We start from the raw sequence: 115,343 nt of genomic DNA on the forward strand, positions 1-115,343 counted from the left end.
CCTGAAAATTCAGGCGGGGCTTTTTCTGTAGTCATATGAAGGCTCGAATTAATGGTTCACCAGCTTCTCCTTGTGCTTTACCAGCTGACGGCGCATCGCCTCGTAGCAGGCATCAGTAGCCGCTTCAAAAGTAGGCGCGTCTTCCTCGCAGAACAGCGTGTTGCCAGGCACCATAAGCTTGATTTCTACAGTTTTGTTGGCAATACCGTCTTTGTTATTCAGCTTAAGGATAACCTCACCCTCCGTTACGCGGTCATAGAAGGTTTCTAGCTTATCGAGGCGCTTCTGAATGAAATCGAGCAATTTCTGGTCGGCGTCGAAGTGCACCGAATGGATCTGTACTTTCATCAGCAAAGGGGTTAAGGGTAAACAATAAATCAGTCAGGCCTTAGGGTGAGCCTGCTCAAAAACAGACTTCAATCTGTCAATACTTAAGTGGGTGTATACTTGCGTGGCAGCCAAATTAGCGTGCCCAAGCAGTTCTTTAATGGCATTCAAATCGGCTCCTTTGCCCAGCAAATGCGTAGCAAAGGAGTGGCGGAGCACGTGCGGATGCTGCTGGCCCGAAGCCGTGGTTATCTGACTCAGATAGTGCTTCACGGTGCGGTAAACCAACTTTTCGTACAACGGCTCGCCTTTGTCTGTAACGAGAAGTGGCCCGGTGGTGTTGCCGCTACTACCGAACTCGTGCCGCTGCCGGGCTATATATTGCTCCAGCACCCGCACCAAGCCAGGGTTAAGCGGCACAATTCGTTGCTTACTACCCTTGCCCGTTACGCGCACGGTGCTGCCGGCCAAGCTTAGGTCAGCCAGCCGGATGCCCATCAACTCCGAGAGGCGCATGCCGGTACCGTAAAGCAACTCCAGAATCAGTTGGTCGCGGGCCCCGGCGAAAGTGTCTGGAAATTCGAAGGAATTCAGGAGATTATTCAGGCTCTCCTCAGGCACGAAATCGGGCAGCTTCTTGGCTGTTTTGGGCGAGGTGATGCGTAGCATCGGGTTTTTGACCACCGCTCCGGTACGCAACAGGTAGCTATAGTAGGAGCGCAGACAAGCAATTTTGCGATTCACAGTACGCGGGTCGAGTTGCTGCTGCATAAGCTGCACCACCCAGGAACGGATCAGTGTATGGTCGGCTCGTGCGGGCTCATCAAGCTCGTAGGTAGTCCCAAGAAATTCACTGAACTGCCGCAGGTCCGTTTGATACGATACGACCGTGTGTGGGCTGTACCGCTTCTCAAAGCGCAGATAATCAAAAAACAACTCCATAAACAGGCAGCAACTGGGGGCCGGATAGCCAATGTAGGCAATTCAACTCAGCAAACAAACCCACCGACCAAAACGCAAGAAACCCGTCTAATTCGCTCAAAGAGCAAACCAGACGGGTTCCTCGACCCAATTAGCAGCTAAGCCGCTATGGGATGTTTACTTGGGGTCTGCATCAGGACCGTAAGTAGAAAGCTTGTAGATGGCCTTCTGCTTCTGCTTGCGGTTGGTGATGGAGGGCTTCTGGAAGAAAGTGCGACGACGCAGCTCCTTCAGAACGCCGGTGCGCTCGAATTTCTTCTTGAAGCGCTTGAGCGCACGGTCAACCGACTCGTTTTCTTTGATTTGGACGATGAGCATATCAGCAGTGAACTTGAAAAATCAACTATGAAGGGCCGCAAAGATAAGGAACCCTCCTTAATAATCAATCACAGATGAAACTGATTTTTCGTTAAATGGAATGACTTTGTTTGGCCAGACATCTGGTTACCAAAGGTTCTCTATCCGTTTAATCTATCGGATATGCTTCTTTTACAAACAGCACATACAATGAAAAACCAGCCAAACTATGTCTTACTTCAGGATGGCCCGGGCAATAACGAGCTTCTGAATCTCGGAGGTGCCTTCGCCAATGGTGCAAAGCTTGGCGTCGCGGTAGTACTTCTCGGCCGGGTAATCCTTGGTGTAGCCGTAGCCGCCAAAAATCTGCACGCCTTCGTTGGCCACACGCACGCTCACCTCAGAAGCATAAAGCTTAGCCATTGCCGACTCCAGATTCACGTTCAGGCCACGGTCCTTCATATCGGCCGCACGATAGGTTAAAAGCGAAGCCGCCTCAATCTCGGTGGCCATATCAGCCAACTTAAAGCTGATGCCTTGGAAGTTGCTGATAGGCTGGTTGAACTGGTGGCGCTCTTTGGAGTACTGCAACGCAGCCTCGTAGGCCCCCTGCGCAATACCCAGGCTCAGAGCGGCAATGCTAATACGGCCGCCGTCAAGCACCTTCAGCGCCTGTACGAAGCCGTCGCCCACTTTGCCAATCACGTTTTCCTTCGGTATCCGGCAGTCAGTGAAAATCAATTCGGTAGTTTCCGAAGCCCGCATGCCGAGCTTATCTTCCTTGCGGCCGGCCTCGAAACCGGGCGTACCACGCTCAATGATAAAAGCCGTCATGGCTCGTGAGTCACCTACTTCGCCGGTGCGGGCGATTACCACAGCCACGTTGCCGGTTTTGCCATGAGTAATAAAGTTTTTGGCACCATTGAGCACGTAATGGTCACCATCCTCGATGGCCACAGTGCGCATATTGCCCGCATCGGAGCCGGTGTTAGGCTCGGTAAGGCCCCAGGCACCAATCCACTCGCCGGAGGCCAGCTTAGGCAAATACTTTTGCTTCTGTTCCTCGGAAGCGTGCTGCAGAATGTGGCCCGTGCAAAGTGAATTGTGCGCAGCCATGCTCAAGCCAATGCTGCCATCAATCTTAGACAGCTCGGCAATGGCCGTCACATACTCTACATAGCCGAAGCCGGCCCCGCCATACTCCTGGGGGACGAGCACGCCCATCAGGCCCAGTTCGCCGAGTTTATGGAACACTTCCTTCGGGAACTCCTGCGACTCATCCCACTCCATCATGCGGGGCTTAATGTGCTGGGCGCCAAAGTCGCGCACCATCTGGGCAATCATGGTTTGATTTTCGGTAGCTACCAGTTCCATAAGTAAAGGTGGGTGGTGGTGGTGGGATGGTTGAAAGAAGTTAGGTGGGAATGCTACAACCAGCAAAGCCCGACTTTGGGTTCGCGAAAGTACGACTTTACACCCGGCCCTGCCAGTGCAGGATTCAGACCAGCGAAGCCTCTAATTTTGATAGACCCGGTTTATTAGGTTTCTTTGATGGTTCTTAAGCGAATACTGCCCAATAGAGTTACGGTACTTTGCTTGAGTTTTTTCCATCTGAATCCGGCCTGAGTCGGTCTGCATGCCTAAATTATTCCTTCGCCGCTTCCTCGTACTGTGGCTATTTTGCTTCCCAGCGGTGTTGCTGCTGGGCTCCTGCTCCGCTGCCCGCGTACATCAACAGAATATTTTATTTCGTGCCGATGGGGTCGGGCGTCTTGATACGGCCAAGTTGCGTGATGTGGTAAATAGGGCAGAGCGTAACTATATCATTCAACCCAATGACTACCTAGAAGTTCGAGTATACACCAACGAAGGCGAACGAATTCTTGACCCTAACGGTGAGTTGCAATTTGGTAGCATGACAGGTGCCGGCAATGCGGGAGGCGCAGGCAGCATTGGCTCCAGCCAACCCCAATCGGGCCTTGGAGGCCGTCAGGGAGGACAACAGCAGCAGAATCAGCAAAACCAGAATAGCAACCAGTTTTTAGTACAGCACGATGGTGTTGTGCGCCTACCAATGGTGGGCTATCAGCGCCTAACGGGCTTGACTTTACTGCAAGCCGACAGCCTGTTGCAAACCAAATACACCGAGTTTTACAAAGGAGTATTTGTAACGACGCGGGTAGCCAACAACCGTATTATCGTACTCGGTGCTACGTCAGGTGGTTCCGGACAGGTTATTCAGATGTTCAACGATAACATGAACCTGCTGGAGGTGCTGGCTATGGCTGGGGGCATTGATGGAGCTTTTGTCGGCACTACCGCCTCTGGCCGTGCCGGGCGCGCCGACAACATTCGCTTGATTCGCGGCAGCCTGAAGAACCCACAGGTGCAAGTTATAGACCTGACAACAATTGACGGAATGCGTCGAGCGAATCTGCAAGTGGAACCCAACGATATTATATATGTTGAGCCTATCCGCCGGCCCTTTTACGAAGGCTTGCAAGATGCAACGCCACTGTTTAGCTTAATTGCAAGCATTGCAGGCGTTGTGAGTACCATTTATCTTATTTCGCGACTTGGCAGCAACGGCAACTAGCCGGACGCTCTCTCATTGATTACCTGAATGGCAGTAAAAGAAGACGCGGAACTGGAAGAGCTTATCCGCCAAGCTGGCGGCGGCGAACCTGCGGAAGACGAAGACGATGGTGGTGGGCTGGACCTGACCACTTTGCTGGCAGTGGCGCGTAAAAGTCTGCCTTGGGTATTATTACTCGTTGCACTGGGCCTCACGGCTGCTTGGCTGTTTTTACGCTACACGCCTCCTCTCTATAAATCGTCCTCCACGCTCAAGATTGACGAAAAGACAGAAGCCGGCGTACTGGGATTGGGTGGCTTGGGTGGAGCGGTGGAGCAGAAGCAAAGTCTGACTAAGCTATCGGGTGAAGTTGAACTCATCAAGTCTGATATTATTTATAGCCGTCTTAATGACTCACTGGCCCTTGATGTAAATTACTATGTACAGGGAACAGTCCTAGAAACAGAAATTTACGGAACGTCACCTTTTGAGGTGAGTTATGAATCTATTTCCGATGCCGCTTTTGATCAGAAGATTGCTTTACGCTTCCTCTCCCCTACTACATTTGAACTAACTCTACCAGAGGAGTTAGGTGGTACCGAGCAGCAACAGACATTGGGCCAACCTTTCACAGCTGCTGGCTTCCGCCTGACAATACGTCAAACTAAGGACTACAACTCGGCGGCGCTTGATGGGCAATATTCGTTCCTTATTAACAGCCCCAGTGCTCTAAGCACCTACTTTAACACCAACTTACTGGTTGACATTGTAAATCTAGATGCTAACACTATAAGCATCTCCTTTACTGACCATAACCCAGCGAAAGCCCGCGACATTGTAAATGCCGTGGATGCAGTATATCTGGAGGAGAAACTGACTCGGAAGCGAGAGCAAGCGGCTCGGGCACTACGCTACATAAATGAGCAACTAGGCAGCAACAACCAAAGCCTCAGCCAAGCTGAGGAGAACATGGAGGCCTTTGTAAAACGCACGGGCTCTTACGACGTGAAGGGTGAAGTAGGGCAGTTGACGGGCCTGCTTCAAACGCTGGAGGAAGAGCGAGCTAAACTGCAGGAGCAGAGCGAGATGATGAGCGACGTAGGCCAGTTACTGGACCGCGAGCAGATAACGACCCGTGCCGACGGGGACGTAATGCAAAGTATTCCCGCTCTGGCCGACGTGAAGGATGGCCAATTGGTACAGCGCATCACCGAATTAAGTGATGCCCAACTCGACCTAAAGAGGGCATTGCTTTCCTATCAGCCGGGTGCTACGGTGGCCATGCAGATAAAAGAGCAGAGCATTGCTGACATCAAGAAGATAGTGCGGCAGCTACTGCGTAAAAATCAGCAACTGATTAAGGCGCAGGAGGCCAAATTACTAGGCAAGCGGGCCGAACTCGAGTCCAAACTGCGCAGCCTACCAGATAAATATACCGAGCAGGCGCGTCTGGAGCGACCATTAGAACTGTATGAGAAATACAACTTAATGATGCTGGATAAGCGGATTGAGTTCGGCATTTCGATGGCTGGCGCTACCGCTGACTTCCAGATCCTATCTCCCGCCTCTCCCGCGGTTCCTATTTCGCCTATAAAGGTGATGATATACGCCATTGGGCTGGCAGCTGGTATCGTCTTGGGATTGGGACTGATTGCGGTCCGCTACCTGCTGCACAACACTGTTACTAACATCCGCGAACTGGAGCGCAACACGCATGCGCCGGTGCTAGGCGTTATTCCGACCTACGATAAAGAGAAGATGGCCGTATCGAAGCTGGTAGTTGACCGTAACCCAAAGTCGGCACTATCGGAGGCGATTCGATCCATCAGAACCAATCTGGAATTTATTGCTTCCTCCAGAAAGAAGCGCCTGATTTCCGTGACTTCAACTATTAGTGGTGAGGGCAAGACATTCGTGGCCGTTAATTTGGCTGGTATCATTGCGGCGTCTGATCAGCGGGTCGTTGTTCTTGACCTCGACATGCGCAAGCCCAAAGTGAATCTGGCTTTCGATGCTGAAAATATTAAGGGCATCAGCACAATTCTGATCGAAAAACATACTTGGCAAGAATGCGTGCAGCGTACCAGTATTCCGACACTCGACTTTATATCGGCTGGTCCAATGCCACCTAACCCCTCAGAGTTAATTCTGAGCGACCTATTTGATCCGTTGATTGCCGAACTACAGCAGAATTATGATGTCATCATTATTGATACTCCTCCAGTGGGGCTGGTAACAGATGGTATTTTGATCATGCGCAAAGCGGACGTACCGATTTATGTTGTCCGGGCTAATTACTCCAAGAAATCGTTCCTCAAGAACATCAATAAGCTTATCCGTACCAATGGCTTCACAAAGCTGACAACCATTCTCAACGATGCTAAAACTACTGGGGGCTATGGTTATGGTTACGGTTACGGCTACGGCTACGGGCAAGGATATTACGATGAGGATAATACGCCTAAAGGTGGCCTGCTAAGCCGGTTGCGGAAGCGTACTTCCTGATTAAGCCTCCGCTCATGTCGTTTTTCAGCAAGCTGTTTGGGGAGTCGGCACCGCCTGCCGAAGCTGCATCGTTGGCCGCATTGGAGGTCGACATGCACTCGCATTTGTTGCCGGGCCTTGATGACGGAGCGGAGACGCCGGAGCAAGCAGTTGAACTGCTACGCCAATTGCAGGGTCTAGGCTACCGCAAGCTCATCATGACGCCTCATGTCATGGGCGACTTTTACCGTAACACGCCTGAAGGTATCCGCGGAGCCTTGGCGGCGCTGGAATCGGCAGCGGCTAAGGCGGGCATCACGGGTCTGGAGCTGGACTGCGCCGCCGAGTATTACCTTGATGAGCATTTCGGGCGGCGACTGGAGCAGCCGGAGTCGTTGCTGACGTTTGGGGGCGCGCGGCGGCTGCTGCTGTTTGAAACATCGTATATCAATGAGCCTTTCAACCTGAACGAAAGCATTTTTAATATGCAGGCAGCAGGCTACCAGCCAGTGCTGGCGCATCCGGAACGGTACACTTACCTCTATGGCCGTTTTGAGGAGTTGGAGCGCCTCCGTGAGCAGGGAGTGATGCTGCAGGTCAACCTCAACTCGCTGGCCGGCTATTATTCAGGCGGGGCCAAGCGCGTAGCTGAAAAGTTGATTGATGCCGGCCTCGTGGACCTGCTGGGTACTGACACGCACCACACTAAGCACTTGGACACGCTACGTACCAAAACGCTGGCCATGCCCTATCTGGCCAAAGCTCTGGCCCTGCCGCTGCTGAACAACACGTTATAAGTATTGGTAGCTGGGCCGCACTACGACCAACCTGTAAGCTGACAACCTCATATTGGTAACTCACAACTCGTAACATGATTCTGGTAACCGGCGGTACGGGGTTGGTGGGCAGCTTTTTGCTGGCTGAACTGGGGCGGCGCGGCTTACCGGTGCGTGCGATTTACCGGGGCCAAATACCGCCTGTGGTAGCTGGAGCACAGGCGGTGGAATGGGTACCCGGCGACCTGCGCGACGGCCTAGGCCTGCGGGCAGCGCTAGAGGGTGTATCGCATGTATTTCACTGCGCCGGGCTGGTGTCATATGCCCCGCAGGATGAAGAGGACCTGCTGCGGGTGAACGTGGAGGGAACGGCCAACGTGGTGGATGCCTGCCTGGAACGTCCCGGTATTCGGCTGGGCTATGTGTCGTCGGTGGCAGCGCTGGGCGGCGGGGCGGCGGCGGCGCAGCGCGAGTTGCCTACTACCGAGCCGCTGCGCATCGATGAGCAGGGCCAGTGGGATTTGGGGGCCGAGCACAGCGCCTATGCTACATCCAAGTATCTGGCCGAGCTGGAGGTCTGGCGGGGAGTGTCGGAGGGGTTGCGGGCAGTGGTAGTGAACCCTTCGGTGGTACTGGGACCGGCCGACTGGCACCGCAGCAGCACCCGCCTCTTTCGCTACGCCTACGACGAACACCGCTTCTACACACCATCTAGCCTTAACCTGGTAGATGTGCGCGACGTGGCCGAAATGCTGGCTCAACTCACCCTCGATACCGACCACAGTGGCGAACGGTACGTGCTGAACGCCGGGCACTGGCCCCTGGCCGAGGTACTGGGCCTGATGGCGGCCGGCTTCGGCAAGCGCCCGCCCAGCGTGGCCGTACCGGGGTGGGCCGCCGAAACTATCTGGCGGCTTGAGCATGTTCGTTCTTTGCTTACGGGGGCGCGGCCGCTCATTACCAAAGACACGGCCCGCGCCGGCCGCCGGCCGCTGGCCTACCAGACCGATAAAATCTGCCAGGAGTTGGGCCGCGGGTTCCGACCTTTGCCGGAAACTATCCGCTGGTGCTGCCAGGAGTTGGTGAAATAGTGAAGCGGTGGAACGCAGCACTGCTTTGGTCGCTGCTCCCCAGTGGTGCGGTTGTTGTATATTCAGGTTAAGGATGTTTCAGGCTTGAAATAGTCCCTGCCCACCCCACGAAACCTGCCTTTTTGACGGGTTTGTGTTGTTAGCTGACGCATGAGAATGAACGAGAACTTTGAAGACCGGGATGAAGTGCTGGCTACCGTGCGCCGTTTTGAGGACATGGTGGACCGCAACGAGCCCGTATTTTTCGATCTGGCCGATTTTGAGAACATCATCGACCACTACACTTCCAACACCCAGTACGACCGCGCCCTGCAGGCTTGCGAGGCCGCTATAACCCAGTACCCGTTCAGCACTGAACTGCTGATTGACCGCTCGCAGGTGCTGGCCATGAAGGGCGAGTACGCCGCGGCCAGTACCCAGATTGAGAACGTGGCCCACCTCGACCCCACCAACCCCGATGTGGCCGTTACCCGCGGTATCATTGCCACCCAGAAGGGCGACTTCGCCGAAGCCGTAGCCTTCTTCCTGCAGGCTTTAGAAACCACCGAGGACCGCGACGATATTTTCTTTAACCTCGGCCTGGCGTACCAAAGCTGGCAGAAGTACAAGAGTGCCGCCAAGTACTACAAGCAAAGCCTGCGCCTCAGCCCCGACAATGATGTGGCCGTGCAGGAATTGCTGTACTGCCTAGAGGTAAGCGGGCGTCTGGAAAGCAACCTGGACTTTTTCCGTCGCTTCACCGACGACGACCCGTATTCGGCCCTGGCTTGGTTCAACCTGGGGCAGGCCGAGTACCGGGCCGGCCACTTCGACGAGGCTATCAGCGCCTTTGAGTACGCCATCCTCATCGATGCCCAGTACTACGATGCCCACGGCTATTTGGCTAGCTGCTACGTAAGCATCGAGCGCTACCGGGCGGCCATTACCGAGTTTGAGCTGAGCTATGCCGAGGGCATGCCTACGCCCGAGGCACTTTGCAACATTGGCGAGTGCCACGAGAAGCTGGCCGAGTGGGACTTGGCCCGCCGTTTCTACCAGAAGGCCATCGACCTTGATGCTACCATGGACGAGGCGTGGTTTGGTATCGGCATCATTATGCAAGCGCAGGAGAAATACTTCGAGGCCATCCACTTCTTCCGTAAGGCCGTGGGGCTTTATGATGAAAGTGTGGAATACTGGCTGGCGCTGGCGGCCGCCGAGTATCAGATTGGCAACCTCACGTCGGCAGTGGAGGCCTACGAGAAGGCCACCGAAACCGGCCCCGACAACAAGGACGGCTGGCTGAACTGGAGCATTCTGCTGTATGAACAAGGCAATTTCGATGGCGCCATCGACCTGATGCGTACGGCCCTCGAAATCAGCCCCGCGGAAGCGGAGTTGCACTACCGGCTGTGTGCCTACCTGCTGGCGGCCGGGCGCTACCGCGAGGCATACCAGACGCTGGAACAAGCCCTCACGCTCGATTTCGATAAGCACCGGCTGTTGTTCGACTACTTCCCCGAACTGGAGTCGCAGCAGGCGCTGGCTCGCCTAATAGATCAGTACCGCAAGTAAGCACCAGGCAAAAAAGCAGAACGATAAAGCCGTTGAACGCAGCTACCTGCTTCGTTCAACGGCTTTTCCTTTTTGGCCCGACCTTCGTTTTTGCCAATACAGCCGTACTTTTGCCCCGCTGACACGCAGCACACACCTAAAGCCCCTACTACATGAACTACTCCCTCAGCCAGCTGCCCGAGCGCACCAGCAAGCCCCGCGAACAAGGTTTCACTATGGTAATGGACAAAGGCCTGAGCGTACGGGAGGCAGAGGATTTTCTGGAAGTAGGAGCCGGCTATACCGATATTGTGAAGCTGGGCTGGGCTACCTCGTATGCTACGCCCAACCTCAAGCGTAAGCTAGCCGTGTATAAGGAGGCCGGCATTCCGGTGTACTTCGGCGGCACGCTGTTCGAGGCCTTTATCATCCGCAACCAATTTGCCGACTACCAGCGCCTGCTCGACACGTTTGGTATGGAGTACGCCGAAGTTTCCGACGGCTCGCTTGACCTCAACCACGACAAAAAGCTGGAGTTTATCCGCACGCTTTCGGGCCAGGTGCAGGTGCTGAGCGAAGTAGGCTCGAAGGATGCCGAAAAAATCATCCCGCCTTATAAGTGGATTTCGCAGATGAAAACGGAGCTCGAAGCCGGCGCCGTAAAGGTAATTGGTGAAGCCCGCGAGGCTGGTAACGTGGGCCTGTTCCGCAGCACCGGCGAGGTACGCTCGGGCCTGGTCGAAGAAATTCTGACCCAGATTCCATCCGAAAAAATCATTTGGGAAGCCCCCCAGAAAGCGCAGCAGGTGTGGTTTATTAAGCTACTCGGTGCCAACGTAAACCTGGGCAACATCGCGCCTAACGAAATCATCAGCCTCGAAACCATCCGGCTGGGGCTGCGCGGCGACACGTTCTCCGACTTTATTGATATGAGCCAGGTAGATGAGATGTTCCGGCCCGAACCCAAAGCCCCCGGCCGGCCCGGCACCTCTATGCCGCGCGGCTAATTGTGAGTTTGGTTGAAACCACTCGGCTCCGTTTCGCGTCGTACAAAGCAAATACCCCTGCCTGAACAGCTGTTCATCTGGGTATTCGCTTTGCGCAACGCGAAACGGAGTTGGTGGTTATGGCAGGCTGGCCCGAACCTTGCGGCAGGCGCTAGCGCAAGGCTCAACCCCTGAAGCTTTAATTCGGTTAAAGAGCCTACCTCCGGCCAAACTCGCGCCTGCACGCCTATTATTCAGCCATTTTACCCCTCTATGACGCGTATTTCTTCTTTCTTGGCAGCCGCGGCGCTGCTGCTCACGGCTTCCTGCGGTGGCCCAACCCAACAGGAAAAAACCGAAGCCGCCGTTCTTACACCGGCCGATACCATTGCCACCGAATCCGATATACTGGAACTGCCCGAGCCTTACGCCACCAAATCGGTTACCAAGCGCAGCCGAATTGTGGAGTGGCCTCAGGCAACGATGCCCACCGCGCCCATCGGGTTTCTGGTAACGCAATACGCAGCCGGCCTCGAAAGCCCGCGCAACATGTATGTGCTGCCCAACGGCGATGTGCTGGTGGCAGAGGCCAACACGGTGCCCACCGGCCCTAAGGAGGAAGTGGCCGCCGCCCTCAAGCTCGACCCCTCGAAATCGTTGCGGCCCACCAGCGCCAACCGCATTACGCTATTGCGCGATGAGCGCAGCAACGGCCGGCCCGAAGTGCGCACGGCGTTTCTGGAGGGCCTCAACCAGCCCTTCGGCATGCTGCTGCTGAACGGCTACTTCTACGTAGCCAACACCGACGCCGTGTGGCGCTACCCCTACAAGGAGGGCCAGACGTCGATTACGGCAAAGGGCGAAAAAATACTGGATCTACCAGCCGGTGGCTACAACAACCACTGGACCCGCAACCTGCTGGCTAGCCCCGATGGCCAGAAGATCTATGTGTCGGTGGGCTCGGCCTCGAATGTAGGCGAGCACGGCATGAAGGAAGAGGAACGTCGAGCCAATATCATCGAAATAAACCCCGACGGCAGCGACGAGCGGGTATACGCCAGCGGCCTGCGCAACCCCGTGGGCATGGACTGGGCCCCGGGTACCAATGTACTCTGGACGGCCGTGAATGAACGCGACGAACTGGGCGATGAGCTGGTGCCCGACTACCTGACCAGTGTGCAGGAAGGCGGCTTTTACGGCTGGCCCTACTCCTACTTCGGCCAGAAAGTTGACCCGCGGCGGAAAGGCGAGAAACCTGAGCTGGTGAAAACGGCCATCGTGCCCGATGTGCCCTTGGGCTCCCATACGGCTTCACTGGGCCTGGCCTTCTACACGGCCGAGCAGTTTCCGGAGCGCTACCGTAAAGGAGCATTTATCGGGCAGCATGGCTCTTGGAACCGCTCCGATTTTTCGGGTTATAAAGTGGTGTTTGTACCGTTTCAGAATGGCAAGCCAGCTGGCAAGCCCGAGGATTTCCTGACTGGCTTTATTGCCAACGCCGAGAATAATGAGGTGTATGGCCGGCCGGTGGGCGTAACTATGCTACCCAACGGCATACTGCTGGTGACCGACGACGCCGGCGGTAAAATCTGGCGCATTGCTGCCCAGTAAGCGGCTCAGGAAATAGTCGATATCAACGAAAACCTCCTGCTTCAGCTTCGCGGACGCCAACTGAAACAGGAGGTTTTTTTGGCTTCATTAACAGCTTCGATGCACCTTCTGCCCAATACTGCCCGCCGCCTGCTAAGCTATCTGGTGCCGCTTACGCGTAGGGTGCCTTCGGCGCACACTGGCTGGCTGGAAGTCACTACCTGGCGCGGACACAAAACGCTGAACACGGCCTCTGCCAACTACAGCTACGGCTTGTTGCAGCAGGTATTGCGCTACGGGCTGCGTTTTGTGCCGGTAACGAATGCTGCCGCGCCAATACTGGTGCTGGGCCTGGGCGGCGGCTCGGTGCTGCCCCTGCTACGCCACGAGCAGGGCCGCACCGGCCCTATTACGGCCATCGAGCTCGACCCGGCCGTGCTGGAGGTGGCCGCTACGGAGTTTGGCGTAAGGCCCGGACCCAACCTGCACCTGGTGTGCGCCGATGCCTTTGCCTGGCTGCCCGACGTCCCGCCCAACTACTACGAGCTGGTAGTAGTAGATCTGTTTCTGGACCTGACGCTACCGCCCGAGTTGGGCGAGGCCGCTTTTTGGGAGCAACTGTGGCGGGTGCTGCTGCCCGGTGGCCGGGCGCTGTGCAACCTGCTGATAACGGCCGAGCTGTGGCCCGACGGACAGCCGCTACCGGAGTTTTTGGAGGAGTTGGGCTTTGCCGTGCAGGATATAGAGGTGGAGCAGCTTAACCGCCTGCTCATTTTACAGCGGCTGGCCTGATTGGCACTGCCGTAGCGAGGCATTGGGCTGCCGTTTGCTGCCAACTCGCTTACTTTGCAGGCTCAAACCCCTCCTATGGAAATCCTGCAGCAAATCATCGACTTTGTTCTCCACCTCGATAAGCACTTGGGTGAAATTGTGCGGGACTACGGCCTCTGGACGTACGCCATCCTGTTTCTCATCATTTTCGTGGAAACCGGTGTGGTGGTGCTGCCCTTTCTACCCGGCGACTCGCTGCTGTTTGCCGCTGGTGCCACGGCCGCTTTACCCGGCTCACCGCTGAGCGTGTGGCTGCTGATGGGGGTGCTGATTGTAGCCGCCGTACTCGGCGACACGCTTAACTACCACATCGGCGACTATCTGGGGCCGCGGGTGTTCCGCGAAAATTCCCGTTTTCTAAAACGGGCCCATTTGGAGCGTACGCAGGCTTTTTACGAAAAGCACGGCGCTAAAACCATTATTCTGGCCCGGTTTATCCCCATCGTACGCACGTTTGCGCCGTTTGTGGCGGGTGTGGGCACCATGCATTACACCAAGTTCCTGTCCTACAACGTGGTGGGCGCGGTTATTTGGGTAATCTCGCTTACGAGTGCCGGCTATTTCTTCGGCCTGATTCCGGTTGTGCAGAAGAACTTTTCGCTGGTTGTGCTGGCCATTATTGTGCTGTCGGTGCTGCCGGTCATCTGGGAGTTCAGCAAAACGCGCATCAGCCGCCGGAAGCCAGTAGCGTAATCGGCGTCTGGCGTCGGCGCCTCATCAAATCTACCCGAAATAAAACTGCATAACCGCCGGCCCCGCAAGGAAAGCCGGCGGTTTTTTTGTTGCTTACCGCCTGAACCCGCTCCTGTATTATGCCCGAATTCGGATTGCTTGGCCGCTCCCTGAAGCACTCATTCTCTCAGACCTACTTCAGCCAGAAGTTTCATAGCCTGGGCCTGGCCGACTACCGCTACGAGCTGTTTGAGCTGGCCGATATGCACGAACTGCCGGCGCTGCTGGCGGCCCACCCGCAACTGCGGGGCCTCAACGTCACGATTCCCTATAAGGAGCAAATCTGGCCCTTTCTGAACGAGGTGGCAGCTTCGGCGGCGCGGGTGGGGGCCGTAAACGTAGTCGAGTTCAGGGACGACGGCCGGCTGGTGGGCCACAACACCGATTACATCGGCTTCCGCGACTCGCTGCGCGCGTTGCTACCCGACCCGCTGCCGGCCGGACTACGGGCGCTGGTACTGGGTAGCGGCGGAGCCTCTAAGGCCGTAGAAGTGGCGTTGCGGGAGCTGGGCATTGGTTTCTGGACTGTTTCGCGCAACCCTTTGGGGCCGGGCCTCACCTACGACGACCTGACACCCCAACTGATCCAGGAGCATCTGCTCGTCATCAATGCCACGCCCCTCGGAACCTTCCCCGATGTGGGCGAGTGCCCGCCGCTTCCCTATGAGGCCCTGACTCCCCAGCACTACCTGCACGATTTGGTATACAACCCGGCCGAAACTGAGTTTATGCGCCGCGGTCTGACGGCCGGAGCTCAGGTAAAAAACGGCTTCGATATGCTCTGTCGCCAAGCCGAAGAGGCCTGGAATATCTGGCATCAGCCGGCCTGAAAACCTTGCTTGCAGGCCGGAAAAGGGCCCTTGTTATCGTTAGACACCCCCTCAGAAGCCGAACATTTGCAAGGCAAGTATTAGTACAATTATATAGTGAAATTTCCTTATTATATGCGAAAACTAAGGGAATAGTAGTAGATTGCCTTATAATCTTACTATCAAACCCTCTGTATGACTCCTGAAGAACGCTTGGACCAGCTGGAGCCTTTGCTTTCGGAAACCACCGCCATTCTGGACCGTCATACGGCCCAGCTACGCCAGCACGCTACCCTGCTTCGGCAACTGGTACAGGCCACGGAGAGCAACACCCAGCTTATGCAGCAACTGCTGGTCGGGCAGGCCAACTGCCTCGAGCAGCTGGCCCTGCTGAATGCGCCGCTGCCCCAGCCAGTGGAAACCAGCACCCCTACCCTGTTTTCGCTTGTCGATTATACTCCCGATCCGGCCCAGCGACTGGAGGAGCTGGAAACCCGCCTCGACACGATGGGCAGCCAGCTGGAAACGCTGGGCAGTAAAATGGATTTGATCCTGACCAAGCTCATCCGGGTATACATCAACAACTAGCCGCTGGCTGTGGCTGGTAGCGGCCGGGGCCTGGTTGGTTGATGCGGAGGCGGGTGCTGGTTGAAAAGTAAGTCCGAAGCGCCTGTAGTTGGCTATTTTGCCGGCTCATCAAGTCCCCGCCCTCTGCTGCCGCCTTCTGCCCCTGCCCTCTTTCGTGCGCGCCCGCGCCTGCCTGCCTGGGTGCAGCAGCTGCCCTGGGTGCATATGGGCTGGTTCGGGCTGCTGTGTTATATCGACTGGCAGAACTGGCTGCTGCGCCAGGGCGTGCTGGTGCCGCAGCAGCAGGACAACTTCTGGCCACTGGCCCTGCTGGCCAACCTGCTCGATTCGGCCCTGTTCTACTTCAACTGGCTACTGATGCCCCGCCTGTTCCGGCGTGGGCGGCTGGGCGCGTATCTGGGCTTGCTGGGGCTGGCGCTGCTGGCGTTCTGCTCCCTGCGCATCGGCGTCGGCTACGCGTTTGATGAGGTGCGGGTGCGGGGAGAATCGCAGCCGTTGGGCTACTACGTACAGGTGCTGCAGGCCTACTACCTGCAGCTGGGAGGAGCCATTTTGCTGCTGAGCTTTTTTGTGGGGCTGGCCGGCGACTACTGGCGCGAGCTGCGCCACCGCCGCGCCCTGGAGCAGCAGCAGTTGCGCACCGAGCTGGCCCTGTTGCGGAGCCAGCTGCACCCGCACTTCCTGTTCAATACGCTCAACAATATCTATTCGCTTACCCTGCACGCCTCGCCTCAGGCCCCCGAAGCAGTGCTGCGCTTAGCCGAGCTGATGCGCTACCAACTTTACGAAAGCGCCGATGACCTCGTGCCGCTGGCCCGCGAAATAAGCCACCTCCAAAGCTTTCTCACGCTTCAGCAGCTGCGCCTGCCCACCACTGCCTCCAACGACGCCGACGAGGCCATCGACTTCCGAATTCTGCTCCCGCCCGACGCCAGCCACAAGCTGCTGCTGCCCCCTATGCTGCTGCTACCGCTGGTGGAAAATGCCTTCAAGCACGGCGACCTCACGGCCCAGCCCCATGTTGTGCGCATCGTGCTGCAACTAGCCACCGCCGACGGGCAGCTGCATTTCACGGTGCGCAACCGCATCTCGCCCGACGCGGCGGTGCCTGGCGGCATGGGCCTGGCCAACCTGCGCCGCCGCCTGGAACTGCTCTATCCCGGGCAGCACGCACTAGTAGTAACGGCCAACAAGCAGGCGTATGCCGTGCGTCTGACTGTGCCAATGGCTTTGCCCACAGAGGTCCACTGAGCTTTGCGCAGAGGTCCGCAGAGCCGTTCAATCAAACTCATTGATTCACTTACTCACCGCCTATGGAAACCCGCCGACCGATTAGCTGCCTAGTGGTGGATGATGAGCCGCTGGCCCGGAAGGTGCTGGTCGATTTTTGCGGGCAGGTGCCATTTCTGGAATTGCGGGGGCAGTTTGGCGATGCGCTGGCGGCGGCGGCCTTCCTGCAGGATAACCTGGTGGATGTCGTGTTTCTTGATATTCAGATGCCGCGCCTGACGGGTTTACAGCTAGCCCAGCTGCTGCCCCAGCCCGGCCCGCGCATCATCTTCACCACTGCCCACCCCGATTACGCCGTGCAGAGCTACGAGCTGCCGGCGCTGGATTACCTGCTTAAACCCATTTCCTTCGAGCGGTTTGTGCAGGCCGCCCACCGTGCCCGCGCCGCGCTATTACCGCCGCTGGCCCCGGCCACCGCCACCGCCGCCGAAGCCGCTACTCCCGTCGCCGATCCGGCCGCAGCCGACGAAGCGCTGTTTGTGCGCCACGACAACCGCCTGCGCCGGGTTTTGGTGGATGATATTTACTACGCGGAGGGCCAGAAAGAGTACCTGATGTACTACACGGCCACCGGCAAGCTGCTCGTTCTGCAGTCGTTCCGGAAGCTGGAGGAGCAGCTACCGGCGGGCCGTTTCGTACGCATTCACAAGTCTTACCTCATCAACCTGCGCCACCTTGAGTTCGTGGAGCGCCACCGCGTGCAGGTTCGCGGCACCTCCCTCCCCATCGGCGAAACTTACCGCGAAGGGCTGCTCGATGTGCTCCGCTACCACGGGAAGTTTGGATGATGCGAAATTGGTGAGGAGTGATGAGGTAACAAGAGCGGTCATGCAGAGCGGAGTCGAAGAACCTCTACCGCTTCGTCGCCCAACTAACCTAACCTGGGTTGCGAAGAACGACGTAGGGGCGGGGCTTGCCCCCGCCCGCCGTCAGAACGAGGCATGGTGGGCCTTTATCCGCCGTGCAACGGTACTGTGCAACGGCGGGCGGGAACAAGCCCCGCCCCTACATCGTGCCGATACACTCACTCCGCAACTTGGGTTAACCGACTGTCAGGTTTACCACTGCGGTAGAGATGCTTCGACTGCGCTCAGCATGACCGTTCTTCTTTCTTCATTCCTCCCATATCCACTCACATAATCTCCCTCCCTACTGCTGTCCGCCTTGCTGGCCGTCGCCACCGCTTTTAGTGTCGTCGTTCTGGATGCTGCGGCGGCGCTTGGGGGGCTGGTTGGTTACTTTGCCGAAGCGGTAGTTGAAGGCCAGCCGCACGCCGCGCAGGTAGAGGTAGTTGTTGCTTTCCTGGCGGAACTGGTCAGTTTCGAGGGTGCTGCGCAGGTTACGGGTGGCCGAGAAGAAGTTGTCGGCGTTCAGCGTGAGGTCGGCTTTGTCCTTGAGCAGGTTTTTGCGCAGGCCCATCGAGTAGTAGGTCCAGGCGGCCTGCTTGCCCTGCAGCTGCACCCGCGGCGAGTTGAGGCCCCCAAAGAACTGCAGGCTCAGGCCCTTCTCGAATTTGTAGCTCGAATTCAGGTTGAGATTATACTGTACGCCGCTGTTGTTGAAACCCAGGCCGGGGCTCTTGAGCGACACGTAGTACACGTTCAGGTTGCCACTCACGCTCCAGTCTTTCAGGGGCTTAACAGAGCCGAACACGCTGCCGCCGTAGGTGGCGTTGCGGCCGATATTGGCAAACGTCTGGTTGTTGACTCCCTGCTTATCCACGAAGCGGAAGCTTTCGATGGCGTTGCCCGTGCGACGTACGTAGGCGCTCAGGTTCAGCACCGAGCCTTTCACAAACGTGGTATAGTTAAGTTCGTAGCTATCCGTCAGCTCGGGTTCAAGCTTGGGTTCGCCGTAGCTTATATTAAGCGTATCAGAAGCGTTAACGAAGGGGTTGAGGTAGAAAATCTGGGGGCGCTGAATACGGCGCGAGTAGGCCAGCCGCACCGATTCGCCGGGCTTTTTCTCGTTTTTGGGCTGGAAGTTGAGGCTCAGGTTGGGCAGCAGGTTGGTGTAGTTCTGGCGCACGCCCGGCAGGTCGCCGGGTTGCCCCTGCCGCTCCTCGAAGCTCCCCCGTACGCGGGTGTTTTCTACGCGGGTGCCCAGCTTGAAGCTCAGCTTGCTGGAAGCCGAGAAGCCGTAGCTGGCGTAGCCGGCCAGCACATCCTGGTCGTAGTCGAACTGGTTGGAACGGGCCGGGTTGAACACCGGGTCGATAACCGTGAGGCTGGGGCTGTTGAGCACATCGTACACGCTGCTCACGCGGCGCAGAATGGCCTTGGCTCCGGTTTCGAGCGTAGTGGTGGCCGAAAACGGCTGAACGTAATCGGTTTGCAGGGTGGTTTCGAGGTTGCGCGAGAGGTTGTTGCCGGCCTCGCGGTAGTTCTTGGCCTCGTTGGCCGTGGTGTTGCCCCTAAACTGGTCGAGGTTGTAATCCTGCTGATTGCGGTTGCGGGTATGCTGGCCCAGCACGCTCCACTCGCGGCCTTTCTGGCCATCAAATGTGCGGGTGTAGCCGCCATTCACGTCGTAGCTCTGGGTGCGAAACTTGCGGTCGGTGTCGCGGGTAAACTCGTTGGGAAACGGCAGCAGGGCGTTGTTGTACTGCTCGTAGTTGCCCCCATTGCGGAACAGGCTGCCCTGCACATTCAGCAGCAGGTTATGAAAAGGGGCCGGGTCGTAATCGAGCCCCAGCCGGCCGAAACCGCCGCCGCCCACCGTGTTGCCGTCGCCCTGCTGGCTCACGGCCTGCCGTTCCTGGCCCCCGTTCTTCAGGGTGCGGGTCAGGTCGTTGCGGTTGGGGCTGTAGAAGGCAAAGCCGCTCATGGAGCTGTTGATGCCAATTTTGCCCTTGCGGTAGTTGAGCGAGCCGTTGGCATTGGAGCTGCGGTTGCCGCCGGCTAGTCCTACCGAGCCGTTGAGGCCCTGCAGGTTGTTCTTCTTGAGGATGATGTTGATGATGCCGCCCGTGCCTTCGGCGTCGTACTTGGCCGAGGGCGTCGTAATCACCTCCACGCTCTTGATCTGGTCGGCCGGAATCTGCTTGAGCGCGTCGGCCACGCTAGTGGCCACCACCGAGGAGGGCTTATTGTCGATGAGCACCCGGATGTTGCTGGAGCCACGCAGCTGCAGGCCGCCGTCGGGGTCCATGCTCAGCAGCGGCACCTTGCGCAGCACATCGGCCGCCGTGCCGCCGCTGTTGGTGATGTCCTTCTCGGCGTTATACACAATGCGGTCGGGCTTGGTCTCGATGATGTCCCGTTCGCCGGTAACGGTTACTTCGCCCAGCTTCTGAGCCGTCGATTCCAGCCGCACTGTGGGCACGGTCGTTAGGCCTCCGCCCACAGTTACCGGCACCGTTTGGGGCGCGTAGCCGATAAAGCTGATCTGCAGCCGGAATTGACCGTCTGCCAGCCCCTTGAGCGAAAACCTGCCTTTTTCGTCGCACACCGCGCCATCGATGGGCGTGGTGCCGCTGGCCGGCAGCAGGGCCACCGTAGCAAACTCGACGGGCTTTTTGGTGGTGGCGTCGAGCACGGTGCCTTCGAGGCGGCCGGCACCCTTGGCGGCGGGCAGCACCGGCCGGGCCGGCGCGGCGGCTGGGGTTCCAGCGGGCCGCTGGCCGGCAGGTGGGCCGGTTTGGGCAAGGGCCGGGATGGCCAGCAGCGTAACCGTAAGCAGGGCCAGAGGAGTAGCGTAGTTCATGAGTACAGGCGATGAGGCACTAATAGAGAAAAACAGCGGGCAAAGGGTGCCCTGATAGCCGCGGAGAAAACAGAGAAGCCACCGGTTGCGGTTAATCGGTAACCGGGCGACGTAGCAGCAGCAGGTAGCCCACCAACACCGCCAGCGCAAACCAGCCCAGCGAGTACCACTCGGCTGGCGAAAGCGCGGCGGCTACGCTCAGCTGCGTGTCGCCTTCGAGCAGGCGCAGTATCCGGGTGGGAGCAGCATAAGGCACTAGGTCGATGTGCTCCCAACGCAGCAGCGTGAGGGCGGACACAATGCCGGCTATGCCCACCGCCAGCGGCCCCACAAAGCCCCGGAATGCCAGCGCCAACGCGTACTGCACGCCCAGGATGCCCAGCGTGGCCACGTAGGTATGACCCAGCATCCGCAGCACCGGCAGCAGGCCGATGGCGTTATTCTGAAAACCCAGATCGGGCCGCAGCCAGCCCAGCAGTACCCCGGCGGCCAGCAGTAGCAGCACATACAGTGCCTGGGCCACGGCGTTCAGGCCCAGCAGCAGCAACAGCTTACTGCCGAACACAGCCCCGCGGCTTACGGGTTGGGCCAGTAGCTGCCGCCAGCCGCCGCGGTTTTCCAGGTTTACCACCAACCCGCTCAGCAACACCACAAATAGGGGCAGCAGCAGCACCGAGGCCGTTTGCCAGCTCATGCCCACGTACATGGGCCACGGATTAGTGCCAGGCTTCACGAAGTATTGCCCCTTGAAGTAGAAGATGAGCAGGTTGAGCAGCACCGGCAGGGCCCCGCCCCCCAGCGCCAGCCACAGCGCGGCGGTACGGCGCAGCTTCAGCGCATCGGCAACCAGGGTACGGCCGAGCTGGATAAACGGGCCGGGGGCAGTGGGTAGGGCGTATTCCATGAGTGAATAAGTGAGTTGGGGAATGAGTGAGTGAGAAAGCACTGTCATGCTTCGACTGCGGCTGCGCCTTCGCTCAGCATGACAGTGCTTTCTCACTCACTCATTTGCCGATTCCGTGAGGTGCAGAAAGGTATCTTCCAGGGTTGGTTGCTCCTGACGCAGCCCATAAATGGGTTGGCCGGCCGAAGCCAGCCCGGCGGCCAGCTCGGCGGCGTGTTCGCGGCTCAGCCAGGGCAGTTGCAGGGTGCCGGGGCCGGCCACCGTGGCGCCGGCCAGTAGGTGGGGCAGCAGGTGGCGGCAAGTAGTGGCATTTTCGGTTTCGAGCACCAGCTGGGCGCGGCCGGTTTGCAGGCGCTGCAAGTCGGGCAGGCTGCCCTGAAACACCAGCCGCCCCCGCTGAATTACGCCCACGTGGGTTACCGTTTTCTCGATTTCGCTGATGAGGTGGCTGCTGACGAGGATGGTTTTGCCGTGCTCGTGGCACAGGCTCCGTAGCAGCGCGCGCATCTCGATGATGCCGGTGGGGTCGAGGCCATTGGTGGGCTCATCGAGCAGCAGTAGGTCGGGGTTGGGCAGCAGAGCAAGGGCCAGCCCAAGGCGCTGGCGCATGCCGAGCGAGTATTCGCGGGCAGGCCGGTGGGCATCAGCCGCCAGGCCTACCAGGGCCAGCACTTCGGCCGTGCGGTGGGCCGGCACGCCCCGCAGGCGGCGGGTGGCCTCCACGTTTTCGCGACCCGTGAGGTGGTCGTAGAGCGAGGGGCTTTCGATGAGCGCGCCCACCCGGCCCAGCAGCGCCACCCGGTGGCGGGCCAGTTCATATCCGAACAGCTGTACCGTACCGCTGCTGGGCCACAGCAGCCCCAACAGCAGGCGCATGGTGGTGCTTTTGCCGGCCCCGTTCGGCCCCAGAAATCCGTAGATGCTGCCAGCCTCTACCCGCAGATTCAGCGCGTGCAGAATGGGCCGGGCTCCGAAGCGGAAACTTAGGTCGTGACTTTCGAGCAGCGGGGCGGCGGTAGAAGCAGAGTGCATGACGGAGAAATGAAGGGAGCGAAACCGAAAGAACTGCTGCAAACCTAGCAGCAGCACTATATCTTTCCCCCACAATTCAACCAACGTTCCGTTTAGACCCTGCAACCCTTTTTTCTTCTCCTTAACCCCAAAAAAATGCCACGTATTCCGGCTAGTAGGGTTGGTGCGCCGGCCCGGGGCGTTGAGGGAGTCGTTGGCGGGGTTGATTGAAGAAGGCCGGCCGGCAACCCACTACTGCACTATTTTCGAGGATGGAAGTTCTGCCACCACCTGCTCCTGCCACTCCTTCACCGCTCCGGCCGCCGCTGTGGCGAAGTTTGCGGGCGCGGTTGCGCGAGTGGCTGCGGCCCACCGAGTGGTCGGCCCACGACCCGGAGGCCACCCTAGTACCGCGCTGGGTGCATATCTTGCTATGGCTGTGGCTACTGACAATTGACGGACTAAAGCTCAGCAGCATTCTCTCGAAGCTGCCCCAGTTTCCGCCCACGGCCCCCGAGTGGTGGGGCCTGCTGCCGCAGCTGGGCCGCTACCTGCTCGAAGACTTGGGCGATGCCACGCTGTTCTACCTGACCTGGCGCTGGCTGATACCCTCTACGCTGGGCCGGGGCCGGGTGCTGCAGTACATCCCGAAGGCGGCGCTGCTGCTGCTGCCCTATCTGGCCCTCATTGGCTGGCTTATCCCGCAGTTTGCACCCTCCGGGGTACACGTGTCCACCCAAAAAGCACCGCCCTCTTCCAGCTCGCAAGGCAAACCGGGCACGGTAAGAATCGACGCGGCCAAGCCCCCCAAAAGCCCTTTCCCGGACGCCGCCATGCGGCTGCTGGCGGCCTCCATTATTGGCTCGTTCATTATCGGTAGTGCCTCCGCCATGCGCATCACCGACGACTATCTGCGCGGGCAGCGCAACCGTCGCGAGCTGGAGCGCCAGCAGCTACTCACGGAGTTGGCCATGCTCAAAACCCAGATCAACCCGCACTTCCTGTTCAACACGCTCAACAACATCTACTCGCTCACGAGCCGCAAGTCGGACAAGGCGCCCGAGGCGGTGCTGCGGCTGGCCGAAATTATGCGCTACCTGCTCTACGAAAGCAGCACCGATACCGTGCCGCTGAGCCGCGAGCTGGCCCACCTGCGCAGCTTTCTGGATTTGCAGCGGCTGCGGCTACCGGCCTCGGCCCAGGAGGCGGTAGTGCTGGAAGTAGCAGGCACCAACCCCGACTGCGTACACCCCATTGCCCCGCTCCTGCTACTGCCACTGGTCGAAAACGCCTTTAAGCACGGCGACCTGACGGCCCGCCCCGTGGCCGTGCACATTGCCCTGCACCTGGCCCCCGATGGCCTCCTGCGCTTCTCGGTACTCAACTATGTGGCCCCCGCCGATGCCGAGCGCCCCCTACCCCGGCAGCCCGGCGGTGTGGGTCTGGCCAACCTGCAGCGCCGCCTGGAATTGCTCTATCCTCACCGCCACACCCTCGATGTGCAGACCACTCCGGAGCAGCACCGCGTTACCTTGGTGCTACTGCCGTAGAGACGACGCCCTGACTGGCGGCAGTAGAGAATGGGTCATGCTGAGCTTGCCGAAGCATCTCTACCGCACTGACAATCCTGACGTTTAGGTTTACTATTGCGGTAGAGATGCTTCGGCAAGCTCAGCATGACCCGTTCTTTTGCTTACCAAGTCATTCCCTAACTGACCTATGACCTGCGTAATTCTTGATGATGAGCCATTGGCCCTCGATCTGCTGGCCGATTACTGCGCCCAGGTGCCGGGGCTGGAGCTGGTGGGGCAGTTTGATGACGCGCTGGCGGCCCTGGCTTTCCTGCAGGACAACCCCGTGGATGTGGTGTTTCTTGACATTCATATGCCCCGGCTGACGGGCGTACAGCTGGCCCAGCTGCTGCCCCAGCCCGGCCCGCGCATCGTGTTTACCACTGCCTACGACCAGTACGCAGTGCGCAGCTACGAGCTCAGCGCGGCCGATTACCTGCTCAAGCCCATTGCCTTCGAACGGTTCGTGCAGGCGGTGCAGCGGGTACGCCAGCAGCTGACGTCAACCGCGCCCGCCGCCCCGCCGCCCGCCCCAGCCGTACCCGAATCGGCCCCTGCCGCCGCTGCCCCCGACGACGCTATGTTCGTCAAGAACGAGCATCGGCTACAGCGCGTGGCCTTCGACGATTTGCTCTACATCGAGGGCATGAAGGAGTACCTGATGCTCTATACCACTACGGGCAAGGTGCTCACGCTGCAGTCGTTTCGGCGGCTGGAGGAAGTGCTGCCCCCCGAGCGGTTTGCCCGCATCCACAAGTCGTTTCTGGTGGCCCTGAGCCGCATCGAGCACGTGGAGCGCGGCAAAGTGCAGGTGGCAGGCCGCCTGCTGCCCATCGGCGACACCTACCGCGAATCCTTCAACGCCCTGATTAAGGCCTATAATCAGCTTTGATTTAGTGCTTGGTTGATAGTGCCTAGTGCTTAGGCAGACAGCCGTGTTCTGACGAAAGAAGGGCCCTGTCATGCCAGGACGAGTCGTTGTTACGATTTTCGTTCTGGCGCGACAAGGCCCTTCGTCAGGTCAAGGGCGTATACCTAAGCACTACGCACTACCAACTACGCACTAAGCTTCTTGGCTATTTCGGAGGAGTGACGGCCCTGGAAACGAGCCCCTTCCAACTCGTTGGCGCTGGGTTGCCGCTCGCCTTGGCCGCCGGCCACGGTGCTGGCTCCGTAGGGCGTGCCGCCCGTTACTTCGTGGAGGCCCATCTGGCCCTGCCAGGCGTAGGGCAGGCCTACTACCACCATGCCAAGGTGTAGCAATTCGGTATGCAACGCACGCAGCGTAGTTTCCTGGCCGCCGTGCTGCGTGGCGGTGCTCACGAAGCCCCCTCCTACTTTACCCACCAGCTTGCCAGCAGCCCACAGTGCCCCGGTGCCGTCCAGGAAGGCCTGTATCTGCCCGCAGACGTTGCCGTAACGGGTAGGCGTACCGATAATGATGGCATCGTACTCTTCCAGCTCCGAAGGCTTGGCTACCGGAATATGGTCGAACGCCTTCTGCGCCTCAGTAGCCCCTGTTTTGTCAAGTACTTCGCGCGGCAGCGTTTCGGGCACCCGCTTTATTACTACGTCGTTGCCCTCAACCTCACGGGCACCTTCGGCCATAGCCTCGGCCAGCTTGTACACATGGCCATAAGTCGAATAAAACAGAATCAGTGTTTTCATGGGTGGTATCAGATGAAGGGTGTGAAAGTGAGAAACTGCGCCGGAAGCCGACAGCATGCGGTATAGCCGCCGAATTAAAAGGGGCTACAGCGCATCTACGCCCGGTTGAACTACATGAAGACGAAAGACTTACCTTGTAGGTTCGGAAATAGCCAGGCGGCCATGCAACCTCTGCCGGTCTGTTCGTCCTCTTATGGGCACTTAGCCGGCCGCTAGCCGGAATCTGTTCCCCCTCTATTATCTTACCTGCGTATGCAGCACGCCTTCTACTCCGGAACCGGCCTCCGCACTGGCCGGCAAGCACAATGAGCGCCCTGTCGGCAGCCCTGAGTGGGGTTGGCAGCCTGCGGAGCCTGTTGCCGGGGGCCCACGTGGCCACCGGGTCGGCGGCGGCTACGGCTCCCACGGCCACCCGCACGCTCACGCCGCCCGCCCAGCTCTCCGATGGCGAGCTACTCGATGGCTGTCTGGCCGGCAGCCGGCTTATGCAGAAATACCTGTATGAGCGGTTTGCGGGCCGCATGATGGCCGTATGCCTGCGCTATGCCCAAACCACCTTCGAGGCGGAGGATGTACTGCAGGAAGGCTTTCTGACCGTGTTTAAAAACCTGGCCAGCTTCCGCCGCGAATGCCCGCTGGAATTCTGGATTCGGCGTATTATGGTGAATGCGGCCCTGCGCCAGCACCGCCGCAATGCCCCGCTGGTAGCAGTAAGCGACGGGGGCGAATACCCCCAGGACCTGGCCGGCGAGGAGTTCACGCTTTCCAACTACAACTTCGAAGAGCTGCTCGGCCTGGTCCAGGACCTGGCCCCACGCTACCAGATGGTGTTCAACCTGTTTGCCATTGAAGGCTACGGGCACAAGGAAATCGGGGAGATGCTGGGCATTTCCGAGGGCACCAGCAAGTCGCAGTACTCGCGGGCCCGCGCCATTCTGAAAAACAAAATAGAGCGCCTCGACGCGCAACGTCCTCATGGCTTCCGCTAAACCTCCGTTTGACAACCACCAGCCCGAGCGCCCAAGCGGCGACTTGGAGCACCTTTTCCGGCAGAAGCTGGCCGAGGCGGAGGTGCGCCCACGGGCCAATTTCTGGGACCAGCTCGACCATGAGTTGGTAGCGCAGCAGCACGCCGACATGCTGCGCCAGAACGCCATGTACCGCCAGCGGGCCGCCGTGTACCGCTGGGCCGCCGCCGCCTGCCTGGTGCTGGCGCTGGGCGTGGCCAGCTGGGCCTACCTGGCCCAGTCGGGCCGGGCAGACAGCCCCATGCTGGCCACCGCCACCGGGCCTGCAGAATCATCGTCTTCGTCGTCCTCATCCTCGTCGCTGGGCCTGACACTGCCCGAAGCCCCCCGCGGCCGCTACGACTACCCTGCCGGACCAGCCGCCGACCTGGCCGCCGCCCTCGCCGCCGAAGAGGCCGCGCAGCTGGCCGGAGCCTACGGGCCGGGCCGGGCCCCGCGCACCGGGGGCGCGCTGGCCGCCAGCTACAGCAGCCAGAACGAGCGGGCTGCTACCCTGGCAGCCAACGCCAACGCTTTCCGTGGGGGCTACGCTGTTGTGGCCCTGCCGGGCCTGCGCCAGGGCGTAGCCGCTGCCTGGGGCCAGCCCAGCAACCTTGCCGTATCGTTCGACGACCTGAACCTGCGCGACGAGCTGGGCCTCGGCCGTCCCGGCCAGCGCCAGCTGCTGCTCCCGGCCGAAGTGCCGGCTGTATCGGTGGCAAAAGCCTCGTTTACGCCTGAACCCGAGCCTAAAGCCACTGGTAAGCTCTGGAAACGACTGCGTGTGGGTGGTGGTTATGCCCTGAGCGTGTTCAACCCCAATATCAACTTCTCGCGGGCCGATGGCCGCACTCAGGATGACCCGGTAACCAGCGCCCTGCGCAGCTACTACCAGGAGGATGCCGAGCGGGAGTACCGCCGCAACCTGCGCTCGGGCCCCAGCCAGCGCGTTGCCCTCACGGCTTCCTACCAGCTCAGCCCCCGCTGGACGGTATCAACCGGAGCCGAATGGGCCGAAAGCCGGGCTTCCTCCGCTACGTCGTTTGGTTTTCTGGATGGCAAGCAGGTGGGCAGCGAGGCCCCCGATATTTTCACCCAGCAGACTTACCGCAACGCCGGGGCCGGTTTTACGACCAGCAATGTGGGCCCTCCGGCCCGGTCTACCTCATACCGCTACCGCACGGCGGCTGTACCGGTAAGCCTCAGCTACGGCTCCGGCAAAACGGGCCTTTCGCTCTATGCCAAAGCCGGTGCAGTGGTCAGCCTGCTGCTCAACAGCCGCTCGGAGCTGGAGGGCTCGCCCGATGCCACCCGCAGCTACGACATCCGCTCGTCGGAGTCGCCCTACCGGACGCTGTTTGCCTCGGGCCGCCTCGGCGGGGGCGTGCGCTACCAGCCTGCGCTTTCGACCTGGAACGTAACGGTGGGCCCCAGCGCCGAGGTGTTTATCACGCCGCTCAACGCTAACCCCAGCCAGCGCGCCGTGCAGCAAACCCGCCCCTACAGCGTGGGGGTAGAAGCCGCGGTAGAGTTCGGCAGCTCCAAAGTGATGTCGGTGGTGAAATAAATTTTTGAGTGACAGGAAATTGGATGTTAGATAGGCAGGTAGCACATTAGGCCGAATGAAGAATCCAGGGTAGCTTCGCAGACAGGCCGCTATTATACCTGCCTGCCGCACCGGATTCCTCGTGCCACCTACCGTTCTGTCGACTTACCAGCTGCCACTCAGCACGAAATCCACCATGAATCGTTTTGCCCTTCTTCTGACGACAATCGGCCTGGCCCTGAGTGTGACGGGTTGCTCAGTTACCTCCGATGAGGTGTCGCCCACGCTCAATTGCCCCGGTAATTTCTCGCTCACCCTCATTGAGCAGCTCAAGCAGAAACCCAAGCAAACACCGGCCGCCGAAGTAACCCAGTACATCTACCAGGGCCGTACGGTGTTCCTGGTAACCGGCGGCAGCCCGGCTGCCTACGCTTACCTGTTCGATAATTGCGGCAGCGTGGTATGCGCAGCGGCCGGCGGCCCCACCGGCAACGGCGACGGTGCCTGTTCCGATTTCGCCACCACCGCTACCAACCCCACGCTCATTTGGCGCGACCCAAGGTAGAGGCCGTTTTTCGTTGTTGAATCTCCGTTTTCCGCATTGAAAGCCCGCTTCCTTCGCCTAGAAGCGGGCTTTTGCTATTCCTGAATGTCGCTACAGATGTGGATGCAAAGGTGGCCAGATTCAATTACATCCTTCTCCCGAACCAACACCCTCCAAAAACGGTTACCAGAGGCTACCTAACTTGCCTGCATGAACTACCAGCTTACCTCGGAATTCCAGCCCACCGGCGACCAGCCCAAGGCCATCAAACAGCTCGTAGAAGGCATTAACAACGGTGAGCCGGCCCAGGTACTGCTCGGGGCCACGGGCACGGGCAAAACCTTCACCATGGCCAACGTAATTGCCGAAACCGGCAAGCCGGCCCTAGTGCTCTGCCACAACAAAACCCTGGCCGCTCAACTCTACGGCGAGTTCAAGCAGTTTTTCCCCAACAACGCCGTCGAGTATTACATCAGCTACTACGACTACTACCAGCCCGAGGCCTATATCGCCTCCTCTGATGTGTTTATCGAGAAGGATCTGGCCATCAACCAGGAAATCGAGAAGCTGCGGCTGCATACTACCTCCACCCTGCTCAGCGGCCGGCGCGACGTAATTGTGATTGCCTCGGTATCGTGCATTTACGGCATCGGTAACCCCGAGGAGTTCAGCAAAAACGTGATTTTCATGGCCCCCGGCCTGCGGTATTCGCGCAACAACCTGCTCTACCAGTTCGTCCAGATTCTGTACTCGCGCACCGAGGTGGAGTTTACCCGCGGCACGTTCCGGGTAAAGGGCGACACCGTGGACGTGTACCCGGCCTACGCCGACTACGCTTACCGGCTGTTTTTCTTTGGTGATGAAATTGAGGCCATTCACCGTATCGACCCGACCAGCGGCAAGAAACTGGCCGATGAGAAATCGGTGACCTTGTACCCCGCCCAGCTGTTCGTAACCGGCAAGGACACGCTTAACCAAGCCATCAAGGAAATCCAGGACGACCTGGTGCACCAGCACGCCTATTTTGAGAAGGAAGGCCGCGACTCGGAGGCCAAGCGCATCATGGAGCGCACCGAGTTTGATCTGGAGATGATCCGGGAGCTGGGCTACTGCTCGGGCATCGAGAACTACTCGCGCTACTTCGACGGCCGCCAGCCCGGCACCCGCCCGTTCTGCCTGCTCGATTACTTCCCTAAAGATTACCTGCTGGTGGTAGACGAAAGCCACGCCACCATGCCGCAGATCCGGGCCATGTGGGGCGGCGACCGGAGCCGGAAGACGGCGCTGATTGAGTACGGTTTCCGCCTGCCCTCGGCCTTTGATAACCGCCCGCTCACGTTCAACGAGTTCGAGAGCATGTACCAGCAGGCCGTGTTCGTGAGTGCCACGCCCGCCGACTACGAGCTAACCCAATCCAACGGCACCATTGTAGAGCAGATTATCCGGCCCACCGGCCTGCTCGACCCCGAAATCGACCTGCGCCCCAGCACCAACCAGATTGACGATTTGCTGGACGAAGTGGACAACCGTGTGAAAATGGGCGACCGGGTGCTGGTAACCACCCTCACCAAGCGCATGGCCGAGGAGCTGCAAAAGTACATGGAGCGCCTGGGCATCAAATCCAGCTACGTCCACTCCGATGTGAAAACGCTCGACCGAGTGGAAATCCTGCGCCAACTACGCTTGGGCGAAATCGACGTGCTTATCGGCGTAAACCTGCTTCGCGAGGGCCTCGACCTGCCTGAAGTGAGCCTTGTGGCTATCCTCGATGCCGACAAGGAAGGCTTCCTACGCGACCAGCGCAGCCTGATTCAGACCATGGGCCGAGCCGCCCGAAACGACCGGGGCAAGGTGATTATGTACGCCGACCGCATGACGGGCTCGATGCAACGGGCCATCGATGAAACCAACCGCCGCCGCGCCACCCAGCTGGCCTACAACCTGGAGCACGGCATCACGCCCCGCACGGTGCGCAAGAGCCACGCCGAAATCATGGGCCAGACTTCGCTCTCGGACTACCGCATCCAGGACAACACGGTGTATGCCGGTGCCGACGCCGATGTAGCCCTGTCCATTGCCGCCGAGCCGGTCATCTCCACTATGAACCGGGTGGACTTGGAAAAGCTCATCAAGCAAACCGAGAAGAAGATGGAAGGCGCCGCCAAAGACCTCGACTTCCTCACCGCCGCCAAGCTCCGCGACGAGCTGGCCGCGTTGAAACAGGTGTTGAAAACCAAGCGAGATTAGGCAGATATAAAGACGCGTATTGGCGCCTGCTCATTGAATGACACGGGCCGAAAGGCGCGGATGACGAGAAGCAACGAGGCGTCTCTACAGCGGGCAGCTGTAGTTTTCCGGAATAAAAAAACGGTTCCAGCTACATTCTGGCACATAATTCGGAAAGGATTCGGAGCGCGGCATATTTCGCGCTCCGAATCCTTTTTGCGTTATGCTGAAGTCTATAATTCTATTGACTGCGCTACTAATTTCCGGCGCAGCTGTTGCCCAGCAGTCCCAGCCCGCGCTGCTGGCCCCGGTGCCGGCCGCCGCCGCGCTGCCGGTACTGGGCGTTACGCCCGTTGCGCCGGCTAACGGTGTGCGCTACCAGTACCAATTGGTACGGCTAGACAACGACTGGCGCGTGATTTTTGCGCCGGCCTGGCGGGGGCAAACGGCCCTGGAGCCCGATACCAAACTGTTCAGAGGGGCGAAAACGGGCGAAGTAGATGCGCTGCTGCTCCAGGCCCTCAACGAGCTGTCGGCTGATGGCTGGGAGCTGCTGGAAATCCGCACCAGCGTGCAGCCGGTCAGCGCCACGCAGAAGATGGAAACCTCGCTGACTTTCAGTGACCCCAACCGCCCACAGTACGACGGCAAAACCACCTACAGCTCGGATTCGCAGACGCGCTACCTGTTCCGGCGGGCCCTGCTGCGCTAGGCGTAGCCGAGCTGATACAGAGAACGAAGCACTACAACAGGCAGACAATGGCGGCGTGCTACACCAGCCCCTCCAGCCACGCCGGCACCTCGGCCACCGACTGCATCTCACGAAACGACGCCGAGGCCTGCTCGGCTTCCGATACGCGTTCCAGCACCCAGGTGGTATGGTAGGGCACGTAGGCCGCGTGGCCGCCCAGGCGGGCTACCGGCAGCACGTCGGACTTCAGCGAGTTGCCCACCATCACGAACTCCTCAGGGCGCACGTTGTGGCGGTCGAGGATACGCTGGTAGGTACTTTCATTTTTTTCGCTCACGATTTCCACGTGGTCGAACAGGTCGCCTAGGCCGGAGCGGGCGAGCTTACTTTCTTGGTCGAACAGGTCGCCTTTGGTGAGCAGCATCAGGGGCAGGCCCCGGGCTTTTACGGCGGCCAGCGTGTCGGCTACGCCGGGCAGCAGCTCGATGGGGAAGTCGAGCAGGCGCTTGCCCAGGTCGAGGATGTGCTGAATTTCCTGGCCCGTAATCTGCCCGTCGGTGAGCTGGAGCACGGTTTCGATCATCGAGAGCATAAAGGGCTTGGCCCCGTAGCCGAACAGCGGCAGGTTCTGACGCTGCACGGCAAAAAACTGGTCGGTGAACTGCTGCGGGGTGCCGTAGTGCTCCAGCAGCTCGTGCAGGCGGGCCTCGGCGGCATCAAAGTGAGGCTGGTTGGGCCAAAGGGTATCGTCGGCGTCGAAGGCAATGAGGCGGAGAGTGGGCATTGAGGTAAGTATGGTGTAGTTGGTATTGAGTAGTTAGACTGAAAATAAGTGCAGTACCGGGCTAGTAGCAGCGCGGGGCGCAAAGGTACCTTTGCACCTCTCATTTGGCAGTACCGGAACCCGATTTCCGGAATCTCACTACTCAATACTCGCTACTCATTACTTATTCATGAAACACCGTATCGAGCAGGCTGGTTGGAACCGGCAGGAGCATTTCGCCTTCTTTTCGCAGTTTGAAGAGCCGTTTTTTGGCCTCGTGGCCGATGTGGATGCTACCCGGGCCCAGGCCCGCGCTCGGGCGCTGGGCGTGTCGTTCTTCCAGCTGTACCTGCACGCCACGGTGGCGGCCGTGCAAACCGTGGAAAACCTGCGCTACCGCATCAACGCGCAAGGCCAGGTAGATTGCTACGACCAGATCAATGTGTCGGCCACTCTCTCGCGGTCCGACCATACGTTTGCGTTCAGCTTTATTCCTTTCAGCCCCGACCTGCACGCGTTCGGCCACGGACTGGCGGCCGAAGCCGAGGCCGTGCGCCAAAGCAGCGGCCTGCGCCTGGGACCCGAAACGGGCCGTCCCGATGTCGTTCACTTCTCGGCCCTGCCCTGGGTATCGTTCAGCGGCCTCACCCACGCCCGCAGCTTCAGCCACCCCGACAGCATCCCGAAAATATCGGTGGGCCGCCTGCGCCCCGAGAGTAGCCGCCTCCTGATGCCCGTTTCCGTCAACGTCCACCACGGCCTGGCCGACGGCTACCATGTGGGCCTGTTTCTGGCGGAGCTGCAGCGGCAGCTGGATGGGTGAGAGAGTACATGTATGCACCATGGTGGGCACCAAAACCAAATTAGCCACCCAGACTTGCGTCTAAGTGGCTGACTATAAATGAGCGAGAAACGAGGTTCGAACTCGCGACCCTCAGCTTGGGAAGCTGATGCTCTACCAACTGAGCTACTCTCGCTTGTGGGGCTTGGTGCAGGCAAAAATACACGGCTAAAATCGAAATACAACCGACTTCGGCCCCGAAGTGCGCCACGGCGTTGCCCGAACGCGAAAAATTGCTTCTTTTTGTAGCAGGCCGGTTGCGGCCGCCGGGCCGGCGCTGTGGCCGACCGGTGTCTATCCACCTTCAACCCCGCTTGCTATGGCCTGGCCTCCTACCCCTGCTACCCGCCGCGTTATCGCCTGGCTGTTCCTGACGGCAGGCATCCTGCTGGTGCTGGGTGTGAGCATGCAACTCTGGGTTATCTATGCCGAATATCAGCGCCTGGGCAGCGACAACCTGAACTCCACGGCCCTGGTGTTGCGCCTGATGCTGCTGGTAACCGCCGTGATGATGTTGCGTTACGGCTGGCGCGAGCTGCGCGGCAATGACACCGTTGACTGAGCTGTTAGCTGTTAGCTGTTAGCTGTTAGCTGTTAGCTGTTAGCTAAATGAACGAGAATCGGCGGTTAATGCCGCTGATAATAATCTACTGAACTGAAGCTGACGGCTAATAGCTCGCAGCTAACAGCTAATAAAAATGAGCCATCCTCTGCGTATCAGCGTTGCCAAACGCACACCGGCCGCCGCCGCCCAGCTCGCCGAGCTGGGCCGGCAGCTGTTTCACGAAACCTACGCCGCCCAGAACGATGCCGCCGACATGGCTGCCTACGAGGCGGCCACCTTCGGGCCCGGGCTACAGCTGACCGAGCTGCAGCACACCGACACCGTGTTTCTGCTGGCCCAGATGGTACAGGAGGTGGTAGGCTACGCCAAGCTCAACACCCGCTCCAGCCTGGGCCTCGACCCCACCAAAACGCCCGAAAAGCGCCTGGAGGTAGAGCGCCTGTACGTGGCCGAAGATTGGATTGGGACCGGCCTGGGCGCAGCCCTCATGCGCCGGGCCATCGAGGAAGCCCGCCAGCAGCAGTGCCGGGCTGTGGTGCTGGGCGTGTGGGAAAAGAACGAGCGGGCCCGGGAGTTTTACCAGCGCTTCGGCTTCCGGCCCATCGGGCAGCAGGCGTTTCAGCTCGGCTCCGAAACCCAGACCGATTTGATCCTGCGCAAGGGTCTGTAAGGGTCGGGACCGATGCCGGTCCGTTACGCGCAGGTCCGCTACCTTTGCCCGCCCGTTCTATTACACTGTGCCGTTGCAACGCCTTCCCTTTCTTCGTTTTACCGACCTAGCCCCGCTGCTGGCGTTGCTGCTGAGCGCCTGCTCGGGCAACTCGGGTTCGGGCGAGGTAGCCAACGCGGCCCCGCCTACCGGCCACTACGAAGGGGCCATCAGCTACCAGGGCAGCGAGCTGCGCACGGCCCTTGACCTGCGCGAAACTAAGTCCGGCCAACTCACGGCCACGCTAAGCTTTCCGCAGCTGCCGGGGCTGGAGTTTGAGGCGGCTACGGCCAGCTATCAAGCGCCCCAACTACGGCTGGAAGAAGCGCCCGGCCAGCCCGGCGGTATTGTAGTCCAGGCCGTGCGCGAGGGCGACTTTCTGCGCGGCATACTGAACTGGGACAGCGTGCGGGCCGATTTTGTGTGGGTACGGCGCGGCGAAGCTCCGGCTCCCGACTTCCGCGACACCACCCTGACGGTAACCGTGCCCGGCCAGCCCGCGCAACACCTGCGCCTGTTGCTGCCCGACGATACGCTGCCCCGCCACCCGGCGCTGGTGCTGTTAGCCTCGGCCGCCGATGGCCCTGCCGCCGCCCGCCGCGCTACGCACCTGGCCCGCCGCGGCATTGTAGCGCTGCTGCTACCGCCCGCCGCCACCGATTCGGGCGCAGTGCTGCCAGTAGCGGCGCTGGCGGCCCTGCGGCGGCAGGCCGCCGTCGATTCGGGGCGGGTGGGCTATTGGGGCCGGGGCACGGCAGGCCCGCGGGTAGCCGAGGCCGCCGGACAGCAGCCGCAGCCCGGGTTTGTGGTGCTGGAAGCCGCCGCGGCCGCTACCCGCGCCGAAGCATCCGCCTATCAGGTGTTCAACCGGCAGCGAATTCCGGTACTGGCCTACTACGCCGGGCTCGATACCACGGTGCAGGCGGCAGCCAGCGCCCGGCGCTTACGTCCCGCGCTGGGTTACCGCCGGGGCACGCAGGTGCTGGTGCTGGCGGGCGTAACCGTCGATTTCCAGCGCCCCGGCCGCACCGGCCCCGATGGGCAGTGGCAGTGGCCCCAGCCAGCTACCGAGTACTGGAACGGGCTGATAGAGTGGCTGAAGGCGCGCTAGCCGCCCGGCCCGGTTAGCTGCCCACTGCTTTCCGTCGTATGGAGATGCGTATCCGCTTCTGCCTGCCAGTTGTGCCCACGGACAGCCGCGGATGGGCTACTTTTTTCTTTCATCCTGCCATGCGCCTGCTTTTTCCTACCCTTCTGGCCACCCTGCTGCTGCCGCATCTGGTCGCTGCCCAGGCACATACCGACTCGCTAACAGCCGTGAAAAGCCGTTATTCGCTGTTTCGGCCAGTACCACGGGAGCTGATGCGCGACCTGGCCCCCGACCGGCCTGGCGTCACCGAAAGCCCGTTTACAGTCGATGCAGGGCACTTTCAATTTGAAACTGCCTTGGCCAACCTCATCAGCAGTCACCCCAAGCAGCAACCCAAACAATACACGTTCCGGGCCAACGCCTTCGTGCTGAAAATGGGCCTCGACAACCGGACCGATGTGCAGCTGTTCATCGATGCCTACGAATGGAACCGGACTTCTGCCACCGCCGACGAGCCCGCAACCCGCAACCAGGGCTTCGGCGACATAACCGTGCGCCTCAAGCGTAACCTGCTCGGCAACGACTCCACCGAAAGCCCGTTGGCCGTAGCCGCAATCGGATTTGTGCGCCTGCCCACCGGCGGCCGGCAGGGCGCGGGCGGCTACGAGTACGGCCTGCTGCTGCCCGCCACCTATGCCCTGGCCGACACCTGGAACCTGAGCGCCCAGCTACCCCTGCTCCTCAACTTCGACCGCGACGAAAGCCAGCACTACCTGCAAACGGCCCCTTCCATCAACCTCGACCATGCGTTTCGGCCTTGGCTTACGGGCTTCGGTGAGCTGGTGGCGCAGCACGATTTCCGCACCCGCCGCTGGGACGAAGCCATAAATGCCGGAGCCGTTTTCAGCGTGGGCAAGAACATACAGTTCGATATAGGCCGCCAGTTCGCCCTCACCGGTCAGGCCGACCGTGAGTATTTCGTGGGCTTCGTGGTGCGGCGGTAGTGGTTGACATTTACATAACGGTGTCATGTTGAACGCAGTCGAAGCATCTCTACCGCAGTGGTAATCCTGTTGGGAGATTGGCATTACAATGAAGCGGTAGAGATGCTTCGGCTGCGCTCAGCATGACACCGTTCTGTGCCCTACACCAGCCCCTTCAGCCGCTCGAAGCTACTGCCCAGAATGACTTTATCATCAGCCTGGAGCCAGTCGTGCAGCACGGTGGCGTATACGGAGCGGAAGTCGAGCTGATACTTCAGGTCGCCGGCGTCGAGGTTTTGCAGGTTGGGGGCGTTGTTGAGGATGCCTTTTCGGCGCAGGCCGCCGCCGAGCAGCAGCACGTTGTTGGCCGTGCCGTGGTCGGTACCGTTGCTGGCGTTCTGGCCTACGCGGCGGCCAAACTCGGAAAACACCAGCACCAGCGTATCATCAAAGTTGCCGGCTTTCTGCAGGTCCTCGGCAAACGAGCCCAGGCCCTCCGACAGGTCGCCGAGCAGCCGGGCCTGCTGCTCCTGCTGGCGCACATGGGTATCGAAGCCGCTGAGCGACACGTAGAACACCCGCGACTCAACGCCCGAATTTATCAGCTCGGCCGTGATTTTGAGACTCTTGCCAAACTCGCTGTTCGGGTAGGTCACGGCCGACTTGTACACCTTGCTCTTCTGGTACAGATAATCGGCCGACGAGGCCGTTTCGGCCAGCGTCTTGTACAGGTAATCCACCTCGGAAAGGCTGCTGCCCGGCTGCTCACGGCCTATTTTGGCCAGCAGGCGGCCCTGGGTTAGCTGATGAAATTTCTCGGGACTTTTAAGTGCCAGGCCTTTGCGCTGCCGGCCTTTCATGGCCAGGCTGAGCGTATCGTCGACTTCCACGCCGTTGTATGGCAGGGCACAGGGGGCGCAGTTCGAGTCGAGGTAGCGGCCGAGCCAGCCGGTAGTCAGGCTCTCATCGGCCCCCGAACCACTCTGCCAGATATCCATGGAGCGAAAGTGGCTGCGGTCGGGGTTGGGGTAGCCCACCGAGTTGAGCACGGCTACGTGGCCCTGGTCGTAGAGGCCCTTGAGGCGGCGCATGGCCGGGTTGAACCCGAGGCCCTTGTCGAGGGTATGAATCCCGCTTTGGGGCCGGATGCCGAGCGTGGGCCGGGCCTTGAAATACAGGTCGTCTTCGAAGGGGATTACGGTATTGAGGCCGTCGTTGCCGCCGCTGAGCTGCACCACCACGAGGCGGCGGCCGGCGGCGTCGCGCAGGCTGAGCAGGGAGTGGGCATCGAGGCGGTGCAGGAAACTGGGCACAAACAGCAGCGTGCTGGCCAGCGTGGAAGCTTTAAGAAAGTCGCGGCGGGTAGTCATAGCGTTGGGTTAGCGGGGGATTGAGGAGTAGAACTATGGGAATGGGATAAGAAGGAACGGTCATGCTGAGCAAAGCCGGAGGCGTAGCCGAAGCATCTCTACTGCTTCGTTGCATACAACCTGAGTTACCATTGCGGTAGAGATGCTTCGACTGCGCCTCCGGCTTCGCTCAGCATGACCGTTCCTTTTAGCCAGTCAAGTAGCCTCTTACATCAGCTGGTACTCGGGTAGACTCAGCAGGGCCGTGACCATGTCGCGCAGCTCGCCCCGCACCAACGGCAGGTTTTCGGGGCGGATGGGCACTTGCAGCAGAATTTCGCTGAGGCGGGCGGGCTGCTGTGCGGCGGGCGTGGCGGACAGCAGCCGCTGCAGCGGGGCCAGGCGTACGGTGGTTTTCACCGCCTGGTCGAAGGTGCGGGCGGCGCGGGGCAGGTTGGGGTCGAGGTCGTTTTCGTCCTGCTTGAGCTGCACGTCGAAGGCGGCGTTGCGCAGCAGCACGGCCGGCAGCTGCAGGCGGTAGAGCAGCGACGAGGAGTCAATCCAGGCACGGCCACCGGGCCAGCCAGCCACGTTCGGCGGCTCAAACAACGTCTGCCCCAAGGCCTTTTGGAACACGATAAGCGGCCGCTCATTGGCCAGCTCCAGCCCCAGGGTGCGCTTCATGCCCGCCAGCAGCTCTACCGGCGACTTGATGCGGGTACCCACATTGGCGGCAGCGTAAAACCAATCGGCCGAAAACAGCTGCTCCAACAGCGCCGAAATATCGTAGCCACTCTTAAAAAACGCCTGGGCCAACGGCTTGATGTGCGCCGGATTGGGCACGTCGTTCACGAAGAAGCGGTAGAGCTTGGTAGTGACGAACTCGGCGCAGGCGGGCTGCGCCAGGATGATGCGGAGCGCCTGCTCGCCGTTGAAGTTGCCGGTGCGGCCCAGCAGGTTTTTCGGGCCGTCGTCGTGCTGCTTGTCGCGGAATACGAACTTGTTCTGGCCATTGTAGCCCCAGCCGGTGAAGGCCCGGGCAGCCTCCTTCACATCGATTTCCGAGTAGTTGCCGCGGCCCAGCGTGAACAGCTCCATCACTTCACGGGCGAAGTTTTCGTTGGGACTTTGCTTGCGGTTTTGCTGGTTGTTGAGAAACTGCAGCATGGCCGGCTCCTGGCTCACGGCCAGCAGCAACTCCGGGAACTTGCCCAGCGCCAGCCGCCGGATAGTATTGTTGAGCTGCAGGGCCGCATCGGGGCGGCGCACCCGGCAGGCGAAGTGGCCGTGCCAGAAGAAGGTGAGCTTCTCACGCAACTGGGCCTCCGATGTGGCCATGCGCGTCAGCCAGCCGGTATTCATGGCGTAAAAGGCGCTCCGAAGGCTCCGGTTCTGCTGCTTGCGCTGCTCCGGGGTCATCTTGCCCGGGGCTGCGCCGGCGGTCCGGGCGGTCTGGTCGGGCGTGGTAACCATGGCCGCCTGGGGCGAACCGGCCGCCTGCATCATCTCGGATGAAGGCGTGGGCAGCGGCTCGGCGTAGTGCATGGCCGGGCCGTCGAGCGGCTCGAAACCGCGGGAGTCTTGCAGCAGCTTCCGCAGCGCCTGTTGCGGGTTCAGGCCGGCCGCCAGCTGCTCCGGCGTCGGCCCGAAGCCTGCCCGCCAGTACAAATGCTGAAGTTGTCGTTGCGTGGTTGTGGTCGTCGTCGTCATGGCCAGTTGGACGAGGAAAGGCCCGGCAGGTTTAAATCACAGATTCTACAGCCTCGCCCCCACCACTACCGTTTTGCGGTACTCGCGTTTTTCGCCACTGTTGGGGCGCAGCAGTTCAATGTGTAATACGTAGTAGCCCACGGCCGCTTTCTGGCCTCGCTCGTTCAGGCCATCCCACTGGAAAAAGCCGCTGGTGGCCAGCGTTTCATTGCGCACCAGCCGGCGGGCTAAGCGGCCCTGGGCGTCGTAAATCGTGATGCTGGCGGCGTAACCCGGCTGGTCGAGAACGTAGTTGAGGGTCGTCAGGTCCTGCTGGCCGTCCTCGTCGGGGGTGAATACCTCGGGGTCAACCCGGAAGGTCTGGTCGCCGCCGGGGTCCTGCTGGTACTGCGAATTGGGGCGGCCGGGCGTGGCGTAGCCCACGGCGCTGGCCGCCGAGTGAAAGTTCTGGCCCGTGCTCGGTCCCTCTGGACGGATGCGCTCCAGCGACACGCCGTTCTGGTCGTCGAGCAGCTTCAGATGCATGCTTTTGTTGTAGGCGAAGCGGTCCAGCGGCTCGTTGGTGGCCGAGGTGAGTACCACTATACCCGCATCGTCGGGGTACGCGGGCAGAGAAGAGAGGACCAGAAAATTGGCCGGCTCCGAACTGTTAGGGTAGTAGCTCTGGATGTTGGCCGGGTCGGTGGTGAGGACGACCAGCTGGCCGGGCGCCAGCACGTAAGGCCCAGTGCTGACGGGTTTCTGGTCCACCGCACCGTCAGGTTTCTCGCTGCCCAGCTGCCAGCCCTGCACGTTCAGGTACTTGCCCGAGCGGTTGAGCAGCTCTACGAAATCGACGCCGCCAGTGCGCGGGTTGAACAGGATTTCGTTGAGCACCACGTCGCCGGCCGCTACCGGGGCGGGCAGGGCCAGCGTAACGGCGGCGGCCGGGCCGCTGGCATTGCCCACGCAGTCGGTGGCCTGCTGCACGGTTAGCGCCAGGGGCTGGCTGGGCTGCAGCGGCGTACTTAGCTGCAGGTCAACCAGCCGGAAATCGGGGCCCACGGGCAGCACCCGGGCCACGCCCACGGCCGGCGCGAACGTGTAGCGGGCGGGGTTAACCGCGGCCGCGCTGTCGAGTTTCTCGCTGAAAAACAGCCGTACCAGCGTGGGCGACAGGGCCACGGCCCGCAGCAGGCTGGGCGCGGTGCGGTCGGGGTTGGTGGTGCGCACCGAGTTGGCCCGGCCGGGCGTGCCGCCGCTGGGGTCGGTGCTGGCGGTCCAGTTCTCGCTGCCGCCGCAAAAGTTGGTTTCGTCCACCATTTCCAGGCTCCAGCCGCCCTCTTTCTTGCGGTTGTCCTTGTACCAGCTGTCGGAGTACATTACTTCGAACAGCGTGCGACTGTCGCGGCCCGATAGCAGCAGTTGGTCGCCGGCGTTGCTGAGGCTGGGGAAATTGGTGAGGGCAAACACCTTCCCAAAAGCCGCGAACTGGGCCCCGCGGGTGCTGCCGCATACCACAGCGTACTCGCCCGGTAGCAGCGTGGCGCCAGCCGGAAACACGGCCGGGTTGGCCGTGCTGCCGCCCTTGCTCAGGCGCACACCCGCCAAATCGAGCGTGCGGGTGGCCGAGGGGTTATGGATTTCGAGGTACTCGGAAGCCGGCAGGCCCACCACCGGCGTTTCGTCGGCCATGATTTCGGTGATGAGCAGCTGGCCGAACTGCGGCACCGCCAACACGCCCGCGAAGCTGAACGTGGCCGTGAGCGGGCCGGCGGCCACGTTGCCGTAGAGGTCGGCCACCTGGCGCACTTCCAGCGTACCACCGCCCGCTGGCAGGTCGGCGGCCAGCGTGAGGTGTACCAGGGCGGGGTTGGCCGCGTCGCGGAGGGCGGCGGTTACAGCCGGGCCACCGGGCAGCTGGTAGCTGGCAGCGTTCTGGGTGGCGGCTACGGCTTCGTTGAACGTAGCATCGAGGGCGCGCGGGCCCACTAAGGCCGCCTGCACCGAGGCGGGCGGCGTCGCATCGAGCACCCGAAAATCATCGAAGAAAAAGGCCTTGTTGTTGGCCGACGAATACGTGAGCAGCACGCCGAAAAACGCGCTGCGCTGGTGCGTGGCATCGGTTCCGGTTCCTTCACTCACGAAGCTCTGGCCGCCCGTCAGGTCGCGTTCCAAAGTCCACACGTTTTGCACCGAGCGCGTTACCCGCACCCGCACGAGGTTGTTGGTGGCCGAGTTGAGCGTCGCGTCCTGGCCATTGACGACGTAAACGGGGCTGCCGGTGGCGTCCTGGCGGAACAGGGCCACCTCGTCGGGGGTACCGCCCAGGCGCACAAAGTAGCCCCGGACGCCGCTGGTTTTCAGGTCGGCCCGGTCAGCCATCAGCCACACATCGGCGTAGTTGCCGCTGCTGGTGGCCAGCTTCAGATTGGCCCAGAACGTCCAGCTGGTACCGGTACTGGCCTGACTGGCGGTGACCAGCTGCAGCTCGGTGCCCGTAACGGCCGGGCCGTTGCTTTGTAGCTGGCGGGCCGCATTCACCTGAAACGAGGGTTCGTCGCCGGTCCAGGCGGGGTTCTGGCTGAAGTCGCCGTCGGCAAACTCGTCGGTTAGCTGGGCCTGGGCGGCCAGGCCGGGCAGGAGTAGCAGCAGCGGGAGTAGCAGTTTCTTCATCGGGTTTTCTCGCAGAGGTTCGCGGAGGGATGCGCAGAAGGAAACCGCCTTGTAGCCTCTGCACATTCCTCCGCGAACCTCTGCGAGAAACACGCCTAAGCCAAAGTCAGTAACCGCAGGTAAGATAACCGCTTTACCTTTACGGCTCAACTAATAAAGCATATGAAAGTAGCCGTAGTGGGTGCCACCGGTCTGGTGGGCACCGAGATGCTCAAAGTACTGGCCGAGCGCAACTTCCCGGTCACGGAATTGCTGCCCGTAGCTTCGGCCCGGTCGGTGGGCCAGGAAATCGAATTCCGGGGCCAGAAATACAAAGTGGTGAGCCTGGACGACGCCATTGCGGCTCGTCCGGCAGTGGCCATTTTCTCGGCCGGCGGCGCTATTTCGCTGCAGGAAGCGCCCCGCTTTGCCGCGGTGGGCACTGTGGTTATCGACAACTCCTCGGCCTGGCGCATGGACCCGACCAAGAAGCTGGTGGTGCCCGAAATCAACGCCCACACGCTCACGGCCGACGATAAAATTATTGCCAACCCCAACTGCTCTACCATTCAGCTGGTAGTAGCCCTCAACGAGCTGCACAAAAAGTACAAAGCCGAGCGCATTGTGGTGAGCACCTACCAGAGCGTAACCGGCACCGGCAAGCAGGCCGTGGATCAGCTGATGCAGGAGCGCGCCGGCCAGACGGCCAGCAACCCCGCCTACCCCCACCGCATCGACCTGAACGTGCTGCCCCACATCGACGTGTTTCAGGACAACGGCTACACCAAGGAGGAGATGAAAATGGTGCTGGAAACGAAGAAAATCTTCGGCGACGACAGCATCCGCCTCACCGCCACCACCGTGCGCGTGCCCGTAATGGGCGGCCACTCCGAAGCCGTAAACGTGGAATTCGCCCAGGAATTCGACCTCGAAGACGTACGCGAACTGCTGCGCCAAACCGAAGGTGTGGAGCTGGTAGACGATGTGCAAAACAACGTGTACCCTATGCCCCAGGACGCCCACGGCCGCGACGCCGTGCTGGTGGGCCGGCTGCGCCGCGACGAAACCCAGCCCAAGACGCTGAACATGTGGGTAGTGGCCGACAACCTACGCAAAGGCGCCGCCACCAACGCCGTGCAGATTGCCGAGGTGATGCTGAAGATGGGGTTGTTGAAAGATTAATTATTTTATACCTACAGTACCAACAGGCCCCGAAAATACTATTTTTGGGGCCTGTTGGTATGTAGATTTACCACTTATAGCCGATTCCTTTTTTTTCTTCTTTCTTTTATATGAAACTAACCTTACCCCTGGCTCTTGCAGCCACTCTAGCGCTGGGAAGCTGCGCTAGCATTGTCAGCAAAAGCCGTTATCCAGTGGCTATCAGCAGTGCACCGGCTGGTGCAACGTTCAGCATCGTCAACCGCGAGGGGCGCGAAGTCGCTTCGGGAGTTGCTCCGACTGCCGTAACACTGAAATCTGGTTCCTCTTACTTCCAGCGCGAAAAGTATACGATTACTTTCCGCTTGGAAGGGTACGAAGAGAAAGTAATGAAGCTGGAGGCAGACGTAAATGGCTGGTATTTTGGCAACCTCGTTTTCGGGGGAGCTATCGGTATGCTTATCGTTGATCCACTGACTGGTGCCATGTACCGGATTTCAGAGAAGGAGTTGCAAGGAGCGCTGCTTCCGCTGGGTCAGGGCCTCGCTGCACCGGATGAGAATTTGCTCCGAGTGATGTCGCTGGATGAAGTGCCTACAAGCCTGCGTTCGAAAATGGTGCCCGTGCAGTAATACTTTTTACGATTTAAAGCAGAAGCCCTGTAGCGTAATGGCGCTACGGGGCTTCTGCTTTTCAGCTACTCCCCGAATACCCCCGCGGTAAAATCCAGCACCGCCTGCTGCGTCAACTCCGGCGCCTCAATGAAGCCGAGATGACCCACGCTGCGCAGCAGCAGGGCGTGGCTTTGGGCGGGCAGGGCTAGCTGGGGTAGCAGCGTTTCCAGAGGTACGGCCGGGTCGTCGTGGCCGCCGATGAAAAGCACGGAGAACTTGGCGTCGCGTAGTAACCGGGTGCGGTCGGGTCGGTGCTTCATGGCGCTGATTGCCGCTCATTTCAATCTGGCCTGACACAAACGAGTCCGCCCCCTGTAAAAGGAGGCGGACTCATTCGTGTTAAGCTAGATTGAAACGAGTGGCTTAGCGACGCACCAGCCGGACCACCTGGCGTTGCTGGTTCTGGCTAAGGGCTACGTGGTATACACCCGCTTTCCAGGAGGCAGCTTCGGGTAGCGGTATTTCCATCTGGCCATCCTTGGCCGCTACCACTTTCAGCAACACCCGCCGACCAAGTACATTGAACACTTCGAGCCGTACAGGCGCAGTGGTGGCAGATACAAAGCGGATGGTAGCGGAGCCAGTAGTTGGGTTTGGCACCACAACGGCGGCCAATGCAGCTGTCGGGCCGGATACGGTCAGTGCCCGCACGCCCGAAAGCACATCGGCCCCCGAGAAATCTACCTGGCGCAGGCGGTAGTAAAGCAGCGAGGCTCCGGCTGGCACAGGCGTTGGGTCGTCGAAGCGGTAGTTGGTGGTTGCCCCATTGGTGGTACCGGCTCCGGCTACCCGGCCCACGGCCCGGAAGGTACTTCCATCTAAGCTGCGCTCTACTACAAAGTGGCTGTTATCGGTTTCAAAAGCCGTAGCCCAGCGCAGTTCCGCAGCCCGGCCTTTCCAGGCCGCCGTAAAACTGGTCAGACCTACTGGAAGAGGCGTGTTGCCTACTCTAATTACTACCTCGGCCGAGCTAGGGCAGCCGCCAACGGCAGTTGGGCCGGTCACAGTGTAGCGAGTGGAAGTTGTCGGACTAACGGTTATCGAAGAACCATTGCCGGAAACTTGTGTAGTGACGCCATTAGATGTGGCTGTATAGCTGTAGGAACCGCTCGTTCCACCAGCTGATGTAAGGGTAACGGCCGTGCCTGGTGTACTAGTGGTATTGTTGGGCGCGTTTGAGGAAATCGAGAGGTTGTTGGTATTCACCGTAATAGCCTGAGTCGCAGTATTGCCATTACATCCAGCCGACGCAGTTTGGACTGTGTAATTCGTAGTGCTTTGGGGAGTTACGTCGAGTACGCCAGTGTTATTCTGGCCGATCTGAGTACCGTTGGCAAAGAAAGTATAGAGGGGGTTTATAGCCGCTCCTCCGGTAGCCGTCAGTCTTACTGTAGTGCCAACGCACACGCCAGTACTTCCAGAACTGGAAGTGAGCGAAACGCTGGGCCGTATATCGAGTGCTACAGTAACGATTTTCTGAGTGCCATTTGTACCATCGTTTTTAACACAAAAACTGTTGTTAGTAAGTACATAGGACGATGCGCTTGAAACAGGAAGACGCACAATAAGAGGGGGTGAGTTGACGTCAAAGGGCATGCTATATACTTGTGGCCCTGCAGTTGTACCTTGGTTAACAGTAACAGTCCCCCGGCTATCAGACGCAGTTTGCGTTACCGTCAGATTAAAAAATCCGCTGCCGTCGGGGCAAAAATCTATTGTCTGATTATTGGCGCCATTGTTATAGGATACAGAAGTTTGGGTTCCTGCAGCATTTGTATATGAGATTGTGAACTGTCCCGAGCACTGAGCGGAAGCCGTTCCAGCGTTCAACAACCCGCCCAGCAGGCAGGTCAGGAAGATGAAGAAAGGGTAGAGTTTCATGCAAATTGGCTTTATGGAGTGACAGATGACAAAAGTGGGCACACAAGAGAAGAGCACTATGGTAACTTCAAAGACAAATGTACTAGATGCTTGAAGACAATGACGTTATGATATCATATAATCTGTGTATTATCATAAAAACTACATATGAACATTATATATATACTATTATATAATTTTTTTGTCAAATTAGTTCAAACTTACCAAAATAGCGTATTTCGCCGTTCATATAGAATAGGCAATATTACTTTGCTTACATCTGATTATCAGCTTTTTATTTTTTACCTGATAGAATCCCTAAATATCCCCGCCGCAAACTCCAGCACTGCCCGCCGCGTCAGCTCCGGCGCCTCGATGAAACCGAGGTGCCCTACGTTGCGGAGCAGCAGGACGTGGCTTTGGGCGGGCAGGGCCAGTTGGGGCAGCAGCGTTTCCAGCGGCACGGCCGGGTCGTCGTGGCCACCGATGAAGAGCACGGGATACTTGGCTTCACGCAGCACCTGGGTACGGTCGGGGCGGTGCTTCATGGCTTCGAGGCAGCCCAGAATGGTGGTTTCGGGCGTGGCGGTTGCTATGTCTTCCAACTGCTTTAGCCCGGCGGCCAGCCGCTTGCGGTTACCGGGGGCCAACAGGGGCCTGATGGCGGAGCGCATGTACTTTTCGACCCCGTGGCGGCGCACGAAACCGGCGCTTTCGTCGCGGGCGGCTTTTTTCTCGTCGGTATCGGGCAGGGCAGTGCTGTGGAAAAGCACGAGGCCGGCCACGCGCTCGGGCTGCGCTTCGGCCAGCGCCAGGGCCACGTAGCCACCCATGCTGTGGCCCACCAGTAGCACCTTATCGGCTCCGGCCGCATCGAGCTGCGCCAGTGCGGCTCGGGCCTGGGCCTCCATAGCGTAGTCGGTTACCGGGCTTGGCTGGGGGCCGTGGCCGGGCAGCGTGGGCGTGAGCACGCGGTAACCAGCTGGAAAGTCGCGGGTGAAGTCGGCCCAGATTTCGGGGCTTTCGGCGAAGCCGTGCAGGAAGACAAGCGTGAGTTGCGAGGCAGGCATGAGCGGCGGGCAGAAAACAAAGTCAGAATCCAACCCAATACGTGTACGGGCCGCAGCTGTTCCCAGCAGACCGCGTTGCGCCAGTTGCTGCCGCCGCTATGCACCGGATACCACTCTATTCTTACAGCAAAAAAGGCCCGTTACTGAATAGTAACGGGCCTTTTTTGCTGTAAGAACGAAGGGCTACACGGCTGCGGGCTCGGTCTGCTTGGCGAACTGTATGCTGGCCATCAGCTTCACTTCCTCGCTCACCACAATGGAGCCGGCTTCGGTTATGCCACTCCACGTGAGGCCGAAATCTTTGCGGTTGATTTTGCCCGTTACCTCGAACCCGGCCTTGGTGTTGCCATAGAAGTCGCCCGCCTGGCCACCATATTCCACGTCCAGCGTTACGGGTTTGGTTACACCATGCAGCGTCAGGTCGCCGATGAGCTTGTATTCGCCGTCGCCATTTTTGGTAAAGTCCGTCGATACAAACGTCATTTCCGGGAAGGTTGCGGCATCGAAGAACTCGGCGCTCTTCAGGTGCTCGTCGCGCTGCTCCTGGTTGGTGTCGATGCTATCGATTTTGGCCGAGAAGCGCACTTTGGCTCCCTCAAACGAGTCGCTTTCGGTTTCCGCTTCGCCTTCAAACTGCTTGAACGAGCCGGTTACGGTCGAAATAACGAGGTGCTTTACTTTGAACTGTACTTCGGAGTGGGTGGGATCGAGCGCCCATTTGGTGGTAGCCATGCTGGTAGTGGTTAGGGGTTCAGACTGATGCAGAATACTGACCGGCACCATACTTGGCCGGCACGCAACAAATGTATGTACATTATTTTAATTAATGTACATACATATATAAAACATAGATTGCGGAGTGAGTGTATCGGCACGCTGTTGGGGAAATGCTTGTCCGCGCCCGCCGGTGCACGGTACCGTTGCCCAGTATCGTTGCACGGCAGATAAAGGCCCACCATGCCTCGTTCTGATGGCGGGCGGGGGCAAGCCCCGCCCCTACGTCGTTCTTCGCAACCTGGGTTATTTACTTTTCTTCCTCCCCTATCACGCAAGCAAAAGAGCCGATACCGCATAGCGGCACCGGCTCTTTTGCTTGCTGTTGAAGGCTTTACAGCAGCACTTTCTCCGCTGTCGGCTTTACTGCTTTGCCGCTCAGCTCGCGCAGGGCGGTGGCAATGCCGGCTACATCGAAGCCGCACTCCTTGTAGAGCTCGTCCTGGGTGCCGTGCTCCACCACGCGGTCGGGGATACCGAGGCGGCGCACGGGCAGGGCATAGCCGTTATCGGCCATGAACTCGAGCACCGCCGAGCCGAAACCACCGGGCAGGCAGCCGTCTTCCACCGTCACGATGGACTTGTAGTTGCGGCAGATGCGGTGCAGCATCTCCTCATCGAGCGGCTTGCAGAAACGCATATCGTAGTGGCCGGGGTTGAGACCTTCGGCGACGAGCTGCTGGGTGGCTTTGGCGGCGTAGTTGCCGATATGGCCGATGCTGAGCACCGCCACGCCTTCGCCCTCGCGCACTACGCGGCCCGTGCCGATGGCAATTTTCTTCAGCGGCGTGCGCCACTCGGGCATCACACCCTCGCCCCGCGGGTAGCGGATGCTGAACGGGCCGGCGTTTTCGGGCAGCGTGGCCGTGTACATCAGGTTGCGCAGCTCCTCCTCGTTCATGGGGGCCGAAACCACCAGGTTGGGCACACAGCGCATGAACGCCAGATCGTAGTTGCCGTGGTGGGTGGGGCCATCGGCACCGGCGAAACCGGCCCGGTCGAGGCAGAACACTACGTGCAAGTTCTGCAGCGCCACATCGTGGATGACCTGGTCGTAGGCCCGCTGCATGAACGAGGAGTAGATGTTGCAGAACGGCACCAGCCCCTGGGTGGCCAGGCCCGCCGAGAACGTAACGGCGTGCTGCTCGGCAATGCCCACATCGAAGGCGCGGTCGGGCATGGCCTTCATCATGATGTTCAGCGAGCAGCCCGAAGGCATAGCCGGCGTCACGCCCATGATTTTGTCGTTGGCCTCGGCCAACTCCACAATGGTGTGGCCGAACACGTCCTGATACTTGGGCGGCTGAGGCTTATCGGGCGTTTTTTTGTAAATCTCGCCCGTAATTTTGTCGAACAGCCCTGGCGCGTGCCACAGCGTCTGGTCTTTTTCGGCCAGCGCGTAGCCCTTGCCCTTCACCGTCACGCAGTGCAGCAGTTTGGGGCCCGGAATGTTCTTGAGGTCGGCCAGAATGGTAGCCAGGTGCTGCACATCGTGCCCGTCAACGGGACCGAAGTAGCGGAAGTTGAGCGCCTCGAACAGGTTGCCCTGCTTGAGCAGCGTGGCCTTCATGGCCTGCTCGACGCGGCGGGCAATCTGCTGGGGGTTGGGGCCAAACTTGCTGAGCTTGCCGAGCACGTTCCAGAGCTCGTCGCGCACTTTGTTGTAGGTGCGCGAGGTGGTGATGTCGGTGAGGTATTCCTTGAGCGCGCCCACATTGGGGTCGATGCTCATGCAGTTATCATTGAGAATAACGAGCAGATTGGACTTCTCGACGCCGGCGTGGTTGAGGGCCTCGAAGGCCATACCGGCCGTCATGGCCCCGTCGCCGATTACGGCAATGTGCTGGCGGTCGAACTCACCCTTGTAATCGGAAGCCACGGCCATGCCCAGTGCCGCCCCGATGCTGGTGGAGCTGTGGCCCACCCCGAAGGCATCGTAAGGACTTTCGCTGCGCTTGGGGAAGCCCGACATGCCCTGGTAGCGGCGGTTGGTGGGGAACTGGTCGCGGCGGCCCGTCAGTATTTTGTGGCCGTAGGCCTGGTGGCCTACATCCCATACCAGCTGGTCGTGGGGCGTGTTGAAGATATAATGCAGGGCCACCGACAGCTCGACCACACCGAGCGAGGCGCCGAAATGGCCGCCGTAAATCGAAACCGAATCAACGATGAACTGGCGCAATTCCTGGCTCACCTGCACCAGTTGGTCGGGGCTGAGCTTTTTAAGGTCGTCGGGGGAATTAATTTCCGCCAGCAGGGGCCCGGGTTCAACAATCATGCGCGCAGGGGTAGGTAGGCAAAGGAATAGGTAGGGTTGCAACCGCCACCCGGCCCGAAAGTTATGCTTGCGGCCGGCCCGACAATAGGCAACGAGCAAAGTTACGGGTTTTCAGTTCCGGCGGATGAATGGAATGACTTGGGCACTGAGTGAAGCGGAAAGCGGCATACTGATGAGCATATGGCGAATTGAGCCAGGGTCCAGAGGCGTAGTCGAAGCATCTCTACCGCTTCGTTGCAGTCATCAGGAGTAGCGTTGCGGTAGAGATGCTTCGACTGCGGCTGCGCCTTCACTCAGCATGACACCGTTCTTTTCAGGCTCCTAATCCAGCCAAACCTGACGCAATCCAACCTGACGCAACCCTACCTCCATCCAACCCCGCTCAACCCGCTACCTTTACCAAATGCCGCAGGTTACCAACGCCATTTCCTCCGAAGACCAGCAACTGCTCGACAAGCTTCGGCCCTCGCGCATCATACTGCCGGTGCTCATTGGACTGGGCGTGGTGGGCTTCATGTTCTGGCGCAGCTATAAGCCCGGCGACCTCGACGCGCTGGCCAATGCCAAGCCCATGTGGCTGCTGGTGATGCTGGTGGTGCTGGTGGCCCGCGACGCCGGCTACGTGTACCGCATCCGCTACCTCACCCAGAAAGTACTCAGCTGGCGCGCCTCGCTCGACGTGATTATGCTCTGGGAATTCTCGTCCTGCATTCTGCCCTCGGCGGTGGGCGGCACGGCCGTGGCCCCGGTGCTGCTGCACAAGGAGGGCATTCCGCTGGGCCGCTCGGTGGCCTACATTATGGCCACGGCCATGCTCGACAACATGTACTACGTGCTCATGGTGCCGCTCGTAGTGCTCATCGGGGGCGAGACGCTGTACCCCTACGAGGCCCTGCACGGGGGCCTTATTGCCACACTGCGCATCGGCTTTATCCTGAGCTATGTGTTCGTGACGGCTTATGCGCTGCTCATGGTGTACGCCATTTTCATTAACCCGCGGGCAGTGCGGCGGCTGTTGGTGCGGCTGTTTTCGGCGCGGGTACTGCGCCGCTTTCGGGGCCGGGCCTACCAGCTGGGCCACGATTTGGTGCAGGCCTCGGCCGAGCTGCGCGGCAACGGCTTCGTGTATTGGCTGCGCGCCGGCCTGAGCACGTTCTTCGTCTGGTCGGCCCGCTACCTGGTTATTGGCTGCCTGATTGGGGCCTTCGTGGAGGTGGGCTGGACCGAGTTCTGGCTGATTTTTGGGCGCAACCTCACCTACAAAGTAATCCTGCTGATTGCCATTACGCCCGGCGGCGCGGGCATTGCCGAGGGGGCTTTTCCCACGTTCTTCGGCAAATTTATCGGCACCGCCACCATGACCAACTTTATGGTGTTGCTCTACCGCATCACTACGTACTACCTCTACCTGGTGCTCGGGGCCGTATTCCTGCCCCGCTGGGTGGCCCGCATTTACAGCCGGCCGAAGGCAGAGGAAGTGATGCACTCGTAGCGGAGGTCGCTGTAGGGGCAGGGCGCTACGGCCGGGTTGCCTCCAGGGCCGGGGCCGGCTCGGCGGGAACGGGGCGCTGGTAGGTCTGCCAGAACTCGGGGTGGTAGGGCGTGTTGTCGGCCTGCCAGATTTCGAAGCTCTTTATCCCGGGTTTGTCCTCATTAACCGGCCGGTCAGCCAGCGTAGCTGGGGGCAGCGGCTCGAAATATTCCTCGCAATACTTCTGCTCGTAGAAGGGTGCCTTGCCCAATACCCGCCCAATACTCAGGCCTTGGGCCACGCTGCTGGCCACATAGTAGCGGCCGTTGGCGGCCGGCTGGTAAGTGACTACGTGCACTGCCCGGCTATCGGAATACACCTGGGGGTAGAGCCGGGAAATTTGGTTGTTACGGCCGTAGTATTTGTGCGCGGTGGCATTGTGGCCCACCGTGTCGGCTTGCCAGAGCGCCTCATAGCGAAGTACGGCGTAATCCTTTTCTCGCACATACACCTTACCCGAGTAGCCCGCCTGCTGGTAGGTTCCGGTGCTGCGGAGCGTGGCCCGCTTCGCAGCGAAGCGGACAACGTAACAGGTTTCGCCGTTGCGCTGCTCCACCGAGTCCAGCCGCAGCGCAAACTTGCCCAGGGTTTTGGCTTTGAAAAGCGGGGAGATGCGCACCGGATCGGCCGAAGCCGTGAGAAACCCCTGGCCGCCTTCCAGTAAATCAAAAGGCCCCAAAGGCCGGGCCGATTGCACCACAACGCGCTTTTCCAGCACCTTATGCACCGGCCTGGGCCCCAGGTTCAGAAAGCCGCTCACGAACTTGCGGAAGCCCGCCGGCTCGAAAATGTGGCTAACGTACTCCAACTCGTGGCGCAGCGTGTCGAAGTTGATGAGCCGGCGGCGCGTGTACACCCGCGCCATGTACTCCTGCTGTTCGTAGTTCTTTTCCGCCGCCTGAATCACCTTTTGCATAATGCGCTTCGGATTCTGCGACTGGGCACTTACCCGCACATCGTTCAGGGCAAAGGCGGCCGGCACTAGGCGCACCGTGGCAGCGGCGGCCGTGGCGGCCAGCGTGGCCGGCTCGTAGCCAATACTGCTCACCTGCACCAGCTCACCCCGGCGGGTTTCGAGTAGGAATTTACCTTGGGCATCCGATACCGTCCCGGCGCTGCGAGCAGGCACGGCCACGGTGGCAAAGGGCACTGGCTGGCCGGTTTTGCGGTCGAGCACGATGCCGCTGAGCGTGAAGGCCGCACCGCTGGCTTTGCCCGCCAGCGCCGGCTGCCGGGCCGGGTTCAGGGCTCCCGGCTGTCGGGCCTCGGCCCCGGTGGCGGCCGACTCGGCGGCTACGGCCCCGGTTGCCGGGTCGGCTAGGTGCGCGGGGTTTATGATCTTCAGAAACAGAAAACCATCCACTACCTGGCTCCAGGGACCAGTTAGGGGGTCATACTGGAAGGCGTAGGTCGTTAGTTGGCGGTTGGGCGCGTCGTGCTTCAGGCTCACGAAGCTATACTCCTGCCCCTGGCTCAGCAGCTCGGCTTCCAGTGTGCCGGGAGCTGGCACCGGCACCGGCTTATGGCCCCCCGAACGCAGGAAACCATGGGTACCACTGCCCGCCAGGGTTCCCAGCACGTACACCGCCTCTTCGCCCAGCGCTGCCTTCACCGCCCGGCCCATGGGTTGGTAGCGCTGCACTTCGGCATCGTTGAGCACATCTACCTTGTTGGCTAAGTGGGGCAGCGCCCCCCAGCAAATAACTCTTTCCTGCGAATGCTGACGCAGATACCAAAGCAGGTTTTCCGCCATCTGCGCATCGCGTGGGTTGCTATGAATGGATTTAAAATCGGCCGAATCGACGGCGCCGGGGTCGTTGATGGCGTAATCGTGCACCATGGCCTGCAGGCTTCGTAGGTTCTGGAGCCAGAAAGCGGCCCGCACCCGGCGCTTTTGGTCGGAGCCGGCCGCTACCTTTTCGAGCAGCTTGCGGGCTTTTCCGACTTGCATATTGAAGAGCAGCGGCTGATGGGAAGGCGGAAACCGAAACTGCTCCCCCATCGCGCTGACACACTCGTCGAGGTAATCGTAGGCAATGGCATCGGCTCCTTTTTCGGGCCGCAGGAACGCCTCCAACTCATCCACCAGCTCATCCTGATAGCCCCCGCTCAGCTGGTAATCGAACCCGGCTACGCGCAGCCCCCCCTTACCCAGCAGCGACATAATCGGCTGGAATTCGCGGGTCGTCGTCCAGATGGGGAACACGCTGCCTTCAATGGCTTCGCGTGCCGCTGTGCCCGCCTCTATTTCCCGCTGGGCCTTGTCGAGCTCGTAAAAGCCGCTTTCAAAAGCCACCGTGGTAAAGCCCATCCGCTCTTTCAGAAAGCGCATCAGTCGGATTTTGGCCTCGAACACGTTGCCCTCGCCGTGCGTCGGCTCGCCCAGCATTACCACCCGCGCGCCCCCAATTTCCTGCCGCAGAAACTCCAGGTCCGTAAAGTCGGCATCCGCCGGGTCGATGCTGCGGATAACGTGGGTGGGCAGTGGCACCGGAGCAGTGGCGGCGGCCGATGAGGCGGTTTGGGCCGAGGCAGCAGGGCTGCTCAGCGCAACGAGCACGAGGCCGAATGCGGCCGATAAAATATGGTTCATAAACACTCGGATGCGGACAGGGGCTAAATTCCACGGCAAAGTAGCGTAACCATTCGTAATCCGGTAGTCAACTGGTGCAACAACTGCTACGATGCGCAACAGGCAGCAACGCAAAAAGCCCCTTCTACCAGCGGCAGAAGGGGCTTTATTACGAATTGTTCGGATCAGCGCGGAAGGTTACTCCCTCTCCAGACGCAGCTCCGAGCCGTCGGTGCCTTTGAGGGTCAGCTTGTCATCGGTCAGCGTTACCACCGTGAAGGTGTTCGACTGGCCGGCACCGTCGGGCATCATGGTAATGGTTTTGGCACCCTGATCGAAGGTATATTTGCCGTTCATCGTCTGGGCACCCGACATCATGTTGTACTGGCCATTGGCGTAGAAAGTCACGCGCTGGTCGTCCATGGCATCGGTCTGGGCAACTTTATCGCCGGCCGCGTTCATTTCCTTATCGGTTTTCCAGGTTTTGCTGTCGGTGCCGTAAAGCTGATTAACGCTTTCGACGGTACCCTCCTTGGCACCGCAGGCAGCCGTGAAGAGCAGTACGAACATAAACAGACCGGCCAACAGGCGCGAAGCGGGAGAGGTGATGTTTTTCATGGGGAGGAAGAATAAGTGAAGGGGTTGAAGCGAACAAAACGGCCGTTGCCAGCCGCTGGTAATGGGCCTCTTACGGTAGCGTTGCGTAAGATGTTCGGCCACTGGCCAGTGCCATCATACCCTCTGCCGGAGCAGCACAACCTATTGCCTGGCACGGCGTAAGAAGGGCCAACATCCAAGCCGCACAGCACTTTACGGTCGGCCGCTCTCTCCTTCACCTAACGCATTAGCATCATGGGACTTTTTGATTTTCTTTCCGATAAAGGCGAAACCAAGCCAGTTGCGCCCAACACTACTCCGGCCGGCGGCGCTACCGACTTCTTCGGCACCGACAAAACCGCCGACACTACGGCTGGTGAAACGTACACCGTAGTTAGTGGCGACTCGCTCTCGAAAATTGCCAAGAACCATTACGGCGACGCCAGCAAATGGCACCAGATTTACGACGCCAACAAGTCCACCATCGGCTCCAACCCCGACCATATCGAGGTAGGTCAGGTACTGACATTGCCCAAAGCATAGCATTCCCGCTTCGCGGAAATATTCAAAAAGTCACTCCAAACGGAGTGGCTTTTTTGCGTTGACCCAGGTTGAAAAACGGAACTAAAATGACCGTTTTGACACCAAGCAAAAAGCCCCGAAGCGGGCAGCTCTGTGAACTAGACGGCAATAAAAGCGAAGTACACACTGCGCACTAAACATATAACCTCTTATCAAACAGTGTATTTACCCAGATTACCAGGAGTCAAAAAACATCTGAGAGCGGAATGAAAATAATTACCTCTTCTCTTGCATTACAGAAAATAACGGCTATACCTTTGCAACACCAACCCGGTACTACCCCGCTCGCGGCGGAGTAGTTTTCATAGGATTTATACAGAAGTGGCGAGAGCACAGGCTCCCCGACCCACTGGCAACCTTCGACCGCGCGAAAGGTGCCAATGCCTGCCCGACCAGCTTGACGTAACCGTCCGGCGGCGGGGACTATAACCTCCCAGTCCCATGAGCCACTCCCGCGTTTTCGCCTCCGTTTCCCCCATCGCTCCGGCCGCCTTCAGGCCCGCCGCTTCGCCGTGGGCTTTTGGCGTTTCGGCCCCGGCCGTTGCTACCCTGCCGGCCGCCGCCACGGTTGCCGCCCGAATGCGAATGCGTGGCTGTTGTAGCGCATGTTGCTGCTGCTACTAGCCTGAGCGCCTGACCTCGGCCCCTGGGGGTCCTCCCCTGCTTTTCCTCTCTTCTCCGCTTGCTCCGGCCCCGGCCCGGCGCACCCTTTCCGCAGCCTTGGCTCGTTGCTTTCTGCGGATCCGTGTGCGAAAACCGGTTGCCGAAAAACAAAAAAATCAACAACTAAAAGCGAAATAGCCATGTCCAGCCTCCACTTCGAAACCCTGCAACTCCACGCCGGCCAGCAGCCCGACCCCGTAACCGGCTCACGGGCCGTGCCGCTCTACCAAACCACCAGCTACGTGTTCAAGAGCGCCGAGCACGGGGCCAACCTGTTTGCCCTCAAGGAATTCGGCAACATCTACACCCGTCTGATGAACCCGACCACCGACGTGTTCGAGCAACGCGTGGCGGCCCTGGAAGGCGGCGTGGCGGCGCTGGCAGTGTCCTCGGGGCAGGCCGCGCAGTTCATTGCCCTCAATAACATCGTGCAGGCCGGCGACAATTTCGTGAGCTCGACCCACCTCTACGGCGGCACCTACAACCAGTTCAAGGTGGCGTTCAAGCGCCTGGGCATCGAAGTGCGCTTTGCCAATGTCGACGAGCCGGCCGCTTTTGAAGCCCAGATTGACGAGCGCACCAAGGCCATTTACCTCGAAACCATCGGCAACCCCAGCTTCAGCATCCCCGATTTCGAGGCCATTGCCGCCATTGCCCGCCAGCACGATTTGCCGCTGGTGGTGGATAATACTTTTGGGGCGGGCGGCTACCTGTTCCGGCCCCTGGAGCACGGCGCCAACATTGTGGTGGAGTCGGCTACCAAATGGATTGGCGGGCACGGTACGAGCGTGGGCGGCGTGATTGTGGATGGCGGCACCTACGACTTCGGTAACGGCAAGTACCCGCAGTTTTCCGAGCCGTCCGAGGGCTACCAGGGCCTCGTTTTCAGCGACGTATTCGGCAAGAACAGCTCGTTCGGCAACATTGCCTTCATCATCCGGGCCCGGGTGGAGGGCCTGCGCGACTTCGGCCCCTCGCAGAGTCCGTTCAACTCGTTTCTGCTGCTGCAGGGCCTCGAAACGCTGAGTTTGCGGGTGGAGCGCACCGTAGAAAACGCCCTGCGCATTGCCACCTGGCTCGAACAGCATCCGCAGGTAGAAGCCGTGAATTACCCCGGTTTAGCCTCCAGCCCCTACCACCAGCTGGCCCGCAAATACCTCAAGCGCGGCTATGGCGGCGTGCTCACCTTCGCCCTCAAAGGCAGCAAGCACTCGGCCACGCAATTCATCGACAGCCTGAAGCTGATAAGCCACCTGGCCAACGTAGGCGACGCCAAAACGCTCATCATCCAGCCCGCCGCCACCACCCACCAGCAGCTTTCCGAAGAAGCCCAGCAGGCCGCCGGCGTAACGCCCACCCTGCTGCGCCTCTCGCTCGGCATCGAACACTTCGACGATATCCGGGCCGATTTGCAGCAGGCCTTCGACGCCGTACTGAACGCCGCCACGCCCGACAACATTCAGGATGAACCCCTGCCCGAGCCAGCCGCTGAGCACGAGCAGCCGCTGGAGGTATAGCCCAACAGAACGCTGTAGGGGCAGGGCTTGTCCCCACCCGCCGTACGCACCGTTTCAACGATTCCGTTCAACGGCGGGCGGGGACAAGCCCCGCCCCTACATCCGCCCTTATTCCAAGTTCTTATGCCCACGCACCAATTCCAGCTCCCGCAGCCCCTGCTGCTCGAAAACGGCGGCCAGCTGGCCCAGCCGGAAGTAGTTTACCAGACCTGGGGGGAACTGAATGCCGCCCGCGACAATGTGGTGTGGGTGTGCCACGCCCTGACGGCTAATGCCGACGTGGCCGACTGGTGGCCCGGTCTGATAGGCCCCGGCCGCTATTTCGACCCGGCCGACTGGTTTATCGTGTGCGCCAACGTGCTGGGCTCCTGCTACGGCAGCACCGGCCCGCTCACCCCCGACGCTGGTACCGGCCGGGCCGCCTACCAGGAGTTTCCGCTCCTAACTATTCGGGACCTAGTAGCGGCCCACGAGGCGTTGCGCGAAGAGTTGGGGCTGGCGCGGGTACACACGCTCATCGGCGGCTCGCTGGGCGGGCAGCAGGCCCTGGAGTGGGCGGTACAGCAGCCAGAGGTGTTCGAAAACCTGGTGCTGCTGGCTTCCAACGCCCGGCACTCGGCCTGGGGAATTGCCTTCAACGAAGCCCAACGGCTGGCCATTTTCGCCGATGTTACCTACCAGCAAAACACGCCAGCCGGTGGTGCGGCCGGGCTGCGGGCGGCCCGCGCCGTGGCCCTACTCAGCTACCGCAGCTACCAGGCCTACGGCCGCACCCAAACCGAGCCCACCGACGCTTTGCTCACCGATTTCCGGGCCGCCGCTTACCAACGCTACCAGGGCGACAAGCTCGCCGCCCGCTTCGATGCCTACAGCTACGTGGCCCTCACCCGCACCATGGACAGCCACCACGTAGGCCGCGGCCGGGGCGGCGTAGCGGCGGCCCTGGGCCGGGTGCGGGCCCGCACGCTGGTTATCGGCATCACCTCCGATGGCCTGTTTCCGGTGGCCGAGCAGCAGCTGCTGGCTCGCCACATTCCGGGGGCCATGTACGCCGAAATGGACTCCCCCTACGGCCACGACGGCTTCCTGCTGGAGGATGCCCAAATCACCCATTTTCTCGAACGGTTTCACTCCCTGACGTATGTCCACTAGCACCGCTCTCCTCGCTTCTACCGCCTCTGTCCACCCCTGGCGCATCGGCCTAATTGGCTTCGGCTGCGTGGGCCAGGGCCTCTACGATATCCTGCAGCAGCATCCGGGCAGCGGCTTCGAGGTGGCCCGCATTGTGGTAAAGAATCCCACTAAAGCCCGCTCACTGCCGGCGGCGCGGTTCGAGTTCGATGCCGAAGCACTATTGGCCGACGATTCGCTCGACGTGCTGGTGGAGCTGATTGACGATGCCGACGCGGCTTTTCGGCTGGTAGCGGGCGCCCTGCGCCGGGGCCGCCGGGTGGTGACGGCTAATAAGGCCATGTTGGCCCGCCACCTGCCCGCATTGGTGGCGTTGCAGCGCGCCCACGGCGGCACCTTGTTATATGAGGCGGCGGTGTGCGGCAGCATTCCCGTCATCCGTACGCTCGATGCCTACTTCGGAACCGAGCCCCTACGGCAACTGACAGGCATTCTCAACGGCTCCTCCAATTACGTACTCACGCGCATGGGTACCGGCGGCACCGATTACGGCCCGGCCCTGGCGCTGGCCCAGCAACTGGGCTTCGCCGAAACCGACCCCAGCCTCGACATGGCCGCTTTCGACCCGCGCTCGAAGGCCGTACTGCTGGCCGCCCATGCCTACGGCTTATTTCTGGAGCCCGAACAGGTGCTGAACCTCGGTATCGAAGGCATATCGGCCACCGATATTGCCTTTGCAGCCAGCCGGGGCCAGAAAATAAAGGTGGTAGCCGGCCTGCAGCGCCTGCCCGACGGCCGCGTAACGGCCCTGGTAACCCCGCAGCTGCTGGGGCCCGAGTCACCTTTGTTTGGGGTTGATGAGGAGTTCAATGGCGTAGTGCTGGAGGCCGACTTTGCGGGCGAACAGTTTCTGCGGGGCCGCGGGGCCGGCGGGCACCCCACCGGCTCGGCCGTGCTGGCCGATTTGGCCGCTCTGCGCCAGGGGTTCGCCTACGGCTACGCCAAAACCGCCGCCCCGCCCACTCACGCCACCGACCTGGAAATCGAAATCTACCTGCGCACCGACGAGCCCCGCCTCATCGACGTGCTCGATTTCAGCGAGGTGTCGGAAGAAGCCGACGAGGACGGTTACGTGGTAGGCTACGTAACGCTGGCCCACCTCATCGCCCACCGCGACCTGCTGCGCCAGCACGGTGCTTTCATCGTCCGCACCGGCCATCTCCGGGCCATTGGCGAGGCGGCAGTTGCGGTACTGAAAACTGCCAGCGCAACTGTGTAGAAAAGCAAAATAGTGCCTCTCTAATCCGGTGGCCCTATTGCTTCGCCTTCCGCAGCAGCAGCCGGAAGCGGCAGATTTTCGGGTGGGGCCGCTCCTACCAAATCCGCGCTGCTAGGTACTAACCGCACCCGGCGCGGCGGCAGCGCAGCCGTTGCCACTGCGGCGCGGCGCGGATTGAGGGCGGCGGCCAGCAGTGGGCCGGGCGCGCCGGACCCGAGCAACGGGCGCAGGAATTCGCGTATCGGCACAAACACCGAATCTACATAAGTAGGCTCGAAAGAGTAGGGCACATGGCCGGCCCCGCGCAACGGGCGCAGCACGTTGGGCACGCCCACCGCCTGGGCACGGCGGCGCAGCACCGCGCTGCCCGCCACCACCTGGGCCGGCAGTGGCCCGCCAATCAGGCCCCGCTGGTAGGGCACTATACCGTCGCGGGTGCCGTGGATGCTGAGCAGCGGCACATCGCCGGCCTGCAGCCAGCCGGCCTGGGCCAGCGCCCCGCACAGGTTGATGACGGCGCGCGGCTGGCTGCTGTAGCCGGCGTTTCCGCCGCTGCCCTCCAGGCCACCCAGCGCCCCCAGGTTCAGGTAGGCGGGCACTTCGGCGGCTTTATCGAGGTAGGCGGTCTGCAGGGCCATGAAGGCCCCGGCCGAGGAACCACCCACGAAAATGTAGCGCCCATCAACTTTAAAGCGGCGGGCGGTGGCTGCATCGTGGCGGAAGAATCGCACGGCGGCGCGCATGTCCTGGGTGGCCCGGATGGCGGCCCGGCCGATGCCTACACTATCGAAGGGGAAGAACAGCAGCCGGTAGTCGATGCTGGCGGCCGTGTAGCCCAGCCGGGCCAGGCGGGTGCACAGCTCGGTCATCACCACATCGTCGCGGGTGCCGGTTACGAACGCGCCTTCGTGGGCCAGCAACACCAGCGGCCGGCGGCGCACAGTGTCGCCGCTGGGCTCGTAGAAATCGAGGTACAGCGGCTGGGTCTGCCCCAACAAACCGCTGACCTGGGCAAACGCCACGTTGCGCCGCACCTTCACCTGACTAAACAGCGGGCGGTGGTAGCGGCCTTTGGTTGTGTCGGGCGGGGCGGGCTGGGCCTGCAGGGCTGCAGTCGAGAGGCCAATCACCAAGAAGAGAAGCAGTAGAAAACGCACAGATGAGTAACGCAGGATAGTAGGAAAGAGGTGCCGTTTGAGTTGTTTGTTGTCAGTTGCGAGTTGTCAGTTGTCGGTTGTCTGAACGATGTTCTTTCTGACAACCGACAACTCGCAACTGACAACTACTTTTGCCCCATGCCTACCATCGCTCCGCCCCCGCTTCGCCCCGCCGACCTCGTGGCCATCGTCTGCCCGGCGCGGGCGGCCTCGCACGCCGAACTGGCCGCGGCCGTGGCCACGCTCGAAGGCTGGGGCCTGCGCGTGCGGCTGGGCGCTAGTACCAACGTGGCCCAGCACCAGTTCGGGGGCGCCGATGAGGTGCGCCAGCACGACTTGCAGCTGCAGCTCGACGACCCCGAAATTCGGGCCGTTTTCTGTGCCCGCGGCGGCTACGGCACCACTCGCATTATCGACGGACTCAACTTCACACGCTTTGCCGAGGAGCCCAAATGGGTGGCCGGCTTCTCCGACATCACCACCCTCAACTGCCATTTGCTGGCCCGCGGCTTTCAAAGCATCCACGGCGTAATGCCGCTGCTGTTCCATCAGGAAGGCGGGGCCGAATCGTTGGAGAGCCTGCGGCGGGCGTTGTTTGGCGAGGCGCTGGATTATGCAGTGCCGGCGCACCCGCTCAACTGTTTTGGCACGGCTACCGGCGAGCTGGTAGGCGGCAACCTAAGCATCCTGCAAACCCTCACTGGCACCGCCTCCGACGTGTCGACGGCGGGCCGCATTCTGTTTCTGGAAGACATTGATGAGTACCTGTACGCCGTCGACCGGATGCTGGTGCACCTCGACCGCACGGGCAAGCTGGCTGGGTTGGCCGGACTGGTGGTCGGCCACTTCACCAACCCCCAGGACAACACCATCCCCTTCGGTCGCACGCCCAACGAAATCATCCAGCACTACGCCGCCCGCTATAATTTCCCGGTAGCCCATGGCTTCCCCGTCGGCCACGAACCACGCAACCTGGCCCTGGTGGTAGGGCAGCCGGTGCGGCTGACGGTGGACGAGTCCGGGGCAAGTTTAATGAAAGGATTTATCAGCACGATGTAGGGGCGGGGCTTGTCCCCGCCCGCCGTTGAACGATTACCGTTGAAGCGGCGCGAACGGCGGGCGGGGACAAGCCCCGCCCCTACGTCGTGCTTTTCAACAGCTCTGGCAGGCCTTCCTTGTCAAACAGAATCCGGCCGATTTTCAGCTGAGACCAGCCGGGCTGCAGGCGGTAGGAAAATACGGGCAGACCATCGTGCAGCGTGCATTCTATGCAAAAAGTGCGGCTGCCGGGCTGGGCAGGCAGCTGGCTTTCGAGCTGAAGGAGGTGGGTGGAAATCAGGAAGCAGGAGCGCGGGAAGGCGGCCAACCCGGCCACGGTAGCCTGGGTGATGTCGAGGGCGTCGTCTACGTTGGTGCCCCGGAACAGCTCGTCGAACACCGCAAACACGCGGCCCGGCCCCTGCGCGGCCTCCAGTACGGCTTTCAGGTTACGAATTTCGGCCAGGAAGTGGCTGTAGCCGCCGCTGAGGCTGTCGGTGAGGTTGATGGCCACCACAATAGACGAGTAGAACGGCAGCCGGGCCGCGGCGGCCGGCACGCCCAGGCCCGCGTGGGCCAGGTACACGCACAGCCCCAGCGCCTTGAGCAGCGTAGACTTCCCCGACATATTCGGACCCGTCAGCAGCAGCACGTTGTCGTGGGGGTCCAGGGCCAGCGTGTTCTTCACCGGCCCGGTCAGCAGCGGGTGGTAGAAATCGGCCAAATGCAGGCCGGAAGGCTGGAACTCGGGAAAGGCAAAACCGTGCTGGTGCAGGCCCTTAGCCACCGACCAGCAGGCTTCCAGCCAGAAGAAGGCGGTCCAGAATTCGGCCAGCTCCTGCTCGTCCACCTCGTGCAACTGGCGGGCAAAATCCACCATCCGGCCCGCCGAAAACTGGTCCTCGGCAATGGCTTCGGCGGCCGAATTCAGGCTAAAACGCTCCAGAAACCGGGTAATGGTGCTGAGGCGGGCGCGGGCGAAAGGCGGGAAACCAGCCGGGTCGAGGCGGCGGAAATAGTGCTGCTCCAGCCGCTGCAGAAATTGAATGACCTGAACGTAGCGGGCCCGGGTGCGGTAGCGCGTTTCTTCCGACATCAGCAGCCGCGCCGCCAGCCGCATCCGGTTGGTTTCCAGCACGAGCTGCCGGCTCACCACCTCGTGCAAAAACCGTTGCACTTCGGCCAGCTGAATGCGCGAATAGTTGAACTCACTGATAACGTCCCACTGCGCCAGCAGCGCCCGAAACACGGCCTGCTTCTGCATTACCAACTCCGGGCTGGCCGGCAATTCGCGCAGCAGTCCGCGCACCGCTGCTTCGGCTTCGCGGCAGTGCGTGAAGTTGAACAGTGGCAGAATATCGGCATCAAGCCGCAGGTCGTCGACAAGGAGCATCTTTGAGCTGTTGGCTTACAACTGATAGCCTTCAGCCTTTAGTATGGCTCCGGGCACATTTGATGCGCAGCCGGACATTGCGGCACAGCGTCCAGAGAGCCGAGCGGCTACTTGATCGAAAACGTTACCGGCACCTCACACGCGGCGGCAACCGGTCTGCCGTTGGTGTAAGCCGGAATCCAGTTGCTGGGCAGCAGCTTCACCACGCGCAAAGCCTCCTCATCGCACCCCGAACCAATGCCATGTACCACCAGGAAATTGCTGGCGGCGCCCGTACTGTCGATTACGAAGGCCACCCGAACCTGCCCCATTACGTTGTTGCGCAACGCCACGGCCGGATACCGGGTGGTCATGCCGATTTTCGCCGACAGGGCATCCGAACCCAGGGCATACTGCGGGTCGGTAGTGAGGGCGCCGGCGCCGGGCATGGGCCGACACACCAGTTGGGAAGGCCGCTGAGCGGGCAGCGAAAACAGGGTTTGTCCGGTGCCGTGGTCGAATTTCAGCTGCAGCGCATCCTTCTCCGAGAAATACTCCCACACGCCCCGTTTCTGGTCGCGAGCGTACTGCCCCCTAGCCTGCAGCACTTTGCCGCGTTCATAATAGGTAGTCCAAACGCTATCCTTCTGGCCCGCGGCATAAAAGCCGGTGGTTACGAGTGTAGTGCCTTTTTTGCCTGCATACTGCCAGTAGGCTCCCTGTTTTGTTTCGGGGGCCGCTTGCAGTACCATGTATTCCTCCCGGCCCAAGCCGAACGCCTGGGGCACAACCACCTTTTGAGTGGCCTGTGCTTGGCTGCTGAACGCAGTAGTCAGCGAGGAAAAAAACAGTAGCAATCGAGTTGAAGCAGGAAGTATCATGGCTTAACGAGGGCCTGACAGGCTATACAGAATGATGAAATTGCGTGCTAAAAGTAAGCCCAAATGGCTGCGGTAGTCTTTGCCAGGCCATCATCAGCACCCCAGAAAACAGCCTGGCAGCTCGCTGTAACCTACTCCCCGTAAATCACCGTCAGCACCGTCTGGCCCACAGCCTTCAGCGTGCGCCGGTCGATGACGCTCATGTTGTCTTTGGTAGTGTGGTGGTAGGGCCGGAACTCGCCGCTGGGCAGGAAGTCAATGACATCAATGGTGCGCACGCCGGCCTGGTTGGTGTACACGTGGTCGTCGCTGACCTGGGGCACATCGGCATACAGGAAGAAGTCGGAGAAGCCCAGCTGCGAGCCCGTGTTCCAGACCTTCTCCACCACATCGGGGGCTTTCTGGCGCGACAGTTCTTCGCGGCCGAACTTGGCTCCCTGAGCGCCTACCATATCGAGCAGAATACCAAAGTTGGGCTTGTAGTTGGCTGGCACCACGTTTTTAGCCCAATACTGCGAGCCCAGGCACCAGGTATCCTGGCCTTCCAGCAGGTTCTTTTTGTCGGATTGGGTTACGCCGTCGTAGCCATAATCTTCCGAGTCGAAGAGAATGAAATCGACCCCTACGCCCGGGGCCAGGCTGTCGGGCTGGGCGGCCAGCACGCGGGCCAGCTCCAGCGCTACGGCCACGCCGCTGGCACCGTCGGAGGCGCCGTCGAGCGGGGCGTTCTTATTCTCGGTATCCTTATCGGCGAAGGGGCGGGTATCCCAGTGGGAAAACACGGCCACCCGGCGCGGGGCACTGGGGTTGAAGCGGGCGATGATGTTGCGTGACTTAAGGATGTTGCCATCGAAGGCTTTGGCCTCAAAGGGCTGCTCCTGCACCGTCAGGCCGTACTTCTTGAACTGCCCAATGATCCAGTCGCCGGTTTTCACGTGGGCCGCCGTGTTGGGCACCCGCGGCCCGAAAGCCACCTGCCTGGCGGTGTAGGCATAGGCCGAATCGGCGTTGAAAGCGGGTGTTTTAGGCAGTGCGGCCTCGGCTACAGCCGTGGTGTCGGCAGTGTCTTTTTGGCCGGGGCAGCCAGTGAGCAGCAGCAGGCCCGCCAGCGCGGCCGGGGCAAGTCGGAAGATATTCATGGGGCAGATAAGGTGCGTTGAGTAACGGGCGGAGAGTGCGCTGAGGGCGGACGGAACACCTAGGTAAGCAGAGAAATCAATTGCGTCGGCTAAGCACAAGGTAGAAACGCAATATTTTGCGTCTCATTGTTGCTAACGCTGTTCATATGAACCGTCCAACATCAGCAACGATAAGACGCAAAATATTGCGTTTCTACACCGTTCTTATTCCTCGCTGTAGGCCCAATCGACGCCGGTTTTGGAGTCTTTCACCACGATACCCTGCTGCTTGAGCGCGGCCCGGATTTCGTCGACTTTGCCGTAGTCTTTGGCGGCTTTGGCTTCCTGGTAGAAGTGCAGCGTGAGGCCCAGCAGGTCTTCGGCGCGGGCGCGGGGCTCGTCGCGCAGGCCCAGCACGTCCTGCACCAGCGTGCGGTAGGTGGCGGTAGCTTCGGCCAGCGCTTCGGGGCTTACCTGCGCCAGGGTATCGGGTTTGGCGGCGTAGCCGTTGAGCTTGCGCAGCAGGTTGAAGAGGCTGGCCAAAGTACGGGCCGTGTTCAGGTCGTCGTTGAGGCCCACAAAGCAGTCGTCGGCCAGCTTGCGCAGCTCGGCATCGGCGGCGCTGGTGTCAACGGCGACTCCGGTGCCTTCGGGCAGCTGCAGCTTGGGCAGCAGGCGCAGGCCGTTCATTATTTTGCGGTAGCCCTTGCCGGCGCCCTGCATGCCTTCGTCGGTAATATCAACGGGGCTGCGGTAATGGGCCTGAAGCAGGAAAAACCGGGTGGTCATGGGCGAGTAGGCCTGGGCCAGCACCTCGTTTTCGCCGCTGAAAAGCTGGCTAACGGTGATGAAGTTGCCCGCCGACTTGCTCATCTTCTGGCCGTTCACGGTAATCATGTTGTTGTGCATCCACACCCGGGCCTCGTTGGTCGGATGCTCGCAGGCCTGGCTCTGGGCAATTTCGCATTCATGGTGCGGAAACATCAGGTCCAGTCCGCCGCCGTGAATGTCGAACTCGGCCCCGAGGTACTTGCGGCTCATGGCCGAGCACTCCAGGTGCCAGCCGGGGAATCCTTCGCCGGGAGCTTCGCCGAAAGGCGAGGGCCAGCGCATGAGGTGGCGCTCATCGGCCCGCTTCCAGAGGGCAAAATCTAGCGGACTCCGCTTCTCGTCCTGGCCCGTCAGGTTGTCGCGCGAGCCGGCCAGCAGCTCCTCCACCACCCGGTTCGAGAGCTTGCCGTACGCGCGGCCGGCGGCGTTGTAGGCCGGCACATCGAAATACACCGAGCCGTTGGATTCGTAGGCGAAACCGTTGGCCATAATCTGCTGCACCATCTCAATCTGCTCGATGATGTGGCCGCTGGCGCGGGGCGTAATATCGGGCGGCAGGCAGCCCAGGGCCACCATATGGTCCTGGTAGAGGTTGGTGTAGCCCTCGGCCACTTCCATCGGCTCCACCTGCCGGGCGCGGGCAATCCGGCCGATTTTGTCCTCGCCCTCGTCGGCGTCGTCTACCAGGTGGCCCACATCGGTGATGTTGCGCACGTAGCGCACCTTGTACTCCAGGTAGCGCAGGTAGCGCGTGAGCACATCGAACACCACCGGGCCGCGGGCATTGCCCACATGGGCCTCGCTGTACACCGTCGGGCCGCAGAGGTACACGCCCACAAAAGGGGCGTTCAGGGGCTCAAACGGGGCTTTCTGGCGGGTAAGGGTATTATAGAGCGAGAGAGGCTGGGACATATTCTGAGCTATTAGCTATTAGCTTTCAGCTGATAGCTTTCGTTTTGATTGACAGGCAATTTCGCACGCTGGCAAGCGGTACCTGTGCATGGGTGGGTGCAGTGCAAAAGTAACGGCAGTTTCCCAGAGTGCAGGAAGACGAGAATATGCAGGACAACAGGCCCGAATTATGATGAACAAAGTATAAAGCCCGACTCAAACGGCACAAAACTTCGTCCAGCCAGTCTATAAAGTTCAATCATCAGTTTATAAAAACGAGTAGCCAGTATAAAAACAATGCCCATACGGTGCACGGATAGCCCCTTCTGCTTGGCTGCCACTACTGCTTCGGTTTCAGCTGGTAGGTGGCCGTCGTCGGGTAGTGGTCGGAGTACGGAATTTCGTAATTCACCCAGAAGTCGCGCACTTGCCAGCGCGGGCCGGCAAACTGGTTGTCGATGCGCAGAAAAGGAATCCGGCCGTTGTACGTGCTGCCCACGCCGTTGCCCACGCTGGTCCAGGCGTTCTGAAAGCCATCGGCCAGCTTATCGTAGCTGTAGCTGTAGGGCACGTCGTTGAGGTCGGCACAGAGCAGTATCGGGTACGGGCACTTGGCAAAGCGGTTGACCAACGTATCAATCTGCGCGTGCCGCAGCACGGCCCCGCGCTTGAAGCGCCGCAGCAGCCCCAGTCCCTTCTTTTTCAGGCCCGATTTACTGGAGTAGCTGTCTACAATATCCTTTTCATCCATGCTCATGCTCTGCAGATGAAAGCTGTACACGCGGATGGTATCCTGGCTGGGCAGGCGCAAATCGGCCCACATGCCGTGGTTCTGGGTGAGCTTGCCGAACTGAATGGTGCCTTTATTGACAATGGGATGGCGCGAGAAGATGGCCATGCCGAACTCGGCCCCGGCGCTGTTAGTCAGCGTTTTCGACAGGAACGACTCGCGCCCCGCCTGCCGGCCGATTTTGTCCATAGCGCGGAACACGTTGCCGTCGGCCGATTTGGTGCCGGCGGGCTCGTTGTAGAACTCCTGCAAACACAGCACATCGGCCTTGCTTTCGGCCAGCCAGCGTACCATCTCTTTGGATGACTGCAGCCCGTCGTTGCGCAGCTGCGGATACACATTGAAGATGCGCACGTTGGCCGACAGCACCTGCACTACCGGCCCGGCCGTAGCCGGCTCGGCGGCCGTGGTCAGGCGCAGCGGGTGCAGGGCCAGCCCGCGCTGGAAGTGGGGCCAGGTAAGCACGGCCAGTGCCAGCGGCAGCAGCGCTACCGGCCAGCGTCGCAGCAGCCAGTAGCCGGCCGCCAGCAGGTTGAGGCCTAGGGCCACGGGCAGCGTGAGGGCCCCGAAAATGGCTGGCCAGAAAGTGTACGCGGGTATCTGCTCGCAGGCAATGCCCACCAGCACCCATCCCATCACCAGCAAAGTGCACTTGAAAGCAAACGAACGACGCACGGGCAACTCTTATTCTACCAACCGGAAGCGGATGAGTAAAGGTAGCGCTTCCGATCCGGCCCCGCATTGCCGGCTCCATCTGGCTACTCGGCAATCCGGGTTTTACGCGGTCAGTTATGTATCTTTCCCGGGCATTCTATCCTTCTTTATATGAGTAGACTACTACCGCTCTGGCTGTGCTTGCTATTGCCTTTATCGTTGACTGCCGCCCCGCGCCCCACAGCTGCCCCGGGCCCCGAAAAAACGCTGGAATTCGTAGAGAATAAGGGCCAGTGGCCCAAGACGGTGCGCTACCAGGCCGAGCTGCCCGGTGGGCGGCTCTACCTCACGCCCACCGGCTTCACCTACTCGTTTCTGAGCGCGGCCACCTTCGCCCAGATAAACCATCGTCATGGCGACGACAACGCGCCGCCCCGCTCGGCGGCACCAGCCCCTACCGAGGCGCGCGGCCACGCCTACACGGTGTCGTTTGAGGGAGGCAACGCCCGGGCCGCGCTGCTGCCCGAGCAGGCCACCAGCGGTACGCGCAACTACTTTCTGGGCAGCAACCCGCGCGAGTGGGCCAGCGGCGTGGCCGGTTACCGGCAGGTGCGCTACCAGGCCGTATACCCCGGTATTGATGTGCGGGTGTACGAAAACGCCGGCCAAAACCTAGAATACGACTTCGAGCTGGCCCCCGGCGCGAAGCCCGACAATATCCGCCTGCGCTATGCCGGCCCCAACGCCGTGCGCCTCTCGGCTGAGGGCCAGCTGCTGATTGAAACCAGTGTGGGCACGGTAATCGAGCAGGCTCCGCTGGCCTGGCAGACCACGGCCACCGGCCGGCGGCTGCCAGTGAGCTGCCGCTTCGAGCTGCAGGGCAGCACGGTGCGGTTTCGCCTGGGTGCCTACGATGCCAAGCTACCGCTGATTATCGACCCAACCGTGCTGTTTTCGTCGTTTACCGGCTCGCTGGCTGATAACTGGGGCTTTACGGCCACCCACGATGCGCAGGGCAACATGTACTCGGGCGGGGTAGCGTTCGGGCCGGGCTACCCAACTTCGCCGGGCGCGTTCCAGACCAGCTTTGCCGGCATGGCCGACGTGGCCATCATCAAGTACAAAGTAACCGCCAGTGGCGCGGCGGCCCGCCTTTATGCCACGTACCTCGGCGGTAGCCGCACCGATGCACCCCACAGCCTGATAGTAAACGGCCTGGGCGAGCTGGTACTACTGGGCAGCACCAGCTCGGGCAACTTCCCGGTTGGCAGCGCAGCAGCACAGCGCACCTTCCGGGGCGGGCAGCCGGTAAACCCGTTTGGCGGCGCAATACTCGACCAGATGGGCTACCCCGAGGGCTCCGACCTGTTCGTAGCTACCCTCAGTGCCGATGGCAGCAAGCTGGTAGCCGCCACCTACCTGGGCGGCTCGGCCAACGACGGCCTCAACCTGAGCCTGGCCAACAACTACGGCGACCAGTTTCGGGGCGACGTGCTGACCGACGGTGCAAACAACGTGTACATCGCCTCTACCACCAACAGTACCGATTTCCCGATGGCCGGAGCCCTGCAGAGAAATCTGCGCGGCGCCACCGATGCAGTTGTCTGCCAGCTGCCCCGCCTGCTCGACCGCCTGAACTGGAGCACTTACCTGGGCGGCACCGGCACCGACGCGGCTTTCTCGCTCCAGCTTTCGACCGGGCGCACGCTCTACGTGGGCGGCGCTACCACCGGCACGGGCTTCCCCACGGTGGCCGGCAGCCTGCACCCACAGTCGGCGGGCGGGCGCGAGGGCTTTGTGGTAGGCTTGGCCGCCGATGCCGGCACCCCGCGCTACGGCACCTACCTGGGCACCTCGGCCGACGATCTGGCCTTTTTCGTGCAGCTCGATAACAGCGGCGACGTGTATGTATTGGGCCAGACCAACTCGAATGCCTACCCCAAAACGGCCGACCTCTACGGGACGCCCGGCGCCCGGCAGTTCATTCATAAGCTCGATGCCACGCTCAGCACCACCATGTTCAGCACCACGTTCGGCTCGGCCCAGTCAGAGCACGAATTTTCGCCCACGGCCTTTCTGGTTGATGATTGCGAGCGGGTGTACGTGAGCGGCTGGGGCGGCGCCACCAACCGGGGCTATAGCACGGGCACCACCCGCAACCTGCCCATTACCCCCGATGCCGTGCAGAAAACCACCGACGGCAACGACTTCTACCTGGCCGAGTTTGCGGCCGGCCTCACCGGGCTCGAATACGCCACATTTTATGGCGAGCAGGGCGGTCGGGGCGAACACGTGGACGGGGGCACCTCCCGCTTCAGCAAAAAAGGCGTGGTGTATCAGGCCGTGTGCGGCGGCTGCGGCGGCACCCAGGGTTTCCCGCGGCCGCCGGGTGCCAGCTTCTACGACACCCGCAACGGTAGTACCAACTGCAACAACGCCGCCTTTGCTATCAACTTCGACATCATCACCGCCGACCCCGGTGCCACCCGCTACGCCTGCGCCACCGATGGCCCGGTACTACTGGGCGGGCAGCCGGCCGGCGGCACCTGGAGTGGCCCCGGCGTGGTGCGCCGCCCCGATGGGCGCTACGAGTTCCGGCCTACGCCTGAGCTGGTGGGTCGTAATGTGCTCCAGTACACGGTAAAAGCCACCGGCGTGTGCGTGAGCACCCGCCCAATGGCCCTGATTGTGGCCAAAACCCAGCCAGTAACCATCGCCCCGCTGGCCTCCCTGTGCGCCAACGCCAGCCCGATAACGCTGCAGGCCACGCCCACCGGCGGTACCTGGAGTGGCCCGCGGGGCCTGAGCGGCAATACCTTCGATCCGCGCCTGTCGGGGCCGGGTACGTTCACGCTCACCTATTCGATAAGCGACACACTGGCCTGCGGCACGGCCAGCACCACCGTTACCATAAACGCCCCGCCCACACCCCAGGCTGGCCCCAACCTGACGCTGTGCGCCTACGAAACCGCGCCCATTCAACTGACCGGTGCCACCCCTGCCGGCGGCACCTGGAGCGGCCCCGGCGTAACGCCGGCCGGCCTGTTCACCCCACCCGATACCCGCCTGCTGGGCGGCATTTTCACGCTTACCTATACAGTGAGCGAGAACGGCTGTGCGGTTACAGCTACCCGGCAGGTACTACTGGCGCCTTCGCCCACCTCCAACGCGCCGCTGCAGGTGCCGGTGTGCGAACGGTTTCCGGAGTTCACCGGCCTGGCCCCGCTCACGCTCACCATGAAGCCGGTACTCACGGGCGGCACCTACGAGTGGGATTTCGGCGACGGCAGCCCCCGCTCGACGGAGGAAAACCCCGAGCACGTATTCACGCAGCCCGGCCGATACAACGTGCGCCTAGTAGCCCGCTACGCCAATTGCGTGGTCGAAACCAGCTTCGCGCCGGTTATCGTCAACCGCACCTTCGTGCCCAACATCATCACCCCCAACCGCGACCTGCAAAACCAGTCCTTCATTCCGTATTTCAGCTGCCGTACCACCCAGCTCAGCCTGTACAACCGCTGGGGCAGCAAGGTGTACGAAACGGCCGACTACCGCAACGACTGGCAGGCCACGGGGCTATCCGATGGCCTATACTACTACCAATTGAAAGATGCCGACGGCCGCACCGCCAAAGGCTGGCTGACAGTAGTGCGGTAAGTATGGAGTACAGAGAGGTAAGAAATCGGGCAGACACGCCTTATGAACGCTGCATGGCCTGTGTCTCACTTCCCTGTACTCATTACTCACTTGATTACGGCGCTTTCTTTTTGTACCTTTGCCCCACAAGTTGACGCAAGACCAGAGGGGACGTATCGTCCCCTCTTTCTTTTTCCTGCCCTTACCAAGGCCCGCTGCCTATGACCCTCGACCGTAACCTGCTACTGGAAATGCTGCGCGACAGTCTGCCCCTCGAAGGCACCCTGTTCGCGGTAGATTTGACCGTTTCGGACTCCGTGCGGCCCAAAGTAACCGTTACGCTTGATGGCGAGCAGGGCCTGGGCATTGACGAGTGCGCGCAAGTGAGCCGCCGGCTGGCCCGTCGCATCGAGGAGCATTATGGCGATGAGCTGAGCTACACGCTCGAAGTAACCTCGCCCGGTGCCGACCAGCCCCTGCGCGACCCGCGCCAGTATGTGCGCCACGTGGGCCGCACCCTGCACCTGAAACTGCAGGACGGCACCGAGAAAACCGGCAAGTTCGAGTCGCTACTGCCCGAGGGCGCGGGCATCGAGCTGGCCGAAATCCTCAAAGAAAAGCACAAGGAGAAAATACTGCCCGTCATCACCGTACCCTTCCAGGATATTACGGAAGCTGTGGTGGTTATCTCGTTTAAATAAGTATTTGCGCTGACAGCGGTTAGCTGTCAGCCCTGTTTCTGAGTTATTCACCTTTTGGCAGTAGCCGGTAGTTCTCCTTCTTTGGAATGCTAACAGCTAAAAGCTGACAGCTAAAAGCTTAAAAAATGAACAGCAGCGTCCTGATTGAATCGTTTGCCGAATTCGCCCGCTCGAAGAACATCGACCGGCCCACCATGATGAGCATCCTGGAGGAAGTATTTCGCACGATGATTCGCAAAAAGTACGACGACGACTCCAACTTCGACGTCATCCTCAACGTGGACCAGGGTGACCTGGAAATCTGGCGCAACCGCGAAATCGTGGACGACAACTCGGAGGATATCTGGGACTTCGACAAGATTCCGCTGGCTGAGGCTCAGAAGATTGAGCCTGACTTTGAGGTTGGCGAAGAAGTAGCCGAGGAAGTGAAGCTCGAAGACTTCGGTCGGCGCGCCGTGCTCATGGCCCGCCAAACGCTGATTCAACGTGTGAAAGACCTGGAGCGCGACAACCTCTACCAGGCCTACAAGGACCAGGTGGGCGAAATCGTGGTGGGTGAAGTGTACCAGGTATGGGGCCGCGAGGCGCTCATTCTGGACAAGGACGACAACGAGCTGAGCTTGCCTAAAGGCGAGCAGATTCCGAAGGACCGCTACCGCAAGGGCGACAACATCCGCGCCGTGGTACACCGCGTGGACGTGCTCAACGGCACGCCCAAAATCATCCTCTCGCGCGCCGCCCCAGCATTCCTGGAGCGCCTGATGGAGCAGGAAGTACCCGAGATTTTTGATGGCCTCATCACCATCAAAAACATCGTGCGCGAGCCCGGCGAACGAGCCAAAGTGGCCGTAGAAAGCTACGACGAGCGTATCGACCCGGTGGGTGCCTGCGTAGGCATGAAAGGTTCGCGTATTCATGCCGTAGTGCGTGAACTCGAAAACGAGAACATCGACATCATCAACTACACCGACAACTTGGAGCTCTATATCGCCCGGGCCCTGTCGCCGGCCAAGCTTACGTCGATGAAAATCAACGAGCAGACCGGCCGCGTATCGGTGTTCCTGCGGCCCGATCAGGTAAGCCTGGCCATTGGCCGCGGTGGCGCCAACATCAAGCTGGCCTCGCGGCTGGTGGGCATGGAAATCGACGTGTTCCGCGATGCAGGCGACTTCGAAGAGGACATTGCCCTCGACGAGTTCAGCGACGAAGTGGAAGCCTGGATTATCGACGAGCTGAAGAAAATCGGCCTCGATACCGGCCGCGCCGTACTGGCTGTAAACAAAGAAGACATCGTGCGTCGCACCGAGCTGGAAGAGGAAACCGTGGAGGAGTTGTTCCGCGTTATCCGCAACGAATTCGATGACGAATCGGAAGCGGCTCCCAAACCCCGCTTTGCCGACGATGAAGAGGCAAGCGACGACGAAACGGCAGCTGCCAACAACGGTACCGAAGATATCAGCAACACGGATGCAGTAGCCAACATCGTCAGCAACGACGACGCAGGCGACGCAGCAAGTGATGAGCCATCGGCCCCTGAAGCTTCTGCTGAACCAACAGCCGAAGCAGCCGAAATGAGTGAGGCGCCCACCGAAGCCACCGCAGAGCAGCCGGCAACGGATGCCGACCCGGATTCGGAGCCGCTTAAGAAAGACGATTCACCAAATTCCGGCGCCGCGCAATGAGTGCGCGGCGGCCGGTACGGCAAGGACACTGAAATCGGGCCGGGTGGCTTGATTTCAGCGTCGCCCGGCAAGATTTAATGTAGTACCTTTGCAACTGAATAAGAGCATCGTTCGCGAGCACAGAATGGCGGAAGCATCAACTAAACGGCTAAATCAGGCGGCCAAAGACCTGAACGTTGGCATCTCCACGATTGTGGATTATCTGACGGAAAAAGGGCATTCCATCGAAAACAAACCAACGACCAAGCTAACGGCCGAGCAGGTAACCCAGCTCAATAAGGCCTTTGCTTCGTCGGTGCAGGATAAGAAGGAAGCCGAAAAAGTCAGCCAGGCCAAGCGCCAGAGCGAGCTGGAAGCCGCTGCGGCTCAGTCGCGTGCGTCTGAGGCTGCCCGGCCGACGCCGCCGCCTGCCCCGGCTCCCGAGCCTAAGCCTGAACCGGCTCCCGCTACGCCTGCTCCTGCCGCCGCCGCGCCGGCCCCCGTCACTCCACTTAAGGCCCCGGAAGCGCCGGTGGCCGCCAAGCCCGCCGCCCCGGCGCCGGAGCCAACTCCTGCCCCCGCCCCCGAAGCCGCCGACACCACCCGGGTGCCAGGCCTGAAGGTGCTGGGCAAAATCGAGCTCGACTCGAAAGGCCGTCCTGTGCGCCCCAAGGCTGAAAAGCCCGCGGCTGCCGCAGAAGCCAAAGCTCCTGAAGCCAAAGCCCCGGCACCCAAAGCTGCAGAGCCTAAGGTAGCCGAAGCTAAAGCAACGGAAGCTAAAGCCCCTGCCGAAGTCAAGGTTTCGGAAGCCAAGGCGCCCGAGGCAAAAGCCCCGGCAGCCAAAGCTCCTACTGAAGCGAAGGCACCTACTGAAACAAAGGTACCCGAGGCGAAAGCCCCGGAAGCCGCCGCCAAGCCTGCCGAAGCTGCTAAGCCCGTGGCCGAAGCCAAGCCTGCTACCAGCACTCCGGCTACACCGGCTGCTGCTCCGGCCGCGGCCACGCCGGCTGCCGATACACCTGCCGAAGACAATACCATCGTTGCTAAAGCCGATCAGCTCAAGGGGCTGACGGTACTGGGCAAAATCGAGCTACCTACTGACTCGTCGCGCCGCGGCGGCCGGGGAGCCCGTCCGGTGGCTTCGTCCGATGTACGCAAGAGCGGCCTCAGCGCCGATAAGAAAAAGCGCCAGCGTATCCCGATGAATGGCCCCGGCCAGACTGGTGGAACTGGTAACTCTCGTCCAGTAAGCCCTAGCCAAGGTGCCCGTCCGACTGGTACTGGCCCAGCTGCCAACCGGGGAACCGGTGGTCGTGGTGGCAACACCAACACCCGTCAGCCGGCCGTTCCGCTCACGCCCGAGCAGAACGACAAGCAGATTCAGGAGCAGATCAAGGCTACGCTGGCCAAGCTCAGCGGCGGCCGTGGTCAGTCGCAGAACCGCGCCAAGTACCGCCGCGACAAGCGCAGCAACGCTGCCGACGACCGGGAAGCTACGCGCGCTCAGAACGAGCTCGATGCCAAGACGCTGAAAGTAACCGAGTTCATCTCGGCCAACGACCTGGCATCGCTCATGGACGTGTCGGTGAACGAGGTGATTAAGGTGTGCCTGAACATGGGCATGTTCGTCTCCATCAACCAGCGCCTCGACGCCGAAGCCATTACTGTAATTGCCGACGAGTTCGGCTACGATATTGAGTTCCTGTCGGCCGAGGAAGAGGAGACAGTAGCCGAAATTGAGGATGATGAGGCTGATCTGCAGCCCCGCGCCCCCATCGTGACCATCATGGGTCACGTCGACCACGGCAAGACCTCGCTGCTTGACTACATCCGGAGTGCTACGGTAGCTAAAGGTGAAGCCGGTGGCATCACCCAGCACATTGGAGCCTACGACGTGATGACCAAGTCGGACAGGCGCGTAACGTTCCTCGACACGCCGGGTCACGAAGCCTTTACCGCCATGCGAGCCCGTGGTGCCAAAGTCACCGACATTGCCATTATCGTGGTAGCGGCCGATGACTCGGTGATGCCCCAGACCCGGGAAGCCATCAACCACGCCCAAGCGGCTGGTGTACCCATCGTTATTGCCCTCAACAAAATCGACAAGCCCGGCGCCAACCCCGATAAGGTGCGCGAGGAGCTGTCGGTTATGAACATTCTGGTAGAAGAGTGGGGCGGCAAGTACCAGAGCCAGGAAGTATCGGCCAAAACCGGTGCTGGCATTGATGACCTGCTGGAGAAAGTACTGCTCGAAGCCGAACTGCTGGAGCTGAAAGCCAACCCCGACCGCAAGGCCGTGGGTACGGTTATCGAAGCCTCGCTCGACAAGGGCCGTGGCTACGTAACCACCATTCTGGTGCAGACCGGCACCATGGAAGTAGGCGACATCGTGCTGGCTGGTCCGCACTTTGGCCGTGTGAAAGCCATGACTGACCACCGCGGCAAGAAGATGAAGAAAGCTGGCCCGGCAACCCCGGTACAGGTTCTTGGTCTGACGGGCGCACCCCAGGCCGGCGACAAAATCCAGGTAATGGAAACGGAGCGCGAAGCCCGCGAACTGGCCACCCAGCGTCAGCAGCTGGCCCGTGAGCAGAGCATGCGCACCAAGAAGCACATCACCCTCGACGAGATTGGTCGCCGTCTGGCTATCGGCTCGTTCAAGGAGCTGAACGTGATTGTAAAGGGCGACGTGGATGGCTCGGTGGAAGCACTGGCCGACTCCTTGCTCAAGCTCAGCACCCCGGAAATTGCCATCAACATCCTCAACAAGGGTGTGGGTGCCATTTCCGAATCCGATGTGTTGCTGGCTTCGGCTTCCGACGCTATCATCATCGGTTTCCAGGTGCGGCCTTCCATCAGTGCCCGCAAGCTGGCCGAGCAGGAGCAGATCGACATCCGCCTCTATTCCATTATTTACAACGCCATCAACGAGGTGAAGGATGCCATGGAAGGCATGCTGGCCCCGACGGTGAAGGAAGTGGTGGTGGCCAACGCCGAAGTTCGCCAGGTGTTCAACATCACCAAGGTGGGCGCCATCGGTGGCTGTATGGTTACCGACGGTACGTTTACCCGCAAAACCAAAGTGCGCCTGGTGCGCAACGGCATTGTGGTGTACTCGGGCGACATCAAAGACCTTAAGCGCTACAAAGACGATGTGTCGGAAGTACGCCAGGGCTACGAGTGTGGTATTTCTCTCAAGAACTTCGACGACCTCCAGGAGGGCGACAACATCGAAGGCTTCGAAGAGCAGGAGATCAAGCGGACGCTATAGTCAGCTGCTACGCTGCCAGAAAGCTGCTTTTAGCAGCCTGATTGGCTAGCTCTTTTTTATAAAAAAGCCAATGGCCGCCATCCTATTTGTAGGATGGCGGCCATTGGCTTTCACGGGCAACGAAATAAGCGGGTGTCAGTCTACTCCCCCAGGTCTGCTTATAAAGCAACCGGCCCCTGTCCTTTGAAGGATAGGGGCCGGTTGCTTTGCGAGGAGGTATAGGCGCATTGGTTCTACACCAATTCTAGCTGCTTAAAAAAACAGAAAGCCTTTTTTACTGCGGTTACGGTTGCTCCTCTGCTTGTCAGTCATGGGTTTGCCCTTAGGATTGACATACCCGCCTTGGCGAGTCTGGCCGCGCTTGGGTGGTTTAGCCCCAACGCGCTTGTCTTTAAACTTGCGCACCGTGAAACCGCCACTGCCCTTATCGTACTGGCGGTAGCCGCCATCGGCGCGGCTGAGGCTGGAGTTACCTGCCCCCGAGCGGGCATCGAGCACTTCCAACTGCTGGTCGCGCTTGCTTTCCGCGGCGTTCATGTTCATGCGGCGCTGCATGTTCGCTACGTCGTCGGCCGAAGCTTTGCCGCGCTTGCGGGCCTTTTTCTGAGTAGACTGCCGGGCCTGGGTTTCCTCGCGGGTCTGGCCGTCGAGCACGGCCGTTTGGGCGCGGGCGGCGGGGGCAGTAGCCCAGGTAACGGCGGCAAGAGCCAGCAGGGAAAGCAATTTGTTCATTAAGACAGCGAAAAGTTCAGCAGTTGGGAGTTCAGCAAACGAACTGGCACCTAACGAAGTTAGTTCAAAGCGTGCAAAAAGTTGCGGGTAAGCCGCCCAACCCATGCTAACAACGCCGGCCCCGGCAGCCCGAAGGCAACCAGCGCCTGCGTTGTTATGCTGGACTTTAGAACTTAGGCCCGATTGCGGAGCGCGTCACGGATTTCGGTGAGCAGTATTTCCTCCTTAGTTGGAGCAGGATCGGCTACGGCCACCACTTCCTGCGGCTTCTTGTAGCGGTTGGCGATTTTCACGAGCCAGAAAATGGCGAAAGCCATTAGTAGGAAGGTGATGATGGCATTCATGAACAGGCCGTAGTTGATGGTGGCGGCCTTCGCTTCCTTGGCCAAAGCCAATGTAGCGTAGGTATTTCCATCGAGCGAGAGGTACCATTCCTTGAAATCGAGGCCGCCGGTAAGCAGCGTCAGAATGGGCATCAGAATATCGTCAGTGAGTGAAGCGACGATTTTACCGAAAGCCCCGCCGATGATAACACCAACGGCCAGGTCGAGCACATTGCCCTTCGATATGAACTCCTTGAATTCGGAAACAAAACCCATACGCGAAAAACGATTGAGAGTGAGAGAGAGAAATGCGAATTCAAGATAGAGTTTTTGCTATTTAAACGAACATTGGGCAAGTACCACGCCCAAAGGTGGCTATTTGGCCTCGAGCCCGGCCCGGTAATTCGCCCAACGCCACCATTCAGGCGTTCGGCCAGCTGCCACGGCGGGTGGGCTGGGCAAACTGAGGCGCGGCATTTCGTTCTATCTTTGGCTCTCGCACTGTTTCAACGTTTCCCACCCTCTCCCACCACTATGCCCGCTTCTTTCGCCACGCTGCTCTACGACCTCAATGCTGCTTCCGGTATCCTCACCATCACCGTTAACCGTCCCGATAAGCTTAACGCCCTCAACGCCGCCACCATCGAGGACATCGGCAGCGCCTTTGCGCAGGCCCAGGATGATGCGCAGGTACGCGGCATTGTGCTAACGGGTAGCGGCGAGAAGGCCTTCGTGGCCGGAGCCGATATTGCCGAGCTGGCCGGGCTCGATGTGCTGGCGGCCCGCAAAGCGTCGGAGCGGGGTCAGGAGATATTCGGCCGGATTGAGGAAAGCAGAAAGCCCGTGGTGGCCGCCGTGAACGGCTTCGCGCTGGGCGGCGGCTGCGAGCTGGCCATGGCCTGCCATATGCGGATAGCCGCCGACAATGCCCGCTTCGGCCAGCCCGAGGTAAACCTGGGCCTGATTCCGGGTTACGGCGGCACCCAGCGCCTGGCTCAGCTGGTGGGCAAGGGCAAGGCCATTGAGCTGCTGCTGACGGCCGACATGGTGAAGGCCGACGAGGCTCTGCGCCTGGGCCTCGTCAACCACGTGGTGCCGCAGGCCGAGCTGCTCGATTTCAGCCGTCAGCTCCTCGCGCGCATCCTGGGTAAGGCTCCGCTGGCCGTGGGCCTGTGCCTCGACTCCGTTAATGCCTACTACGACCAGCAGCGCCACGGCTACCAGACCGAAGCCCAGGGTTTCGGCCGCTGCTTCGCCTCCGACGACTTCAAAGAGGGCACTACCGCTTTCCTGGAAAAGCGCCCGGCTGCCTTTACGGGTAATTAAAGATTGAAAGCGAAAAATTAAAATTGACTGATAAGACGGCCACATTCAACATTACCCAGTAATTCCAACGGCCATTTTTAATTTTTCACTTCTAATTTTTAATTAGAAAAATGAGTTTAGCGAAAAAGCTGGCTTCCCAGACGGCTATTTATGGGGTGAGCAGCATTTTGGGCCGTACGGTCAGCTTTCTGCTTGTGAGTGTGTACACCGAGCGTTTTGCGGCGGCCGAGTATGGCATCGTGACGGGGTTGTTTGCCTCCGTGTCGTTTCTGAACGTGGTGTTTACCTACGGCATGGAAACCACGTATTTCCGCTTCGCCAACCGCCCTCTTACCGACCGGCGGGAACTCTACGACCGGACCCTGACGCTGCTGTTGCTTAGCAGCGTGGTACTGACGCTACTGCTAATGATCCTGGCCCGCCCGCTGACAGGGTTGCTGAGCTTACCTCCCGGCCACGAGCACTATGCCTACTGGATTGCTGCCATTCTGGGCCTTGACGCGCTGGCGGCATTGCCCTTCGCCCGCCTGCGCCTCGAAAACAAAGCCCGCAAGTTCGCCGCCATCCGGCTGGCCAACATCGCCCTCAACGTGGGCCTGAACCTGTTTTTTATCGTGGCCTGCCCCGATATTCTAGACGGCAAATACCTGTCGACGCTGCAGCCACTGGTACGCGCCATCTACGACCCCAGTATAGGCGTGGGCTATATTTTCATCTCAAACGTGGCGGCCAGTGCCTTCACGCTGCTACTGCTGGGCCGCGAGCTGACCGACTTCAGCTTCCGCCTGAACCTGGAGCCGTTGCGGCCAATGCTTAAATATGCCTACCCCATCATGCTGATGGGCTTGGCGGGTATGGTCAACGAAACGCTCGACCGGATTCTGTTGCCCCGTTGGCTGCCTGAGGGCTTCTACCCTGGCCAAAGCAGCCTTGCGGCAGTAGGCGTGTACGGGGCCTGCTACAAGCTCAGTATTCTAATGAGCCTAGTTATTCAGGCCTTCAAGTATGCGGCCGAGCCCTTCTTTTTCGCCCAGAGTACTGATCAGAACTCGCCCCGTACTTTTGCCCTGGTACTAAAGTGGTTCACGCTGTGCTGCGCCATGCTGTTCGTGGGCGTGAGCGTGAATCTGGATATTGTGGCGCAGCTATTCCTGCGCAGCCCCGAATACCTGCAAGGGCTGGCCGTAGTGCCGGTGCTGCTGCTGGCCAACCTGTTTCTGGGCGTGTATTGGAACCTGTCGGTGTGGTTCAAGCTTACCGATAAGACGTATTATGGCACCTACATCAGCTTCGGTGGGGCCGTGCTCACCATTGCCCTCAACTTCCTGCTGATTCCGCTGCTGGGCTACATGGGCTCGGCGCTGGCCACGCTGGCCTGCTATTTTATGATGGCCGCACTATGCTGGTGGCTGGGCGAGCGGCACTTCCCGGTGCCCTACCCGGTGGCCCGGCTGCTAATCTGGTTGCTGATAGCCGTGGCTGTGGTAGCCGTCAGCTGGTATGCCCCCGTGGCGCCCGGCTGGGGCCGCTACGGCTTCCACGCGCTGCTCACTATGGGTTTCGTGGGTCTGGTGGCCGCTGTGGAAGGCCGGCGGCTGCGAAGCATCTAGTCTTGAGTTGCGGGCTGTCAGTTACCAGCCGCAAGCTTTTTGAACGTGCTTGCGGCTGGTAGCTGACAGCTTGCGGCTCAAAACCTACCTTTGCCCTATGCAGATTCCCGTTATCAACCGCTCGCGCCACGCACTGCCCGAGTATCAGACGGCCCACGCGGCCGGCCTCGACGTGCGGGCCAACCTCGACGCGCCAGTTACGTTAGGGCCTTTGCAGCGCGCCCTCATTCCAACAGGCTTGTTTCTGGAAATTCCGGTGGGCTACGAGATGCAGGTGCGGCCCCGCAGTGGGTTGGCTTACAAGCATGGCATCGGCCTCGTAAACAGCCCCGGCACCATCGACGCCGATTACCGTGGCGAGCTTAAGGTGCTGCTCGTTAACCTCTCGGACCAGGAGTTTGTGGTGCAGGATGGGGAGCGGATTGCCCAACTCGTGGTGGCCCGCCACGAAGTGGTAGCCTGGCAGCCGGCCGAGGCTCTGTCGGAAACCGGCCGCGGTGCGGGCGGCTACGGCAGTACGGGCGTTGTTTAAATTTCGAATTAAAAATTAAAAGCGAAGAATTGAAAACTGGTTACTTTATCTCTTCTCAGCAGATAATTGACGGCCGATTTTTGTAATGATTCGCTCGCAATTTTTAATTTTTCACTTTTAATTTTAGTTAAATGAAAATTATCGTCCCGATGGCTGGTATGGGTAAGCGCATGCGCCCCCACACGCTCACCGTTCCAAAGCCTCTGATTCCGATTGCCGGCAAACCCATTGTGCACCGCTTGGTGGAAGACATTGCCAAAGTATGCGCCGAGCCGGTAGAAGAAGTGGCCTTCATCATCGGGCGCAGCTTCGGGAAGGAAGTGGAGCAGGACCTCATCAAAATTGCTGAGTCGGTGGGCGGCAAGGGCACTATTTGCTACCAGGATGAAGCTCTGGGCACGGCCCACGCCATCCTGTGTGCCCAGTCGGCCCTCGACGGGCACGTAGTGGTAGCCTTCGCCGACACACTATTCAAGGCCGATTTCACGCTCGACACATCCGTTGATGGCACCATCTGGGTGCAGAGCGTGGAGGACCCTAAGCCCTTCGGTGTGGTGAAACTCGATGATGCTGGTCAGATTACCGATTTCGTGGAGAAGCCTCAGACGTTCGTGTCGGACCTGGCCATTATCGGCATCTACTACTTCAAGGATGGCGAATACCTGAAGCGTGAGCTGCAGTACCTGCTCGACAACAACATTATGGACAAAGGCGAGTACCAGCTCACCAATGCCCTCGAAAACATGAAGAACAAGGGCACCCAGTTCGTGCCCGGCCGCGTAACCGAGTGGCTCGACTGCGGCAACAAGGACGCCACCGTGTACACCAACCAGCGCTACCTGGAGTTCCTGCAGGAGCGCGGCGAAAACCTCAAGGCCTCCTCGGCTCAGGTAACCAACTCGGTTATTATTGAGCCGGTGTACTTGGGTGAAAACGTGACGATTACCAACTCGGTAGTGGGCCCGCATGTATCGGTTGGTGACGGCAGCAGCATTACTGGTTCGGTGGTGGCCAATAGCATTGTGCAGCAGTCGGCTACCATCGAACACGCCAACGTCGCGGGCTCCATGATTGGCTCGCACGCTACACTCAGCGGTAAGTCGCTGGACCTGAGCGTGGGCGACTATAACACGATGCGGTTGTAATATTTCGCGCCGTTTGCTGTTATCCAGCAGTACGTCATTCGGAGCGAGGCGAATAAGGTGGCGTTAACCCGTTGAACGACAATCGTTTCAAGGTCATTGCGCCACCTTATTCGCCTCGCTCCGGATGACGTACTGTTTTGCGGCCACCTTCTGTTTTATAGCTGGCCGCCGGCCTTTTCTTTATCTTCACGGCAGGCCCTTGCTCCCGGCTTATCTGCTTTTCCTATGGTCCTTTTCCGTGCGTTGCTGCTGCCCTTCCTGTTGAGCCTGCTACTGGCCGGGCCAGGGTATGCCCAGCGTAAGCCTGCCCCGGCGGCCCGGCCGGCCGAGGCCAGGCCCGAGAGCAAGCCCGAAGCCAAATCGGGCAAGCTCAGCCGCAAAGAGCGCCGTGAGCTGGCGCGCCGGGCCACGCTCGATGAAGCTGCCCGGCAGCCGCGGGTACTCACGCCCAAGGAGCGTGAGATGAGCGAGTCCTACTTCGTGGATGGCGTGCGCTATGTGCTGCTCGAAGACTACAATAAGGCCCTGGAGCGCCTGCTGAAGGCCTATGCGCTGAACCCGGGCAATGCGGCCGTTAACTACAAGATTGCGGAGGCCAACCTGCTCAGCGGAAACCTGCAGGATGCCACCAACTTTGGGCGGGCTGCCGTGCGGCTCGATCCGCAAAACGCTTACTATTACCTGCTGCTGGCCCAGATTTACACCTCGCAGAAACAGTACGAGGAGGCCACCAAAGTATATACCGCGCTTATCGGGCAGGTCCCCGACTCCAACTACTACCTGTTCAACCTGGCTGACCTGTACGTGGCCCAGGGCCGGCTCGATGAAGCCCTGACGACGTTCGGGCAGGCCGAGCAGAAATTTGGGCCCCAAGACGAAATATCGTTTAAGAAACAGCAGATTTACCTGCGCCAGAACAAGCTCGACCAAGCACTGCTGGAAGGCGAATCGCTCATCAAATCGAACCCCGACGAGCCGCGCTATGTGCTGGCCCAGGCCCAGCTATACGCCACCAACCGCCGCTTCGATGATGCCGTGCGGGTGGCCAACCAGGCCCTGCGCTCCGACCCCGACAACCCCCGGGCCCGCATGATTCTGGCCGACGTGTACCGGCTCCAGAACAACCGGCCCGAATCGGAGCGGCAGCTGAAACTCGCTTTCGAGAGCCCCAGCCTCGATATTGACGACAAGGTGCGCATCCTGATTGAGTACCTGAAGCAGCTGCCCGACCCTGGCCTCAACGAGATGGCCCGCGGGCTGGCTGCCGTTACCATGCGGGTTCATCCGCGCGAGGCCAAAGCCTTTTCCATTGCCGGCGACATCGAAATTGTAACCGGCAACCGGGCTGCCGCCCGCGCCAGCTACCTGCGGGCCCTGCGCCTCGATAACTCCCGCTACCAGATCTGGCAGCAGGTGGTGCTTATTGACGCCGAGCTGAGCCAGACCGACTCGTTGCTGGCCCATACCACGCAGGCGCTGGAGCTGTTTCCGAACCAGGCACCGCTCTGGTTTTACAACGGGGTCGGCCATCAGCTGGAAAAACAGCCGGCCAAGGCCGTTAAGTCGTTTGAGTACGGCCGCAAGCTGGCCACCGACAACCCCGAACTGCTGGCCCAGTTCGATACCCAGCTCGGCGACGTGTACCATGAATTGAAGGACTATCCCAAATCGGATGCCGCTTACGAATCGGCTCTGACGTTCGATGCCAACAACGCCCAGGCCCTCAACAACTACAGCTACTTTCTGTCGATAAGGCGCGAAAAGCTGGACAAGGCCAAGGAAATGTCGGGCAAGCTGGTGAAGCAGTTTCCTGAGAACCCTACATACCTCGACACCTACGCCTGGGTATTGTACCAGCTGAAAGACTACGCCGGTGCCCGCCGGGCCCTCGAAACGGCCCTGCGCTACTCCTCCGATGCCACCATTGTGGAACACTACGGCGACGTGCTGTTTCAGCTCGGCGACAAGGAGAAGGCCGTAGCCGAGTGGCAGCGGGCCGACCAGAAAGGGGGTGCCTCGGCGCTCATCAACCGAAAAATAAAGGACAAAAAGCTGTATGAATAACCGCCCCGCGCTGCTGCTGAGCGTACTATTGGCCCTGCCGCTACTGCTCGGCAGTTGCACCAAAAAGCTGCTGCCGGATGCCAGCCAGCCATCGGCCACCAACCCGGTGCCGGAGGCCGTGAAGGCCGTCAACCTCGATTTTCAATTCATGACGGCCAAGGGTAAAGCCCAGTTTGGCGACCAAACTGCCAACGTGAACCTGCGGATGCGCAAAGACAGTGCTATCTGGCTGTCGGCGTCGTTGCTGGGCATTGAGGGCGGGCGACTCTACATCACCCGCGACTCGGTGCAGGTGATTGACAAGCTGCGCCGCGAGTACTATTCGGGCGACTTTGCCTACCTCAGCCAGCGGCTGAACGTACCCGTTACCTTCGATATGCTGCAGGCGCTGCTGCTGGGCAATTACCTGGCCCCCATCAGCCCCAACACCCAGCCGGCCATAACAACCGAGGGCACGGTGCAGCGGGTGCGCTACGAACAGGCCGGCTTGCTGATTATGCAGCTCGTGGATCTGGCCCAGGGCCGCCCGCGCCAACTACTGGTGCAGGACTCGGTGCAGGCCAACCAGGTAACGGTCGACTATGCCGATTTCCGCCAGCTTGAAAGCAATCCGCAGCCCTTCGCCTTCGAAACGCAGGTGCAGGTACAGCAGCGCCAGCAGCCGCCTACGCTGGTCACGCTCACCTACCGGGCCGTCGACCTGGACAAGGGCCGGCTGCAATTCCCGTTTTCCGTACCCAAAGGCTATGCACGCAAGAAGTAAAACCGGCCGGCTGCTGCTGTTACTGCTCTTGCTGCTGCTGGTTGGCCCAACCGCTCCGGTAGCGCTGGCCCAAAAAAAGGCCCCGGCCGCCAAAAAAAGCAAAGCCCAGCTGGAGCGCGAGCGGCGCGCCAACCTCAAGCGCATCAAGGAAACCAGCCGCATTCTGGCCCAGACCCAGCAGAAAAAGCAGGCGTCAGTGGGGCAGCTCAACGCCATTCAGGAGAAGCTGGTGGTGCAGCAGGGCGTCATCAAAAACATCAGCTCGGAGCTGCGCTATATTGAAGGCGACGTGCAGCAGACCGAAGGCCAGGTGCAGCAGACGCGCCAGCGCCTGGAGCGCCTCAAGGCCGAGTATGCCCGTCTGATTTATGCCGGCTCGAAAACGGCCAACGGCTACAACCGCCTTATGTTCTTGTTTGCGGCCGAATCGTTCAACCAGTTCCTGCTGCGTTTGCGCTACATCCGGCAGTACACCGAGGTGCGCCAAGCCCAGGCCAAACAGATTACCCAAACCCAGCAGCGCCTGGGCCAGCAGCTGACCGGCCTGCAGCAGCAGCGCCAGGAAAAAGGCTCGCTACTCAGTACCCAGCTCTCCGAAAAGAAGACCCTGACTACGCTGAGAGTGCAGCAGAACCAAGTGATTACCAAACTCACTCAGCAGGAAGAAGGCCTGCGTAAGGAGCTGGCCAACCGGCAGCGGGCCATCAGCCGGCTCGATAACCTGATTGCGCTGCGCGTACGCGAGGAAATTGCCCGCGCCGCCCGCGAAGCCGCACGGCGGGCAGCGGCCAGGGCCCGCGCCGCCGAAGTGGCGGCCAACGCCGGCCGCAGCCCCGGTGCCACCTCGCGCACCCCTACTACCGCCGCCGCTGAAGAAGCCGCCGCCACTAAGGCCGAACGCACCGACCGTGTAACACTGACGCCCGAAACGGCCAAGCTGGCCGCTTCCTTCACCGACAACCGGGGCCGCCTGCCCTGGCCCGTGGGCAAAGGCTTTATCAGTCAGCGCTTCGGCCGCCACAACCACCCGGTACTCAAAAACGTGGTGGTCGAGAACCGCGGCGTCGATATTCAGACCAACTCCGGCGAATCGGTTCGGGCCGTATTCAGCGGCAAGGTGCTGACGGTGGCCAGCGTGCCAGGCATGGGCAACATCGTGATGGTGCAGCACGGCGACTACTTCACGGTGTACGCCAAGCTGCGCAACGTGAGCGTGAGCGAGGGCCAGACAGTTGAGGCCCGCCAGACCCTGGGTACGGTTTCGACCAACGCCGAGGGCACCTCCGAAGTACAGTTCCAGGTGTGGCGCAACAGTGCCAATCTCAACCCCGAAAACTGGCTCGGCCGCAAGTAAGCGCTACTGATGGTGAGGAACATTGTTCCTCTTCAACCAGCGAGGTGGTTTGGAAACCCAAAAGAAGGTGGGGCTTCGGGAAGATCGGCCTCACCTTCTTTTGGGTTTTGATGCCTTTCTGAACTGCCTCACCAATAAAAAAACCCGGCTCCAAAGGAACCGGGCTTTCTAAGCTATGAAAACAAACTTAGCTACCGGAATCCCCCGCTACCGGCGTGCGGCTATACTAACCGCCCGCAGATAAGGTAAACTCCCGATAACCAGGTGAAAGATACTGGAGGGCAAAGCCCACCCAATGCCAATTTCGCCCAATACCCTTTTTCTCTCGGTGAAAAGCGCTATTAGTGCGTTGCGGCCGGACCAACCGGTTCAGACAAGGTTGAGCCGACTTAGCAGCCCGGCTTTAAATGAGTTGCCGATGGGCACGGGCAGCAGGCTGGGGCCACCTTCGGCACCACGGTCGGCCTCCACCAGCAGCGCGTCGCTCTCAATGGCAATAATACGGTCGAGGCGCACGATGTACTTGCGATGCACCCGGGCAAAGTCGCGGGTCGGCAGTCGGGACTCCAGCTCCTTCATCGTGCTGTAGATGGTATACCGTTCGGGGCCTGCGTAAATATTCACGTAGTCGCCCAACGCCTCCACATAGCGGATGTCGGCCGTTTTCAGGCGCAGCAGCTTGCTATCCTGCTTGATGAAGATTTCGTTCTGGCTTTTGCTGAGGTACAGGCTCTCGGCCGTGTCATTGGCCAGGCGCAGCAGGTCATCGAGCTTGCGGCGCTCCTGCTCCAGCTCGAGGCGGGCCCGGCGCAGTTCCAGGTGGGCTACCACCTCGCGGCTCAGCACGGCCAGGGCATCGCGCTGGCCGTCGGTAAGACGGCGGGGCACGGTATCGATAACGCAGAGTGTCCCCAGCGCATCGCCCTGGGGCGTGAGCAACGGGTAGCCGGCATAGAAGCGGATGTTAGGCTCGCCGGTTACCATCTGGTTGTGCTCGAACAAAGGGTGGCAGGCAGCATCTTCTACTTCGTAGAGCGTGCGGCCCTGGATGGCGTGCTGGCAGAAAGCCAGCTCGCGGGGCGTGCTGGCGGGCCAATGGCAGTCGGTGCGGGCTTTAAACCACTGCCGCTCACCATCGAGTAGCGAAACCAAGGAGACGGGCGTGTTGCAGATCACAGAGGCCAGCCGCGCCAAATCGTCGAAGGCGGCCTCCTGGGTGGTGTCCAGGATTTCATAGGATTGCAGAGCCGTGAGGCGCCGAATTTCCTGAGCCCGCGAAAGGCCGGCCTGCACCCTGGGATAGGAAGTTGCTTCTTCCAACAACATAATATGGCAGTAAGATATAAGAGGGAAACGGCCTTCTGGAATCACTAAATAACACAGCACCCCCCATTTAAACTGGGTGAAACCGCTAAAGCGGGCCTTTTACCGGATCAATAGCCTCCTTTACTGGCTGGGGTCTTCGTCTGGAATAAGCACCGGATTGAAAACGCGGCTGGCTGCACCAACTGTACTGTTATGGCTGGGTTGACGGAACTGTTTTTCAAATTATGGGGTACCTTTACAATCTACCCGCGCATGTGTTGCGTATACTCTGCTTTGACCTTCTAATTCTGGCCCTCGGGTCTGCTACATATGAACTTTGCCACCCTCCTGCTCGGAATCGGTAACTTTGGTGGTACCGAAATCCTGCTCATCGGCCTCGCCATCATCCTGCTTTTCGGAGCCAAGCGCATTCCGGAGTTGTTCCGCGGCATGGGCCAGGGAATCCGCGAGTTCAAGGACGCCTCGAAGGAGGAGAAGCCTGAGTTCCGCGACCGGCCCGTAAACCCGGTTAACCCCAACGACCCGGCTGCGCCCCGTCAATAAACCCTTCAGTTATGCAAATGCCTGTTCTTTTGTTTTTAGGCGACATTGGTGGTGCTGAGCTTATGCTCATCATGGTCGTCATCCTGATTTTCTTCGGAGCCAACAAGATTCCTGAGCTGGCCCGCGGGCTGGGCAAAGGTATTCGGGAGTTCAAAGACGCTTCGCGCGAGATTCGTAGCGAGGTGGAGAACTACGGCCAGCCGGCCCAGCAGCCCTACCAGCAGCAATTTCAGGAGCAGCCGCAGCATGCTTACCAGCCCGCCGCACCGGTAGCCGAAGCTGCCCCTGTTATAGCGCCACCCATGGATGGTGGCATTGCGCCCGTTGTAACACCCGAGCCGCTCGCCACGGAGCCCGAACGCTCGCGCCTCGACCAGACGAGCTAGTTTCAGCAGCTTTTAGCTACGTAATATCCGAACCGCCGGCAGCCAAAATCTGCCGGCGGTTCTGTTTTTAGCGGTGAGGGTGCTATTTTCGCGCTTCCGCCTCGCTTCGCAGGCCTCCTCTTTAATTTCTTCGTCTTGAGACGTTTCGATTCCCTTTCCGAAGTACGCCGCGACATTGCCGCCGGCACCGCATCGTGCCAGCAGCTGGTTGAGCACTATCTCAACAATATCGCCCGGCAGGAAAACCTCAACGCTTTTCTGGAAGTGTGGCCTGAGGAGGCTCGCGCCCAGGCCGTGGCCGTCGATGCGAAGCTGGCCGCTGGCACCGCTGGCAAGCTTGCCGGCATGGTTATCGGCCTGAAAGATGTGCTGGCTTATGAAGGCCACGCGCTGCAAAGCAGCAGCCGCATCCTCGACGGCTTCAAGTCGCTGTTTACTGGCACGGCCGTGCAGCGGCTGCTCGATGAGGACGCCATTCTGATTGGTCGCCAGAACTGCGACGAGTTTGCCATGGGCGCTTCCAACGAAAGCTCCTATTTCGGGCCCGCTCGAAATGCCCTAGCCCCCGACCGGGTGCCCGGCGGTTCGTCGGGTGGCTCGGCAGTGGCTGTGCAGGCCGATATGTGCCTGGCCTCGATTGGCTCCGACACAGGTGGCTCGGTGCGCCAGCCAGCGGCTTTTTGCGGTATCGTAGGCTTCAAACCCACGTATTCGCGCATTTCCCGCTACGGACTGGTGGCCTACGCTTCGTCGTTTGATCAGATTGGCACGCTTACCCGCTCGGTAGAGGATGCGGCCCTACTGCTCGAAGTAATGGCCGGCTCCGACCAGTTCGACAGCACCGTGAGCCAGCAGCCGGTGCCCGCCTACAGCCAGGAGCTGACGCCCGCGCTCCAGTACCGTATCGGCTACATCCAAGACTGCCTGGTTCGCCCGGGTCTCAACCCCGAAATAAAGGCGGCTACCGAGGCCACACTGGAGCAGCTGCGCGGCCAGGGCCATGTGGTGGAGGCCGTGGAGTTTCCTTACCTCGACTTCATTGTACCAACTTATTACATCCTGACCACGGCCGAAGCCAGCTCGAACCTGAGCCGCTACGACGGTGTGAAGTTCGGCTACCGCGCCCCCGACGTTACGGACCTGGAGTCACTTTATAAGAAGACCCGCTCGCAGGGTTTCGGGCCCGAGGTACAGCGTCGGATTATACTGGGCACGTTTGTGCTGAGTGCCAGCTACTACGACGCCTATTACACTAAGGCCCAGCGGGTGCGTCGGCTCATCAAGGAGAAAACCGACGAGCTACTGCGCGACTACGACTTCCTGGTGCTGCCCACAACGCCCACCACAGCCTTCAAGATAGGCGACGAAGACCGCGACACGCTGTCTATGTACCTGGCCGATATTTTCACGGTTCAGGCCTCGTTGGCAGGTGTACCGGCCATTTCGGTGCCCAACGGCCTTGATTCGCAGGGCCTCCCGATTGGCCTTCAGGTGCTGGCCGGAGCCTTCCGCGAGTCGCAGCTGCTAGCCTTTGCCGGCTCGTTGAAATTTTAGCTTACTCCTACCCACTTCTGCCCAACGAACGATAGGTAACGGCTGTCAGCTAGCAGCTTGCTGTTGAAGTGCTACTTTAAGTCGTAGGGCTGGGAGTTATGATAAACTGTGCTATTTTTGGCAGAACGCTGGGTTGTGGCTCAGCGTTTTGCGTTTGGGCCAACCGGCCATTGTCCTTTTGAGTGAGTTAGCATGATGAAGTTGCTGCGGTTTGCCGCTCCCGTTCTGCTGGCCTGCACGTTGGTTCCCGCCGCCCGGGCCCAGGTGCGGCCTGGCGCTTCAAAAGCCCCGATTGCCCTACCTTCCGATTCGGTGCTGACTGCTTTGCCGCTGCTGCCCGATTCGTTGGCCGCCGCGCCCGTGGCACCCGACTCGGCGAAGCTGGCGTGGCTGCGCACCCCACCCGAGCTGCGCGACCTGGTGGGCGACCGGGTGAGTTGCTTTGACACCGATGTGCCCCACGTGTTCAACAACCACGTGATGAGCTTTGTGAAGCTGTTTACCGAGCGGCAGCGGGGCTACACGCAGCGGGTGCTGGAGCGTGAGAACCTCTACTTTCCGCTTTTCGAAAAGTACCTGGCCAAATACAACCTGCCGCTCGACCTTAAGTACCTGGCCGTGGTGGAGTCGGCCCTGATTCCGACGGCCAAGTCGCGGGTGGGCGCCACCGGCCTGTGGCAGTTTATGGGCCCTACTGCCAACGACCTGCGCCTGCACCGCGACGACTGGGTAGATGAGCGTATGGACCCCGAAAAGGCTACCGAAGCGGCCTGTAAGCACCTGCGCTACCTATACAGGGTGTTCGGCGACTGGGAAATGGTGCTGGCTGCCTATAACTGGGGAGCCGGCAACATGCAGCGCGTAGTGAAGCGCACCGGCAAAAAAACCTACTGGGAAGTGCATAACAGCCTCCCGGCTGAAACCCGCAACTACGTGCCCACCTTCACGGCCATTATGTACGCCATGAAGTACGCCAAGGAGCATCAGCTGCACGCGCCCACGCTCAACTACCAGTATGCCCAGGCAATGGACACGCTGCAGCTGGGCGGGCGGCCCTTCGACCTGACGCGCCTGGCGCAGGCCATCGGTGCTCCCGATTCGCTGGCACTGCTGCGCCTAAACCCGGAGCTGCGCAAGCCCTACCTGCCGGCCGGCTACCGCCCCTACATACTAAAGGTGCCAGCCAGCGCCCGCCCCGCTTTGGCCGTAGCCAGCCGTGAGGCCCTTTTTGATTACTGCCGCCCGCTGGCCGACCTGCCCCGCCCACTGGCCCCGCGCCTGGTGGCGCTGAGCGGAATTATGCCACTCCCCGGCCGCAACCTGGCGGTTTCTTCATCTGCGGCGGCAGCAGCGGCGGCCGAACCACGCTTCGAGCGCCTACGCCATACGGTGAAGCGCGGCGAAACAGTGAATTCGGTAGCAGCCCGCTACAAGGTGAGTCCGGCCCAGGTGCGCCGCTGGAACAAGCTGGGCTCTGGTGCCTCGTTGGCGGGCCGGCAGCAGCTGGTGCTGTTCCGGGCGCTGCCGGCCGTGGCCGAACCCACAGCCACCGCTTCGGTTGCCGCTGTAATTCGGCCGGCAGCAGCCCCGACTCGGGTAGCCGCTACCAAAGCCGCTTCGGTAGCTCCGGCCACCGAACCAGACTCGACTACCGAAATGCTGGCCCGCGTTCCGGCCAAACAGGCCGCCGAGGTGCGCCGGACCGTGGCCGCAGTTTCAGCAGCTACCGACAATGCTACTGTACCCAACCGCTACGTGGTGAAGCCGGGTGACTTTCTGGAGAAGATTGCCACCGCCAACGACCTGACCGTGGCACAGCTCAAGGCCTGGAACCAGCTCGGCAGCTACGTGTTGCAGCCCGGCCAGGAATTGATGCTGAAAGCCCCGCCGGAAGCAGCCGCAAATGAAGCGGTGGCCGACCTCACGGAGGCGACCCGCAACGTAGCAGCGGCCGCTCAGGCTCCGGTGCGGCGCGCGGCCCGTCCGGCTACCCCGGCCGCGGCTTCCGTAGCATTGCCCTCCGCGCCGCCGCTGCACTTGGTGCAGCCCGGCGACACGCTCTACAATATCTCGCGCCGCTACCAGGGCCTGACGGTGCAACGGCTGCGGGAGTTAAATAACCTGAAATCAGATGCCGTGCAGCCTGGGCAGAAGCTGGTAGTGGGTGGGTGAGGAGACAGATGCTGCTTTCAGCCCCGTCCGCTACTCCCTGAAAATTTTCAGGAGCCGGTGAGGGTTCTGCTGACCGAGGGAAATAAGCGAGGCCCGATGACGTACTCAATGTGGGTACGCCATCGGGCCTCACTTATTTCCTTCAGACGTACCATTTCAGGCATATTCCCAGCGCCCGATGACGGCAGGTTGTCCACAACTTTTAGGCGACTCAATAAAAAAACAACCTGGCAGGGAACTATTTTATCAAAGCTGGCACAACTTTAGATTTACTCGTTGAAGCTGTTTAGAAAGTCAAAAGAACGTCATGCTTCATCTGGCGTCCGCGCAGCCGAAGCATCTCTACCGTTTCGTTACAGTCATTCAGCGAAGCGGTAGAGATGCTTCGGCTACGCGGACGCCAGATGAAGCATGACGTTCTAATTGATTCCGGTGACTTCCTGAAAAGCTTGGTTTTATCCTTCTACACCTGCCTCGCATTATTATGTTCAAAAGCCTATCATTATCCGCGTTAATCGTTTCCTCTCTATTTATGTCTTCCTGTCAGAAAGAGGACGACCCGCAGCCCGGTGTGCCGGAAGCGGAGGTGGAAATGCAGCGGGCCACTACCTACCTGTCGACCAGCCGCTTCAACAACGAGCAGGGCTATTCGCAGAAGACGCTGCAAAGCACCGCTACCCTCGCCACCGATAAGCTGCAGCTGGATTTCGACGCAATCGAGGGCAAGGATGCCATCAGCTTCACGGTGCCGCGTTCCAGCCTGACAACCGCGTTTGTCGGCGTCTACGAGCTCCGCACGTTGGCCAGCCATGCGGCACCGGTAGCCAGTGTGTATACCTTTTTCAGGTCGCGGGCCGCGGGGTCTATCAACAGCACTACCTATCGCAACATGCGGGGCCAGCTAACCATTACGGGTTACGATGCCCAGCGCCAGCTGCTGGCCGGCTCCTACCAGGCACAGCTGGAAAACGTGGCTGACCCGGCCGATGATAACGGCGCCAGCGGCGATGCACTGCGCTGCAACGTGGAAATCACGGGGTCGTTCACCAACCTGAAAGTCCAGTAAACCCGTTTTGGGTTCTTCGGCATTCACGCAGTATGATTTCCTATTCCCTATCCTACCAACATGCGTAAACTTCTCCCCTCTTTAGTGCTTACCGTTTTGAGTTTGGTCGGCGCTTCATGCCAGAAGAATGATGATCCGACTCCGTATGTGGTGCCTGTTGCGACCTACGAAATGTACAGCATGGTGAGTTACCCCGCCAGCCGTGAGTCTGGTGGAATCAGCCACTCTCCTAAGGATTTACTGGGACGGGCAGCCTGGGAAAACGGCCGTATGGCGTTGTATTTAAGCTCCGGAAATCTGCCGGTAAACCAAGTGCGGTTTCTGATGCCAAGCAGCTTTCCCGGCAAACTGGGAACATTTGCCCCCGAATCGGCACAGGCACCAATGGCCGATGAGGTGCAGACCACTTACACGCTGAGCTACGACCTTACGCCTACCACCCGGCTGAGTAAAATTCATCGAGGCCGTGATTATGCTACCGAAGGCCGCCTGATAATTACCGCCTACGACGGGCCCCGGAACCTTATCAGCGGCAGCTACGAAATAACTTTCAAGAACGTGGCCGACCCCTACGCGGAATTGTTGCCCAATCTGCCGGTCAGAAATAGCGTGGTCGTCGTGGGCGGGGAGTTCACCAACCTACCCATCAAGCCCTAGCAGGCCGTTACCTCCCCGTGTTCAGAAAGCCCCGAACCCTGCCCGGTCCGGGGCTTTTCGGTTCCGGGTGGGGCTTGTACCTTTGAAGCCGGCTCATTTTGCCGCATCTTGCTTCCTTGTTCTTTTCTTCGGAAGCTCATCTTCTGCCCTGCCTCATGCTCAAAATAAACAAACAGGACGCCCTCGATTACCACTCCCGCACGCCGGCCGGTAAAATTGAGGTGGTGCCGACCAAGCCCGTGAGCACCCAGCTCGACCTGGCCCTGGCCTACTCGCCGGGCGTGGCCGAGCCGTGCAAGGAAATTGCCGCCGACAAGAATGCCGTGTACAAGTACACGGCCAAGGGCAATCTGGTGGGCGTTATCAGCAATGGCACGGCGGTGCTGGGTTTGGGCAATATCGGGCCCGAGGCCTCCAAGCCGGTAATGGAAGGCAAGGGCGTACTGTTCAAGAAGTTCGCGGGCATCGACTGCTTCGATATTGAGATTGATGCGACCGACCCCGACGAGTTTATCCGTATCGTGAAGTCGCTGGAGCCAACGTTTGGCGGCATCAACCTGGAAGACATCAAGGCCCCCGAGTGCTTCCGGATTGAGACGGCATTGCGCGAGCAGATGAACATTCCGCTCATGCACGACGACCAGCACGGCACGGCCATCATCACGTCGGCGGCGCTGCTGAACGCGCTGGAAGTGGTGGGCAAGCAGATTGAGCAGATTCAGCTGGTGGTGAGCGGAGCAGGCGCAGCGGCCATTTCGTGCCTGCGCCTGTACCTGGCGCTGGGCGTGCGGCGCGAGAATGTGGTGGTATTCGACAAAGACGGCCTCATTACGCCGGCCCGCACCGACCTAGCCGACATGCAGCTCTTCTTCGCCACCGAGCGGCCCATCAGCACGATGGCCGAGGCGCTGGAAGGGGCCGACATGTTCCTGGGCCTGTCGGCTGGCAATGTGCTGGCGCCCGAGCTGCTACTGAAGATGGCCGCCGACCCCATTGTGTTTGCGCTGGCCAACCCCGACCCCGAAATCGGCTACGAAATAGCCATGGCTACCCGGCCCGACCTGATTATGGCCACCGGCCGCACCGACCACCCCAACCAGGTGAATAACGTGCTCGGTTTCCCCTACATTTTCCGGGGGGCGCTGGATGTGCGGGCCACCGAAATAAACGAGGAAATGAAGCTGGCCGCCGTGCGCGCCCTCTCGGACTTGGCCAAGGAGGCAGTGCCCGAGATGGTGAACCGCGCCTACGGCGACAATACGCTGAGCTTCGGCCGCACCTACCTCATTCCCAAGCCCCTCGACCCGCGCCTGATTACCACCGTGAGCCCGGCTGTGGCCAAAGCGGCCATGGACAGCGGCGTGGCCCGGGTGCACATTACCGACTGGGCCGGCTACGAGGACGACATCCGGGCGCGGCTGGGCGTGAACCAGAAACTGATGAACCGCATGACGTCGGCGGCGCGTAGCAACCCCAAGCGGGTGGTGTTTGCCGAAGGCGACACATACAAAACCCTCAAGGCCGCCCAGATTCTGCGCGAGGAGGGTATTGCCTTTCCTATTCTGCTGGGCAACCGCAACAAAATTGAGCGCATCGCAGCCGAAACGTCCCTCGACCTCGAAGGCTGCGAAATAATCGACATCATCCGCGAGGAAGCCAAGCGCGAAGAGTACGCCGAGCTGTTTTACCAAAAGCGGCAGCGCCGGGGCATTACAATATATGAGGGCCGCCGGCTGCTGCGCGAGCGGAACTACTTTGGGGCTATGATGCTGGAAGCCGGCCATGCTGATGCCTTTATTACAGGCCTGAGCAAGGACTACGGCAAGTCTATCGTGCCGGCGCTGCAGGTAATTGGGGTGGCCGAGGGCGCCAAGCGGGTGGCCTCGATGTACATCATCCAGCACAAAAAAGGGCCGTTCTTCTTCGCCGATACCACCGTCAACATCGACCCTTCGGCCGAAGAAATGGTGGACATTATCGGACTGACGGCCCGGGCCGTGAAGTTCTTTGACGCCGAGCCGCGGGTGGCCGTTATCAGCTACTCCAACTTCGGCTCGAACCCCGGCGAACTGCCCGACAAAGCCCGCCGCGCCACCGAAATGGCCAAGCAGCGCTACCCCGACCTGCTAATTGATGGCGAGATGCAGGCCAACACCGCCCTCAACCCCGAGCTGCTGCAGGAGCAGTACCCCTTCTCGCCGCTGGCGGCCAAAGGCGGGGCCAACACGCTCATTTTCCCCAACGTTATCAGCGGCAACATTGCCTACAAGGTGCTCCAGGAAATTGGGGGTGCCGAGGCCATCGGGCCGGTGCTGATGGGCATGCGCAAGCCGGTGCACATTCTGCAGCTCGGTGCCTCGGTGCGTGAAATCGTGAACATGGCCGCCATTGCCGTAGTCGATGCCCAGCAGCCCGGCAACAAAGGGCTGTAAGCAGCAAGGACCAGGAAAGAACGTCATTCAGAGCGAAGCGAAGAATCTCGCGGGCCACACTAACTCCTGACAGCAGGGTTACTTGGGGCCGCGAGATTCTTCGCTTCGCTCTGAATGACATTCCTGCTTCCCAGCCTTTGCTGCACTCCCTTCTTTCTACGCGCTTCTCTTTCCACTCCTTTCTAAAGTGCCTAACTTGGCACCAAAGCGGCCAGCGTCGCGTTCGGCCGTTTCCACCCCGTTTCCTCTACTCCGCTCCCACCCCGCATGATTGCTTACGTTGACGGCAAGCTCGCCTACAAAGACCCCGCCCAGGCTATTCTCGACGTGCAGGGCATCGGCTACGAAATCCGGATTTCACTGGCCACCTATGCCAAGCTGCCGGCCGAGGAAGAGAAAATCAAGCTCTACACCTACCAGCACATCAAGGAAGACGGGCAGACGCTCTACGGCTTCCTCGACCCCAACGAAAAGGCGCTGTTTATGCTGCTGATTTCGGTGTCGGGCATCGGGCCGGGCACGGGCATCGTGATGGTGTCGTCGATGTCGGTGGGGGAAATCCGGCAGGCCATTGTGAGCGAAGACGTACGGGCCATCCAGAGCATCAAGGGCGTGGGCCCCAAAACGGCCCAGCGCGTAATTCTGGAGCTCAAAGACAAGCTGCGCAAAGACGAGCTGCTGGCCAAAGCTGGCATCGATACCGTGCCACTGGCCAAGGCGCACAATACCAGCCGCTCGGAGGCGTTAGCCGCTTTAGTGATGCTGGGCTTCGCACGGGCAGCGGCCGAAAAGTCGCTCGACCAGATCCAACGCAAGCACGGCAACGACCTGACGGTAGAGGAATTGATTAAATTCGCTCTTAAGTCCGGTTAAGGATGAGTTGTTAGTTGTCAGTGATGAGTTGTTAGTGATTAGGGAATTTGCGGGGCTGAAGCCACGAAACGCAGGTCCGCCCCGGCCTCTGACAACTATTATCCAAACAGCTTAACCGACACTAACAACTGCCCACTGACAACTAACAATTAACAACTCCTCTCTCGACGGATATTGACGTTTGACTACCGGTAAGAAGTTCTCCGCCAGCGCCTTCGTGGTCCTGGTTTCGTTGGTGGCCTGGTGGTCGGAAGCCGCACCGCTGGCAGACGGCACGACGGGTGCCTTTGCGCTGGGCCAACTCTGGGCCGACTGGCTGCCGGCCGGCTTGCGGCCGGCTGGCCAATGGGGTTTCGCTGCCGATACGCCCCGCATTGATACCACCCGCTACCAGCCCGGCACCCGCCCCCGGGTAGAGCCCGCCGACCGGCGCGGCTCGCGCTTTTCGAATGAGCGGCGCCGCTCGCCGCTGGTGCTGCCACTGCCCGACAACGTGCAGCTGCAGGTGCAGCCCGACGACAGCCTCAAGAACTTCGACATCCGCGAGGGCATCGGCCAGAGCCTCGACTTCCGCGACCCCAGCCGCATGACGTTCGAGGAATACTCGCGCTGGCAGCAGCAAAAGGCCGTGCGCGACTACTTCCGCGAGCGGGCCAGCGGCGGCGGCGTAGCCGGCGACCCCAACCAGCCCGACAACCGCCGCCTGATTCCCAAGATTTACCTCGGCCCCATGGCCGACCGCATTTTTGGGGGCAGCTACGTGGATATTCGGCCCCAGGGGGCCGTAACGCTGCGCATGGGCTACCGCGGCAACCGCAACGAAAACCCCACCCTCACGCTGCGCCAGCAGCGAAATGGCGACTTCCAGTTCGATCAGAATATGAACCTCAATCTGAGCGGTCAGATTGGGCAGAAGCTGCGCCTGACGTTTAACTACGATACCAAGGCGGCCTTCGACTTCGAGAACAACATGAAGCTCGATTACACGGGCTTCGACACCGATATTATTCGCAAGGTGGAGCTGGGCAACGTGAGCCTGCCGCTCAACAACTCGCTCATCACCGGGGGCCAGAACCTGTTTGGCGTGAAGGCCCAGCTGCAGTTCGGCCGCCTCGGCGTAACCACCATTGCCAGCACCCTGCGCGGACAGGCCGATGAGGTGCGCATCCAGAACGGGGGCCAGAGCCGGCCCTTCGAAATCAAGGCCAGCCAGTACGAAAAGGACCGCCACTACTTCCTGAGCCAGGTGTTTCGGGAGCGGTACGACAACTCGTTGCGCAACCTGCCTACCATTCAGAGCGGCATCAACATCACCTACCTCGAAGTGTGGGTGACCAACGACAACCGCCAGAGCGACAACCTGCGCAACGTAGTCACGCTCATGGATGTGGCCGAGCCCCAGCGCGTGTATCGCCAGCAGTTTCTCAACGGTGCCCGCCCCAGCGCCCTGGCCGACAACCAGGCCAACAGCGAGTTGGGGGTTATCCGTGGGCTGCCGGGTTTTCGGCAGGATCTGCAGGTAGACGACAACCTGCGCGACCTGGGCCTAGATAAGAACATCGACTTTGAGCACGTGCGGGCCCGCAAGCTCGACCCGCGCGAGTACACCTATAATGCCCAGCTGGGCTACCTTTCGTTGAACACCCAGCTGCTGCCCGAGCAGGTGCTGGGCGTATCGTACCAGTATATCTACAACGGCCAGACCTACACCGTTGGCGAGATTCAAAACGACTACTCGCAGGTCGGCACCGACCAGGTGATTTTCCTGAAGATGCTGAAGGCCACCAACCCCGCCGTGGGCCTGGCCAACCCGAGCGTGAACCCAGCCAACGAGAACCTGCTGACGCGCAACCTGCCGACCTGGGATCTGATGATGAAAAACATCTATGCCCTGAACGCCCAGCAACTCAACCGCGACAAGTTCGAGCTGCAGCTAGTGTACAAGGACGATGTGACAGGCGTTGACCTGATTTCGCTGAAGGAGGGCCAGAACATTGCCAACAAGCCGCTGATTGAGGTTTTCAACCTCGACAACGTAAACCCCAATAACGACCGGAACCCCGACGGCAACTTCGACTTCTTCCCCGGCATCACCGTTGATACCGAGCTGGGCCGCATCATCTTCCCCGAAATCGAGCCGTTCGGCAGCTACCTGGCCGCCAAGTTCGATACCGCAGCCTCGCCCACCGAGCAGCAGCTGGCCCGCAAGTATGCCTACCGCGAGTTGTATAACCAGGTACAGAGCGACGCCCAGCAGATCCAGGAGAAAGACAAGTTCTATCTGCGCGGCCGCTACCAGGCCACCAGCACCGACGAGATTAACCTGCCCGGTATTGGCGTGGCCGAGGGCTCGGTGCGGGTACGCTCGGGCTCCACGCTCCTCCAGGAAGGCGTCGATTATCAGGTGTTTTATGATCAGGCCAAGGTGAAAATCCTGAACCCGGCCTACCTGAATTCGGCCAACGAGCTGCGGGTGGAGTTCGAGAAAAACGCCCTGGTGCAGGTGCAGCCCCGCAAGCTGATCGGGGCCCGGTTCGATTACCGGGTATCGTCGGATATGTTCTTCGGGGCCACGGTGCTGCACCTGCGCGAAAACCAGGCGCCCGGCATCAACCGCGTGAACATCGGCGACGAGCCGGGCAACAACACCATTTACGGCTTCGACGTGAATATGCGCCGCGAGTCGCGGGCGCTGACCCGCTACCTCAACGCGCTACCCTTCATCTCGACCAAAGAAATTTCGACGGTTTCGTTCAGTGGCGAGTTTGCCCAGCTGCTCCCCAGCCAAAGCAAGCTCGGCGACGATAAGAGCGGCGGCGAAAATGGCGTTTCGTACCTCGATGATTTCGAGAATGCGCGCACGCCCTACACGCTGGGCGGGCTGAACTCGGCGGTAGCCTGGCGACTGGGCAGCACCCCGCTGCCGCTACGTGGCGCGCCCACCGGTCTGGCTACGGCCTACAACCGCGCCAAGCTGGCCTGGTACACCATCGACCAGACCTACTACACCAACGGCCAGAGCAAGCCCGACAACATTGGCACGGGTGATTTGAAGAACCACTACATTCGCGGCATCAAGCGCGACGAGGTGTTCCCGAACCGCAACCTGGGGGCCAACGGCAACTCGTTCGAAACGACGTTCGACCTAGCCTACTTTCCCGACCAGCGGGGCCAGTATAATTACACGCCTGAATTCGACCGCACGCGGCCCACGTTTTTTGCCAGCACGACGGATGCTGCCAATGCGGCCCGGCAGGCGGCCATTTCGCGCGAAATCACCTTCGATACCGACTTCGACAACGCCAACGTGGAGTACCTGGAGTTCTGGCTCATGGACCCCTTCCTGACGGGTGAAAACGGCCGGGTAGTCGACAACGACGGGCACAACGCCAACAACACCAGCGGCGGCGACCTGTTCGTGAACCTGGGTTCGGTTTCGGAAGACGTGCTGGCCGACAACAACCGGTACGAGTTTGAGAACGGCCTGCCGGTAGAAAACCCCAGCTCCGACGCCACCAACACCGTCTGGGGCCGGGTGTCGCGCCAGCCCTTCCTCACCGACGCCTTTAACCCCGCCGCCGGGGCCCGGGCCCAGCAGGATGTGGGCCTCGATGGCATTATCGACGCGGCCGAGCAGGCCCTGCCCGAACTGCAGGGCGCTTACGCGGGTGTACCCGACCCGGCCGGCGACAACTTCCGCCACCACCTCGACCCCAGCTACGACCAGGCCAATGCCAAGGTGCTGGCTCGCTACAAGGATTTCAACGGCATGGAGGGCAACTCGTCCGAGGGCAGCCGCCTGAGCTCGACGGCCTACCCCGACAAGGAAGACCTGAACCGCGACAACGTGATTTCGGAGATTGAGCGCTACTACGAGTACCGCGTGCGCCTGCGTCCCGGCAGCCTCGAAGTGGGCCAGAACTATATCGTTGACAAGGTCACGAACAACAACGACGACACCAACGACGAGCCCGTCAGCTGGTACCAGTTCCGCATTCCCATCCGGCAGTACGACCGGGCCGTGGGCACGCCCGACGGCCAGGAATTCGGCTTCAAGTCGATTCGATTTTTGCGCCTGGCCCTCACGGGCTGGCAGCAGCCGGTGGTGCTGCGCATGGTGCAGCCCCAGTTTGTGGCCAACCAGTGGCGCCGCTACCTCACCAAAATTGCCGAGCCCGGCGGCATCCTCAACCCCGATACCGATGCCGACGAGTTCAGCATTTCGACGGTGAGCATTGAGGAAAACGGCCGCGTGGAGCAGGCCGGGGCCGGCTCGATTCCGTACCTGCTGCCGCCCAACATCCGGCGCGACCAGGAGTTCGGCTCGACTACTACCAGCCGCCTGCAGAACGAGCAGAGCCTGCGCCTGGTGGTGGGCGGCCTGCGCGACGGTTTCGCTAAGGCAGCCTACAAAAACCTGACGGTAAACATGCTGCGCTACAAGCGCCTGAAGCTGTTTCTGCACGCCGAAACCCAGGACCGCAACCTGCGCAGCGGCCAGGCCCGCGGCTTCGTGCGCCTGGGCACCGACTACACCCAGAACTACTACGAGTACGCGCTGCCACTGGAGCTCACGCCCCAGCCCACCGGCGCGGGGGCCAGCTACACCGTCGACCAGGTGTGGCCAGTTGCCAACCGCATCGACCTGACGCTGCAGGATTTGATTGACGCCAAGTCGGCCCGCAACAAGGCCGGCGTGAGCTACGGCACCCCCTACGTGGTGCAACTGGCCAACGGCAACACCATTACGGTAGTCGGCAACCCCGATCTATCGTCGGTGCAGGGCGCGATGATTGGCGTGCTGAACCCCGGCGACGATGGCGCGAGCCAGTCGCTGACGCTGTGGGCCAACGAGCTGCGGGTATCCGAGTTTGAGAACGAAAGCGGCTGGGCCGCCACTGCGCGCTTCAATACCAAGCTGGCCGACATTGCCAACATTACGGCTACCGGCAGCTACGTAACCACCGGTTTCGGCGGCCTGCAGGACCGACCCCAGCAGCGCTCCATCGATAATATTCTGCGCGGCGACGTGAATGCCACCGTGGCGGCCGACAAGTTTTTCCCGGAGAAGCTGGGCCTGCGCGTGCCGGTGCTGCTGCAGGCCGGCATTGAAAGCCGCTCGCCCAAGTACGACCCGCTCGACCCCGACACCCGCCTGGAGCAGAGCCTGGAGAAGTTTGAGGATGCCGACGAGCGCGCCGCCTACCGCCGCGAGGTAATCGACCAGACCAGCCAGCGCAGCATTTCGCTGCTGAACGTGCGCAAGGAGCGCACCAACCCCGAGAAGAAGGTGCAGCCCTGGGACGTGGAAAACCTGGCCCTGAGCTACTCGCTGACCGAGCGCACCCACACCGACATCCGCACCGACCGCGACTACACCCGCACCTACACCGGCGCGTTGGCTTACGTGTACCAGGCCAACCCCAAAAACTACACGCCGCTTGCCAAGGTAAAGGCCTTCGACTCGCCTTACCTGGCCCTGTTCAAGGAAGTCAACTTCACCCCCTTGCCCTCACGCTTCTCGTTCCGGGCCGACCTGGACCGGCGCTACAACGAGCGGTTTTTGCAGCGTACCCTCGAGCCCGGCCAGGTGCCCGTGCGGGGCAATATTCCGGGCGTGTTCCAGAAGGTGTTCTATTTCAGCCGCATTTACGATTTGCGCTGGGACCTGACCAAAGCGCTGGCTTTCGACTACACGGCCACCAACCGGGCCGTAGTGGATGAGGGTCCCGGCACTACCCTCGGCGAATCGCAGATTGCCCGGGACAACCGCCAGCAGCTGCGCGACAACCTACTGCGCGGCGGCCGCACCACCAACTTCAACCAGACCGTCGCCCTCACCTACCGCCTGCCGCTCGACAAGTTCCCGCTGACCGACTGGCTTTCGGCCGATGCCCGCTACGCTGCCACCTACGGCTGGCAGGCCGCTTCCACGGCCCTGCGCCGCCCCGCCAACCCGGCCAACCCCGCCGATACGGCTACCGTGCCACTGAACCTGGGCAACACCATTCAGAACACCGGCGAGCTGAGCGCCAACGGCAAGATTGATTTGGTGAAGCTCTACAACAAGGTGCGCTTCCTCAACATCATCAACAACGCGCCGCCTCCCGGCCAGCAGCCCGCCGAGCCTAAAATCGCCAAGCCCGGCGTGGTTGGGGCCGCCGGCGCGGGTCCTGAAACCGCCGAGGCCGACTCGGCCAAAGGCCCCGAGTTCCGAGCCCTGAAAGCCGTGCTCCGCTCCCTGATGACGGCCCGCTCGCTTAACTTCACCTACGTACGCTCCAACGGTACGCTGCTGCCCGGCTATCTGCCCGACACCCGCTTTTTAGGCTTCGATAACGGGTTCAACGCGCCGGGCCTGCCCTTCATCCTGGGCCAGCAGCAGGACCTTGATGGCCTGTTCAGCAAAGCCTACGGCAACGGCTGGTACACCGACCAGAGCCAGTACCTCAACGCCCCGCTCAGCTCGCTGCTCACCGAGGCCCTAACGCTGCGCACCACCCTAGAGCCCATCCGCGACTTCAACATTCAGCTCGATGCCCGCCGCAACCTCGTGCGCAGCCGCCAGGTTTTCTACCGCCGGCTCGTAGACGATGACTTCGTGCCCGTAGCTGACCCCACGCCCACCGCCAGTAATCCGCTGGGCAATGGCACATTCAGCACCTCGTTCATTGCCATTCAAACGATATTCGGCGACCTGAGCCGCGCCGGTACTATGTCGAAGGCGTTTGAGCGTTTCGTGGCAAACCGCGAGGTAATCCAGCAGCGGCTGACTGCGGCCAACCAAACCCCGGGTGATGGTGTCTATGGCTACAACTCGCAGGATGTACTGCTGCCGGCATTTATCGACGCCTACAAGGGCCGCTCATCGGATGGCTACAAGGCCGAGAAGTTCAAGCCCTTCGCCCAGCTGCCGCTACCCAACTGGAACATCAGCTACAACGGCCTGTCCGAAATACCGTTTGTACAGCGCTACTTCCGCTCGTTCCGCCTCAACCACGTGTATGGCTCCAGCTACAACATTGCCGGCTACAGCACTACGGTCGATTATGAAAAGGAGCCTGATGGTCTCTCGACTGTCCTCAATAACGCCAACCGCTTCGTGCCCTACTACATCATCGGGCAGGTAACCATTGCCGACCGGCTGGCCCCGCTCATCGGGGTTGACTTCCAGACTACCAGCCGCCTCACTGGCCGCCTGGAGTACCGCATCGACCGCACCATTGGCCTGAACTCGACCGTGGCCCAGGTAACCGAGCTGCGCCGCAACGACATCGTGATTGGGGTGGGTTTTGCCACCAACAAGTTTCGGCTGCCCTTCAAAATCGGGGGCGAGCAGCGCGTATTGCGCAACGAACTCAACGCCCGCCTCGACCTCAGCATCAGCGAGAACTACGCCATCCAGCGCACCATTTTGGATGTGGTAGACCCTGTGGATGCTAGAGATGCCACACCTACCGAGCCGGCCAAGGTGACTAGCATCGGGCGGGCCTCCAGCCAGGTAACGGCCGGCACCCGCCAGGTACAGCTGCGCCCCACCGTCGATTACGTGCTCAACCAGCGCCTGAATCTGCAGTTCTTCTTCACCCAGAACATCACAACCCCCAAAACCGGCAACGCCTTCAAAAACACCTCCACCGAAGCCGGCATCCAACTCCGCTACAGCCTGTCGCAGTAGGTGAAATGGTGAGATGATGAAATCAGGGACTTAGAAAGAACGTCACTCTGAGCGCAGCGAAGAATCTATCGTGCTGCCGCTGCAATGCTGACGCAATGACTTGCGGGAAATTCTTCGCTGCGCTCAGAGTGACGTTCTTTCTAAGTCCCTAATTTCCCTGTACTTTTGAAGCGGCGCGCGGCGCGCCTCGCTTTTCAGTTCATTCCCTAAGCACCATCCCATGAATCTGCCCGCCTCCCTGAAGTATTCCAAAGAGCACGAGTGGGTCCGCGTTGAGGGCGACGTGGCCTACATCGGCATCACCGAACACGCCCAGAAAGAGCTCGGCGACATCGTGTACGTCGACATCGACACCATTGACAAAGAGGTATCCCAGAACGACGTGTTTGGTACCGTAGAAGCCGTTAAAACGGTTTCCGACCTGTTCAGCCCCCTCAGCGGCACCGTGCTCGAAGTAAATAACAAGCTCGACGGCAACCCCGAGCTGGTGAATTCCGACCCCTACGGCGACGGCTGGATCATCAAGCTCTCGATAAGCGACGCCTCCGAGCTGGACAACCTGCTCACGTCTGAAACCTACGGGGAGCTGGTAGGCGCCTAAGCGCCGCTGCTACCGTTGGCTTTGCCTTCCGAAACGCCGCCCATGCCGCGTCGGCGCCCTCTGGTAGGGCTGCCGCTGGCGTGGGCGGCGTTTATTTTGGTGAGCACCCTCACGCCCGCCGCCGATATGCCCGTAACGCCCCATTGGGAGTTACTTTCCTTCGACACGGCTGCCCACGCCGGCGTGTTCGGCGTGCTCACGATGCTGGCCACCTTCTCGGCCCGGCGGCAACGGTGGTCGAGGTGGTGGCAGACACAAGCCTTCCGCGTAGTACTCACCCTGGCAGTGGGCCTGGGCGCGCTGGTCGAAATGCTGCAGCACCTGCTGGCCATGGGCCGCCACGGCGAGTGGTCCGACCTGTTCAGCGACGCCCTGGGCGCGGCAGCCGGCACCGCCTTCATGTGGTTTACCCGTCGTTTCTGGCAGTGAGATTCCTTAGCTGACAGCTTTCGTTGCGAAAGCCAGCGCCCGGTGGGGTGAGGCTTGTTGCCACTGTAGTTTCACCTGAGCCCTGACTATGCCGTTGCCGATACACTTCCCCCTGTTTTCTGCCGCCCGCCCCCTGGCGGCCCTGGGTCTGCTGCTCGGCAGCACGCTGGCCTGCCTTACTCCAACAACGGCGCAGGACATGGCCCGCACCCGGCAGACGATTGATCGGCTCACGGCCTCCGACCTGCACGGCCGGGGTTACGTGAGCGGCGGCGAGCAACGGGCCGCGGCTTACCTGCAGGACCGCTTTTGCGCGCTGGGCCTGCAGCCGCTGGCCCCCGACTATTACCAGTTCTTCACGCTGCCCGTTAACACCTTTCCCGGCCGCGCCGAGTTGAGCGCCGATGGCCAGTCGCTACGTCCCGGCCTCGATTTCATTGCTGCCCCCCACTCGGGGCCCGGCGAAGTGCGCGGCCCGGTGTATCAGCTCGATTCTTTGGTTTTCGCGCAGCCTGCAGCCCAGCAGAAGCTGCTGGCCATGCCGCTGGCCAAGGCGGTACTGGTACTAACCCAGGCCCAGGCCGGGCGGCTGGCTGAACTGCCGCCCGAGGTGCAGGCACACTTGGCCACGGCCGCCGCACAGCTCACGCTGGTACCCGGCAAGCTCACGGCCGGCATAGCCGGCGAGCAGTCCCTGCGGCCCCGGCTGGAAGTACGGGCCGCTGCCTGGCCCGCCACTGCCCGCACCGTGCGCCTGCATCTCGATGCCCGCCTGCATCCCGCCTACCGCACCCAGAACGTGGTTGGCTACTTACCCGGTACCGCCCGCCCCGATTCGTTCGTGGTAGTATCGGCGCATTACGACCACTTGGGCCGGCTGGGGCGCGACACCTACTTCCCGGGGGCCAACGACAACGCTAGTGGCGTGGCTATGCTATTGGAGTTGGCGGCCTACTATGCCCGCCCCGAAAACCGCCCGGCTTACTCGGTGGCCTTCCTGGCTTTCGGAGCCGAGGAAGCCGGCTTGGTAGGCTCGAGCTACTTTGTCGAGCACCCGCTGATACCGCTGCCCGCCATTCGGGTGCTGGCCAACCTTGACCTGCTGGGTACCGGCGGTGAGGGCCTTACCGTTGTAAACGGGCGAGTATTCGAAGACCAGTTTGCGCGGTTGCAGCGCCTGAACGCAACGGGCAATTACATAACCTCATTGGCTGCCCGCGGCCGGGCCGCTAACTCCGACCATTTCCCCTTCTCAGAGCGCGGCGTGCCGGCCCTGTTCTTCTATACCCGCGGCGGCATTACGGCCTACCACGATGTGCAGGACCGACCCGAAACCCTACCTCTCACGGCCTTCCGCGGCGTTTTTGGTTTATTGCGCGACTTTTTGAACGACGCGGGCGCAGCTCCCGGCAAATGAGACTATGAAGCTATTTAGGAAGTACCTGAAATCAATCAGAACGTCATGCTGAGCTTGTCGAAGCATCTCTACCGCTTCGCTGAGCGACTGTAACGAAACGGTAGAGATGCTTCGGCTGCGCGGACGCCAGATGAAGCATGACGTCCTTTTGACTTTCTAAACAGCTTATATAACAAGTAAACCGAGTATCATCCTTCATTCCGCCAGAATGATTGCCGCCCAAGATTCTTCCTGACGATAGGATTGCCATTGCACGCGGAACTCCTCGCTCCGCTCAGCACGGCACTCGTCTAGCGTCATATTCTATACGCCCTAAAAGCACTTCACCCGGAATCTACCTTGCGGTGAATTCCGGGTGAAGTGCTTTTAAACTGTGGGGGCCGACAAGCGGCGACGCTTTAGCTGTTGCTTTTGAACGAGCCCATGATTTGCTTGGCTACGTTCTCCCACTCAGGCTTCTGGCGGTCGGCACAGGTGAAAGTGCACATCAGCAGCTTGCCTTCCACATCGGTGAAGAAGATGAAGGTGTACGACTCGCGGCCCAGCTCCGGCTTCATCAGCTCGAGGTAGCCCACTTTGCGGCCGCTCACTTCTTTTACACCGTGGCTGAACCATTTAGCCTCCTTGTACTGCTTGGTGTAGATCTTGTAGAAGTTGTCGTGGTACATGTCCATCATGTCCTGATCCGCCGTGTTATCGGTGTAGGAAAAGGCCAGACTAACTTCCTTGTTGTTGGTGTAGATGACGCTCGGACGGCTCTGCGACTTGGCGTAGTTGAAGTCCATCTGCTCCTCGCTCATCACATCAAACCCCTTAGGGATGAGGATTTCAACCCGCTCACTCAGAACGCGTTTTTTGATCAGCTCCACCTCGGCGAAAGGACGGGCTGCCATCAGCAGCACCATCAGGAAGAGTACGGGTAAGGTAAGTAGTGCTTTTTTCATAGAAGTAGGCTGAAAAAAGATGGGTTGCTAAGTGAGGTAATCCAGCGGCAAGGCGTTTGCCGGGCTGCTTGGATAACACAATTTACGATTAAAAATTCGAAGCGCAAGTCATTGTGTAAAAAACAACCTGCTTTCGGGCTTGCTTAGGCGTTTTGAGTGGCCATTAATGCCACTTCAGTGAGGTTACTAGCGGTTTAAGTCAGAAGAATTATTTTTATGTAATATAAGTGAATACTTGAAAATATTCAACACAGTATCGGGAACAGCCTATACATAACAATGTTCTTAAAGTTATATTAGTCAGTTACGCTGGCCAGCTCGTTTCGGTTTTGGCACTAGAGAATATTGTTGATCTGCTCCTTGATTTTCTCCAGTTCTTCCTTCATGCTCACAACCAAATGCTGCATGGTCGAGTCGTTGGCTTTGGAACCGATGGTGTTTATCTCACGACCAATTTCCTGCGAAATAAACGCTAATTTCTTGCCTGTGGGTTCGGGCAACCCGGCCGTTTCGATGAAGTAGCGCAAATGGTTGCCCAACCGCACCTTTTCCTCGGCAATGTCAAGCTTCTCAATATAGTGCAGAATCTCCTGCTCGAAGCGGATGCTGTTAAAATGCTCGTTGGCCGAGATGTCGGCCAGGTGGCTTTGCAGGCGCTGGCGCACCTGGGCCACACGGCTGGGGTCGTGGCGCTCTACCTCGGCCAGCAGCCGGCTGATGTGCTCTACGTAGCCCAGGATTTCGGTGGTGAGAGCCCGGCCCTCGGCGCGGCGGAATTCGTGCAGGCGCTCCAGCGCCTCGTGCAGCAGTGGCAACAGCTCGTCCCAGCTGGTTTCGGTTTCCAGGGGCTCGGCGGTGGCAGTAGTATCGGCGGCGGGCAGGCGCAGCGCCCCGGGCAGGGCGTGGGCCACGGCCGTTACCTGGTCGAAGGACAGGCCGGTGCGCAGGCTTAGGGCCTGCAACTCCTGGCAGGCGGCCGTTAGGGCCGCTTCATTCACAATAGACCCACCCGTGGCCGTAGCGCGGGGGCGCGTGAAATCGAGGTTGAGATTGACTTTGCCCCGCACCAGGCTTTTAGCCAACAGGTTACGGATTTCCAGCTCCTTGTCTTGCAGAAAGCGGGGCAGGCGCAGGGTGAGGTCGAAGCTTTTGGAGTTGAGCGACTTGATTTCGACTGTAGCAGCGTAGTGGTCGGTTTCGCGGGTGGCGATTCCGTAGCCGGTCATGGACTGGAGCATGGGCAGAGACAGGGGTAATTGGGGCCGCGAAAGTAGTTCTTTCGGCGGGCAGATGGGCGGCAATCCGTGGTAGTAACACAAACATAACGGCTGCGCAATATTAGCATAACAGGCCCAGGGTACTTTTGTAAAACTCTTTTCGAGCCTTGTATGCAACGCACGCTTATCCTGTTTTTCCTGCTGATAACCAGCTCACTGGCCTGGGCCCAGCAAGCCACACTGAGCGGAACGATTCGTGATAAAAAAACCGGCGAGGGCGCCATCGGGGCCACCGTCATCATAACCGGCACCACCCAGGCCGCCCCCGTCGAGCTCGATGGCACGTACCGGCTCCTGGCCGCGCCGGGCACCTATACCATCAGTGTCCAGTCGATTGGCTATAAGCCGCTCACTTTCCCGGGCATCGTGCTGCGAGATGGCCAGACGACTACGCTCAACGGTGCGCTTGAGGAAAGTAGCCAGACGCTGGGCGAAGTGGTGGTGACGGGCCAGAAGCAGACCGGCACCGAAGTGGCCCTGCTCCAGGATCTGAAGAAATCGGAAGTGGTGGTGAGTGGCATGAGTTCCGACCAGATTGTGAAGACGCTGGACCGCGACGCGGCCGAAGTGGTGAAGCGCATTCCGGGCGTAACTATCCAGAACAACTCGTTTATCGTGATTCGGGGGCTGGCCGAGCGCTACAACACGGTGCTGCTCAACGATGCCCTCACGCCCTCGTCGGAGGTAGATACCCGCTCCTTCTCGTTTGATATTCTGCCTTCGTCGGTGATTGACCGGATTCTGATTTTCAAGTCGGGCGCCCCGGAGCTGCCGGGCGAGTTTGGGGGCGGCGCGGTGAAAGTGTACACCAAGAACTCGGTGCTCGAAAACACGACCAGCCTGTCGGTATCGGCCTGGCACCGGGCGGGCACCACGTTCAAGAGCGGCTACCAGCAGAGCCCGCAGCGCAGTAGCACCCAATGGGCGGGCTACGACGGCGGCGAGCGGAAGATGCCCACCACGATAGGCACCGAGCCCTACGACAGCCAGAACCCGCTTAGCGACGCCCAGCTGCTACAGGCTGCCCGCGCCCTCGATAATAACTGGAAGCCCCGGCTGAGCACCGCTCTACCCGACCTGCGCGCCTCGTTGGGCCTGACGCGCAAGTATGAGCTTGGGCGCGCCCAGCTGAGCAACGTCACGTCGGTGTCGTACTCGAATACCCACCAGCAGTACCAGGTGCAGCGGCAGCGGCTGGAAACGGGCACCGGCAACTACATCTACAACTACACCGACGAGCAGGCCCAGACCGCCAGCCGGCTGGGCGTGATTCATAACTGGCAGGTGCGCCTGAGCGACAACCACCGGCTGGAGCTGCGCAACTTCCTCAACCAGTATGGCACCGACGAGGTAACCCACCGCACGGGCCTCGACTTTGCTCAGGGCGGCGACGGCCGGGCCCGCGACAACCACGCGCTGCACTACCAGAGCCGCACGATTTACTCGGGCCAGCTGGCCGGCACCCACGAGCTGGGCGCGGCCAAGAACTCGACCCTGACCTGGCAGTCGGGTTACAACTACGTGTTCCGCAATGAGCCCGACTACCGCCGCTACCGCACCGGCAGCGACGTGCCGCTGCCCGGCGACCCTACCCCGCCTTTCCAGGTCGAAATCAGTCAGATTGGCTCGCAGCAGGATGTATCGTCGTACTACTCGCGGCTGCGCGAAGACACCTACATGGGCAGCGGGCAGTGGGAGCAGCGCCTGAGCGGCCGCGATACCACCCGCGAAAGCCAGTACAAGCTGCGCGCCGGCTTCTACACCGAATATAAGGAGCGCAGCTACGCCAGCCGCTTTTTCTCCTTCGTGCCAGCCCGGCCGGCGCGCTTCAACTACGACCTGCTACAGCTGCCGATTGAAACGATTTTCTCGCCCGAAAATATCGACCCCAACACCGGTTTCACGCTGCGCGAAGGCACTGGCGACGAAGACAGCTACCGCGCCGACAACCTGCTGGCGGCCGGTTACCTGAGCGCCGTGGCCCCGGTGTCGGATAAGTTCAGCGTGTCGGGCGGGGTGCGGATGGAGTATAACCGCAAGTTTTTGCGCTCGGGCCTGGCCAGCGCCGCGCCCTACGAGGAGCAGCGCACGTTTTTCCTGCCCTCGCTCAACAGCACCTACAACTTCAATCTGCGCAGCCTGCTACGGCTGGCGGGCAGCGTTACGCTCAATCGCCCCGAGTTCCGCGAGGTGGCCGGCTACGCTTACTACGATTTCAACAACAACGCCCTCATAAAGGGCAACCGCGACCTGCGCACGGCCAAAATCTACAACGCCGACCTGCGCTACGAGTTCTACCCCACCAAGGCCGAGCTGCTATCGGTGGGCGTGTTCTACAAGAAATTCAACAACGCCATCGAGCAGGTAACCGGCTCGACAACCGGCAGCACGCTGGAGCTGGGCTTCGTAAATGCCCGCAGCGCCTACGATGTGGGCGTGGAGGTGGAAGCCCGCAAAGGTCTGGCCGACATCACCGAAAACCGGTTTCTGCAGCACTTCGCCTTTGTACTGAACGCCTCGCTGATTAAGAGCCGGGTAACGCTGAGCGACGATGAGCAGCTGGCCGGCAACCTCAACCAGCGTGCGTTGCAGGGCCAGTCGCCCTACGTGGTGAATACGGGCGTTTTTTACCAGGATGATGCCCGGGGCTGGCAGGTGTCGGCGCAGTACAATGTTATCGGGCCGCGGATTCTGTTCGCGAGCAGCAACACTCAGAACTTCACCATTTTCGAGCTTTCCCGCCACGTTATCGACCTGGCGGCTACCAAGAGCGTGGGCCAGCACCTGAGCGTGCGGGTGGGCATTCAGGACCTGCTCAACCAGCATACCCGCCAGTACTACGACTCGAACCGCGACGGCAGAATTACGGGGGCCGACGGAGGCGCGTTTGCCCGCTTCCGCCGCGGCCAATACTCCACCGTGGGCCTGACTTACCAGTTTTAACGGTGTAGGGGCGAGGCTTAGCTTCGCCCCTACACCGTTCTTCTGCCTCGCATAACACAACCTTTCGGTAACCCAATGATAACGGCCCGCTAACGCCCCTGCGCTGCCGCTGCCGGACCTTTGCAGGGTAAAAAATCCACTCGTTTTCACCTCACTTCTTTCCGTTGATGCTATGAAAAAGATTGTACTCTCGCTGGCGCTGGCCGCCGCTGCCGTTGCCGGCGCCAGTTCCGCTGCGCAGGCCCAGACGACCTGCCCCGTGGCCCCGGCCCCGGTAGTGGTGGAGGGCTCGATTACGACCAACACCACCTGGACGGCCGACCGCGTGTACCTGCTCAAAGGCTTCGTGTTCGTGGAAAGCGGCGCGACGCTCACCATTCAGCCGGGCACCATCATCAAGGGCGATAAAGCCTCGAAGGGCACGCTTACCATCAAGCAGGGCGCTAAGATTGAGGCCCGCGGGACGGCGACCAAACCGATAGTGTTCACCTCGAACCAGGCTCCCGGCGAGCGGGACCGGGGCGACTGGGGTGGTCTGATTCTGGCCGGCAAGGCTCCGCAGAACATTCCGGCGGCCCCCGGCCAGCCGTTGCCCAAGCTGGAAGGCGGCCTGACGCCCGACACCTTTTTCGGTGGCACCGACCCCAACGATAACTCGGGCGTGCTGCAGTATGTGCGCATCGAGTTTCCGGGCATTGCCTTCACCACCGACAACGAAATCAACGGCCTGACGCTGGCCGGCGTGGGCGCAGGCACCACCATTGACCACATTCAGGTATCGTATTCCGGCGACGACTCTTTCGAGTGGTTCGGGGGCACGGTGAACGCCAAGTACCTGATTGCCTTGCGCGGCACCGACGATGAGTGGGACACCGACAACGGCTTCGCGGGCAAGGTGCAGTTTGGCCTGGCCCTGCGCGACCCCAACATTGCCGACGTATCGGGCTCCAACGGCTTCGAGTCGGACAACGACGCCAACGGCTCGGCCAACAGCCCCCAGACGGCCCCGGTTTTCTCCAACATAAGCAACTTCATTGCCCCCGCTACCGGCACGCTCAACAGCAACTACAGGCGCGGGATGCACATCCGACGCAACTCGGCC

General features: G+C 60.4%; 87 protein-coding genes, 1 tRNA gene, 1 pseudogene and 1 riboswitch (1 of these 90 running past the window's edge). Of the genes and pseudogenes, 58 read left to right on the forward strand and 31 right to left on the reverse strand.

Features of this window, described 5'->3' with window-relative positions:
• Positions 1–48 precede the first annotated feature (48 nt).
• The 4 genes from hpf to HW554_RS02880 form a co-directional block, all read right to left on the reverse strand.
• On the reverse strand, positions 49–348 hold the full coding sequence (gene hpf, locus HW554_RS02865) for a ribosome hibernation-promoting factor, HPF/YfiA family (protein WP_176906847.1): 300 nt from the start codon (positions 346–348) through the stop codon (positions 49–51).
• 33 nt (positions 349–381) lie between these two features.
• Positions 382–1,269: a tyrosine-type recombinase/integrase gene (locus tag HW554_RS02870; RefSeq protein ID WP_176906848.1), complete on the reverse strand. Its 888-nt coding sequence runs from the start codon at positions 1,267–1,269 to the stop codon at positions 382–384.
• Between the two features lie 156 nt (positions 1,270–1,425).
• Positions 1,426–1,626 (reverse strand): 30S ribosomal protein S21, encoded by a 201-nt coding sequence (gene rpsU, locus HW554_RS02875; RefSeq protein ID WP_019946232.1) that lies wholly within the window; start codon positions 1,624–1,626, stop codon positions 1,426–1,428.
• Between the two features lie 213 nt (positions 1,627–1,839).
• A complete protein-coding gene (locus HW554_RS02880; protein ID WP_176906849.1) occupies positions 1,840–2,979 on the reverse strand; it encodes an acyl-CoA dehydrogenase in 1,140 nt (379 codons plus the stop codon).
• Positions 2,980–3,241: 262 nt separating this feature from the next.
• Between HW554_RS02880 and HW554_RS02885 the strand changes: the two genes are divergently transcribed.
• From HW554_RS02885 to HW554_RS02945, 13 genes are all read left to right on the forward strand, one after another.
• Positions 3,242–4,201 carry a polysaccharide biosynthesis/export family protein gene (locus tag HW554_RS02885; RefSeq protein WP_176906850.1) on the forward strand — a complete coding sequence of 320 codons (960 nt, stop codon included), beginning with the start codon at positions 3,242–3,244 and terminating at the stop codon, positions 4,199–4,201.
• A gap of 27 nt (positions 4,202–4,228) precedes the next feature.
• On the forward strand, positions 4,229–6,685 hold the full coding sequence (locus HW554_RS02890) for a GumC family protein (RefSeq protein WP_176906851.1): 2,457 nt from the start codon (positions 4,229–4,231) through the stop codon (positions 6,683–6,685).
• Between the two features lie 14 nt (positions 6,686–6,699).
• The gene (locus HW554_RS02895) at positions 6,700–7,461 is read left to right on the forward strand and encodes a tyrosine-protein phosphatase (RefSeq protein ID WP_176906852.1); all 762 of its coding nucleotides are present in this window, start codon (positions 6,700–6,702) and stop codon (positions 7,459–7,461) included.
• A 74-nt stretch (positions 7,462–7,535) separates the two neighbouring features.
• Complete coding sequence (locus HW554_RS02900) at positions 7,536–8,531, forward strand: NAD-dependent epimerase/dehydratase family protein (RefSeq protein ID WP_176906853.1); 996 nt, start codon at positions 7,536–7,538, stop codon at positions 8,529–8,531.
• Between the two features lie 156 nt (positions 8,532–8,687).
• Complete coding sequence (locus tag HW554_RS02905) at positions 8,688–10,085, forward strand: tetratricopeptide repeat protein (RefSeq protein ID WP_176906854.1); 1,398 nt, start codon at positions 8,688–8,690, stop codon at positions 10,083–10,085.
• 152 nt (positions 10,086–10,237) lie between these two features.
• A complete protein-coding gene (locus HW554_RS02910; protein ID WP_176906855.1) occupies positions 10,238–11,071 on the forward strand; it encodes a phosphosulfolactate synthase in 834 nt (277 codons plus the stop codon).
• Positions 11,072–11,323: 252 nt separating this feature from the next.
• Positions 11,324–12,661 (forward strand): PQQ-dependent sugar dehydrogenase, encoded by a 1,338-nt coding sequence (locus HW554_RS02915; RefSeq protein ID WP_176906856.1) that lies wholly within the window; start codon positions 11,324–11,326, stop codon positions 12,659–12,661.
• A gap of 99 nt (positions 12,662–12,760) precedes the next feature.
• Positions 12,761–13,432: a spermidine synthase gene (locus HW554_RS02920; RefSeq protein WP_176906857.1), complete on the forward strand. Its 672-nt coding sequence runs from the start codon at positions 12,761–12,763 to the stop codon at positions 13,430–13,432.
• A 75-nt stretch (positions 13,433–13,507) separates the two neighbouring features.
• Positions 13,508–14,164, forward strand: a complete 657-nt coding sequence (locus tag HW554_RS02925) for a DedA family protein (RefSeq protein WP_176906858.1) — start codon at positions 13,508–13,510, stop codon at positions 14,162–14,164.
• Positions 14,165–14,283: 119 nt separating this feature from the next.
• A complete protein-coding gene (locus tag HW554_RS02930; protein WP_176906859.1) occupies positions 14,284–15,033 on the forward strand; it encodes a shikimate dehydrogenase family protein in 750 nt (249 codons plus the stop codon).
• Positions 15,034–15,207: 174 nt separating this feature from the next.
• Positions 15,208–15,600, forward strand: coding sequence for a hypothetical protein (locus HW554_RS02935; protein ID WP_176906860.1), 393 nt, complete (start codon positions 15,208–15,210; stop codon positions 15,598–15,600).
• Positions 15,601–15,780: 180 nt separating this feature from the next.
• Positions 15,781–16,851 carry a sensor histidine kinase gene (locus tag HW554_RS02940; protein ID WP_176906861.1) on the forward strand — a complete coding sequence of 357 codons (1,071 nt, stop codon included), beginning with the start codon at positions 15,781–15,783 and terminating at the stop codon, positions 16,849–16,851.
• A 62-nt stretch (positions 16,852–16,913) separates the two neighbouring features.
• Positions 16,914–17,678, forward strand: coding sequence for a LytR/AlgR family response regulator transcription factor (locus HW554_RS02945; protein ID WP_176906862.1), 765 nt, complete (start codon positions 16,914–16,916; stop codon positions 17,676–17,678).
• A gap of 361 nt (positions 17,679–18,039) precedes the next feature.
• On the opposite strand, the gene HW554_RS02950 is transcribed toward HW554_RS02945, so the two are convergent.
• The 3 genes from HW554_RS02950 to HW554_RS02960 form a co-directional block, all read right to left on the reverse strand.
• Positions 18,040–20,595, reverse strand: coding sequence for a TonB-dependent receptor domain-containing protein (locus HW554_RS02950; protein WP_176906863.1), 2,556 nt, complete (start codon positions 20,593–20,595; stop codon positions 18,040–18,042).
• A 91-nt stretch (positions 20,596–20,686) separates the two neighbouring features.
• Positions 20,687–21,499 carry an ABC transporter permease gene (locus tag HW554_RS02955; protein WP_176906864.1) on the reverse strand — a complete coding sequence of 271 codons (813 nt, stop codon included), beginning with the start codon at positions 21,497–21,499 and terminating at the stop codon, positions 20,687–20,689.
• Positions 21,500–21,595: 96 nt separating this feature from the next.
• A complete protein-coding gene (locus HW554_RS02960) occupies positions 21,596–22,531 on the reverse strand; it encodes an ABC transporter ATP-binding protein (protein WP_246285079.1) in 936 nt (311 codons plus the stop codon).
• A 251-nt stretch (positions 22,532–22,782) separates the two neighbouring features.
• Between HW554_RS02960 and HW554_RS02965 the strand changes: the two genes are divergently transcribed.
• A complete protein-coding gene (locus HW554_RS02965) occupies positions 22,783–24,060 on the forward strand; it encodes a sensor histidine kinase (protein ID WP_176906865.1) in 1,278 nt (425 codons plus the stop codon).
• Positions 24,061–24,229: 169 nt separating this feature from the next.
• The gene (locus tag HW554_RS02970; protein WP_176906866.1) at positions 24,230–24,973 is read left to right on the forward strand and encodes a LytR/AlgR family response regulator transcription factor; all 744 of its coding nucleotides are present in this window, start codon (positions 24,230–24,232) and stop codon (positions 24,971–24,973) included.
• A 164-nt stretch (positions 24,974–25,137) separates the two neighbouring features.
• Here HW554_RS02970 and wrbA read toward each other — a convergent pair whose 3' ends face one another.
• Positions 25,138–25,749, reverse strand: coding sequence for an NAD(P)H:quinone oxidoreductase (gene wrbA, locus HW554_RS02975; protein ID WP_176906867.1), 612 nt, complete (start codon positions 25,747–25,749; stop codon positions 25,138–25,140).
• Positions 25,750–26,054: 305 nt separating this feature from the next.
• On the opposite strand from wrbA, the gene HW554_RS02980 reads away from it, so the two are divergent.
• The 5 genes from HW554_RS02980 to HW554_RS03000 all read left to right on the forward strand — a co-directional run bounded on the left by HW554_RS02980 (position 26,055) and on the right by HW554_RS03000 (position 31,784).
• Positions 26,055–26,738, forward strand: a complete 684-nt coding sequence (locus tag HW554_RS02980) for an RNA polymerase sigma factor (protein WP_176900742.1) — start codon at positions 26,055–26,057, stop codon at positions 26,736–26,738.
• Positions 26,725–28,323: a hypothetical protein gene (locus HW554_RS02985; RefSeq protein WP_176906868.1), complete on the forward strand. Its 1,599-nt coding sequence runs from the start codon at positions 26,725–26,727 to the stop codon at positions 28,321–28,323. The genes HW554_RS02980 and HW554_RS02985 overlap by 14 nt, the downstream gene beginning before the upstream one ends.
• Positions 28,324–28,498: 175 nt before the next feature.
• The gene (locus HW554_RS02990) at positions 28,499–28,867 is read left to right on the forward strand and encodes a DUF6970 domain-containing protein (RefSeq protein ID WP_176906869.1); all 369 of its coding nucleotides are present in this window, start codon (positions 28,499–28,501) and stop codon (positions 28,865–28,867) included.
• 189 nt (positions 28,868–29,056) lie between these two features.
• On the forward strand, positions 29,057–31,093 hold the full coding sequence (gene uvrB, locus HW554_RS02995) for an excinuclease ABC subunit UvrB (RefSeq protein ID WP_176906870.1): 2,037 nt from the start codon (positions 29,057–29,059) through the stop codon (positions 31,091–31,093).
• A gap of 202 nt (positions 31,094–31,295) precedes the next feature.
• Complete coding sequence (locus HW554_RS03000) at positions 31,296–31,784, forward strand: hypothetical protein (protein WP_176906871.1); 489 nt, start codon at positions 31,296–31,298, stop codon at positions 31,782–31,784.
• A gap of 58 nt (positions 31,785–31,842) precedes the next feature.
• Here the strand turns inward: HW554_RS03000 and HW554_RS03005 are convergent, their stop codons facing one another.
• A complete protein-coding gene (locus HW554_RS03005) occupies positions 31,843–32,547 on the reverse strand; it encodes an HAD family hydrolase (protein ID WP_176906872.1) in 705 nt (234 codons plus the stop codon).
• Between the two features lie 169 nt (positions 32,548–32,716).
• Between HW554_RS03005 and HW554_RS03010 the strand changes: the two genes are divergently transcribed.
• Positions 32,717–33,349, forward strand: a complete 633-nt coding sequence (locus tag HW554_RS03010) for a CatA-like O-acetyltransferase (protein WP_176906873.1) — start codon at positions 32,717–32,719, stop codon at positions 33,347–33,349.
• Between the two features lie 81 nt (positions 33,350–33,430).
• On the opposite strand, the gene HW554_RS03015 is transcribed toward HW554_RS03010, so the two are convergent.
• Positions 33,431–33,503 (reverse strand) — tRNA-Gly (locus HW554_RS03015).
• A gap of 183 nt (positions 33,504–33,686) precedes the next feature.
• Between HW554_RS03015 and HW554_RS03020 the strand changes: the two genes are divergently transcribed.
• The 4 genes from HW554_RS03020 to HW554_RS03035 all read left to right on the forward strand — a co-directional run bounded on the left by HW554_RS03020 (position 33,687) and on the right by HW554_RS03035 (position 36,735).
• Positions 33,687–33,929 carry a hypothetical protein gene (locus HW554_RS03020; protein ID WP_176906874.1) on the forward strand — a complete coding sequence of 81 codons (243 nt, stop codon included), beginning with the start codon at positions 33,687–33,689 and terminating at the stop codon, positions 33,927–33,929.
• Between the two features lie 136 nt (positions 33,930–34,065).
• Positions 34,066–34,602 carry a GNAT family N-acetyltransferase gene (locus HW554_RS03025; RefSeq protein WP_176906875.1) on the forward strand — a complete coding sequence of 179 codons (537 nt, stop codon included), beginning with the start codon at positions 34,066–34,068 and terminating at the stop codon, positions 34,600–34,602.
• 73 nt (positions 34,603–34,675) lie between these two features.
• Positions 34,676–35,752, forward strand: a complete 1,077-nt coding sequence (locus HW554_RS03030) for a hypothetical protein (RefSeq protein WP_176906876.1) — start codon at positions 34,676–34,678, stop codon at positions 35,750–35,752.
• A gap of 119 nt (positions 35,753–35,871) precedes the next feature.
• Complete coding sequence (locus HW554_RS03035; protein WP_176906877.1) at positions 35,872–36,735, forward strand: transporter; 864 nt, start codon at positions 35,872–35,874, stop codon at positions 36,733–36,735.
• Between the two features lie 140 nt (positions 36,736–36,875).
• Here the strand turns inward: HW554_RS03035 and HW554_RS03040 are convergent, their stop codons facing one another.
• From HW554_RS03040 to HW554_RS03050, 3 genes are all read right to left on the reverse strand, one after another.
• Positions 36,876–38,084 (reverse strand): DUF1501 domain-containing protein, encoded by a 1,209-nt coding sequence (locus HW554_RS03040; protein WP_176906878.1) that lies wholly within the window; start codon positions 38,082–38,084, stop codon positions 36,876–36,878.
• 207 nt (positions 38,085–38,291) lie between these two features.
• The gene (locus tag HW554_RS03045; protein ID WP_176906879.1) at positions 38,292–39,773 is read right to left on the reverse strand and encodes a DUF1800 domain-containing protein; all 1,482 of its coding nucleotides are present in this window, start codon (positions 39,771–39,773) and stop codon (positions 38,292–38,294) included.
• A gap of 45 nt (positions 39,774–39,818) precedes the next feature.
• Positions 39,819–42,428 (reverse strand): lamin tail domain-containing protein, encoded by a 2,610-nt coding sequence (locus HW554_RS03050; protein ID WP_176906880.1) that lies wholly within the window; start codon positions 42,426–42,428, stop codon positions 39,819–39,821.
• 162 nt (positions 42,429–42,590) lie between these two features.
• Here HW554_RS03050 and HW554_RS03055 point away from each other — a divergent pair, with 162 nt between their 5' ends.
• Both HW554_RS03055 and HW554_RS03060 read left to right on the forward strand, forming a co-directional pair.
• Complete coding sequence (locus HW554_RS03055; RefSeq protein ID WP_176906881.1) at positions 42,591–43,589, forward strand: aspartate-semialdehyde dehydrogenase; 999 nt, start codon at positions 42,591–42,593, stop codon at positions 43,587–43,589.
• Positions 43,590–43,699: 110 nt separating this feature from the next.
• Positions 43,700–44,200 carry a hypothetical protein gene (locus HW554_RS03060; RefSeq protein ID WP_176906882.1) on the forward strand — a complete coding sequence of 167 codons (501 nt, stop codon included), beginning with the start codon at positions 43,700–43,702 and terminating at the stop codon, positions 44,198–44,200.
• Between the two features lie 65 nt (positions 44,201–44,265).
• Here the strand turns inward: HW554_RS03060 and HW554_RS03065 are convergent, their stop codons facing one another.
• The 5 genes from HW554_RS03065 to dxs form a co-directional block, all read right to left on the reverse strand.
• Positions 44,266–44,502 (reverse strand): alpha/beta fold hydrolase, encoded by a 237-nt coding sequence (locus tag HW554_RS03065; RefSeq protein WP_176906883.1) that lies wholly within the window; start codon positions 44,500–44,502, stop codon positions 44,266–44,268.
• Between the two features lie 103 nt (positions 44,503–44,605).
• Positions 44,606–45,247, reverse strand: coding sequence for a T9SS type A sorting domain-containing protein (locus HW554_RS20910; protein WP_176906884.1), 642 nt, complete (start codon positions 45,245–45,247; stop codon positions 44,606–44,608).
• 1,157 nt (positions 45,248–46,404) lie between these two features.
• On the reverse strand, positions 46,405–47,172 hold the full coding sequence (locus HW554_RS03075; protein ID WP_176906885.1) for an alpha/beta fold hydrolase: 768 nt from the start codon (positions 47,170–47,172) through the stop codon (positions 46,405–46,407).
• 183 nt (positions 47,173–47,355) lie between these two features.
• Positions 47,356–47,904 (reverse strand): YceI family protein, encoded by a 549-nt coding sequence (locus HW554_RS03080; protein WP_176906886.1) that lies wholly within the window; start codon positions 47,902–47,904, stop codon positions 47,356–47,358.
• A 376-nt stretch (positions 47,905–48,280) separates the two neighbouring features.
• A complete protein-coding gene (gene dxs, locus HW554_RS03085) occupies positions 48,281–50,221 on the reverse strand; it encodes a 1-deoxy-D-xylulose-5-phosphate synthase (protein WP_176906887.1) in 1,941 nt (646 codons plus the stop codon).
• 403 nt (positions 50,222–50,624) lie between these two features.
• Between dxs and HW554_RS03090 the strand changes: the two genes are divergently transcribed.
• Complete coding sequence (locus HW554_RS03090; RefSeq protein WP_176906888.1) at positions 50,625–51,713, forward strand: lysylphosphatidylglycerol synthase transmembrane domain-containing protein; 1,089 nt, start codon at positions 50,625–50,627, stop codon at positions 51,711–51,713.
• A 25-nt stretch (positions 51,714–51,738) separates the two neighbouring features.
• Here the strand turns inward: HW554_RS03090 and HW554_RS03095 are convergent, their stop codons facing one another.
• A complete protein-coding gene (locus tag HW554_RS03095; RefSeq protein ID WP_176906889.1) occupies positions 51,739–54,345 on the reverse strand; it encodes an erythromycin esterase family protein in 2,607 nt (868 codons plus the stop codon).
• Between the two features lie 177 nt (positions 54,346–54,522).
• Positions 54,523–54,942, reverse strand: coding sequence for a lipocalin family protein (locus HW554_RS03100; RefSeq protein ID WP_176906890.1), 420 nt, complete (start codon positions 54,940–54,942; stop codon positions 54,523–54,525).
• Positions 54,943–55,176: 234 nt separating this feature from the next.
• Between HW554_RS03100 and HW554_RS03105 the strand changes: the two genes are divergently transcribed.
• The 4 genes from HW554_RS03105 (at position 55,177) to HW554_RS03120 (ending at position 60,093) form a co-directional block, all read left to right on the forward strand.
• A complete protein-coding gene (locus HW554_RS03105) occupies positions 55,177–55,464 on the forward strand; it encodes a LysM peptidoglycan-binding domain-containing protein (protein ID WP_176906891.1) in 288 nt (95 codons plus the stop codon).
• A 347-nt stretch (positions 55,465–55,811) separates the two neighbouring features.
• Positions 55,812–55,935: riboswitch (SAM riboswitch) on the forward strand.
• A 371-nt stretch (positions 55,936–56,306) separates the two neighbouring features.
• A complete protein-coding gene (locus tag HW554_RS03110; protein ID WP_176906892.1) occupies positions 56,307–57,683 on the forward strand; it encodes an O-acetylhomoserine aminocarboxypropyltransferase/cysteine synthase family protein in 1,377 nt (458 codons plus the stop codon).
• A gap of 123 nt (positions 57,684–57,806) precedes the next feature.
• Complete coding sequence (gene metX / locus HW554_RS03115; RefSeq protein WP_176906893.1) at positions 57,807–58,835, forward strand: homoserine O-acetyltransferase MetX; 1,029 nt, start codon at positions 57,807–57,809, stop codon at positions 58,833–58,835.
• Positions 58,825–60,093 (forward strand): homoserine dehydrogenase, encoded by a 1,269-nt coding sequence (locus tag HW554_RS03120; protein WP_176906894.1) that lies wholly within the window; start codon positions 58,825–58,827, stop codon positions 60,091–60,093. The genes metX and HW554_RS03120 overlap by 11 nt, the downstream gene beginning before the upstream one ends.
• Before the next feature lie 20 nt (positions 60,094–60,113).
• Here HW554_RS03120 and HW554_RS03125 read toward each other — a convergent pair whose 3' ends face one another.
• On the reverse strand, positions 60,114–61,250 hold the full coding sequence (locus HW554_RS03125) for an alpha/beta hydrolase (protein ID WP_176906895.1): 1,137 nt from the start codon (positions 61,248–61,250) through the stop codon (positions 60,114–60,116).
• A gap of 138 nt (positions 61,251–61,388) precedes the next feature.
• Here HW554_RS03125 and HW554_RS03130 point away from each other — a divergent pair, with 138 nt between their 5' ends.
• On the forward strand, positions 61,389–62,309 hold the full coding sequence (locus HW554_RS03130) for a S66 peptidase family protein (protein ID WP_176906896.1): 921 nt from the start codon (positions 61,389–61,391) through the stop codon (positions 62,307–62,309).
• Positions 62,310–62,388: 79 nt separating this feature from the next.
• Here HW554_RS03130 and HW554_RS03135 read toward each other — a convergent pair whose 3' ends face one another.
• The 5 genes from HW554_RS03135 to HW554_RS03155 all read right to left on the reverse strand — a co-directional run bounded on the left by HW554_RS03135 (position 62,389) and on the right by HW554_RS03155 (position 68,846).
• Complete coding sequence (locus HW554_RS03135; protein ID WP_176906897.1) at positions 62,389–63,681, reverse strand: MutS-related protein; 1,293 nt, start codon at positions 63,679–63,681, stop codon at positions 62,389–62,391.
• Between the two features lie 107 nt (positions 63,682–63,788).
• A complete protein-coding gene (locus tag HW554_RS03140; protein WP_176906898.1) occupies positions 63,789–64,517 on the reverse strand; it encodes an energy transducer TonB in 729 nt (242 codons plus the stop codon).
• Positions 64,518–64,672: 155 nt separating this feature from the next.
• Entirely contained in the window at positions 64,673–65,680 is a 1,008-nt protein-coding gene (locus HW554_RS03145; RefSeq protein WP_176906899.1) for a M28 family peptidase, read from the reverse strand.
• Between the two features lie 204 nt (positions 65,681–65,884).
• Positions 65,885–67,402 (reverse strand): cysteine--tRNA ligase, encoded by a 1,518-nt coding sequence (cysS, locus tag HW554_RS03150; protein WP_176906900.1) that lies wholly within the window; start codon positions 67,400–67,402, stop codon positions 65,885–65,887.
• A gap of 319 nt (positions 67,403–67,721) precedes the next feature.
• Entirely contained in the window at positions 67,722–68,846 is a 1,125-nt protein-coding gene (locus HW554_RS03155) for an endonuclease/exonuclease/phosphatase family protein (RefSeq protein WP_176906901.1), read from the reverse strand.
• A 150-nt stretch (positions 68,847–68,996) separates the two neighbouring features.
• Between HW554_RS03155 and HW554_RS03160 the strand changes: the two genes are divergently transcribed.
• The 4 genes and pseudogenes from HW554_RS03160 (at position 68,997) to infB (ending at position 78,094) form a co-directional block, all read left to right on the forward strand.
• Positions 68,997–72,482 (forward strand): DUF7948 domain-containing protein, encoded by a 3,486-nt coding sequence (locus HW554_RS03160; RefSeq protein WP_176906902.1) that lies wholly within the window; start codon positions 68,997–68,999, stop codon positions 72,480–72,482.
• Between the two features lie 200 nt (positions 72,483–72,682).
• Positions 72,683–73,162 carry a ribosome maturation factor RimP gene (locus tag HW554_RS03165; RefSeq protein ID WP_176906903.1) on the forward strand — a complete coding sequence of 160 codons (480 nt, stop codon included), beginning with the start codon at positions 72,683–72,685 and terminating at the stop codon, positions 73,160–73,162.
• 125 nt (positions 73,163–73,287) lie between these two features.
• Positions 73,288–74,523 (forward strand): annotated as a pseudogene (gene nusA / locus HW554_RS03170) (transcription termination factor NusA); the annotation flags it as partial.
• Positions 74,524–74,968: 445 nt separating this feature from the next.
• Positions 74,969–78,094 carry a translation initiation factor IF-2 gene (gene infB / locus HW554_RS03175; RefSeq protein WP_176906905.1) on the forward strand — a complete coding sequence of 1,042 codons (3,126 nt, stop codon included), beginning with the start codon at positions 74,969–74,971 and terminating at the stop codon, positions 78,092–78,094.
• Positions 78,095–78,346: 252 nt separating this feature from the next.
• Here infB and HW554_RS03180 read toward each other — a convergent pair whose 3' ends face one another.
• Both HW554_RS03180 and mscL read right to left on the reverse strand, forming a co-directional pair.
• Positions 78,347–78,826 carry a hypothetical protein gene (locus tag HW554_RS03180; protein ID WP_176906906.1) on the reverse strand — a complete coding sequence of 160 codons (480 nt, stop codon included), beginning with the start codon at positions 78,824–78,826 and terminating at the stop codon, positions 78,347–78,349.
• Positions 78,827–78,999: 173 nt separating this feature from the next.
• Complete coding sequence (mscL, locus tag HW554_RS03185) at positions 79,000–79,425, reverse strand: large conductance mechanosensitive channel protein MscL (RefSeq protein ID WP_176906907.1); 426 nt, start codon at positions 79,423–79,425, stop codon at positions 79,000–79,002.
• Positions 79,426–79,683: 258 nt separating this feature from the next.
• Between mscL and HW554_RS03190 the strand changes: the two genes are divergently transcribed.
• The 7 genes from HW554_RS03190 (at position 79,684) to HW554_RS03220 (ending at position 87,943) form a co-directional block, all read left to right on the forward strand.
• Entirely contained in the window at positions 79,684–80,475 is a 792-nt protein-coding gene (locus HW554_RS03190) for an enoyl-CoA hydratase-related protein (protein WP_176906908.1), read from the forward strand.
• A gap of 110 nt (positions 80,476–80,585) precedes the next feature.
• Positions 80,586–82,085 (forward strand): polysaccharide biosynthesis C-terminal domain-containing protein, encoded by a 1,500-nt coding sequence (locus tag HW554_RS03195; protein ID WP_176906909.1) that lies wholly within the window; start codon positions 80,586–80,588, stop codon positions 82,083–82,085.
• 97 nt (positions 82,086–82,182) lie between these two features.
• Complete coding sequence (dut, locus tag HW554_RS03200) at positions 82,183–82,617, forward strand: dUTP diphosphatase (protein WP_176897125.1); 435 nt, start codon at positions 82,183–82,185, stop codon at positions 82,615–82,617.
• Positions 82,618–82,748: 131 nt separating this feature from the next.
• Entirely contained in the window at positions 82,749–83,762 is a 1,014-nt protein-coding gene (locus HW554_RS03205) for a sugar phosphate nucleotidyltransferase (RefSeq protein ID WP_176906910.1), read from the forward strand.
• A gap of 225 nt (positions 83,763–83,987) precedes the next feature.
• A complete protein-coding gene (locus HW554_RS03210) occupies positions 83,988–85,826 on the forward strand; it encodes a tetratricopeptide repeat protein (RefSeq protein WP_176906911.1) in 1,839 nt (612 codons plus the stop codon).
• Positions 85,819–86,589, forward strand: a complete 771-nt coding sequence (locus HW554_RS03215) for a DUF4292 domain-containing protein (protein ID WP_176906912.1) — start codon at positions 85,819–85,821, stop codon at positions 86,587–86,589. The genes HW554_RS03210 and HW554_RS03215 overlap by 8 nt, the downstream gene beginning before the upstream one ends.
• The gene (locus tag HW554_RS03220) at positions 86,573–87,943 is read left to right on the forward strand and encodes a murein hydrolase activator EnvC family protein (RefSeq protein ID WP_246285080.1); all 1,371 of its coding nucleotides are present in this window, start codon (positions 86,573–86,575) and stop codon (positions 87,941–87,943) included. Before HW554_RS03215 ends, HW554_RS03220 begins: the two co-directional genes overlap by 17 nt.
• Positions 87,944–88,312: 369 nt before the next feature.
• Here the strand turns inward: HW554_RS03220 and HW554_RS03225 are convergent, their stop codons facing one another.
• The gene (locus HW554_RS03225) at positions 88,313–89,269 is read right to left on the reverse strand and encodes a GAF domain-containing DNA-binding protein (RefSeq protein ID WP_176906913.1); all 957 of its coding nucleotides are present in this window, start codon (positions 89,267–89,269) and stop codon (positions 88,313–88,315) included.
• Positions 89,270–89,578: 309 nt separating this feature from the next.
• Here HW554_RS03225 and HW554_RS03230 point away from each other — a divergent pair, with 309 nt between their 5' ends.
• The 12 genes from HW554_RS03230 (at position 89,579) to HW554_RS03285 (ending at position 109,077) form a co-directional block, all read left to right on the forward strand.
• Positions 89,579–89,812, forward strand: coding sequence for a Sec-independent protein translocase subunit TatA/TatB (locus HW554_RS03230; RefSeq protein WP_176897135.1), 234 nt, complete (start codon positions 89,579–89,581; stop codon positions 89,810–89,812).
• 17 nt (positions 89,813–89,829) lie between these two features.
• On the forward strand, positions 89,830–90,198 hold the full coding sequence (locus HW554_RS20915) for a Sec-independent protein translocase subunit TatA/TatB (RefSeq protein ID WP_317170817.1): 369 nt from the start codon (positions 89,830–89,832) through the stop codon (positions 90,196–90,198).
• Positions 90,199–90,333: 135 nt separating this feature from the next.
• The gene (gene gatA / locus HW554_RS03240) at positions 90,334–91,752 is read left to right on the forward strand and encodes an Asp-tRNA(Asn)/Glu-tRNA(Gln) amidotransferase subunit GatA (RefSeq protein WP_176906915.1); all 1,419 of its coding nucleotides are present in this window, start codon (positions 90,334–90,336) and stop codon (positions 91,750–91,752) included.
• Between the two features lie 192 nt (positions 91,753–91,944).
• On the forward strand, positions 91,945–93,924 hold the full coding sequence (locus HW554_RS03245; RefSeq protein ID WP_176906916.1) for a LysM peptidoglycan-binding domain-containing protein: 1,980 nt from the start codon (positions 91,945–91,947) through the stop codon (positions 93,922–93,924).
• A 532-nt stretch (positions 93,925–94,456) separates the two neighbouring features.
• Positions 94,457–94,990 carry a hypothetical protein gene (locus tag HW554_RS03250; protein WP_176906917.1) on the forward strand — a complete coding sequence of 178 codons (534 nt, stop codon included), beginning with the start codon at positions 94,457–94,459 and terminating at the stop codon, positions 94,988–94,990.
• 324 nt (positions 94,991–95,314) lie between these two features.
• Complete coding sequence (locus tag HW554_RS03255; RefSeq protein ID WP_176906918.1) at positions 95,315–95,647, forward strand: hypothetical protein; 333 nt, start codon at positions 95,315–95,317, stop codon at positions 95,645–95,647.
• A gap of 155 nt (positions 95,648–95,802) precedes the next feature.
• On the forward strand, positions 95,803–98,079 hold the full coding sequence (locus HW554_RS03260) for an NADP-dependent malic enzyme (RefSeq protein ID WP_176906919.1): 2,277 nt from the start codon (positions 95,803–95,805) through the stop codon (positions 98,077–98,079).
• A gap of 267 nt (positions 98,080–98,346) precedes the next feature.
• On the forward strand, positions 98,347–98,952 hold the full coding sequence (gene ruvA / locus HW554_RS03265) for a Holliday junction branch migration protein RuvA (RefSeq protein WP_176906920.1): 606 nt from the start codon (positions 98,347–98,349) through the stop codon (positions 98,950–98,952).
• Between the two features lie 181 nt (positions 98,953–99,133).
• Positions 99,134–106,630, forward strand: coding sequence for a T9SS outer membrane translocon Sov/SprA (gene sov / locus HW554_RS03270; protein ID WP_246285081.1), 7,497 nt, complete (start codon positions 99,134–99,136; stop codon positions 106,628–106,630).
• Positions 106,631–106,850: 220 nt separating this feature from the next.
• Complete coding sequence (gene gcvH / locus HW554_RS03275) at positions 106,851–107,231, forward strand: glycine cleavage system protein GcvH (RefSeq protein ID WP_176906921.1); 381 nt, start codon at positions 106,851–106,853, stop codon at positions 107,229–107,231.
• A gap of 42 nt (positions 107,232–107,273) precedes the next feature.
• Positions 107,274–107,660 (forward strand): VanZ family protein, encoded by a 387-nt coding sequence (locus HW554_RS03280; RefSeq protein ID WP_176906922.1) that lies wholly within the window; start codon positions 107,274–107,276, stop codon positions 107,658–107,660.
• A gap of 88 nt (positions 107,661–107,748) precedes the next feature.
• Positions 107,749–109,077 (forward strand): M28 family metallopeptidase, encoded by a 1,329-nt coding sequence (locus tag HW554_RS03285; protein ID WP_176906923.1) that lies wholly within the window; start codon positions 107,749–107,751, stop codon positions 109,075–109,077.
• 398 nt (positions 109,078–109,475) lie between these two features.
• Here the strand turns inward: HW554_RS03285 and HW554_RS03290 are convergent, their stop codons facing one another.
• Both HW554_RS03290 and HW554_RS03295 read right to left on the reverse strand, forming a co-directional pair.
• Complete coding sequence (locus HW554_RS03290) at positions 109,476–110,021, reverse strand: hypothetical protein (protein WP_176906924.1); 546 nt, start codon at positions 110,019–110,021, stop codon at positions 109,476–109,478.
• A gap of 335 nt (positions 110,022–110,356) precedes the next feature.
• Positions 110,357–111,259, reverse strand: a complete 903-nt coding sequence (locus HW554_RS03295) for a YicC/YloC family endoribonuclease (protein WP_176906925.1) — start codon at positions 111,257–111,259, stop codon at positions 110,357–110,359.
• Between the two features lie 150 nt (positions 111,260–111,409).
• Between HW554_RS03295 and HW554_RS03300 the strand changes: the two genes are divergently transcribed.
• Positions 111,410–114,241 carry a TonB-dependent receptor gene (locus HW554_RS03300; protein ID WP_176906926.1) on the forward strand — a complete coding sequence of 944 codons (2,832 nt, stop codon included), beginning with the start codon at positions 111,410–111,412 and terminating at the stop codon, positions 114,239–114,241.
• A gap of 172 nt (positions 114,242–114,413) precedes the next feature.
• Positions 114,414–115,343, forward strand: partial view of a T9SS type A sorting domain-containing protein gene (locus HW554_RS03305; RefSeq protein WP_176906927.1) — the 5' portion only. It continues 747 nt past the right edge of the window; the window shows 930 of its 1,677 coding nt (coding positions 1–930); the start codon lies at positions 114,414–114,416; the stop codon falls past the right edge of the window.

This window comes from Hymenobacter lapidiphilus (assembly GCF_013377885.1).
Classification (GTDB): Bacteria; Bacteroidota; Bacteroidia; order Cytophagales; family Hymenobacteraceae; genus Hymenobacter; species Hymenobacter lapidiphilus.

Coding starts and splice junctions, on each gene's coding strand:
- HW554_RS02950 (WP_176906863.1), bottom strand. CDS start 20,595: ATGAACTACGCTACTCCTCTGGCCCTGCTTACGGTTACGCTGCTGGCC.
- HW554_RS02890 (WP_176906851.1), top strand. CDS start 4,229: ATGGCAGTAAAAGAAGACGCGGAACTGGAAGAGCTTATCCGCCAAGCT.
- HW554_RS03195 (WP_176906909.1), top strand. CDS start 80,586: ATGAGTTTAGCGAAAAAGCTGGCTTCCCAGACGGCTATTTATGGGGTG.
- HW554_RS03000 (WP_176906871.1), top strand. CDS start 31,296: ATGCTGAAGTCTATAATTCTATTGACTGCGCTACTAATTTCCGGCGCA.
- HW554_RS03025 (WP_176906875.1), top strand. CDS start 34,066: ATGAGCCATCCTCTGCGTATCAGCGTTGCCAAACGCACACCGGCCGCC.
- HW554_RS02885 (WP_176906850.1), top strand. CDS start 3,242: ATGCCTAAATTATTCCTTCGCCGCTTCCTCGTACTGTGGCTATTTTGC.
- HW554_RS02985 (WP_176906868.1), top strand. CDS start 26,725: ATGGCTTCCGCTAAACCTCCGTTTGACAACCACCAGCCCGAGCGCCCA.
- HW554_RS03120 (WP_176906894.1), top strand. CDS start 58,825: ATGTCCACTAGCACCGCTCTCCTCGCTTCTACCGCCTCTGTCCACCCC.
- HW554_RS03035 (WP_176906877.1), top strand. CDS start 35,872: ATGCGCCTGCTTTTTCCTACCCTTCTGGCCACCCTGCTGCTGCCGCAT.
- HW554_RS03080 (WP_176906886.1), bottom strand. CDS start 47,904: ATGGCTACCACCAAATGGGCGCTCGATCCCACCCACTCCGAAGTACAG.
- mscL (WP_176906907.1), bottom strand. CDS start 79,425: ATGGGTTTTGTTTCCGAATTCAAGGAGTTCATATCGAAGGGCAATGTG.
- HW554_RS03065 (WP_176906883.1), bottom strand. CDS start 44,502: ATGAAGCACCGACCCGACCGCACCCGGTTACTACGCGACGCCAAGTTC.
- HW554_RS03205 (WP_176906910.1), top strand. CDS start 82,749: ATGAAAATTATCGTCCCGATGGCTGGTATGGGTAAGCGCATGCGCCCC.
- HW554_RS02930 (WP_176906859.1), top strand. CDS start 14,284: ATGCCCGAATTCGGATTGCTTGGCCGCTCCCTGAAGCACTCATTCTCT.
- HW554_RS02945 (WP_176906862.1), top strand. CDS start 16,914: ATGGAAACCCGCCGACCGATTAGCTGCCTAGTGGTGGATGATGAGCCG.
- HW554_RS03285 (WP_176906923.1), top strand. CDS start 107,749: ATGCCGTTGCCGATACACTTCCCCCTGTTTTCTGCCGCCCGCCCCCTG.
- HW554_RS02870 (WP_176906848.1), bottom strand. CDS start 1,269: ATGGAGTTGTTTTTTGATTATCTGCGCTTTGAGAAGCGGTACAGCCCA.
- HW554_RS03290 (WP_176906924.1), bottom strand. CDS start 110,021: ATGAAAAAAGCACTACTTACCTTACCCGTACTCTTCCTGATGGTGCTG.
- HW554_RS03160 (WP_176906902.1), top strand. CDS start 68,997: ATGAGTAGACTACTACCGCTCTGGCTGTGCTTGCTATTGCCTTTATCG.
- HW554_RS03190 (WP_176906908.1), top strand. CDS start 79,684: ATGCCCGCTTCTTTCGCCACGCTGCTCTACGACCTCAATGCTGCTTCC.
- rpsU (WP_019946232.1), bottom strand. CDS start 1,626: ATGCTCATCGTCCAAATCAAAGAAAACGAGTCGGTTGACCGTGCGCTC.
- HW554_RS03005 (WP_176906872.1), bottom strand. CDS start 32,547: ATGCCCACTCTCCGCCTCATTGCCTTCGACGCCGACGATACCCTTTGG.
- HW554_RS03110 (WP_176906892.1), top strand. CDS start 56,307: ATGTCCAGCCTCCACTTCGAAACCCTGCAACTCCACGCCGGCCAGCAG.
- HW554_RS03145 (WP_176906899.1), bottom strand. CDS start 65,680: ATGAATATCTTCCGACTTGCCCCGGCCGCGCTGGCGGGCCTGCTGCTG.
- ruvA (WP_176906920.1), top strand. CDS start 98,347: ATGATTGCTTACGTTGACGGCAAGCTCGCCTACAAAGACCCCGCCCAG.
- HW554_RS03295 (WP_176906925.1), bottom strand. CDS start 111,259: ATGCTCCAGTCCATGACCGGCTACGGAATCGCCACCCGCGAAACCGAC.
- HW554_RS03255 (WP_176906918.1), top strand. CDS start 95,315: ATGCCAAGCAGCTTTCCCGGCAAACTGGGAACATTTGCCCCCGAATCG.
- HW554_RS03020 (WP_176906874.1), top strand. CDS start 33,687: ATGGCCTGGCCTCCTACCCCTGCTACCCGCCGCGTTATCGCCTGGCTG.
- HW554_RS02990 (WP_176906869.1), top strand. CDS start 28,499: ATGAATCGTTTTGCCCTTCTTCTGACGACAATCGGCCTGGCCCTGAGT.
- HW554_RS03130 (WP_176906896.1), top strand. CDS start 61,389: ATGCCTACCATCGCTCCGCCCCCGCTTCGCCCCGCCGACCTCGTGGCC.
- hpf (WP_176906847.1), bottom strand. CDS start 348: ATGAAAGTACAGATCCATTCGGTGCACTTCGACGCCGACCAGAAATTG.
- HW554_RS03300 (WP_176906926.1), top strand. CDS start 111,410: ATGCAACGCACGCTTATCCTGTTTTTCCTGCTGATAACCAGCTCACTG.
- HW554_RS03135 (WP_176906897.1), bottom strand. CDS start 63,681: ATGCTCCTTGTCGACGACCTGCGGCTTGATGCCGATATTCTGCCACTG.
- dxs (WP_176906887.1), bottom strand. CDS start 50,221: ATGATTGTTGAACCCGGGCCCCTGCTGGCGGAAATTAATTCCCCCGAC.
- HW554_RS02880 (WP_176906849.1), bottom strand. CDS start 2,979: ATGGAACTGGTAGCTACCGAAAATCAAACCATGATTGCCCAGATGGTG.
- HW554_RS03095 (WP_176906889.1), bottom strand. CDS start 54,345: ATGAACCATATTTTATCGGCCGCATTCGGCCTCGTGCTCGTTGCGCTG.
- HW554_RS03225 (WP_176906913.1), bottom strand. CDS start 89,269: ATGTTGTTGGAAGAAGCAACTTCCTATCCCAGGGTGCAGGCCGGCCTT.
- HW554_RS03045 (WP_176906879.1), bottom strand. CDS start 39,773: ATGACGACGACGACCACAACCACGCAACGACAACTTCAGCATTTGTAC.
- HW554_RS02905 (WP_176906854.1), top strand. CDS start 8,688: ATGAACGAGAACTTTGAAGACCGGGATGAAGTGCTGGCTACCGTGCGC.
- HW554_RS02895 (WP_176906852.1), top strand. CDS start 6,700: ATGTCGTTTTTCAGCAAGCTGTTTGGGGAGTCGGCACCGCCTGCCGAA.
- HW554_RS03090 (WP_176906888.1), top strand. CDS start 50,625: ATGCCGCAGGTTACCAACGCCATTTCCTCCGAAGACCAGCAACTGCTC.
- metX (WP_176906893.1), top strand. CDS start 57,807: ATGCCCACGCACCAATTCCAGCTCCCGCAGCCCCTGCTGCTCGAAAAC.
- HW554_RS03105 (WP_176906891.1), top strand. CDS start 55,177: ATGGGACTTTTTGATTTTCTTTCCGATAAAGGCGAAACCAAGCCAGTT.
- HW554_RS03260 (WP_176906919.1), top strand. CDS start 95,803: ATGCTCAAAATAAACAAACAGGACGCCCTCGATTACCACTCCCGCACG.
- HW554_RS03210 (WP_176906911.1), top strand. CDS start 83,988: ATGGTCCTTTTCCGTGCGTTGCTGCTGCCCTTCCTGTTGAGCCTGCTA.
- HW554_RS03050 (WP_176906880.1), bottom strand. CDS start 42,428: ATGAAGAAACTGCTACTCCCGCTGCTGCTACTCCTGCCCGGCCTGGCC.
- HW554_RS03215 (WP_176906912.1), top strand. CDS start 85,819: ATGAATAACCGCCCCGCGCTGCTGCTGAGCGTACTATTGGCCCTGCCG.
- HW554_RS03245 (WP_176906916.1), top strand. CDS start 91,945: ATGATGAAGTTGCTGCGGTTTGCCGCTCCCGTTCTGCTGGCCTGCACG.
- HW554_RS03055 (WP_176906881.1), top strand. CDS start 42,591: ATGAAAGTAGCCGTAGTGGGTGCCACCGGTCTGGTGGGCACCGAGATG.
- HW554_RS02920 (WP_176906857.1), top strand. CDS start 12,761: ATGCACCTTCTGCCCAATACTGCCCGCCGCCTGCTAAGCTATCTGGTG.
- uvrB (WP_176906870.1), top strand. CDS start 29,057: ATGAACTACCAGCTTACCTCGGAATTCCAGCCCACCGGCGACCAGCCC.
- HW554_RS02955 (WP_176906864.1), bottom strand. CDS start 21,499: ATGGAATACGCCCTACCCACTGCCCCCGGCCCGTTTATCCAGCTCGGC.
- HW554_RS02900 (WP_176906853.1), top strand. CDS start 7,536: ATGATTCTGGTAACCGGCGGTACGGGGTTGGTGGGCAGCTTTTTGCTG.
- HW554_RS02965 (WP_176906865.1), top strand. CDS start 22,783: ATGGAAGTTCTGCCACCACCTGCTCCTGCCACTCCTTCACCGCTCCGG.
- HW554_RS03060 (WP_176906882.1), top strand. CDS start 43,700: ATGAAACTAACCTTACCCCTGGCTCTTGCAGCCACTCTAGCGCTGGGA.
- cysS (WP_176906900.1), bottom strand. CDS start 67,402: ATGTCCCAGCCTCTCTCGCTCTATAATACCCTTACCCGCCAGAAAGCC.
- HW554_RS03280 (WP_176906922.1), top strand. CDS start 107,274: ATGCCGCGTCGGCGCCCTCTGGTAGGGCTGCCGCTGGCGTGGGCGGCG.
- HW554_RS03180 (WP_176906906.1), bottom strand. CDS start 78,826: ATGAACAAATTGCTTTCCCTGCTGGCTCTTGCCGCCGTTACCTGGGCT.
- HW554_RS02910 (WP_176906855.1), top strand. CDS start 10,238: ATGAACTACTCCCTCAGCCAGCTGCCCGAGCGCACCAGCAAGCCCCGC.
- HW554_RS02980 (WP_176900742.1), top strand. CDS start 26,055: ATGAGCGCCCTGTCGGCAGCCCTGAGTGGGGTTGGCAGCCTGCGGAGC.
- HW554_RS03075 (WP_176906885.1), bottom strand. CDS start 47,172: ATGCCTGCCTCGCAACTCACGCTTGTCTTCCTGCACGGCTTCGCCGAA.
- wrbA (WP_176906867.1), bottom strand. CDS start 25,749: ATGAAAACACTGATTCTGTTTTATTCGACTTATGGCCATGTGTACAAG.
- HW554_RS02935 (WP_176906860.1), top strand. CDS start 15,208: ATGACTCCTGAAGAACGCTTGGACCAGCTGGAGCCTTTGCTTTCGGAA.
- HW554_RS03010 (WP_176906873.1), top strand. CDS start 32,717: ATGAAACACCGTATCGAGCAGGCTGGTTGGAACCGGCAGGAGCATTTC.
- HW554_RS02925 (WP_176906858.1), top strand. CDS start 13,508: ATGGAAATCCTGCAGCAAATCATCGACTTTGTTCTCCACCTCGATAAG.
- HW554_RS03220 (WP_246285080.1), top strand. CDS start 86,573: ATGCACGCAAGAAGTAAAACCGGCCGGCTGCTGCTGTTACTGCTCTTG.
- HW554_RS03100 (WP_176906890.1), bottom strand. CDS start 54,942: ATGAAAAACATCACCTCTCCCGCTTCGCGCCTGTTGGCCGGTCTGTTT.
- HW554_RS20915 (WP_317170817.1), top strand. CDS start 89,830: ATGCCTGTTCTTTTGTTTTTAGGCGACATTGGTGGTGCTGAGCTTATG.
- HW554_RS03230 (WP_176897135.1), top strand. CDS start 89,579: ATGAACTTTGCCACCCTCCTGCTCGGAATCGGTAACTTTGGTGGTACC.
- gcvH (WP_176906921.1), top strand. CDS start 106,851: ATGAATCTGCCCGCCTCCCTGAAGTATTCCAAAGAGCACGAGTGGGTC.
- dut (WP_176897125.1), top strand. CDS start 82,183: ATGCAGATTCCCGTTATCAACCGCTCGCGCCACGCACTGCCCGAGTAT.
- HW554_RS02970 (WP_176906866.1), top strand. CDS start 24,230: ATGACCTGCGTAATTCTTGATGATGAGCCATTGGCCCTCGATCTGCTG.
- HW554_RS02960 (WP_246285079.1), bottom strand. CDS start 22,531: ATGCACTCTGCTTCTACCGCCGCCCCGCTGCTCGAAAGTCACGACCTA.
- HW554_RS03250 (WP_176906917.1), top strand. CDS start 94,457: ATGTCTTCCTGTCAGAAAGAGGACGACCCGCAGCCCGGTGTGCCGGAA.
- infB (WP_176906905.1), top strand. CDS start 74,969: ATGGCGGAAGCATCAACTAAACGGCTAAATCAGGCGGCCAAAGACCTG.
- HW554_RS02915 (WP_176906856.1), top strand. CDS start 11,324: ATGACGCGTATTTCTTCTTTCTTGGCAGCCGCGGCGCTGCTGCTCACG.
- HW554_RS03165 (WP_176906903.1), top strand. CDS start 72,683: ATGACCCTCGACCGTAACCTGCTACTGGAAATGCTGCGCGACAGTCTG.
- HW554_RS03040 (WP_176906878.1), bottom strand. CDS start 38,084: ATGACTACCCGCCGCGACTTTCTTAAAGCTTCCACGCTGGCCAGCACG.